Annotated in this window: 89 protein-coding genes and 11 pseudogenes (1 of these 100 running past the window's edge); 43 read left to right on the top strand and 57 right to left on the bottom strand. The window is 59.9% G+C overall.

Annotated features, from left to right (window positions below):
• On the bottom strand, positions 1-268 hold the 5' end (the start) of the coding sequence (locus HCN58_RS27985) for a bifunctional transcriptional activator/DNA repair enzyme AdaA (protein WP_171582761.1). 323 nt of this gene lie to the left of the window's left edge; the window shows 268 of its 591 coding nt (coding positions 1-268); the start codon lies at positions 266-268; the stop codon falls past the left edge of the window.
• A 93-nt stretch (positions 269-361) separates the two neighbouring features.
• Here HCN58_RS27985 and HCN58_RS27980 point away from each other — a divergent pair, with 93 nt between their 5' ends.
• Together HCN58_RS27980 and HCN58_RS27975 are read left to right on the top strand one after the other, a co-directional pair.
• The gene (locus tag HCN58_RS27980) at positions 362-754 is read left to right on the top strand and encodes a transposase (protein ID WP_171582578.1); all 393 of its coding nucleotides are present in this window, start codon (positions 362-364) and stop codon (positions 752-754) included.
• Positions 755-1,325: 571 nt separating this feature from the next.
• Positions 1,326-3,083 carry an adenylate/guanylate cyclase domain-containing protein gene (locus tag HCN58_RS27975; RefSeq protein WP_311966885.1) on the top strand — a complete coding sequence of 586 codons (1,758 nt, stop codon included), beginning with the start codon at positions 1,326-1,328 and terminating at the stop codon, positions 3,081-3,083.
• Positions 3,084-3,331: 248 nt separating this feature from the next.
• Here the strand turns inward: HCN58_RS27975 and HCN58_RS27970 are convergent, their stop codons facing one another.
• A complete protein-coding gene (locus HCN58_RS27970) occupies positions 3,332-5,098 on the bottom strand; it encodes an adenylate/guanylate cyclase domain-containing protein (RefSeq protein WP_171582577.1) in 1,767 nt (588 codons plus the stop codon).
• A gap of 516 nt (positions 5,099-5,614) precedes the next feature.
• Between HCN58_RS27970 and HCN58_RS27965 the strand changes: the two genes are divergently transcribed.
• Together HCN58_RS27965 and sodC are read left to right on the top strand one after the other, a co-directional pair.
• Positions 5,615-7,327: an adenylate/guanylate cyclase domain-containing protein gene (locus HCN58_RS27965; protein ID WP_235983943.1), complete on the top strand. Its 1,713-nt coding sequence runs from the start codon at positions 5,615-5,617 to the stop codon at positions 7,325-7,327.
• 292 nt (positions 7,328-7,619) lie between these two features.
• Entirely contained in the window at positions 7,620-8,150 is a 531-nt protein-coding gene (gene sodC, locus HCN58_RS27960; protein ID WP_171582575.1) for a superoxide dismutase family protein, read from the top strand.
• Between the two features lie 114 nt (positions 8,151-8,264).
• Here sodC and HCN58_RS27955 read toward each other — a convergent pair whose 3' ends face one another.
• The gene (locus tag HCN58_RS27955; protein WP_171582574.1) at positions 8,265-8,432 is read right to left on the bottom strand and encodes a hypothetical protein; all 168 of its coding nucleotides are present in this window, start codon (positions 8,430-8,432) and stop codon (positions 8,265-8,267) included.
• Between the two features lie 23 nt (positions 8,433-8,455).
• Here HCN58_RS27955 and HCN58_RS27950 point away from each other — a divergent pair, with 23 nt between their 5' ends.
• A complete protein-coding gene (locus HCN58_RS27950; protein WP_171582573.1) occupies positions 8,456-9,397 on the top strand; it encodes an MBL fold metallo-hydrolase in 942 nt (313 codons plus the stop codon).
• Between the two features lie 323 nt (positions 9,398-9,720).
• On the opposite strand, the gene HCN58_RS27945 is transcribed toward HCN58_RS27950, so the two are convergent.
• A complete protein-coding gene (locus tag HCN58_RS27945; protein WP_171582572.1) occupies positions 9,721-10,068 on the bottom strand; it encodes a hypothetical protein in 348 nt (115 codons plus the stop codon).
• 829 nt (positions 10,069-10,897) lie between these two features.
• On the opposite strand from HCN58_RS27945, the gene HCN58_RS27940 reads away from it, so the two are divergent.
• Positions 10,898-11,584, top strand: coding sequence for a hypothetical protein (locus HCN58_RS27940; protein WP_235983941.1), 687 nt, complete (start codon positions 10,898-10,900; stop codon positions 11,582-11,584).
• Here HCN58_RS27940 and HCN58_RS27935 read toward each other — a convergent pair.
• Complete coding sequence (locus HCN58_RS27935; RefSeq protein ID WP_171582505.1) at positions 11,559-11,918, bottom strand: hypothetical protein; 360 nt, start codon at positions 11,916-11,918, stop codon at positions 11,559-11,561. The genes HCN58_RS27940 and HCN58_RS27935 overlap by 26 nt on opposite strands.
• Complete coding sequence (locus HCN58_RS37210; protein WP_311966884.1) at positions 11,887-12,069, bottom strand: hypothetical protein; 183 nt, start codon at positions 12,067-12,069, stop codon at positions 11,887-11,889. The genes HCN58_RS27935 and HCN58_RS37210 overlap by 32 nt, the downstream gene beginning before the upstream one ends.
• 1,471 nt (positions 12,070-13,540) lie before the next feature.
• On the opposite strand from HCN58_RS37210, the gene HCN58_RS27925 reads away from it, so the two are divergent.
• Positions 13,541-13,777, top strand: coding sequence for a hypothetical protein (locus HCN58_RS27925; RefSeq protein ID WP_161853801.1), 237 nt, complete (start codon positions 13,541-13,543; stop codon positions 13,775-13,777).
• A 915-nt stretch (positions 13,778-14,692) separates the two neighbouring features.
• Here the strand turns inward: HCN58_RS27925 and HCN58_RS27920 are convergent.
• Both HCN58_RS27920 and HCN58_RS27915 read right to left on the bottom strand, forming a co-directional pair.
• The gene (locus tag HCN58_RS27920; protein ID WP_311966883.1) at positions 14,693-15,148 is read right to left on the bottom strand and encodes an ATP-dependent DNA ligase; all 456 of its coding nucleotides are present in this window, start codon (positions 15,146-15,148) and stop codon (positions 14,693-14,695) included.
• A gap of 414 nt (positions 15,149-15,562) precedes the next feature.
• Positions 15,563-15,919, bottom strand: a complete 357-nt coding sequence (locus HCN58_RS27915; RefSeq protein ID WP_171582571.1) for a hypothetical protein — start codon at positions 15,917-15,919, stop codon at positions 15,563-15,565.
• 1,166 nt (positions 15,920-17,085) lie between these two features.
• On the opposite strand from HCN58_RS27915, the gene HCN58_RS27910 reads away from it, so the two are divergent.
• Complete coding sequence (locus tag HCN58_RS27910; RefSeq protein WP_171582570.1) at positions 17,086-17,526, top strand: YybH family protein; 441 nt, start codon at positions 17,086-17,088, stop codon at positions 17,524-17,526.
• 1,314 nt (positions 17,527-18,840) lie between these two features.
• On the opposite strand, the gene HCN58_RS27905 is transcribed toward HCN58_RS27910, so the two are convergent.
• Together HCN58_RS27905 and HCN58_RS27900 are read right to left on the bottom strand one after the other, a co-directional pair.
• Positions 18,841-19,227: a response regulator gene (locus tag HCN58_RS27905; RefSeq protein ID WP_171582569.1), complete on the bottom strand. Its 387-nt coding sequence runs from the start codon at positions 19,225-19,227 to the stop codon at positions 18,841-18,843.
• A 66-nt stretch (positions 19,228-19,293) separates the two neighbouring features.
• Entirely contained in the window at positions 19,294-19,656 is a 363-nt protein-coding gene (locus HCN58_RS27900; RefSeq protein ID WP_171582568.1) for a PRC-barrel domain-containing protein, read from the bottom strand.
• A gap of 150 nt (positions 19,657-19,806) precedes the next feature.
• Here HCN58_RS27900 and HCN58_RS27895 point away from each other — a divergent pair, with 150 nt between their 5' ends.
• On the top strand, positions 19,807-19,998 hold the full coding sequence (locus HCN58_RS27895; RefSeq protein WP_171582567.1) for a hypothetical protein: 192 nt from the start codon (positions 19,807-19,809) through the stop codon (positions 19,996-19,998).
• A 349-nt stretch (positions 19,999-20,347) separates the two neighbouring features.
• Here HCN58_RS27895 and HCN58_RS27890 read toward each other — a convergent pair whose 3' ends face one another.
• Both HCN58_RS27890 and HCN58_RS27885 read right to left on the bottom strand, forming a co-directional pair.
• The gene (locus HCN58_RS27890) at positions 20,348-21,313 is read right to left on the bottom strand and encodes a sensor histidine kinase (protein WP_235983939.1); all 966 of its coding nucleotides are present in this window, start codon (positions 21,311-21,313) and stop codon (positions 20,348-20,350) included.
• 234 nt (positions 21,314-21,547) lie between these two features.
• Complete coding sequence (locus tag HCN58_RS27885) at positions 21,548-21,796, bottom strand: hypothetical protein (protein WP_171582566.1); 249 nt, start codon at positions 21,794-21,796, stop codon at positions 21,548-21,550.
• A gap of 625 nt (positions 21,797-22,421) precedes the next feature.
• Here HCN58_RS27885 and HCN58_RS37530 point away from each other — a divergent pair.
• A complete protein-coding gene (locus HCN58_RS37530) occupies positions 22,422-22,670 on the top strand; it encodes a tyrosine-type recombinase/integrase (protein ID WP_376701226.1) in 249 nt (82 codons plus the stop codon).
• 1,473 nt (positions 22,671-24,143) lie between these two features.
• Here the strand turns inward: HCN58_RS37530 and HCN58_RS27875 are convergent.
• Complete coding sequence (locus HCN58_RS27875; protein WP_171582564.1) at positions 24,144-24,422, bottom strand: hypothetical protein; 279 nt, start codon at positions 24,420-24,422, stop codon at positions 24,144-24,146.
• Positions 24,423-24,842: 420 nt separating this feature from the next.
• On the opposite strand from HCN58_RS27875, the gene ku reads away from it, so the two are divergent.
• The gene (ku, locus tag HCN58_RS27870) at positions 24,843-25,853 is read left to right on the top strand and encodes a non-homologous end joining protein Ku (protein WP_171582563.1); all 1,011 of its coding nucleotides are present in this window, start codon (positions 24,843-24,845) and stop codon (positions 25,851-25,853) included.
• Positions 25,854-25,993: 140 nt separating this feature from the next.
• Positions 25,994-27,168: pseudogene (locus tag HCN58_RS27865) on the top strand (DNA topoisomerase IB).
• Between the two features lie 8 nt (positions 27,169-27,176).
• Here the strand turns inward: HCN58_RS27865 and HCN58_RS37525 are convergent.
• Positions 27,177-28,575, bottom strand: a pseudogene (locus HCN58_RS37525) (DNA polymerase/3'-5' exonuclease PolX).
• A gap of 413 nt (positions 28,576-28,988) precedes the next feature.
• Between HCN58_RS37525 and HCN58_RS27855 the strand changes: the two are divergent.
• Positions 28,989-29,201: a hypothetical protein gene (locus HCN58_RS27855; RefSeq protein ID WP_057853333.1), complete on the top strand. Its 213-nt coding sequence runs from the start codon at positions 28,989-28,991 to the stop codon at positions 29,199-29,201.
• 474 nt (positions 29,202-29,675) lie between these two features.
• On the opposite strand, the gene HCN58_RS37520 is transcribed toward HCN58_RS27855, so the two are convergent.
• Positions 29,676-29,894 (bottom strand): DUF6894 family protein, encoded by a 219-nt coding sequence (locus tag HCN58_RS37520; protein WP_376701225.1) that lies wholly within the window; start codon positions 29,892-29,894, stop codon positions 29,676-29,678.
• Positions 29,895-30,125: 231 nt separating this feature from the next.
• Here HCN58_RS37520 and HCN58_RS27850 point away from each other — a divergent pair, with 231 nt between their 5' ends.
• From HCN58_RS27850 to glgX, 3 genes and pseudogenes are all read left to right on the top strand, one after another.
• Positions 30,126-30,551 (top strand): putative zinc-binding metallopeptidase, encoded by a 426-nt coding sequence (locus HCN58_RS27850; RefSeq protein ID WP_171582562.1) that lies wholly within the window; start codon positions 30,126-30,128, stop codon positions 30,549-30,551.
• Positions 30,552-30,661: 110 nt separating this feature from the next.
• Entirely contained in the window at positions 30,662-30,850 is a 189-nt protein-coding gene (locus tag HCN58_RS27845) for a hypothetical protein (protein WP_171582561.1), read from the top strand.
• 338 nt (positions 30,851-31,188) lie between these two features.
• Positions 31,189-33,407 (top strand): annotated as a pseudogene (gene glgX, locus HCN58_RS27840) (glycogen debranching protein GlgX).
• Here glgX and HCN58_RS27835 read toward each other — a convergent pair.
• From HCN58_RS27835 to HCN58_RS27825, 3 genes are all read right to left on the bottom strand, one after another.
• Complete coding sequence (locus tag HCN58_RS27835) at positions 33,404-34,969, bottom strand: putative maltokinase (protein ID WP_171582560.1); 1,566 nt, start codon at positions 34,967-34,969, stop codon at positions 33,404-33,406. The pseudogene glgX and the gene HCN58_RS27835 sit on opposite strands and share 4 nt — an antisense overlap.
• A 5-nt stretch (positions 34,970-34,974) precedes the next feature.
• Positions 34,975-36,909, bottom strand: a complete 1,935-nt coding sequence (locus tag HCN58_RS27830; protein WP_235983937.1) for an alpha-1,4-glucan--maltose-1-phosphate maltosyltransferase — start codon at positions 36,907-36,909, stop codon at positions 34,975-34,977.
• A gap of 1,029 nt (positions 36,910-37,938) precedes the next feature.
• The gene (locus tag HCN58_RS27825; RefSeq protein WP_171582558.1) at positions 37,939-38,124 is read right to left on the bottom strand and encodes a hypothetical protein; all 186 of its coding nucleotides are present in this window, start codon (positions 38,122-38,124) and stop codon (positions 37,939-37,941) included.
• Between the two features lie 198 nt (positions 38,125-38,322).
• Here HCN58_RS27825 and HCN58_RS27820 point away from each other — a divergent pair, with 198 nt between their 5' ends.
• Together HCN58_RS27820 and HCN58_RS37515 are read left to right on the top strand one after the other, a co-directional pair.
• Positions 38,323-38,547 carry a hypothetical protein gene (locus tag HCN58_RS27820; protein WP_171582557.1) on the top strand — a complete coding sequence of 75 codons (225 nt, stop codon included), beginning with the start codon at positions 38,323-38,325 and terminating at the stop codon, positions 38,545-38,547.
• Between the two features lie 812 nt (positions 38,548-39,359).
• Positions 39,360-39,560 (top strand): DUF6894 family protein, encoded by a 201-nt coding sequence (locus HCN58_RS37515; protein ID WP_376701224.1) that lies wholly within the window; start codon positions 39,360-39,362, stop codon positions 39,558-39,560.
• Between the two features lie 358 nt (positions 39,561-39,918).
• On the opposite strand, the gene HCN58_RS27815 is transcribed toward HCN58_RS37515, so the two are convergent.
• Positions 39,919-40,065 carry a hypothetical protein gene (locus HCN58_RS27815; protein WP_171582556.1) on the bottom strand — a complete coding sequence of 49 codons (147 nt, stop codon included), beginning with the start codon at positions 40,063-40,065 and terminating at the stop codon, positions 39,919-39,921.
• A gap of 445 nt (positions 40,066-40,510) precedes the next feature.
• A pseudogene (locus HCN58_RS36160) lies at positions 40,511-41,145 on the bottom strand (IS3 family transposase); the annotation flags it as partial.
• Between the two features lie 29 nt (positions 41,146-41,174).
• Between HCN58_RS36160 and HCN58_RS27800 the strand changes: the two are divergent.
• Positions 41,175-41,357 (top strand): hypothetical protein, encoded by a 183-nt coding sequence (locus tag HCN58_RS27800; protein ID WP_171582553.1) that lies wholly within the window; start codon positions 41,175-41,177, stop codon positions 41,355-41,357.
• Positions 41,358-41,518: 161 nt separating this feature from the next.
• On the opposite strand, the gene HCN58_RS27795 is transcribed toward HCN58_RS27800, so the two are convergent.
• Together HCN58_RS27795 and HCN58_RS27790 are read right to left on the bottom strand one after the other, a co-directional pair.
• Complete coding sequence (locus HCN58_RS27795) at positions 41,519-43,219, bottom strand: alpha-amylase family protein (RefSeq protein WP_171582552.1); 1,701 nt, start codon at positions 43,217-43,219, stop codon at positions 41,519-41,521.
• Positions 43,220-43,419: 200 nt separating this feature from the next.
• On the bottom strand, positions 43,420-44,553 hold the full coding sequence (locus HCN58_RS27790; RefSeq protein ID WP_171582551.1) for a M20 family metallopeptidase: 1,134 nt from the start codon (positions 44,551-44,553) through the stop codon (positions 43,420-43,422).
• 321 nt (positions 44,554-44,874) lie between these two features.
• On the opposite strand from HCN58_RS27790, the gene HCN58_RS27785 reads away from it, so the two are divergent.
• Both HCN58_RS27785 and HCN58_RS27780 read left to right on the top strand, forming a co-directional pair.
• Positions 44,875-45,066 carry a CsbD family protein gene (locus HCN58_RS27785; protein ID WP_171582550.1) on the top strand — a complete coding sequence of 64 codons (192 nt, stop codon included), beginning with the start codon at positions 44,875-44,877 and terminating at the stop codon, positions 45,064-45,066.
• A 385-nt stretch (positions 45,067-45,451) separates the two neighbouring features.
• Positions 45,452-45,973, top strand: coding sequence for a hypothetical protein (locus tag HCN58_RS27780; protein ID WP_171582549.1), 522 nt, complete (start codon positions 45,452-45,454; stop codon positions 45,971-45,973).
• A 1,207-nt stretch (positions 45,974-47,180) separates the two neighbouring features.
• On the opposite strand, the gene HCN58_RS36155 is transcribed toward HCN58_RS27780, so the two are convergent.
• On the bottom strand, positions 47,181-47,837 hold the full coding sequence (locus HCN58_RS36155; protein ID WP_235983936.1) for an IS110 family RNA-guided transposase: 657 nt from the start codon (positions 47,835-47,837) through the stop codon (positions 47,181-47,183).
• 290 nt (positions 47,838-48,127) lie between these two features.
• Here HCN58_RS36155 and HCN58_RS27770 point away from each other — a divergent pair.
• Positions 48,128-48,865: pseudogene (locus HCN58_RS27770) on the top strand (transposase); the annotation flags it as partial.
• A 609-nt stretch (positions 48,866-49,474) separates the two neighbouring features.
• Here the strand turns inward: HCN58_RS27770 and HCN58_RS36150 are convergent.
• A pseudogene (locus tag HCN58_RS36150) lies at positions 49,475-49,655 on the bottom strand (adenylate/guanylate cyclase domain-containing protein); the annotation flags it as partial.
• A 435-nt stretch (positions 49,656-50,090) separates the two neighbouring features.
• On the opposite strand from HCN58_RS36150, the gene HCN58_RS27765 reads away from it, so the two are divergent.
• The 4 genes and pseudogenes from HCN58_RS27765 to HCN58_RS27750 all read left to right on the top strand — a co-directional run bounded on the left by HCN58_RS27765 (position 50,091) and on the right by HCN58_RS27750 (position 55,161).
• A complete protein-coding gene (locus tag HCN58_RS27765) occupies positions 50,091-51,350 on the top strand; it encodes a TAXI family TRAP transporter solute-binding subunit (RefSeq protein WP_311966880.1) in 1,260 nt (419 codons plus the stop codon).
• A gap of 49 nt (positions 51,351-51,399) precedes the next feature.
• The gene (locus HCN58_RS27760) at positions 51,400-52,014 is read left to right on the top strand and encodes a hypothetical protein (protein ID WP_171582547.1); all 615 of its coding nucleotides are present in this window, start codon (positions 51,400-51,402) and stop codon (positions 52,012-52,014) included.
• A gap of 226 nt (positions 52,015-52,240) precedes the next feature.
• Positions 52,241-52,397, top strand: a pseudogene (locus HCN58_RS27755) (beta-ketoacyl-ACP reductase); the annotation flags it as partial.
• 682 nt (positions 52,398-53,079) lie between these two features.
• Positions 53,080-55,161, top strand: coding sequence for a coiled-coil domain-containing protein (locus HCN58_RS27750; RefSeq protein ID WP_171582546.1), 2,082 nt, complete (start codon positions 53,080-53,082; stop codon positions 55,159-55,161).
• Between the two features lie 297 nt (positions 55,162-55,458).
• Here the strand turns inward: HCN58_RS27750 and HCN58_RS27745 are convergent, their stop codons facing one another.
• The 9 genes from HCN58_RS27745 to HCN58_RS27705 all read right to left on the bottom strand — a co-directional run bounded on the left by HCN58_RS27745 (position 55,459) and on the right by HCN58_RS27705 (position 67,211).
• Entirely contained in the window at positions 55,459-56,370 is a 912-nt protein-coding gene (locus HCN58_RS27745) for a Wzz/FepE/Etk N-terminal domain-containing protein (RefSeq protein ID WP_171582545.1), read from the bottom strand.
• A gap of 1,968 nt (positions 56,371-58,338) precedes the next feature.
• Positions 58,339-59,580: a glycosyltransferase family 4 protein gene (locus HCN58_RS27740; protein WP_210266176.1), complete on the bottom strand. Its 1,242-nt coding sequence runs from the start codon at positions 59,578-59,580 to the stop codon at positions 58,339-58,341.
• Positions 59,552-60,367 carry a polysaccharide deacetylase family protein gene (locus HCN58_RS27735; RefSeq protein ID WP_171582544.1) on the bottom strand — a complete coding sequence of 272 codons (816 nt, stop codon included), beginning with the start codon at positions 60,365-60,367 and terminating at the stop codon, positions 59,552-59,554. Before HCN58_RS27735 ends, HCN58_RS27740 begins: the two co-directional genes overlap by 29 nt.
• A 2-nt stretch (positions 60,368-60,369) precedes the next feature.
• Positions 60,370-61,005, bottom strand: a complete 636-nt coding sequence (locus HCN58_RS27730; protein WP_210266175.1) for a class I SAM-dependent methyltransferase — start codon at positions 61,003-61,005, stop codon at positions 60,370-60,372.
• A gap of 19 nt (positions 61,006-61,024) precedes the next feature.
• Positions 61,025-61,546 carry a polysaccharide deacetylase family protein gene (locus HCN58_RS27725; RefSeq protein ID WP_171582543.1) on the bottom strand — a complete coding sequence of 174 codons (522 nt, stop codon included), beginning with the start codon at positions 61,544-61,546 and terminating at the stop codon, positions 61,025-61,027.
• Between the two features lie 19 nt (positions 61,547-61,565).
• The gene (locus tag HCN58_RS27720) at positions 61,566-63,005 is read right to left on the bottom strand and encodes a nucleoside/nucleotide kinase family protein (protein WP_171582542.1); all 1,440 of its coding nucleotides are present in this window, start codon (positions 63,003-63,005) and stop codon (positions 61,566-61,568) included.
• Between the two features lie 23 nt (positions 63,006-63,028).
• On the bottom strand, positions 63,029-65,377 hold the full coding sequence (locus HCN58_RS27715) for a hypothetical protein (protein ID WP_171582541.1): 2,349 nt from the start codon (positions 65,375-65,377) through the stop codon (positions 63,029-63,031).
• Positions 65,377-66,249, bottom strand: coding sequence for a WecB/TagA/CpsF family glycosyltransferase (locus HCN58_RS27710; RefSeq protein ID WP_171582540.1), 873 nt, complete (start codon positions 66,247-66,249; stop codon positions 65,377-65,379). Before HCN58_RS27710 ends, HCN58_RS27715 begins: the two co-directional genes overlap by 1 nt.
• Complete coding sequence (locus HCN58_RS27705) at positions 66,231-67,211, bottom strand: UDP-glucuronic acid decarboxylase family protein (RefSeq protein ID WP_171582539.1); 981 nt, start codon at positions 67,209-67,211, stop codon at positions 66,231-66,233. Before HCN58_RS27705 ends, HCN58_RS27710 begins: the two co-directional genes overlap by 19 nt.
• Before the next feature lie 327 nt (positions 67,212-67,538).
• Between HCN58_RS27705 and HCN58_RS27700 the strand changes: the two genes are divergently transcribed.
• From HCN58_RS27700 to HCN58_RS27675, 6 genes are all read left to right on the top strand, one after another.
• Positions 67,539-68,897, top strand: a complete 1,359-nt coding sequence (locus HCN58_RS27700) for a polysaccharide biosynthesis/export family protein (RefSeq protein ID WP_171582538.1) — start codon at positions 67,539-67,541, stop codon at positions 68,895-68,897.
• A 70-nt stretch (positions 68,898-68,967) separates the two neighbouring features.
• A complete protein-coding gene (locus tag HCN58_RS27695; RefSeq protein WP_171582537.1) occupies positions 68,968-70,356 on the top strand; it encodes an O-antigen ligase family protein in 1,389 nt (462 codons plus the stop codon).
• A gap of 296 nt (positions 70,357-70,652) precedes the next feature.
• Positions 70,653-71,696 carry a glycosyltransferase family protein gene (locus HCN58_RS27690; RefSeq protein ID WP_171582536.1) on the top strand — a complete coding sequence of 348 codons (1,044 nt, stop codon included), beginning with the start codon at positions 70,653-70,655 and terminating at the stop codon, positions 71,694-71,696.
• Positions 71,697-71,768: 72 nt separating this feature from the next.
• The gene (locus HCN58_RS27685) at positions 71,769-73,325 is read left to right on the top strand and encodes a right-handed parallel beta-helix repeat-containing protein (protein WP_235983934.1); all 1,557 of its coding nucleotides are present in this window, start codon (positions 71,769-71,771) and stop codon (positions 73,323-73,325) included.
• Positions 73,326-73,616: 291 nt separating this feature from the next.
• The gene (locus HCN58_RS27680; protein ID WP_171582535.1) at positions 73,617-74,612 is read left to right on the top strand and encodes an NAD-dependent epimerase/dehydratase family protein; all 996 of its coding nucleotides are present in this window, start codon (positions 73,617-73,619) and stop codon (positions 74,610-74,612) included.
• Positions 74,613-74,698: 86 nt separating this feature from the next.
• Positions 74,699-76,168, top strand: a complete 1,470-nt coding sequence (locus HCN58_RS27675) for an exopolysaccharide biosynthesis polyprenyl glycosylphosphotransferase (protein WP_171582534.1) — start codon at positions 74,699-74,701, stop codon at positions 76,166-76,168.
• 291 nt (positions 76,169-76,459) lie between these two features.
• Here the strand turns inward: HCN58_RS27675 and HCN58_RS27670 are convergent, their stop codons facing one another.
• Positions 76,460-77,368, bottom strand: a complete 909-nt coding sequence (locus HCN58_RS27670; protein WP_171582533.1) for a LuxR C-terminal-related transcriptional regulator — start codon at positions 77,366-77,368, stop codon at positions 76,460-76,462.
• Positions 77,369-78,001: 633 nt separating this feature from the next.
• Here HCN58_RS27670 and HCN58_RS27665 point away from each other — a divergent pair.
• On the top strand, positions 78,002-78,646 hold the full coding sequence (locus tag HCN58_RS27665; RefSeq protein ID WP_171582532.1) for a LuxR C-terminal-related transcriptional regulator: 645 nt from the start codon (positions 78,002-78,004) through the stop codon (positions 78,644-78,646).
• Between the two features lie 1,069 nt (positions 78,647-79,715).
• Here HCN58_RS27665 and HCN58_RS27660 read toward each other — a convergent pair.
• Together HCN58_RS27660 and HCN58_RS27655 are read right to left on the bottom strand one after the other, a co-directional pair.
• Entirely contained in the window at positions 79,716-80,825 is a 1,110-nt protein-coding gene (locus HCN58_RS27660) for a lysozyme family protein (RefSeq protein ID WP_235983932.1), read from the bottom strand.
• 59 nt (positions 80,826-80,884) lie between these two features.
• Positions 80,885-81,205: pseudogene (locus HCN58_RS27655) on the bottom strand (3'-5' exonuclease); the annotation flags it as partial.
• A gap of 162 nt (positions 81,206-81,367) precedes the next feature.
• Here HCN58_RS27655 and HCN58_RS27650 point away from each other — a divergent pair.
• The 3 genes and pseudogenes from HCN58_RS27650 to HCN58_RS27640 form a co-directional block, all read left to right on the top strand.
• Positions 81,368-81,628 carry a hypothetical protein gene (locus tag HCN58_RS27650; RefSeq protein WP_171582504.1) on the top strand — a complete coding sequence of 87 codons (261 nt, stop codon included), beginning with the start codon at positions 81,368-81,370 and terminating at the stop codon, positions 81,626-81,628.
• 242 nt (positions 81,629-81,870) lie between these two features.
• Positions 81,871-83,283 carry a carbohydrate porin gene (locus tag HCN58_RS27645; protein ID WP_171582531.1) on the top strand — a complete coding sequence of 471 codons (1,413 nt, stop codon included), beginning with the start codon at positions 81,871-81,873 and terminating at the stop codon, positions 83,281-83,283.
• A gap of 14 nt (positions 83,284-83,297) precedes the next feature.
• Positions 83,298-83,543, top strand: a pseudogene (locus HCN58_RS27640) (cell envelope biogenesis protein TolA); the annotation flags it as partial.
• On the opposite strand, the gene HCN58_RS27635 reads toward HCN58_RS27640, so the two are convergent.
• Positions 83,543-83,923, bottom strand: coding sequence for a hypothetical protein (locus tag HCN58_RS27635; protein WP_171582530.1), 381 nt, complete (start codon positions 83,921-83,923; stop codon positions 83,543-83,545). The pseudogene HCN58_RS27640 and the gene HCN58_RS27635 sit on opposite strands and share 1 nt — an antisense overlap.
• A gap of 60 nt (positions 83,924-83,983) precedes the next feature.
• Complete coding sequence (locus HCN58_RS27630) at positions 83,984-84,676, bottom strand: hypothetical protein (protein ID WP_171582529.1); 693 nt, start codon at positions 84,674-84,676, stop codon at positions 83,984-83,986.
• A 735-nt stretch (positions 84,677-85,411) separates the two neighbouring features.
• On the opposite strand from HCN58_RS27630, the gene HCN58_RS27625 reads away from it, so the two are divergent.
• Positions 85,412-85,609: a hypothetical protein gene (locus HCN58_RS27625; protein ID WP_171582528.1), complete on the top strand. Its 198-nt coding sequence runs from the start codon at positions 85,412-85,414 to the stop codon at positions 85,607-85,609.
• A gap of 152 nt (positions 85,610-85,761) precedes the next feature.
• Here HCN58_RS27625 and HCN58_RS27620 read toward each other — a convergent pair whose 3' ends face one another.
• Both HCN58_RS27620 and HCN58_RS27615 read right to left on the bottom strand, forming a co-directional pair.
• Entirely contained in the window at positions 85,762-86,931 is a 1,170-nt protein-coding gene (locus HCN58_RS27620) for an extracellular catalytic domain type 1 short-chain-length polyhydroxyalkanoate depolymerase (protein ID WP_171582527.1), read from the bottom strand.
• Positions 86,932-86,935: 4 nt separating this feature from the next.
• A pseudogene (locus HCN58_RS27615) lies at positions 86,936-87,355 on the bottom strand (ribbon-helix-helix domain-containing protein).
• Between the two features lie 265 nt (positions 87,356-87,620).
• Between HCN58_RS27615 and HCN58_RS27610 the strand changes: the two are divergent.
• Positions 87,621-87,764 (top strand): annotated as a pseudogene (locus HCN58_RS27610) (SDR family NAD(P)-dependent oxidoreductase); the annotation flags it as partial.
• A 372-nt stretch (positions 87,765-88,136) separates the two neighbouring features.
• Here the strand turns inward: HCN58_RS27610 and HCN58_RS27605 are convergent.
• The 5 genes from HCN58_RS27605 to HCN58_RS27585 form a co-directional block, all read right to left on the bottom strand.
• Positions 88,137-88,658, bottom strand: a complete 522-nt coding sequence (locus tag HCN58_RS27605; RefSeq protein ID WP_171582526.1) for a PIN domain-containing protein — start codon at positions 88,656-88,658, stop codon at positions 88,137-88,139.
• Entirely contained in the window at positions 88,659-89,348 is a 690-nt protein-coding gene (locus HCN58_RS27600) for a hypothetical protein (RefSeq protein ID WP_171582525.1), read from the bottom strand.
• 152 nt (positions 89,349-89,500) lie between these two features.
• On the bottom strand, positions 89,501-90,250 hold the full coding sequence (locus tag HCN58_RS27595; RefSeq protein ID WP_171582524.1) for a hypothetical protein: 750 nt from the start codon (positions 90,248-90,250) through the stop codon (positions 89,501-89,503).
• On the bottom strand, positions 90,247-91,119 hold the full coding sequence (locus HCN58_RS27590) for a hypothetical protein (protein ID WP_171582523.1): 873 nt from the start codon (positions 91,117-91,119) through the stop codon (positions 90,247-90,249). The genes HCN58_RS27595 and HCN58_RS27590 overlap by 4 nt, the downstream gene beginning before the upstream one ends.
• A 115-nt stretch (positions 91,120-91,234) precedes the next feature.
• A complete protein-coding gene (locus HCN58_RS27585) occupies positions 91,235-92,422 on the bottom strand; it encodes a tyrosine-type recombinase/integrase (protein ID WP_235983960.1) in 1,188 nt (395 codons plus the stop codon).
• Positions 92,423-92,677: 255 nt separating this feature from the next.
• Between HCN58_RS27585 and HCN58_RS27580 the strand changes: the two genes are divergently transcribed.
• Both HCN58_RS27580 and HCN58_RS27575 read left to right on the top strand, forming a co-directional pair.
• Complete coding sequence (locus HCN58_RS27580; RefSeq protein ID WP_171582521.1) at positions 92,678-94,144, top strand: sensor histidine kinase; 1,467 nt, start codon at positions 92,678-92,680, stop codon at positions 94,142-94,144.
• A complete protein-coding gene (locus HCN58_RS27575) occupies positions 94,141-97,077 on the top strand; it encodes a bifunctional [glutamine synthetase] adenylyltransferase/[glutamine synthetase]-adenylyl-L-tyrosine phosphorylase (RefSeq protein WP_171582520.1) in 2,937 nt (978 codons plus the stop codon). The genes HCN58_RS27580 and HCN58_RS27575 overlap by 4 nt, the downstream gene beginning before the upstream one ends.
• Positions 97,078-97,242: 165 nt before the next feature.
• On the opposite strand, the gene HCN58_RS27570 is transcribed toward HCN58_RS27575, so the two are convergent.
• Complete coding sequence (locus HCN58_RS27570) at positions 97,243-99,018, bottom strand: thiamine pyrophosphate-requiring protein (RefSeq protein ID WP_171582519.1); 1,776 nt, start codon at positions 99,016-99,018, stop codon at positions 97,243-97,245.
• 236 nt (positions 99,019-99,254) lie between these two features.
• Between HCN58_RS27570 and HCN58_RS27565 the strand changes: the two genes are divergently transcribed.
• The gene (locus tag HCN58_RS27565) at positions 99,255-99,449 is read left to right on the top strand and encodes a hypothetical protein (protein WP_171582518.1); all 195 of its coding nucleotides are present in this window, start codon (positions 99,255-99,257) and stop codon (positions 99,447-99,449) included.
• A gap of 48 nt (positions 99,450-99,497) precedes the next feature.
• Here HCN58_RS27565 and HCN58_RS27560 read toward each other — a convergent pair whose 3' ends face one another.
• The 6 genes from HCN58_RS27560 to HCN58_RS27535 all read right to left on the bottom strand — a co-directional run bounded on the left by HCN58_RS27560 (position 99,498) and on the right by HCN58_RS27535 (position 105,868).
• Positions 99,498-99,719 (bottom strand): hypothetical protein, encoded by a 222-nt coding sequence (locus tag HCN58_RS27560; protein WP_171582517.1) that lies wholly within the window; start codon positions 99,717-99,719, stop codon positions 99,498-99,500.
• 192 nt (positions 99,720-99,911) lie between these two features.
• Complete coding sequence (locus HCN58_RS27555; protein ID WP_171582516.1) at positions 99,912-100,124, bottom strand: formate dehydrogenase subunit delta; 213 nt, start codon at positions 100,122-100,124, stop codon at positions 99,912-99,914.
• A complete protein-coding gene (gene fdhD / locus HCN58_RS27550; RefSeq protein WP_171582515.1) occupies positions 100,114-100,950 on the bottom strand; it encodes a formate dehydrogenase accessory sulfurtransferase FdhD in 837 nt (278 codons plus the stop codon). Before fdhD ends, HCN58_RS27555 begins: the two co-directional genes overlap by 11 nt.
• 3 nt (positions 100,951-100,953) lie before the next feature.
• Positions 100,954-103,827, bottom strand: coding sequence for a formate dehydrogenase subunit alpha (gene fdhF, locus HCN58_RS27545; protein WP_171582514.1), 2,874 nt, complete (start codon positions 103,825-103,827; stop codon positions 100,954-100,956).
• Between the two features lie 11 nt (positions 103,828-103,838).
• Positions 103,839-105,395, bottom strand: a complete 1,557-nt coding sequence (locus HCN58_RS27540) for a formate dehydrogenase beta subunit (RefSeq protein WP_171582513.1) — start codon at positions 105,393-105,395, stop codon at positions 103,839-103,841.
• On the bottom strand, positions 105,392-105,868 hold the full coding sequence (locus tag HCN58_RS27535; RefSeq protein ID WP_171582512.1) for a formate dehydrogenase subunit gamma: 477 nt from the start codon (positions 105,866-105,868) through the stop codon (positions 105,392-105,394). Before HCN58_RS27535 ends, HCN58_RS27540 begins: the two co-directional genes overlap by 4 nt.
• A gap of 362 nt (positions 105,869-106,230) precedes the next feature.
• Between HCN58_RS27535 and HCN58_RS27530 the strand changes: the two genes are divergently transcribed.
• Complete coding sequence (locus tag HCN58_RS27530) at positions 106,231-107,121, top strand: LysR family transcriptional regulator (protein WP_057847652.1); 891 nt, start codon at positions 106,231-106,233, stop codon at positions 107,119-107,121.
• Positions 107,122-107,123: 2 nt separating this feature from the next.
• Here the strand turns inward: HCN58_RS27530 and HCN58_RS27525 are convergent, their stop codons facing one another.
• From HCN58_RS27525 to HCN58_RS27505, 5 genes are all read right to left on the bottom strand, one after another.
• Positions 107,124-109,436 (bottom strand): sensor histidine kinase, encoded by a 2,313-nt coding sequence (locus HCN58_RS27525; protein WP_171582511.1) that lies wholly within the window; start codon positions 109,434-109,436, stop codon positions 107,124-107,126.
• 192 nt (positions 109,437-109,628) lie between these two features.
• Positions 109,629-111,008 carry a cation-efflux pump gene (locus HCN58_RS27520; protein WP_171582510.1) on the bottom strand — a complete coding sequence of 460 codons (1,380 nt, stop codon included), beginning with the start codon at positions 111,006-111,008 and terminating at the stop codon, positions 109,629-109,631.
• A 1,137-nt stretch (positions 111,009-112,145) separates the two neighbouring features.
• A complete protein-coding gene (locus HCN58_RS27515; protein WP_171582509.1) occupies positions 112,146-112,427 on the bottom strand; it encodes a hypothetical protein in 282 nt (93 codons plus the stop codon).
• A gap of 14 nt (positions 112,428-112,441) precedes the next feature.
• Positions 112,442-113,038, bottom strand: coding sequence for an MBL fold metallo-hydrolase (locus tag HCN58_RS27510; RefSeq protein WP_171582508.1), 597 nt, complete (start codon positions 113,036-113,038; stop codon positions 112,442-112,444).
• The gene (locus HCN58_RS27505) at positions 113,038-114,024 is read right to left on the bottom strand and encodes a Bug family tripartite tricarboxylate transporter substrate binding protein (protein ID WP_171582507.1); all 987 of its coding nucleotides are present in this window, start codon (positions 114,022-114,024) and stop codon (positions 113,038-113,040) included. The genes HCN58_RS27510 and HCN58_RS27505 overlap by 1 nt, the downstream gene beginning before the upstream one ends.
• Before the next feature lie 172 nt (positions 114,025-114,196).
• Between HCN58_RS27505 and HCN58_RS27500 the strand changes: the two genes are divergently transcribed.
• The gene (locus HCN58_RS27500) at positions 114,197-114,985 is read left to right on the top strand and encodes an IclR family transcriptional regulator domain-containing protein (RefSeq protein WP_171582506.1); all 789 of its coding nucleotides are present in this window, start codon (positions 114,197-114,199) and stop codon (positions 114,983-114,985) included.
• The last annotated feature ends 358 nt before the right edge of the window (positions 114,986-115,343 follow it).

Raw genomic sequence — 115,343 nt, 5'->3', positions numbered from 1 at the left:
CCAGGGCCCGGGCGACAGTCGTCTTTGTGCCCATCCAGGCGGGACAGAACGGAGCTGTTTCGGGACGGCATCTCAGACACGGTCTAAAGCCAGCTTGCTCTGCGGCAGCCGCGCTGCGGTAGAAATTCACATTGCGCGCCAGCGGCGTTCGCACAGGGCAGACTGGGCGGCAGTAAATGCCCGTAGTCCTAACCGCTACGAACACGACGCCGTCCCACGCGGGATCACGACGTCTAAAGGCCTCATACTGGTCAGCAAAAGTTAGCATAAGGCTGCTATACCGGCCTTTATCATCCAGGGCGAGCGGGGGCTCGGCGATCACGTCCGAAAACGACGCTCAGCGCGCTTTGGCGGGCAGCGCTTGTCCGCTTATGATGCTGTGGACGGCTCCTCCACCGACACGAGCAAGCGGCTTGACGCGATCCCCGGCGTCGGGCCGGCCCTGGCAACAGCTCTGGTCGCCAGCATTGCCGATCCCAAGACTTTCCGATCGGGACGAGACTTCTCGGCCTGGGTGGGGCTCGTGCCGAAGCAGAACTCGAGCGGAGGCAAGGACAAGCTTGGCAGTATTAGCAAGCACGGCGATCGCTATTTGCGCAGCCTATTCACGGCAGGCGCGCTCGCCGTGATCCGCTATGCCAAGATCCATGGCACCGGGCATCGGCCCTGGCTGACGGGACTGCTGGCGCGGCGACCCACCAAGGTCGCCGCATCGCGCTCGCCAACAAGATTGCTCGGATGGCGTGGGCTATGATGTCCAGGGGTGAGCGCTACAGGGAGCCCGTCGCGCTCGCGGCATAACCTATCGCGCCGGACATCCGGTGTGACGTAACGGTTGGGAGGGCGAACAGCACGTAATGCAGCGCCGGTCGATCTGGCGATCAGGACAACCCACTTGGACCATAGCATCCTCGAATGCGTGCTTTTGACCGGGACCTGATCCGCGGAGGGCATTTATGGCCAGCGGTCACGTGAACCGCGCTAACAGGCCGAACACATGGCTGCTCCGACTACCGCCGCATGCGTAAAAGAAAACCCTTGCCAACCCGGAGCCGTCCACACATGGCCCATCGCGACGGATTTGGCAGGTCTCGCTCAGGTCGCCTTTCGCAGGCAGAGCTGACGTGATTTGCTCGCCGGGAGCATTACGGCTTGTGACCCAACTCGGACCTCCCGAGTTAACGCTTATTTCCGCCATGTCACGGGCTTGGCATATGCCGCTTGCGACAAATAGGCGTTCCAGCGATTACGCTCACAGGTCAGCAGCAAAAGTGCTAGACTTCTCGTCCGACCGGCGTGGTTAGTCTGGTCGTTCGGAGGGCGCCGTGACGGAGCAGCGGGTTCAAAGGCGACTCGCGGCAATCTTGGCTGCCGACGTTGTCGGCTATTCCGCGCTCATGGAGCGGGCGGAAGAAGCCACCTACGCCGAATTCGAGCGACTCAAGCGAGAATTGATCGAGCCTAGTCTCTTCCGACACGAAGGCCGACTTATCAAGACAACGGGTGATGGTGCGCTCGCCGAGTTTGCGAGCCCCTTAGCCGCCATGAGATGCGCGGTTGAGATACAGGATCATGTCGCCTCGGGCAGCAGTCCCCTCAGGTTACGCGTCGGGCTCAACCTTGGTGATGTTATCGTCGGGCAGGACGGTGACCTCTACGGTGACGGGATCAACATTGCTGTCCGGCTGGAGGGGATCGCCGATCAGGACGGCATCCTGATTTCCGAGAAGGTGTACAGTGAAGTCGAAGGCAAGCTGGACGTTGGCTTCGAGGATCGCGGCGAGCAGCAACTCAAGAACATCTCCAAGCCGGTCCGCACTTATGCTGTATGCGCGGGAGCGCATAGCGCGCTGGCCGAGAAGATAAGTGCCGCCCCTCCGCTTCCCGACAAGCCATCCATCTCCGTTTTGCCGTTCCAGAACATGTCCGGCGATCCCGAGCAAGAGTATTTTGCCGATGGGATGGTTGAGGAAATTATCACGGCGCTCTCGCGGTTCAAATCGTTGTTCGTCATCGCTCGCAATTCGAGCTTTACCTTCAAGGGCCGAGCCGTCGACATCAAGGAAGTGGGGCGTCGGCTTGGCGTGCGCTACGTACTTGAAGGGTCGGTGCGCAAGGCATCGGGAAAAGTCCGCATCACCGGCCAGTTGATAGATGCGGTTACAGGCGCGCACATTTGGGCGGACAGGTTCGAGCGCGACCTAACAGACGTTTTCGCTCTGCAGGACGAAGTGGCGGTTGCCGTCGTCTCAGCTATTCGACCAAAGTTGCTTAAAGCAGAAATGGAATTGGCGACGCGGCGGCGGCCAGAGAACCTCACTGCGTATGATTATTATCTCCGAGCTTTGCCGCAGTATTACCTAGCGACCCGCGAAGGGTTAGCCGAGGCGATCAGGCTCGCTCATCGGGCTCTGGAACTGGACCCTCGGTTCGGCCTTGTCGCTGCTCTGGCGGGTCAATGTCACACGACGAACGTCCTGTTGGGCTATGCTTCCGATCCTCAATTCGACCGGAAGGCAGCAGTTCGACTTTGTCGCTTGGCATTGAGTATCGACGATAGTGATCCAGAAACGTTGGCATGGGCTTGCCTAATCTCGGCGTTCATGGTCGGCGATAGTGAAAGTGCCGTCGAGATGGCTGACCTTGCGGTCGCGCTCAACCAAAATTCATTTAGTGCTTGGAACTGCAGAGGCTTGGTATGCAAAATTGTTGGGCTGCAGGAGGAAGCGATCCGGAGCTACGAACGTGCTATTCGCTTGAGCCCGGTAGATCCGCTGCTGTATCGGTCGTTTGCTGGGATCGGATTGGCCTTTATCGAGCTTCGTCGGTTTGACGAGGCAATCGTCATGGGGACGAGAGCCCGACGTCTGAACCCCTCGTATTCGGCAACCTACCGCTGTCTCGCGTCCGCTTTCGCCCATCTCGGTCGTGAAGCCGAGGCGCGTGAGGCGGCCGCGGGTATGCTTAAGGTCGATCCCGCCTTTACAACAATATCGGCGTGGGTCGCTCGGGCGCCCGGGCTCGGGCAATCGGGCTCGAAGCTGCTGATTGAGGGCCTTCGGAAAGCGGGGTTGCCCGAATGAGTTGTGCTCGCGGGTATCGATGAGGTGATCAAATGAAGCCCCTTTTTGCTGCGGTGCATGAGTCAGCTGCTGGCCCTTCGCGTCATTTCGCGTTCGCGCAACAATCAGGTCGCTTTCAGGTCAAGGCGGACATCAGATGGCAGGCAGGACCGGTTGGCTCAGTCGAGAATGACCCATTTCGGACATCGATGCGGTATGCAGGCTCCCCGCTTCCTTGGGCACGCGTGAGGGCAGGGAGCCTCATGTGATCACTCCGGAAGGCCCGCTTGACGGAGCCCCTTGGCGAACGTGGCCAGGTCCTCTGGCCGGCGAAATGGTGCCAAGTCGTTGAGATTAGAGGCGCGCAATTTGGGACTGCATTCGAGCGCTTGTGCCAAGCCGCTCTGTGCTTGCCCAGGCCGTCCGGCGAGCGCGTTGCTAGCTGCAAAACTGCAAATCGATAACAGGAAAGTCGGATTGTCCCGCATTGACTTCTCGGCATATGACGATGCCACGTCATAGCGGCCCGCGAGGAAATGAGCATACGCCGCGGCTCCTAGCATGCCGTACTGCGATGGATCGACCGGGCTCAGTCGCATGGCTTGCGCGACGTGATCAAGTGCGAGATCTGGCTCACCTCTCCAAATTCTCAACCAGCTGCTGAGCATCCAAGCTTGCGCCAAGTTGGGATTAACTGCCAATCCGCGATCCATAAATGCAGCAGCATCGTCGAAATCGTGGGCGACAAATGCGAGTGCGTATCCACCCATGCATAGCGCCACTGGGTCATCTCCGCCCAAATGCACAGCCTTCCGGGCCAGACGCGTAGCTTCGGCACTCTCCTGAACATGCTCGATCATCCACCCACGTGCCTTCCGCTGCGTGTAGCACCATGCGGCCATGCCGTAGGCGCAGGCTAGCCCTGGGTCCAGCGCAATGGCCTTGCTAAAGAGCTGGAGCGCCTTGTCATTCGCCTCCACGGTATGTCGACGAGCCTTCGCTAGACCGCGCAGATAATAGTCGTATGCATCGAGATTTTCAGTTGGTTTGTGCTTGGCTCGCTTGATCTCCGCATCTTGCAGCTTCGGAGCGATTGCACCCACAACTCTGGAAGTCACATGGTCCTGTAGTTCGAATATGTCTTCGAGCGCTCCCTCAAAGCGATCCACCCACAGGTGTGCTCCCGTTTCAGCATCGATTAGCTGCCCCGCGATACGAATGCGATTCCCAGCCTTGCGTACGCTACCTTCAAGGAGGTACCGAATCCCCAGTTCGCGGCCGACCTGCTTCACGTCCACCACTCGGCCCTTGTAAGTGAAGCTCGAGTTGCGGGCGATCACAAACAGCCAAGGAAAGCGCGACAGCGCCATCGTGATGTCCTCCACCACGCCATCTGCGAAATACTCCTGCTCCGGATCTGCACTGAGGTTCTGAAAGGGAAGCACGGCAATTGATGGCTTATCCGGCAGAGCCAACACAGGTCTTTGTTTTGCTGTAACGCGATCCATGACTTTGAAAATGCGGATCGGCCGTGCAATATTCTTAAGGCGCTGTTCGCCAAGGTCGACGAATTCGGCCGCGATCTTTCCCACAACCTGATCGTAGGCTGATGACGAGATGCAGATACCGCCCGGTTCTGCGATGCCTTCAAGCCGCGCCGCAATGTTTACGCCATCGCCAAAGACGTCATGCGGCTCGACGATGACGTCGCCGATATTGACTCCCACACGAAGCGCAATATGCCTATCTTCCGCATCAGCGGTTGTCAGTTCTTTGATGCGGGTCTGGAATTCCATCGCAGCCCGAACCGCTCGCACCGCACTCGGAAACTCCGCTAAGAACCCATCCCCGGTGTTCTTGACAATGCGGCCGCTGTGTTCGGCGATTGTCGGGTTGACGACCTCCACTAAGAGCGCGGCCAGGTTGGCGTGAGTAGCTTCTTCGTCATGGTGCATGAGCCGCGAATAGCCAGCCACGTCGGCAGCCAATATCGCCGATAACCTGCGCTCGATCCGGACTGGCCGCTCTTGCACCATGGCTTGCAATCCTCCCCATCACATTTGTACGACGGATCAAGGGGCAGGGCCAAACGCGCGATGCCCTGCACGTCAGTCATTGCAAAAAGACTTCTGAAATGTCAGTCGCGTTGACCGATATTCCTTCTGCACCATGCCACTGTTCTGAAACGAGCCGCGATGTCGGTTCATGGCCCAAACGGGCCTGCCGGGCCGATCCGACGATGTCCGTTGATGGGAGGTAATCCGGACATCGGCTATGCGCCGTCCGACCGACGGGATTGACCCCACTCAGACCTCCTGAGTTGACGCATTTTGTCACCCCGTGCGCGGGCCCGGCGATTTTGGTTTGAGACAAAGGCTCCCGCAATTTCCCGCCCACAAGCCCGCAGCAAGGTGCTAGGCTGAGCATGCCCACGGAGCTTGCCTAAATGTAGTGGTAGTAGTTCATCCATGCTGCGTGGCAGGCGCCTGCGGTCGGCTCCTTTAGAGGGTGTTGTGACCGAGCAGCGGATTCAGAGGCGACTAGCGGCAATCTTGGCCGCCGACGTAGTCGGTTATTCCGCGCTAATGCAACGCGCCGAGGAAGCCACGTACGCTGAGTTCGAGAGGCTCAGGCGAGAATTGATCGAGCCCAGCCTCCGCAGCCACGAAGGACGACTTATCAAGACAACGGGTGATGGCGCGCTCGCCGAGTTCGCAAGTCCTTTGGCCGCCATGAGATGCGCGGTCGAGATACAGGATCGTCTTGCCCCGGGCAGCAGTCCCCTAAGGTTACGTGTCGGGATCAACCTTGGCGACGTTATCGTTGGGCAGGACGGTGAACTCTACGGCGACGGGATCAACATTGCTGTCCGGCTGGAGGGGATCGCCGATCCGGGTGGCATCCTGATATCCGAGAAGGTGTTCAGCGAAGTCGAAGGCAAGCTGGACGTTGGCTTCGAGGATCGCGGTGGCCAGCAGCTCAAGAACATCTCCAGGCCGGTCCGCGCTTACGCTGTATGCGCGGGAACGCATAGCGTGCCGACCGAGGGGCCAGGTACGGCCCCTCCACTCCCGGACAAGCCGTCTATCGCGGTACTGCCTTTCCAAAACATGTCAGGCGATCCCGAGCAGGATTATTTCGCCGACGGTGTCGTGGAAGACATCATCACAGCGCTATCCCGCTTCAAGTCGCTCTTCGTTATCGCCCGTAACTCGTCGTTCACCTACAAAGGCAAGGCTGTCGACATCAAACAGATTGGGCGGGAGCTTGGTGTTCGGTACGTGCTCGAAGGCAGCGTACGCAAAGCGGCAAACAGAGTTCGCATTGCCGCCCAGTTGATTAACGCTTCAACAGGAGCGCATCTCTGGGCGGACCGGTTCGACGGTGTAATTGAAGACATCTTCGAGCTGCAGGACCAAGTGACCACAAGCGTTGTAGGCGCAATTACCCCGACTCTAGAGCGAGCTGAAATTGGGCGCGCCGTACTCAAACCGACCAACAGCCTCGACGCGTACGATCATTACATGCGAGGAATTTCCAGCGCATACCAGTGGACGAATGAAGCCAATAACGAGGCCCTGCGGCACTACTACAAAGCCATCGAGCTTGATCCTAATTTTGCATTGGCCCATGCGCTTGCGACGTGTTGCTATGGCTGGCGCAAAATCAACCGGCGGGTGACGGATACTGCGCGCGAGATTGCCGAAACCAAGCGGTTAGCCGAGCGTGCGACCCAATTGGGTCAGGATGATGCGCAGGTATTGTGCTGGAGCGGTGCAGCGCTGGCCTTTGTCGTCGGCGAGGTTGATGCAGGAGTGGCCCTTGTCGATCGCGCACTTCGGCTTAATCCGAACCTGATGGATGCGTGGCTCTCGAGCGGGTTGGTGAGGCTCGTGCTGGGCGAATGGAATTTGGCCGTAGAACATTTCGCCCATGCGATACGCCTTAGCCCGTTTGATCCGCTGTTGTTTTTGATGCAGGGTGGGACGGCAAGCGGACATTTCTACGCCGGTCGCTATGATGAGGCAGCGGTGTGGTCAGCAAAGTCCATTGGTGAAAATCCGAACTTTTCGTCAGCGTGGCGGATTGCAGCGGGGAGCAATGCCTTTCTAGGTCGACAGGAGCAAGCGCAGAAGGCGGTGGCGCATCTCCAACAGCTCGAACCCGCGCTCCGAATTGCAACCATCACCTATGCAGTTCCCCTCCACCCGTCAGCCCTTGCCAGAATAAAAGAGGGTCTGCGAAAAGCTGGCCTGCCGGAGTGAGGCTTCAGTCCTCCAGCCATTGCCTAGCCGGTCAGCGAACCGCAACGGACGACAATGGAGATCGTACGCAGTGGCGATGTCGCATGTTGGCCCTAATGCGAAGTCCGGGCGGGCTCTGAGATAGTCCGCTTATCCGGGGAGACCGGAAGTGACTGACCGGCTCAAACGGCGCTTTTGACCCCTATGCGACATCAGCGGTGCCGTGGAGCTATCTCCGCTCGAACTACACTCGGCCACTTTCAGTGTGCTATTTAACTCGCTACGATACTCGATCCCGAAAAGGGAGGCTCAGATGAGATTCAACGTTGTGACGCTGGCTGCCGCGACCATAGTAACTGGTGCGAGCGCTGCTTATGCCGCTACCGAGACGATTACCATGAACGCAATCGATGCCAACGGCATCGGCAAGGAGATTGGCACGCTTGTTTTGTCCGACACCCAAACAGGCTTACAGATCACGCCACGGCTGGTCGGTCTACCGCCGGGCGACCATGGATTCCATGCCCACGTTAATCCGAATTGTGGCCCGGGCCCTGGACCGAATGGCCAGCCAGCGGCCGGCATGGCGGCGGGTGACCATTATGACCCAGCCAACACTGGTAAACACCTCGGACCGTATGGCGAGGGCCACAAGGGCGACATGCCCGTGCTGATCGTCGATGCTCGCGGCAAGGCCAGGGAGACCGTGGCAGTGCCGCACCTCACTGTGGCCGACGTTAAAGGGCGCGCGATTATGATCCACGCGGGCGGCGATAATTACTCCGACCAGCCAACTCCCGTGGGTGGTGGCGGCGCGCGCATCGCTTGCGGCGTTTCCAAGTAGAGCTGCTAATGCAGCTCGCGCTGGCCAACGAGATTATCAAATAATCCCTTGCTGCGGTGCATGAGTCCGGAAATGGCCCGAATGCGAAGTCCTGACCGGCTCTGAATCGTCCGCTTATCGGCGTAGACCGGAAGCGACCAACTGGCGTTCAGAATGGCGCTGTTGACCCAGAGCGGTCATGTTGCGCTCGGGCCGCCACTGTGAAAAGGTCTCAGGATTGGAGAACGAAATAAGACTTCGATACGCCGCGCGATGTACCAGCGGCAGCAGATAGACCATCATTCTGATTTCGACTGGGAGGGCGTATGGCCTCGAAGTGTCTTCAGAGAATGCTAGGTATCGCGCTATTTGCCCTCGTCGTTGTCCCAGCGGCGACGGCCGAGGGACAAGAAATTAAGGTAACACTCTTAGGCACAGGATGCCCTCCGGCCGTTATGAACCGGTTCGGACCGAGCATCCTCGTCGAAGCGGGTGGACAGAAGTTCGTTTTCGATGCAGGCCGCGGTGCCCTTCGGCTCAACCAGATCAAGATGCCGTGGCAGGATGTAAACGGTGTCTTTCTCACCCACCTGCATTCAGACCACGTCGTCGGCTTCCCGGATCTGTGGCTAACCGGTTGGCTTACACCGGGCCGGGATCGGCCACTGCAGGTCTGGGGACCGAGAGGGACAAAGCGCATGATGTCGCTCCTCGAGCAGGCATTTGAGTATGACATCAGGATTCGCCTTTACGATGACCGAGCGGCACCAGACGGCGTGGTCGTCCTCGCCGAGGACATCACCGAGGGGTTCGTATATGAGAACAGCGGCGTGAAGATCACCGCGTTCGAGGTGGACCACACGCCGGTGAAGCCCGCGTTTGGCTATCGCATCGACTATTCCGGTCGCTCTGTCGTGCTCTCCGGAGATACCCGCACCTCTGAAAATCTTGTCCGACACGTCCAGAACGTTGATCTCTTGATTCACGAGGTCGCCTCGCCTGAGACCTTCCAGCGGCTTGGAGTCCCGCCGGCGCGGACGACAAGTGTTGTCGCCCACCATGTCACGCCAGAGCAGGCTGGAGATGTGTTTACGCGGACCAAGCCGAAGCTGGCGGTGTGTTCACACATCGTGTTGCCAAACGCGACCGAGCAGGATCTGATTCTACCAACGCGGAAGACTTATTCCGGTCCCTTGGAGCTCGGTGAAGATCTGATGGTCATCGACGTCGGCGAGAAGGTTGAAATCCGAAGACCCGCCACACCTTGATCCCGGCGTGAAATCCAGCAACGACATGATCGAATAAGTTCGGGCCAATTTGCCCCGCCGCTGAGTCCGGATTGGCCGATCGCGCCATTTCATTTGTGCGCAATAATCAGGTCGGTCTCAGGTCAAAGCAGATATCAACTGGCAGGCCGGACCGGCTGGCTCAGTCGAGAATGACCCAAACAGACATTTGGTCGGCGGCTAGTTTGTTGGTCAAGCGAGAGCCGAAACGCGAAATGTCGCGGCGGCCACTTTGAGCGCCGCGCGGTAAGGCTGACCTTGATGCAGCTCTCCGCCGACGTCAGCGATCTCTAGCGGCTCTTGTCCTAATCTTTCGCGGCGCCGCTCTTGTCGAGAGCTTTCGGCGCGCCAGTCTGGCTACCCGAACCCGTGGTCTGCTCACCCGGTCGGCCCGGAGGATTGGCGGACGCGCCCGGCTTTTCCTCCATGCCGACATAACCTGACTCACCGGACTGGCGGGTCTTGATCCCTTTGTCTGCATCACGCTGCATCTGCTCGTTGGGCTCGCTAGTCTTGAGCCCTTTTTCTTCATCACGCTGCTGTATCTGCTCCTTGGTTAGCTGACTAGGTGCGGCCTGTTGCGGTTGCGCCGTTGCTGGGAAGGCAATCGCGCTTCCGGCAACAACAATCATCGCGAGAGTTGCGGTTCGCATACGTCTCCTCCATGGCGTTGATCCGGTCCGGTAACGCGCGAACTTCCGCCAACGTTTCCTCGTTCCGATTGCTATCTTCAAATCTTCAAAAGGTCCTGCCTTGCGTTCAGATAGGATGGGGGTGGCTTAATGCACGCTCGATTGCTTAAGCTGCGGGTTCTGCGTGAACTAGTAACTAGGCGGCTCCGGTAAATTGAGGCGGAGCTGGACATGTGGGACCAGACCACCGGGCGTTGAGATCGAGGGCCTCTCCAAGCCAAGCCTTCAATGTCGCCTATTTGCCCATCGCGTCATTTCGCTGCTGCGCAGCAGCCGCGTCGCTTTAGGAGCAAAGCGGACATCAGCTTCGGTGCGTCACGCCACGAAAACGCGTCAACCCAAATGTCACGGAGTGACCTGCCACTATTTCCAGTGGGCTTTATCGCCGAGCGCATGGCGCCTGTGCTGTCTCGGGTTTTCCACCAAGGCCTGCTGCGACTGCACCGCGGTTGGACCCAGCAAGTTGACATAGGCCTGCCTGACCTCCTGCACAGCCGCGATGCTGGCGGTAGGGAGTATCCCAGGGGGTTATTTCCGGATTTGACCCGCGACCATATCGCGCCAGCAAAATCTCGTCGCCCGCATCTTTCCTTCCGAGAGTTGTTTGGTCATGAGAGATCGCGCGCGTGCGCAGGCGGCTTGCGGCTCATGCCAGACGACTGAGGCGCTAACGCGGAATTAATCTCATCAGCCTAGAATCTCAGGCAGTTCTAGTTGGGTGTCGCGTAAAGGAGCCGTCGCGAGGGACGATCCAGCGACGGCTCTTTTTTGTTCACTCATTTTGAGGTTAATGCACGTGACCGAGACATCGGAAAAGCAGAGCCAAACCGCACAACCCGAATGCACGGCACCGAGCAGGAAATCGAGCCGGAAATCGATCTTGGCCCTGTCGGTGATCGCTCTTGGAATAAACTCTACTGCGGCCGTCTATACACTGTCGCCTTCCGATTTTGCTCTACCGAATATCAGCGATGTTGCTCTGCCGAATATCAGCAGTTTGGCCGAACTGATTCCGCGCCAGAAAGTTTCCGATCCAATACCGGATGCGGTTGTCGCCGCATTGAAGGATGTTCAGTCGGCCCAGCAGCAACACGCTGCCTCACTGCAAGAGAATACCTTCTTATTGCAGCAAAACACAGCTCTTCTTCGGCAGGATTCAATTGCGCTTGCTTCTCTAAGACAGAGCGTCGTGGATGAGCAAGTCGATATGAAGAAAATATCTGCTCAGATGACGGATGAACGTCAAGACATGAAGAAAATGTCTGCTCAGGTTTCCACGCTCATAGCGAAGGTAGACTCGCTGCAAAATGCAATTGCCCCGGAAGTAACTTCCTCCATTCCAACAGGGCGCACTCATAACCGGCTATCCCGAGTAGTGCGCAAAAAGATGGCTCGGCAGCCTAAACCTGTAGGGCCTGTTTCGGTTGGAGGAGCCCCCCCTGGTTTCCCGGCTACCACGCCAACCCCACAAGGCTGAAGAACAAGAGAAATCGAGCCAGAGGGTGAATGCGGCGCAGAAAGAGATGCGCAACTTCGAGCGAAAGGAGCGAGAGTTTCGATCGCTCGCCGGCGCTACGCTTTGGGGCAAGCGAGCGACGGCGGCTCCGAGTAGGCGGGGCCTGGATCACAAGCAGTCCAGGCCGCCCCAGTTGGCGGCCTCTTTCATATTCGAGCACTTCGTACTCGAACGCCACACCTTCCGGATCGTTCTCCGCGAACCAGGTTTCCGCGGCGTCCTGATTGGCAAATACCTTGATGTGCTCGGCATCGCCGACCTGCTTACCTGTGTTGACGTAGACAAGGACGGTCATTGTCTCTCTTCAGCTTGCGCTTGCCCCAATGCTGACTTTTGCGATCGGGATTGAAGACCCGTTCGATGTGACGGTTCAACGCCCGCATAACGCCGATCCGGGCCAACATCGTCGGGCCGCCGTGCTCTGCAACGAGGATCAGCGCTTCCATCGCGGCCTGCCATTCCGGCGCGGAATTCGGCTTCCGGCAGCTTCGTGATGTAGCTGGCGGCATCCCTCAAGGTGAGGAGCCGGCGGCCATTCGGAAGCGAAATTGGATCCTCAAACGAGGTGGACCAGGGCAAGGAAAAGACTTTTTCAAAATGGGGGCGGGGCCGCCTCGAGGGCGAAGCGGCCCCTAATCGCGCAGTACGCAGGCCGAACTTTGGGACTTGCCAATCTGCGCGACCTGCAGCCACGCTAGATCTGTTTAGACGGGCCGCAACAAAACTCGCGCGTTAAGCTTGATGTTCGCCGCCGAGGTTAATTCTGGAACTGGCGCAGAGCAAAACCGCCTACATCGCGAACAGTAGGATGCAGAGCGCGCCAGCCGTTATGGCGAGCGTGGCAGCAATGGACAAGACGTGTGTCCAGTCGATCCGCGCCATAGGCTAGGTGAGGCCTCATGCGGGCCCCCACGTTTGGATTAACTACTCCGGCGCTCTTAATCCCGACGATTCAAGCCACTCGCTTATGTGCGAGCCGGTTCTGGAACCAGCTCCGCTGCGTGCTGTTGACTCGTCAAGCCACGAAGCTGGAGCGAATCCATGCGATACGTTTTAATCGCGCTCCTGGCGGTAAGCGCGCTAGCAGTTCTCCCGGTTAGGTCGGAAGAAACGGAGCCCGCAACCAGTCTCGCCTCACTGGAACGAAACATCACGACGAGTTCAAGCCGGGCCGCTGTTCATCCCGACTGCGAACGGAATACGGCGTTGATCAAGGAGGATGAATTCGAGACGCCTGAGACGATTGCGACCATCGAAAAAAATCGCGAAGACCGCGAACGGACCGTTGTAATGGACCGGTAGAGTTGAAAAGGAACGGCCCCTGGGAGCGCCAGGGGCCGTCAATTACGAGAGATCGAGCATTTGGCAATGCCGCAACGTACCAGCGGCACGGACGCGCAACCCGGTCGGGAAAGTCGTTCCTAATTAAAGGGCTCTCCTCGAACAACACGGCCGCCGGGGGACGCGGGGGCCGTGAATTAAAGTTCAATTGGAGAAGTCGAACAATGAGCTTTTGTGCCGGTCTGCCGTCGGCACGGACGCCAAACACATTCAAGGCGGATCGTTCCTGAGAAAAAGTCAGCGACTGAAAAGGACACAGACATCGCGACCAAGACAGCAGGACATGGAAGCAGCTAAATGGCGAAGGCACCTGCAGATTTGAAATCATTGGCGCATGCTCACACGGCGATGGAAGTGAACGTGCTGTATGGGGTGGCGAGGAGCGCCAAGGCTCCGCTGATCGGTAAGAAGGTAGGGGTCTCGACCCACCCCGTTTTCCCGGGATCAAAATCGAGCAGGTACCGGTACCGGTTACTGCCCCCATTTTCGCGCCGCTAGCCAGAGCGTGTACTCATCCTGCGAAAGAACAAATCTGTTCTGAGGTCGTTGCTCCTGGAACCTGCAAGGAGGTGACAAATGAAACGGGCTTTGGTGATGGTCGGCGTGATGGTCTTTTCCAGCCCGGCTTTGGCTGATCCCAACCCGACTTTGGGGGGCCGCTGGGGTTACGATCGCGGTGATTACTACGGCCGCAGCTACAACGAAGCACGCGAGTACAAGCAGGAATTTTACAGAGGGCCGTGCAAGATCGAGCGCAAACGGGAGCGCAATGGCGAGTACAAAGAAGAGACGAAGTGCAAAGGCTATCGCTAATGCAGTATAGGCCGCCTCAGTTCGGCGGCCTCATTTATTTCGAATCTCACGCATTGTGCCGAAACGTGCTGTCGCGCCGCGGAAGTCTATCTTCCACTTTATTCGTCGTCATAATCGTAAGGCCTTGGACCGTAGTTAGGCCTCGGCCCGTAGTCCCTGTCATAAGGCCTTGGTCCATAATCTCGATCGTGGCGCCGCGGTCCATAATCTCGATCTCGATTGTAACGTCTTTGCCCGTAGTCGCGATCCTCGCCACGTGAGGGCGCATCGTTTTGTGCAAAAACCGCGCGGCACCGATCGCTGAGGTTCGGAGTGTTTCGCCGTAAGCAAGCCACGATCCTGTTCGCATCGGGGATTTGCGCGCCGCATAGCCGCCAAACGTCGGGCATGCAGGCCTGTTGTTGTTCCCACGTCCCACGATACTCTTGCGAATACGCGGCACTCTGAAGGGTGATTGCGCAACCGATCGCTAATGCAACGCTCAGGAAATTTCGAGACGATCGCATGTCCACCCTTCTTTGATTGAGCGCGGAATATCCGCACCACGTGCTTCGCCCTGCGATTGAAATGAATGCGACTGTGGAAAGTTCTTAATTATCGCACAACAACTTGTGAACGGCGGAAGGGGCGCCGAATGGAGACGGCCCACGGGGTGAGTAGAGCCGTCTCCCGCTCACCGAGGAGGTCGTGATCGTCGGTTCGCGCGCCGCCGCTACCCACCCGGAATGGCGGCGATATCTATTGGTGCTCCCGCCAGCGAGCGACGGCCTCGTTGCCTTGGAGCGATCGCGCCAGTCCTCAGGCGACAGTTGCATGACCCGCTCGTGGATCTCCGCCGGATGGTCGGCGGCGGCTTTTCGGCCCATTGCCACCATCGATCAAAAGCATCCATCAGGAAAACGCCTCCTTCACGCGCTAGATGGAATGATGTTTGCGGTTCTTGACCTTCATCCAGTGCGGCGAACGGCCGCCGCGGTAGGGCCGCTCGCGGTGCTTCGAAACTAAGCCCTCGAATCCCAGCAGGCAGGCGTAACGGAAGAGATCCGGCCCGATCTCGCCCTGTTCGAAGTCGGAAAGGAAAATGCCGTCGAAACGCGGCGCGAGCAGGCGCGCCAGGTTGGCCTTGCGAACATGCAGCGGCAGCGGGCGTAGGTCCTCGCCATCGAGGGCGAGCACGTCCAAGGCATAAAACTGCACCTCATCGTTGTGCTTGCGGCCGTGCAGCCCGTTGAAGTCGGATCGCGCGTCGACACCGAGCAGGACGGCCTCGCCGTCAATGACAAACGAGCTGATGCGGTTGCGCAGCGCGGCCTCTGTGATCAGCGGGAAACGGTCGCTCCAGTCGCTGCCGATACGGGTGAACAGCCGCACGCGCTTGCTTCCCGCTGAACGATCAGCCTGTAGCCGTCATGTTTGATTTCGTGGATACACTCGGTGCCCGCGGGGACCTTGGTTCCGCGGGTTGGGATACAGGGTTCGAACACTTGTACGCATGACAGGGCAAAATGGCAGCAACTGCGAGTCAGGAACCTGCGATGTTTCGGACGGTCTCCGGCAATGTGGAAAAGCCATGACCAAGAATGCTAAGAGCCTTGTGTCTGGCCAATCTCTACGGGCGGCTGATCGAACGCCAGAACAATCTGTACCACCTGGTGGAGGGTCTAAGTCCGCGGTTTGCATCAAGGATCTTGCGATGCGGATGGTGCGTGCCGGCCTGTTGCACTTCGATGGCGATGTCTATCGACTGGCGCCCGGAGCAGAGTGCTTTGCGGCGGCGCCCCTGATTCAAGGAGCTAACCGCAGTGTCAACTGACGTCGATCCTGTCCTTCATGGCGCTCCACAAAATCAGAGAGCGAGGATGGCATCTCGCACAGCTGCAAATCGCACCGCCGGCGCAGCTCGCGCGCCACTTCCTCGGAAACGTCTTCCGACCAGCGTTCTGCGGTGTTGAAGGCGATGACGCGAATAGGGTTGCTATATTGGTCCGCCAGAAGGCCTCGGATCACCGTTTCGAGATCGGTTGCCTCATAATCAGCTTCGCGCCAGGCGCGCCCCAATTTGCCGAAGTCATCAGCCACCAAGTAGACCGTCTGATCGAAGTCGTTCGGCACGATTGACGGCGTCCAATGAGACGTACGCATTATGAACTCCACGCGACAACAATGCTAATTCAAACTGGCATAGCTCGAATCGTTCCTGCACCGCCCTTAGATTAGGAACTCGCCCCAATATGCGTTTGGAATGACGTCATGCACGAACCCCGTGATGCCGAGAGCATGCGGATCATCTGAGGTAGCCCAGAAGAAAACAAAGAGCAGCCTCAAAAAATGCCTCCAGCCCGTGTAAAGAGTTGCCAACCCACCGGGTCATGGAGCCATGAACCGTTACCGTGCCTACCTATTTAACCAGCACAGCCGACTTGTGGGCGCTGTCAGCCTTGACTGCCCCGACGACAAAGCAGCCAAAGAACAGGTCAAAGAGTTGCCGGACGATCAAGCGCGAGACTCCCACAATCGCGAATCCCTCCTGTGATAGGAGCTGGAACCAGAGACGCGCTGAAAGGATTCGTACCAGCGTCGTGAGGAGTGATTTCGATGCTGATGCGGAAGGAACGGCGCCCGGCGATCCGAACGCTCGAGGGTCGTCGACAGCCGGAAGAAGAAACGCAAGGCCGGCGCGAAGGCGGCGGCCGAGGAGTTGAGGGCGTCAGCGCGGAGCGCTCGCCAGTCAAGCTAATCTAGCTGCCACCCAGCAGCCGTTCGCGGTCAAGCGCGTCCTCAACTGGATCTGGCTCATACCAGCGCTGGCCGGTCTGTCTGCAGACCTTCTTCTTACAGTAAAAACAAGCGTGCGGGGAACATCCATACACGCAACTTTTGTCGCTGCAGGTTTCGGTCCAACAGCCAGGCGTTCTCTTGCAGGCCGCTAAGACCTTGCTCTGTTTTGCAGCGTCGGCTGGTACAATCAGAATGGCTGAGAACAAGCAAATGGCTGAAGCCATGTAAGCAGCAGGATGACTCATTTGGCTTTCCTCACCGCGCCCGATTTGATCGTACAGCGCGGAGCGCTCGCCTGCCAAGGCGGCATCGAGGGGTGCGGTCGAAGGACCGGCGGCTGTAATAGCGGGCCGTGACGGGGGCACACGCTTAGGAACCCTGCCTCCTTCCATGCTGCTGCCGCGTTTAAAAGGCAATGAACGACTTCGGGTCGCTGCTGTGGTGAGATGTTATCATAACAGGATTGCAACGCAGCGCCCATCGCGGTGGGCGTCACGGTGCAATTCCGCACCACGAGGGAGGGAATGGAAATGAAACGTTCAGTTTTGTTCTCGCTGTGCATCCCCCTTATGTCTACGGCTCCGGCGTTTGCCCAAGACTTCAAGCAGGAAGCCAACAAGATCGCTTCCGCCTATGAGGGTTGCTACACCAAGCAAGACCCGGCGTGCGTGGCCGCGCTCTACACCAAGGACGGCATTTTCATCAACCCGGCCGGAAAGCATGATGTCGCGACCGCATATGCAAATACTTTCAAGGCAGGCTTCAACAAGCTAGAAGCCACGGTCGATGAGGTCTGGCAGGTTGACAATGATACCCCGGCCGCCATGGGCAAATTCCACATCACCGGCAAGAGCGACAAGGGCGACGCGGTTGATGCATCGGGTACTTGGACCGCCACCTATGTCAAAGTAGACGGCCAATGGAAGATCCGGCACCTGACTGCGGCTCCGGTTCCACCCAAGAAAGACTGATCGTTAAAGCGCAGTGCCCGTCTCGCAGGAGGTGGGCGTTGCGGCAGGACGCAAGGTCGACTCGCTTCAGCGCCTCCGCGCCGCCCATGATTAGGGATAGCGCGGAGCGCTCGCTACCCACGCGATCAACTCTAGGAACGATGCCCACCTCGGGTCATTGCTTCCCGAGGCAGCTTCGGCCTCCAAGAGCTGCCCTTCCGCTGCCGGCCGCGTTTCGACTCCTTGCCGCGTGGCCGGCGCGGAGTGCCGCTACAGCCGCGTGTGAGTGATTTTAACCCTGAGCCGGCCAAGCCAGCTATTCCAGCGAATCAGAATTTCAGTCATGAAGCTATGATGCTCCGCCGGTTCTGGCCTAGACCTTGCAGGCTCCAAGACCGACGTTGACTGTGGGGGTTTAGCAGCGCATCTTTTCATTGAGAATGTTCCTTTTGCCAGGGGCGTTTTCGATTAGGTCGGCCCTGCCGGTGCAACGGTGGGGTCGACCACTAGTGCTTTTACGAATCACCATCAGCACATGCCACTGATTGGACACGCGGGCGACTGGACAATGCAATGCAATAGTCGTGCTACGCGGCTCAGCCTCGTGATCATACGGTGCCCAATCGCTCCCGTTGTAGCCGTGGTGCAACATTCAGCACCGTGTCGGGTGACCGGCTAGATCAGCGCGGAGCGCTCGCTACCCACGCTCGCCGTGGACGCAGCTGCTCGGTCAGTGTCCGTTCATTGGCAGATCGCGTAGGCCTCAACCCATCTGACCTTGGCGGCGGGCCTGCAGGCCCATTGATTAGTGCCGGAAGGAAAGTTTGCCGAGAAGCCAACCTTCTCTGAGTTGGTAAAGCATCCGCCGCCAGTGACCACCATTCCAGAATCGCAGGTTACGGCGCAAAACCCGCTGACCTGGTAGCAACTGTTCTGTTTGATTGTGAACGCCTCAGCGTCCACCGGGTGCGAGCAGATTGCCAAGATCAGCATAGCCAGAGTTTTATTTCTCATAACCACCCCCCTCTGCTCGGACGTTCCGCATCGTAGCACATCAAGCCGGACCGCCGGGCCGCCTGCACCGCCGCCGCCGCCTTGGTTAATCCAGGGCGAAGCCCTCGCCGCCCTCGGTCGTAAATGGTCTTCTAGGGCGCGCCGCGCCGACATGGGGCCCCAAAACGGAGTGGGGTCTTTTTCGAGGGCGGCACCCCTTCGCATGAAGCCCAGAGAAGGCCGTGGAGAGGCCTCACCGCCAGCCGGTGTCTTTCCCCGTCGGGGTGCGATTGGCGGGCCGCCAGGGCTGTGCCTACCCTGTGAGGTCACCCCGATCCCGGTTCAGCCCGGCGAGGCCCCGGTATCGAGTAGCTGCGACACGGCAGTCGCCAATTGCGCCGGCGCAAAAGGCTTCTCGATCAGGATGCTGTCAACGACGCCCTGCGATTTCCAGTCCCCCGCGCTGGCGCCCGTCATGTAGACCACCGGAAACCCGGGCGTAATTTCCCTGATCTGGCGCGCCAGCTCCCATCCGCTGATGCCGTCACCGAGATTGACGTCCGTCAACAGCGCGCGACACCGCTCGCGGCCATCGCGAAAAGTGGACAGGGCCGCTTCCCCCGAGCTCACCGAACAGGCCTCGAAACCGCCGGCCGACAAGGCGTCCTCGATGAAGCTGCAGATCAGAGCTTCATCTTCCACGACCAGAACACGAACGGCCTTGCTCACTTCCAACTCTCCTTCCCTTCGGCCGTGTGTCGTATTTAGGCCAAGCCTCAGACGGGTCGTGCCGGCTCAAGCCACCGGCAGACCATAGTAGGCGTTCACGGAGCGCGCGGTCGCGGGGTCGCTCCAATTCCAACTGCTCTCGTCGGCGTATTTGGGGGCGCCGCGAAGCTGGTCCTGGGTGATGCCGGTGACGTAGCCGCCGAGGTTGGTGTCGTATTTCAGCGCCTGCCAAGGCAGCGGATAGTGATCGTCGCCGATGCCGAGCAGACCACCGAAGCTGAGCACCGCGTACGACACCTTGCCGCTGATCTTGTCGATCATGACGCGCTCGATGTAGCCGACCTTTTCCCCGTCGGCACCGTACACGTTCGTGCCCTCGACCTTGTCGCTTCCGATCAGGCTGAACGTCTCGCGATCTTCCATGGCCATGTTGACCTCCCGTAGGTTGTCTTCTGGAGTCAACGGGACGACGATGGCTCCGTTCCTGGCAGCGCTGTCTCTCGCCGCCGGCAGCAACCGGTCAGACTGGATGACGCGGCCGCAACGGGTGCCATAAGAAATCGACGAGCGGAGGTCGAGATGGAGCTGACCGATCTGGAACGCGATTTTCTGAGGAGGCTCCTCGGCGAATCCTGGGTCAGCCCACCGCTGTTCGACCACGAGACCGTGGCGCGGCTGGTGGAGCTGGGTCTCGTTGAAACCGAACCGCTTCCATCCGGCGATGTCGAATACCGGATCACTGACGCGGGTCGGGCGGCGGCTACCGCGTAAACGCGGATCGGCCGGTCAGCAGGATCGTGAAGCACGCCAGGCCGGGCATCGCTTTGAACCAGTCATTCTGACCCGGCGGGCTTCGGAACCGGGGCCGAGCCACCACGTTGCCTTTCATGGATCCGCGGATGCGCCGGCGAATAATCAGTAGGCCTTGGACTGAAGAGGAAGTGGATTCCTTGAAGGCTCACGCTGGGAATGGGATCGCCTCGCGGATTATCGCGACCAAACTCCGTCGAACATTGGGGGCCATCCAGGCGAGAGCTTCGGCCGAAGGCATCGCCTTGAGCGGCCGTCGTCAGCATATGGCGATACCGGCGTACGAGGGGCGGCGGCAAAGGTCCTTCGATTAGTCGAACAATCCAGGTTTTCGGGGGGCCCGCAGCACAACGCGCACGCCGGGATCGAGCCGCTCGAACAGTAACGTGCCCTCCAGCTGCTGCGCGAGCAGCGAAAGGATGCGGGAGCCGAGACCCTCGGGCTGCCCACTCGCCGTCACGCCAATTCCGTTGTCGCGAACGGACAGCTCGATTAGCTCGCCCGACTTCAATTCGACGACGACTTGACCTGATCTTCCATCGGGAAACGCATATTTGAGTGCGTTCGTGACCAACTCGTTCGTGATGATGCCGATTGCAAGAGGCTCTTGATTTGATAGATAGCAGTCATCGCAAATCACCTGAAACGCGACGGGGCCATCCGCCGAAAGCGACTGAAACACCTTTTCGACGATCTCGGAGAGGAACCGTCGCATGTCGACCAACCGCGAGCCGTCCTTAGGGGACAGGTGGTCGTAGACCTCGGCCATCACCTGGACCCGTCGGGCCGTGCTTTCCATGGCCTCTGCGCAAGCGGGTTCGCCACTTCTCGCCTGTAGGCGAACCATCGCAACCAGGATGGCCAGATTGTTCTTGGTGCGATGCGCCATCTCGTCCAGCAGCAGCGTCTTGGCCTGCTCCGCCTGCAGCACGCGCTTCGTTTCGCCACGCATGATCTCCGCCACCACAGCGACGCCTACTGCCGTGATCGAGAACAGGGCGCACGGCAACAGGAACTCCATTCCATAGCGACCGGCGTAGCTCAGGTAGACCGTGACGCCCACAGCGATGGCGGCAGCCAAAAGACCCGAACCACGATCGAACAAGAGGCCCGACAGGAAGACACCTGGAAGCAGCAGGAAGAAGCCCGTGAAGCCTGCCTGCGCTTGCAGACCGGCCTGCAGCGCCGAGCAGACCAGCATGATGGACGCGGCAATTAGATACCGGATTGGCGTTGGCAGGCGGTGCTCGAACAGCAGCGGGTAGAGCTTCTCCATGGCCTACCAATGGACCGGTTGGGACGGACGTTCCCCGAGGCGCGGAGCGGGACGAAGGCAATCCTCAAATCGGGGAACGATAGTCCGGGTACCCCATTTAACTGGAGAGACCGTCGCCCGCCGTTGAACTACGGCGCCTGTCGCGGATAGTCAAAGGTCACGACCCGCTATTCAGAACTAGCGCTCGCGAGGATAGCCAAAGGCGGCGGCCTCCTCCAGTCCGGGGCGTCTGATCTAACTCTCCTTCCTCAGCGCCGTCCTGACCTCGTCGACCGGCCAGCTTTGGCCCTCCGGAATCACGCGCACCCTGGCGCCACCGTCGACCAGCGCGTGAGAACTGATCTCGTCATCGCTCGCTATTAAATTCAGGTCGGTCTCGGGCCTCCAGTTCAGCGTGAGGTCGACGTCGCCCGGATAGATCTGCCAGCGCGAGCCGTCGTCGAGTTCGACGATGTGGCTTTCGGAATGAGAGCGGATCTTCATCGCACCCCGTGGGCGTCGCGCGGCTGCTCCTGCGGGAGGCGTAGTGCGGACCTCGGGCGATGCAGCCGAGCGCTGTCCTCGTGCCGGCACTTGGGGCACTTTAATCGCGGTTTTTGCTGGACTGAAGCGGGCTTCGGCAGGCTCGCAGCCATCGGCCAGGCGCCGCAATGGGGACACTTCACCAGCAGGGTATCCGCCGACATTTTTTATATGCTGCACGACTCGCTTCCCAACTTGCTGCCTCATTTTCCGGATTTCGGAAACTTTCACGCATTGCCAGAGGGGTGGCCGGTCACGTTTGCGCGAAGGTTATTTGAACAGTCACCCACAGCACGGAGGCGAATTGTCATGGCGAAATCGCGCTTGCGGCTGGTCACGCCGAGCACTGTAAATCGAACAGTCACACCGCGACGGCGGGCGAATGCCGAGCTACGGACGCGGGAGTATCTGATGCTGAGGTTGCCCGGCTCACTGCCACGGCGAAGGCAAACCGCGGGGCACCGAGACGCCACTATGATCCTGATCGCTTATCGGCACGGACTGCGCGCCGCCGAGCTAACCGATGTCCGGTGGGATCAGGTCGATTTCAGCGCCGCCACTCTGGCGGGGCGCAGGGTGAAAAGGGATCACCGAGCAGGCACCCGATACGGGCGAAGAACTGCATGCGCTCCGCAAGCTGGCGCGGGAGCAAGAGCCGAAGTCGCTCTTCGTGTTAAGAGGTGAGCGCGGTGCCCCGTTCAGCACGGGGGGATTTGCTCGGATAGTGGAGCGCGCGGGCGAGGCGGCGGATCTGGGGTTTAAAGCGCACCCGCATATGCTGCGGCATGCCTGCGGGTTTGCCCTTGCCAACAAGGCCACGATACACGCGCGCTGAAGCGTAGCTGGGCCATCGGATATTCAGCACACGGTGCGCTATACCGAGCTATCGCCAGATCGGTTCAAGGATTTCTGGCGCTGACCGGCCGAGAGGCTAAATCAACGCCGTTTCGTGATCTGATCGTGAAACAGAAAGCCCGTTAGGCCGTACAGCGATGCGCACGCCAAGACGTAAAGCACTACATCAATCATGCTGAGATCCCCATGCCTGACCGGAGCTTATCAGCATGTTGATGGCACGTACGTTAATGGAGCGTTAATCCACAGGTAAGGACGTGAGCGCGCCCATTAGACAACATTGGGAACAGCGCTCGCAGTAACCCCCTAGGCTTTTGCTAGTCCGCACTCTCGATGACTTTTTCGGCACGGGCGAGCATGGGCTCGGCGCGGAACGTCACGACTTAGCGTAGCGCTCGCGAGCCGCTTAAATCAGGCCACAAAGCCTTCGGCATTGATCTAGCAGTGACGGCAAACTTCGGGTGCTCGAAGGGCAGGACGGCGATCGCGGCCCGCATCCGGCGATGCATTAGGCGTAACGGGTCAGCATAGCCGCGCCGAAAAGTCGAGTGATGACGCGTCGGGCGCTGCGGCGAACTCTGGCTCCGGTGCTCCTTAGAAGAGCTGACTCGCTCCGCGAGCATTCCTGCGGGTATGAAAAGCAAGCGGGTCACTTCGTTTAGCGTGAAGAGAGGCCTGTCGCGAAGAGCCATGGTCAGCTCCAAGCTCCGGGACGGGCAGCAGTTCGTAACAGTGGGACTTCGATAACATTGGGAGTTGTGCGCAGTTGGGTAGACTGCATTTCTTAGAGTTGCACACTGGACCTGCAGCTGGCTTACAAGCTGAAGATCTCGGTGCCGTTGGCGGAAACGCGATCAATATCGCTTCGAATTTGGCATCGCTCCGTGAGTCCGCAAAGCTGAGGTTGGATTGACCACCAACGAGGTGGCCGCACACCGATCCAGCTACCCGGACAATGCTTTGATTGTGGTTCAAGCGAGTCAGAGACTCGCAGGCTAGACGATAATGATGAACTCCAGCCAGCCGCCATGCGCCAACTGAATAGCCTGACCGGCATCACTCATTAGCCAGTGCAGCAACATCAACGCGGTGTCAAACGGCCGACCCAGAGCCGCATCTTGTATCTCGCACTTGAGGATAGCCAGCGGCGGCTACAACGGCGCGTTGATCGCATCTTGTCACCTTTCAGCGATGATTGGCCGGCGCGATTGACGTTCGCAACGGAATGGCGCCGATTAGTGGATTGGTACGTAGTGCCGCACTATGACGTTCAGACGAAGCGGCTCAAATGGGGAATCAAGCTTTCGAGAAGCTGATGGCGGCGTGGCAGTAAATTACATTATTCGATTGCTGGGACGGGCGGACGTAGTGAGCCCTTTACTTGTTTCGGCCCTGCTTCTCTGGACAAAGATAATGCGCTCGCAGGATCGACTTCAATTCGGGTCAGAAATATTCAGAATTTAGAACCGGCGATAAAGTTGCGGAGTTGGTGGTGCGGCAGCGGTAGCCGTGAAATCGGTGCGTTTAACGCTCTGGGTAAGTTTCTCTTATTCGGTGTTTTCGGGGGACTCGCAGCAGCGTGGGCGGCATTTCGCAGCTTCTTTTCAAGAAAACGGAATGCTTGAGGATATAGCATCTTCTCGGGTGCGGCTTTTGGATCGTTGCGGCGATTACAGTCGTTTTCGATTCGTGCTTTCTTTTGAAACCTGGGCACTTCGCGTTTTCGTTTCATCGCGGGAAAAGCCCGGTGCTTGATCAGTGTCGTACTCACGCAGCTAAGGTGGTGTGCAGACTTGGCTTTGGGCCAAAAGAAGGCGTTGGGCTTCCACTAACGCCCTTAGCTGACACAAGATCGGCTATGCCGAACTCGGCTTTTTGACCTGAGCGGCCTTCGGCGGCCCTGATCTGCTTCAATTTGTCTATCGCAGGCCGACGATCCGGACCGCCCTCGATCGGCACCCCTGCCATATTGCGACTCGAACCGCGAATTTGGGAGGCCGGGAAGAAGCTTGGCGGTCGGGCCGTTCGGAACATTCCTGCGAGAAGAAATGTGTAACACAGCCGGTCCCTGAAACTTCCATGCGTTACGTCCGTTGACTCCGCGGCCATAGCTCAAGCTTGGCTCTTGCACCCTGTTGCGTTGGAGTTTCCAGTGCCGGCCTCCCGACCCTACTGGAAGGGCTATTTAAAGTTGTCCTTCGTCTCGTGTCCCATCGCGCTCTATCCCGCAATTTCGGCGGCCGAGCGGATCTCCTTTCGGCAGGTCAACCGGCGAACAGGCCATCGTGTTAAACAGAAACTTTTCGATTCCGTTACAGGCCAAGCCGTAGATGCAGCCGACAAGGCGCGCGGGTATGAGGTCGGCGAGAACGAGTTTTTGCTGATCGAGGATCGAGACCTCGAGGAGGCGCGACGCGAGCGCCGGGCGCCTGGTGAGGTGGAGCTTGCCAAGCCGGCCCGCCGTGAGAGCCCGCCAAACGTCCGCGCCAGCCGTCACGACGAGGCCGCCGACTATGATGAGGAAGATGAGGAGCAGGAGGAAGCCGTCACTTTCCCGCGGCCGCAGAATACGCGCACGATAGAAATCGAGCATTTCCTTCCTGCCAGGCAGATCGATTCGCGATATTTCGAGAAGCCGTACTACATCATGCCGCGAGAGGAGATCAGTCGGGAATCTTTTGCGGTGATCCGAGATGCGATGAGCCGGGAGGCCGTTAGCGGCCTAGCCCGGGTGGTGCTGTCCTCACGCGAGCGGCCATTTCTGCTCGAGCCGATGGGCCGCGGCCTTCGCGGCGTAACGCTTCGCTTCGCACATGAGATCCGCAATGAGGCGGAATATTTCAGCGAAATTCCCGGGATGAAGCTGCCGCTCGAAATGATGAAGCTCGCGCAGCACATCATTCGGACGAAATCAGCCGATTTCGATCCCGCAATGCTGGAGGATCACTACCGCAGCGCTCTCGTGCGCATCCTGCGCAGGAAGCAGGCGAAACGCCCGGCGCAGGCCCCTCCGGTCAAGCCTTCACGCAAGATTGTCGTCAATCTCATGGACGCGCTCCGGCGAAGCGTCGCCGCCGAGCGCTCGACAAAGCCTGCCCGCCGAGCCCGAAGCGGGAAAACGGGCCAAGGAAGGGGAGGCGCGCGGCACCGCAGAGCCGGTTGACCGAATCAGGTCTTAGCTCGAAAGGCGCCCGCTCTTCGAGCTCACCGCAGATTGCGGCGCTAGGCCCTTGTGCTTCATGCAAAACCTGACAGGAACCCTCCTTGGCGTGAAAGGTTCATTGGACAGGAGGCGGTGTGTTGCTGATCGAGCCACCAGATAGCGCGCAGGCGATTGTCGACCCGCGGGATGCCGCCGAATCTGCTGGCCTGAGATACGTGTCGGACGAACGGCCTGGTATTCGGCGCAAGAAGGCAGGAACGGGATTTAGCTACATACGATCCGACGGCTCGAGGCTCAGCGGACCTAACGGGCTGAAGCGGATCAGAACCCTGGCGATCCCGCCAGCATGGACCGACGTGTGGATCTGCCCGTTTCCGGATGGCCATATTCAAGCAACCGGCCGTGACGCAAAGGGGCGCAAGCAATATCGCTACCATGCTCGCTTCCGCGAGTGCGCGAAAGCACGAAGTATGAGCATGTGGTCGCATTTGCAGACGCGCTCCCTTCCATTCGGGAAACAGTGCGGGAGCACATGGCATTGCGCGGCCTGCCGCGCGAAAAAGTTCTGGCAACCGTCGTGCATCTCCTGGAGACCACGTTGATTCGCGTAGGTAATGACGATTACGCCAGGCAAAACAACAGCTTTGGCCTGACCACGTTGAAGAATCGGCACGTGGCGGTTGAGGGAAACGAGGTTCGTTTTCGCTTCGCGGGCAAAGGGGGCAAACAATGGTCGCTCCGTGTACGAGACCGGCGCATCGCCAAGATTATCAGGGCATGTCAGGAGCTCCCCGGACAGGAACTGCTTCAATACATCGATGAACAAGGTAACTGTCAGGACGTCACATCGACAGACGTGAATGAGTACCTCAAGGCAATTACCGGTAAAGACATTACGGCAAAGGATTTCCGGACTTGGGCGGGGACTGTTCTAGCGGCCATGACCCTAAGCGAACTTGAGAGCTTCGACAGCGCCGCGCAGGCCAAGCGCAATCTTCGCAGTGCAATCGAAAAAGTCTCGGCGCGGTTCGGCAACACACCGACGATTTGCAGGAAGTGCTACATCCATCCGGAGGTACTTAACTCTTACATGGATGGAAACCTGGTCCTCGAGATCAAGTCACAAGTCGAGAGCGAGCTTCGGAGCGCCGTCGAAATTATGAAGCCGGAGGAAGCCGCCGTGCTCGCGTTACTGCGCGGCCGGCTTGCTAAACAGGCGGAGCAGCCGGAGCACGCCAATCTCAAAGAGTCGTCTAGAAGCAGCGAGCGCCCGCTGCTTGAGTCGACCATACCAGTTGAACGAACGATGCAATGAGAGATCGCTTACCGCCGGCGCTTAAGATGCCTCATGAGCTGTGGCAGGCTCATTGCATTCAACACCCGTCCGCTGGTGCGCCGCCTTTGCGGGCCATCTCGACGCCCCAGTGCATATGCTCGAGCTCTCCAATCGAGTGGGCATCCGGATTTGTGCTCAACGTGCAACCGAAGTCGAGTGCAGCCTGGTGCCAGCGCCAGTCGAGATAGCCTACAAGGATGGGCGTTGATCTCTACGGCGACGCTGTGTCTTGAGCAGGTGCGCAGTACCTTCTCGATCCGATGTCGCAGCTTGGACGGCGCATTAGCTGTCGTCCGGTCAGATGACCCAGAATCGTGGTGCGTGGATTCGAGATCGCGCGGAGCAGCCGGGCGGCCTGCGCTTTCCGGTCGAGCTTGAAACGGCCATGGATACTCGCGACTATGAAGTCGACCTACTAAGAATGTCGTCCGGGTAGTCCAGGGGAGCCATCGGCATCGGATTCGATGCCTTTGAGGATACGGAATTCCTTACCGAAATTCTTGTTAAGCCGGTCGGCTTCGCGGTGCTGCGCCTCGATCTCCTCGAGCGAGAGCCGCCGGCGTAGTGCGGCGACTGCGAGTGGTCCACACCGAAATACTGGAAGCCGCGCTTGCGCGTTGCCTTCGCCATTGGCGCCCGAAGCTGCTCGAGGTATTCCATTGATCCGGTCGCGTGAAGCAGGGTCGCCGAAGTGCTTCCGGTCGGTGAGGTGGACTGTGAGCCTGCCCGAATCCAGGGCGACCGGTCCGTTCTCAACCTCGGGCGCTTCGGCAACAAGAGGGAGGTCGCCCACCAGTTCGCACCCGCGCCGGGAAGTCGCCAGCGATGGTGACATGCTTCAGACTGGGCCGCGCCTTCTGAAGCGAGGCCTTCGCATGCTCTAAGGAGGGCGGCCGCGCGGTGCAGATGCAGCCCTCCGTTGCCAGTTCGCGATCGCCAGATTCTGCAGAATGTTCGTCTGCAAGGAGGCGCCGAGGCCCTTTGCGTCCTTGATGCGGTCGTCCTTCGCGGCGGCCTCGAGTTCGGCAAGGGAGGTGATGCCGAGATCCTTGTAAAGCCGGAGCACCTTCTCGGGTCGCAAGCCTGGCGCCGTTAACATCTCCAGGACGCCGGCCGGGATCTCCTTCCGCAGCTTCTCCAAGTTCGGATGCGTGCCCGTCCGATGCAGCTTAGTGATGCTGTCGGCGATAAGCTTCCCCCAATCCGGGAATTTCGGTGAGGCGGATCCTCCTCGATCAGCACGTGGAGCGGGACCGTAAGCGCGGAAAGACTATCCGCAGCGCGGGAGTAGGCCTTTGCACGATATGGATTGCCGCCGCGCAAGGCGGTCCGCTGCGCATGTTCCGGTAGTAGCCCTGCGACCGTCCGGGTGTCTGCAACCGCCACTCAACTCGTCTCCTGCGGGCTCACCCACCTTCTTCTCGCGGCGGACGCAATTCTTTGCGGACGGCGTGCTTCGATTGATAAATTTGCCGGTCGCGATGCAGCCGGCTGTCCACGGGCGGAGTGAGCGCAAAACCCATCAGTCGAGCGATTTCTCGAGCTTTTGTGCCGCCCGAAAGTCATCCATGTGATGCAGGTTCGGGCCGTATGCGGCCTCCTTCGTAGATCCTTCCTACCACGATCTGGAGATGCCTGATCCGTCCGAGAGGCATCGCCCGAGCCTTGCACAGGGCTCGAACGGCATGGGCCCGGAAATAATGAAAAGCGTCCGACATGCGGACTCAACGTCCGTCGGGGATTTTGGTTCTTCCGGCCGCCCCTCCAGGAACTCCTCGGAGATCACCTGGTTGAAAGGCATGACAAGAGTTCTCTACGAAAGCGCCAACGGTGATGTTTGGCGCCTTGTCCGCGATCCGCAATCGGGTGTCGCGATGGTAGAGCACAAGCCGAATGCCAGCTCCGGGGGACGCACGTCCCTGATCGAAATCGGAAAATTCCTTCGAGCTGGCGCCAACGGTCCCGAACACCAGGCTCTACTCCAGTTGATCGGCACCCTGGTCAACGACTGACGAGCGTCAGGAAGGCTCGACTGGCGTCGCTCTGGAACAGTTTCGGAATCGGCCGGTTTGAATAGCGGGTTTAAATTGGATTTAAAGCAGCCGCACCGCAAACATGTTCCTCTTTGTTCTCGAACCGCCTGGGCTGTTTAGGTTCGCCGCTGATCTCGGCTCTCGTCACAGTCGCGCTGCTTTTCGTGTTCGGACTGCTCCGTTTCTGAACGGGCATTTGCAATGCACTTCGTGGAAATACCGCTTCCCCAAACCGATAACGACGACAGCCTTTCGGTCCCGAAAATATTCCGAGTGGAGGCAGCACGGCGGCCTCACATCTTCATCAGGACATCGCGAAGAGATCAAGACCTTCCGCGGAGAAGATGCCCCTTTACGACAACGCAAGCCAGCGCGGCGAAGCTAGAAACCAACACCACGGCGCTTGCGATCAAAAGAAAATAGTCCACCTGGTCCGGTAACAAGTTGCGTCTTCTAGTGCGTGGGATCGATGGGGACCCGACAAACCCGCTCGCCGTCCTCGTCCGTAACCAAGATCGCGAAGCTGCGATTTCTAAGTTGCGGACGATCGATCCATAGCCGTTCGGCGATCTGTTTCGCCACTCTTTCTGCAGTATCGTTATCTGGCAGCCACTGACCACCTTCGTCAGCGACAGTCTGCGAGTCTACCAAGCCAAAGTGGTAACGTGGCAAGATTGTTCTTACTCGGAGAGTGACACGGCGGCCGATTCTGTGAGGGTAGAGTTGCTGCTAAGTCCACATCGGTTGCGAGGTGTGGGGCTGAAGCTGTTTCGAATCCATAACAAATGTTGGCCCTGACGTGCACAGCGACAATGTTTCCAAGTTGGTGAATTCCGCATCACGTGGTGGCACGGAACTTGCGACCTTGGACCGCTGTCGCGCATTGTCAGATTAGCCGTCTGTATGCATCTGGCTCTGAAACGAGGTACGCCGCCACTACAAGAAAGGGCCGCCAGCGAACTGGCAGGAGAGCAACGTCTCCGCCTATACGGCTCAGCCCTGGGAGGATTTTGCCGAACCTGGGCGCACTATCTCCACATCGTCGACAAGCTGGAGATGGCAGGCAATTTCGGCGTGCAGATCGCCCCAGCCGCCGACCGCATTGGCGGCCTACGCGCGAGGGTCGAGTTTGCCCTCTTTATGATCGAGGATTTTGATGCCATGACGCGGTCTGGGTATCCATTCGTACTCGCGATGAACAGCCTGAATCGCACCAAGACACCCGGGACATGGATCATTCGTTTCGACTGGCCCGGTCATCGGCAAGCTGGCGCTTATTCATGCGCTGGTTCAACGCGAGCGGTCGGCGTTACCGCCGGCTCCGGCTAGGAAGGGGGGACAGTTGCCCAGGTGACGTTCCTTTGAAACAAAGCCGGTTCTGATAGCATTGTAGCACATCACCGGCAGTGGTCAGCCAAAAGTCCGGCTGGAGACACCGTGTGCCCGCCGTGACACAGGAGGTGCGCATGTGCGATTTGTGCCGCGAACTGGACTACAAGATCGAAGCGTGTCGGAGATTAGAAAATTCAACCAGTGACGAGCTGATGCTCGAAGCTGTCGCTGACCTCATCAGGGCATACGAGGAAGAAAAAGCCAAGCTCCACCCAAATCAGTCGGGCGAAGCATAGCGAAGTTAAATTGCTTCGCAGTGTCCAATCCTGCGCAAGCCTTATGCTCGGGCGATAAAGCAGCGAGTTGCAAAAGCTCACTCTGCGCTAACTCATCGGTATGCCGTCCGTAACGTCAGCTGTTGAACGTAGCGGACCGGCGGTAGAGTCCCTTCACTTCAGATACGCATCGAGCGGCATACAAAGACCTTGGATCGCTAAAGCTGCGGAAGTCCAGGAGCCGCTCCGAACATGGGCGGCTGCTTTTTACGCCTGGCGGGTGGCAGGAACCAAAGATGGGTAAGGCCTTTTACTCATAGCCGCCCTCGCGCGTTGCAGGGATGCATCCGGGATTGTTCATGAACAAGATCAAGGATAAGAGACGGGCCCTGACGGCGGCAGGCCTTCGGCATGCACCGGTGCTGGAAGGCAAAACCTTTCCCCTTGGGGCCACTTGGGATGGCCTTGGCGTCAATTTCGCGCTGTTTTCGGCTCATGCCACCAAGGTCGAGCTCTGCCTGTTCGATGACAGCGGAAAGAAAGAGATCGAACGCATCGAGCTGCCCGAATACATCGATGAAGTCTGGCACGGTTATATACCGACCGCGCGTCCGGGCACAGGCTACGCCTACCGGGTCCACGGCCCTTACGAGCCAGATGCGGGACACCGTTTCAATCCCAACAAGCTGGTGATTGATCTTTATGCTAAGCAGCTTGTCGGCGCGCTGCGTTGGGGACCGGAATTATTCGGCTATGAGCTCGGTCACTCGGACAACGACAAGTCCTTCGATTCACGCGACAGCGCGCATCTTATGCAAAAATGCCGAATGATAGATCCCGCCTTCACCTGGGGCCGTGCGGCAAAGCCCGAGGTGTCGTGGGACCGCACCATCTTCTACGAGATGCACGTCAAAGGTTTTACCCGGAGCCATCCGCTTGTACCGGAAAGCGTCGGCGGTACCTTCGCCGGACTTTGCTATCCGCATATCCCTGCTTATCTTCGCGCGCTTGGGATCACGAGCGCTGAATTTCTACTGATCCACGCATTTGTGGACGATAGTTACCTTGTGGAGAACGGCCTGCGTAATTATTGGGGCTATAACTCGCTTGCGTTTTTCGCGCCCGAGCCGCGCTATCTCAAGACGCCTTTTGCGAATGAGTTCAAGGAAGCTGTCAATCAGTTCCATGCCCATGGTATCGAGGTGATTCTCGACGTCGTCTATAATCACACTGCTGAAGGGAACGAACTCGGGCCAACGCTTTCCTTCAACGGCATCGATAATGCGAGCTACCTGCTTCCGAACCAGAAGCGCTACTATATCAATGATACCGGTACCGGCAATACGGTAAATTTGTCGCATTGCTCCAGATGGTGGCGGACAGCCTGCGCTAATGGGCGACCGACATGCGCGTGGATGGTTTCCGCTTCGACCTTGCGACCATTCTTGCGAGGGAGCCCTACGGCTTCGATGAAGGCGGCGGTTTTCTGGATGCCTGCCGGCAGGATCCGATCCTTTCGTCAGTCAAGCTGATCGCCGAGCCTTGGGATGTAGGCCCGGGCGGCTATCAGGTTGGCCAATTCCCACCTGGATGGACGGAATGGAATGATAAATTCAGGGATGCGGTGCGGCGCTTTTGGAAGGGGGATGAAGGCATGACGCCCGAATTTGCGCGGCGCATCACCGCATTCGGCGACCTCTTCAACAAGCGTGGCCGCAGGCCATGGTCGTCCGTCAATTTCGTTACGGCGCATGACGGATTCACACTGAACGACGTCGTTTCCTATAATGATAAACACAACGAGGCCAATGGCGAAGACAACCGCGGCGGACACTCGGACAATCATTCGTGGGGTCACGGCGCTGAAGGACCGACTGATGATCGAGAGATCATCAAGCTTCGTGAGCAGCAAAAGCGCAATCTCCTGGCGACGACGCTGCTGTCGCACGGGACGCCTATGATCCTCGCGGGTGACGAGTTTGGCCATACTCAGCGTGGCAACAACAACGCCTATGCTCAGGACAATGACGCGGCATGGCTCAACTGGCTCGGTATCTCGGCCGAAGGCCGCGCCTTGCGGGAATTCGTCCGCAAGTTAATCGCGACACGGCAGGCCTTTCCCATCCTGCATCGCTCAAGGTTTGTCATCGGCAACGTCAATGAAGAACTAGACGTGAAGGACGTAAGCTGGCTCGCTCCGAATGGTCGGGAGATGAGAACGGCGGATTGGGACAATCCGGCCACGCGATGTTTCGGTATGCTGCTTGACGGAAGGGCCCAGGAAACTGGCGTCAAACGGCAAGGCTCCGATGCGACGCTGCTGCTTATTTATAACGCGCATCATGATTTGGTCGAATTCGTCTTGCCCGAAGTGCCGCAGGGCCGCGCCTGGGCCGGGCTCATTGATACGCACGTACCGGATGTGACGGTGACGGTTTATCCTTTTGGCCACCGCATAAGGGCCGCTGGTCGATCAATGCTGGCGCTCGGCCTCGCGACGGAAGAGACCATGACGCGACGGCTCCGCCAGGCGCTTGGTGCCATCATGGATATCGCTGAATTCCCACTCTCGGTCTAGGCCACGCCTCCTTCTTCGAGAACCCGCAGGACGCCTTGCAATGGCACGGAAATCCAAGCCGGCCGGTAGGAAAGCTCATATTCGACCTCATAGAGCGCCTTTTCGAGCAGAAAGAAATTCAACATCAATTTTGTATCTTCGGCGCGCTCGGGCCACAGAACCGAGGCGCCAATCGCCTCCTGATAAGCGCTCAGAAAGCCATCTGTGGACTGTTGGCGCCATGCCAATAAGGCTCGCGACGTCGGGGCGTTGAGCGTTTCTGACTTCTGCCTGTGCTGTCTTGAGGCCATGGCAGCGTAGTCCAGTGAGCGTAACACACCTGCGACATCGCGCGCAGCAGGAGCCTTGCGCCTCCGGTCTGCCAAGGGTCGGCTGGGCTCGCCCTCGAAGTCAATAATGACGGCGTCCTCATTGGCTACAAGCACCTGGCCCAAATGCAAATCGCCGTGATGGCGTATCTTGCAGCGGCCAAGCGAAGGACGGATGAGGTTAGCTGCGTAGTCACACATTCGAGGTTTGACCCAAAGCAGGCGCTCCATGAGGGGGCGGTCGTTCACATCCAGCGACGATTCCTCCCACCTATTGAAGATCCGAGCCGCGCGCTCCATAACATCGCCGATCCAGAAATCGAGATCGCCTTCGTCGATCGGCTCAGGCTTGAAGGCCGCTACGTCGTCGCGGCTCGCCAAAGAGCGATGCATCTCCGCCACACGGCGTCCCAGACGCCGCACCCACTGGAGATAATCCCGCCTTGCGGTGATCGCCTTGTCGCGTTCTTCAGAGCCTTTCACGATTGAATCGAGGTAAATGCTGAGGCGGTCGGCCGACCAAGTCCAGGCATCACCGCGGTTCGGCACAAATGCGTGGACGATACCAAGGGCATACCTCGCCGAACCATGAGCAGCCTCGAGGTGGCCAAGCAGCGCGGGCGTATGCGCAAAATTCGCGGCCTCGGTCAGAAAGTATCCCATCTCGACTTCGGGGTTTTGGCCGGGCTCGATTTGGCGGTACAGCTTGACGACATAGTCCTGGTCAACCACCGCCGTACTGTTGGATTGCTCGCCTTGAATTGCGCGGATCCGGGATGGAGTATTCGGTGGTTGGCTCCCGAGTTTGCTCGTGGGCTTGAAGTCTAGCCGCCACCCCGAGCCGGCAATGGAAGCCTCCCGTCGAAGGTGCTCAAGGATTAGCCGGATGAAAGCCGGATCAGCAGCGACGTCGCACAGCAATCCTTCACGCTCTCCCTGGTGCAAACGGGCCACGATGGATCTATCCAGTTCGGGACCGGCATCAACGGACCAGTCGACCCGTAAGGGCAGGAGATAGCGCGCGTGATGGTTGGTCTGGATAACGACGAAAGTGGTTGAGTCCGCGGTGAAAGGAAGGCGTGCAATGATCTTTGGTTTAATTCGCGTTTCAGAGTTACCAGGGAACCACCTGGCTTTGGCGAGATAAGCCGGAAGAAAATGTCTTTCGAGAGCTGCGGTTACCTCGCTGTTCGCAACCCATAAAGAACCTTCCGGTATGTCCAAGAATGCAAGGCTTTCACCGGCGGTGCCCATGGTCGTTAACCCAAGCACCGGAAAATAAGCACTGGATCGTGTATGGGATCGATCCAAAGTCGCATACCGCCATAGGCGACTGGCGAGGTCGGACCGGATTTGAGGTTTTCGAGCGCGGTCACGGGCTTCAAGTCGCCATGGCCTAGCCGCACCTGCACATCCCCGAGCGGGAGCCAGAATTCCCGGAAACCACCCGTTAATGCGATGACAGTCACAACTACGTTTGTCTGATCGGCGGAATGTTTGACGTAAGCTATGACCGAGCTGTCCTCAACGGGCAGAAACCGAATCGCGGAGGTCTGTTGCAGTGCCGGGTTTTCGCGCCGGATACGATTGATCTGGGTGACATAAGGCTTGATGTTTCCGGGCTTGTCCCAATCGCGGGATTTCAATTCGTATTTTTCGGAATTAAAATACTCCTCGCGGCCCGGTATCGGCTCATGCTCGAGAAGTTCGAAACCGTTATAGATGCCGTAGTTGCTTGACAACGTCGCAGCCAACGCAAGCCGTGTCTTGAACATCCATGGCTCGCCGCTCTGAAGGTGGAACGGAAGGATGTCGGGCGTGCTAACAAAGAAATTTGGACGAAAAAATTCGCGCTCGGGGTAGCCCGCGAGCTCGTTCACATATTGCTCGATCTCCCATCTTTCCGTTCGCCACGTAAAATAGGTATAGGATTGTGTGAAGCCAAGCTTGGCAAGGCCCTTCATCACTTTGGGCCTGGTGAATGCCTCCGAGAGGAAAAGCACGTCAGGATCGCGCGCTTGTACCTCCTTGATCAGCCATTCCCAAAAGCGAAACGGCTTGGTGTGTGGGTTGTCGACACGAAAGATTTTGACGCCCTGCGAGACCCAGAACAGAACGACATCGCGCAACGCCCGGCATAACCCTTCAGCATCGTCCGACTCGAAATCAACATTCACGATGTCTTCGTATTTCTTTGGGGGGTTCTCCGCGTATTTCATCGAGCCGTCTGGTCGGCGTTTGAACCATTTTGGATGCTGCTTGAGCCAAGGGTGATCCGGTGAACATTGAATTGCGAAGTCGAGCGCGACCTCCATGCCGGCGGCGGCGCATGCTGCAACAAACCGCCGAAATTCATTCAGGCTTCCGAGCTGCGGATGGATGGCATCGTGTCCCCCCTCGTGTGAGCCAATCGCGTAAAAGCTGCCCGGGTCACCATCGCCGGCCTTGAGAGAATTGTTGCGTCCCTTGCGATTCGTGCGTCCAATCGGGTGGATGGGCGTCAAATAGATGACATCGAAGCCCATGGCCTGGATGTCGGGAAGACGATTGATGCAATCGTTCCACGTGCCATGTTGTCCTGGCTGAGGACTTTGGCTGCGAGGCACCACTTCGTACCAGGAGCTGCAGCGGGCTTTGGGCCTGTCCACGACGAGTGTCAGTGGCTTCGATCGCGTGAGATCCGTCCGCTCTTGCCCTTCGGCCATCGCCTTTTTAAGGTCATCGGCGAGCAGGATCTCGCACTTGCCCGACTGTAAGAAGGTTTCGCATGCACGCGCGATCTTTGCTGTGGCTTCCTGACCGCCGCTAAGGGCGCGGGTAAGCAGGGAAGCTCCCTCCATAGCGTCAAGCTCGGTCGCCACATTGGCTTTGCGTTTCTGCTCAAAGCCATGTCGCCACGTCGCGAACTCGTCTGTCCACGCCTCAATCGCGTAGCTGTAGCGCCCGGTCTTCTCAGGCACGAAGGATCCCACCCAGCGGTCATTGCCATGGTAAATCATGGCGGTCCGCTGCCAATCGGATTCGGGCTCGCGGCGCCAGATCAAGTCGGCGGCAACGACATCGTGGCCGTCGCGATAGATATCTGCCCAGACCTCGACGGTCTCGCCCACGATCCGTTTGACCGCAAAGCGGCCACAGTCAATTGAGGGGAAGATCTCCTCTATATGAAAAGCCTGCTTTACAGGTGCGCTCATGGCATGATGGGGACGCGACATCACAGACACTTACGTACGAATGCTGGATGCGCCGGATTGGTTCCTGAGTGCTGGCCGGTGCCTCAGAAAGGAACTATTTGGGGATCACGCGGTTAGACTTTCCGGACCATTTATCTTGGTCTTCGGCGACCCATGAGCGACCAAGAGGCAATCGAATATTTCGAGTTGCCGATACAAGTAAGTCCTTATCCTCATGCCACCACTAGTTCGAACGGACTGGTTGCTAACCATGCCGCGGCCACAAGTGCGCGGCTGCGCGCATTAGCGAGGAATGTCGTCATAAGTAGTTCGAAAAACGCGGCCAATGGCGACATGAAACAGGACCCGGATCACTGGGTGTCTAGGGATGGTCAAGACATTATGTGAGGAAGCCGGCACACCGGACTTTCGCTGAAAACCGAGCGAAAGCCGAAGCTTCAAACCCATCGGTGAAATGCGCAAGAAGGCCCGCACAGGTGAGCCAAAAGCACCGCCTGAGACTTCCAAAGGATCAAAGCCCGCAGACCTCGGGTAATACAACCGCCAGCGGCAGGACCGAGTGCCGACAGCCTGGATTAAACTTATAAGTGTGGATGTCGTCTGATCTGCAAAACGCCGCACCATCGAGACACCTACTGAGGAGCGGGAAGGCCGGACCGGGCCAGCGCCAGGATATTAAGCAATCCAGATCATCAGCCTCGCGTTGGCGGCCGCTTCTGCTTTATCTGGATCAATTTTCCGAACGTAGCGACGGCTTTGAGGAGCCTGACATCAGCCAAGTCCTGGCAGCCCCGTCAAGGCGGCACTAGCGCCGTTGCATCTCGCGAACGGAGGTATTGCCGGATGGCAAAGGCGAAGAGGCTCGAGCCGCGGTTCAGCAGCCGCCAAATAGCTATGCACCCTTGCGGTCAGAGATGATCAATTGTGCCGGAGCGCAATCGGTGACTGCTCCAATGCCGCTCCTGGCTCAACTGCTTAGCAACGAGACACGCAATGCCCGCTAAACTCGATGCTGCCCGCCTTCATACGTCAGGCTGACCACCTGTCTTCCTCGCGCCTGGCCTCGTCTTCATTAAGGCGGTCTGCGATGTCGGCAGCGACGGCGGGACACTCCGCATCTGCGATCGGAGTGCCGTCCTGCTTCTTTATCTTGTGACCTTCAACATCCACAGGAAAGTCTTCGGGCCCCAGAGGCTTCTTTGCATTCGATGTCATGTCTTCCTCCCCGCGTTGCGCCGCGCGATTGCTGCTCTGGCTTAGGCTCCACGCGGGGAATTGTTCCTATGGCGCGATAGAGCCGTCGACACAGGCCGCAGCAAAAATAGGAACGGAGCAGCGCCTTAAAAATTGCCGTGCTTCCACGGGTATAGGAGATGACCATGAAAGTATCAGCGATCGCGTTAGCATTGTTCTTTGCGCTCGGCTCAACACTGGCTGTCGCCCAAGGTGCCGGAGGAGCTGGCGGAGCCGGTGGCGCGGGCGGCGCAGGCGCGGGCGCCGGCGCAGGTGCCGGAGGCGCAGCAGGTAGCGGCGGTACCGGTGACGGAAGTGCCGGAGGTACAGGCGCAGGTGCCGGTGGAGGAGGCCCCCCGGCTCCAACAACTGGAAGAGCTGGCACAACAAGCCCTGCCGACGTAAGCACGCCAGACCAAGAAATGAAAAGGCCGAAAAAGTAAAGTAATGTCGAGCGTCGGCCCGGCCGTTAGGAACGCGACTTAAAGTGATGGGTTTAAGCGATGTCGCATCCGGGGCCTGCGACCTCCTCACCCTAAGAAGGGTCTCAGCGCCGCCGCCTGAGGCCCTTCGCTTACCGCGAATAGCTCGGAGCGCCTTGGCGCGATGAACTCTACGAGACGCTGGACGGCTTCTCCGTGATTGGCGGCTCGCCTTTGATCGCGCCCGTACCGATCAGCCATTCGCGCTGATAGCGAGTAGCCGATAGCAGGCCGCGATATCGCCATATCGTTTTTTCAGCGCGTCAACGCTCATCGTTGCTGCCAGCGCTTCGAATTCGCCTGCGCTTTTCAAATGTTCCGCTACGCTGCGCACCTCGCCTAGTCATTTAGGGGGCCGCAAGCCGGGTGAATTCAACAATTCGTCGATGTGCGCTGCGGTCTTGGCCTGGCGCACTTTTCGTTCGAGGTTATGGGTTTTGGGCCGGTAGGTAGCCTCTCCGCTTCCAGGCGTAAGCGTTCGGCCTCTTCTATAAAGCCGGCCGGGAGGGAAAGTACATTTTCGGACCGGCGCCGCTGCATTTGGCGCTGCTCCATTCGATTGGGGAGACTGGCCGGGAGCGCAACCGGCGTTCTCGTCTCTGACGGAAAAATGTTGCATCTACGTCCGTCCCCGGCGCCACCTGTTTATTTTGCTCCTCGGGGAACTTTTTTGGCTTTTGCTCGGGTGGAGGCAATTGAGAAAAACCCCACGAAGTTCCGCTTTTCCCGGCAGCAATGCCCCGCTACTACTTCGATATCCGCGAGGGGGACGAACTCGCCCTTGATGAAGAAGGTCTGGAGCTTTCCACCATTGAGACCGCGTGGGTGAGACCGCCCACTCACTGGCTGACCTCTTGCGCGACGCGGTCCGAGCGCGCCGTTAGAGCGCGGATCACCGCATGGCAATCGAGCGGGACGACAACGGGCCCGTGCTAGTGTTGAAGGTCATCTTCGAGTCTGAGTGGCACGGGCAATAAAGCTGCCTCAGTTGGTGACCTCTTCTCGTGAGCCGGCCTACCTACGCGTGCGAAGATAATCGGCCCCAATCTAGGAGAGCTAGCTAACATTTGTTAATGTGGTGCGCCGAATCGGGGTCTCGCGCGCAATGAGGACGCATAAACCCAAAGAGTGGACCGGCTCGGAGATGCAGCAGCTAGCCAGATTGGCTAGACGAGGAACGCGCGCATCAAAATTTGCAGCCGAATTTGGAAGGCATGCCGGATCGGTAAAGCGAATGGCTCGCTCGATGGTTCTGCTGCTGGAGAAATAGGGGCGCACGAGGCGCCGGCCTTTTTCATTCGAGCACTTCATATTCAAAGGCGATGCCCTCAGGGGCGTTTTCTTCGAAGCATTTTTCCGCGGCATCCACACTGGCGAACACCTTGATGTGCTCGGCATCGCCGACCTGCTTGCTTGTGTGGACGTAGACAAAAACGGGCATTGGTCTCTCTTCAGCTTGCGCTTGCCCCAATGATGACTTTTGCGCTCAGGATTAAAGGCCCCGTTCGACGTGACGGTTCAACGCCCGCATGATGCCGATCCGGGCCAACATCGTCGGGCCGCCGTTATCTGCAACCTAGTTTGGCGGCGCTCCGATAAGGCAAACTAGGACACCCGAGTTGGGGTCTGGTCATGAAGCTCGGCCTAACCATCCTCTTTTTTGCTTCAGGCTCGCTTGCAGGCTGCGCGAGCACTGGCAGCAACCCTGTTGCGGACATGCCAACATGGATGGGTGGCCTGCCAGCCGACGCGCCCCCGAGACCCGGAACAGCGGCCTACGAAGCATGGCAAGCTGAGCGAGCGAAGGAAGCCGCCCGCCCGAAGGGAAAGGATGCCGCTCGTTGACACTCGGGCCGGTTGATCTTCCCCCGAAAAAATGGACAGGGTTAAGCTGCTTTTATCTCCATCTCGATCGGACTGCTATAACCGATGGCGGAGTGGCGCCGCTTTCGATTGTAGAAGCCTTCGATGTAAGCAAAGATATCACGTCTGGCTTCCTCACGGGTTGCATATTGCTGGTGATGGACGAGTTCGGTCTTGAGGGTATGGAAGAAACTCTCCATCGGGGCGTTGTCATAGCAATCGGCCTTGCGGCTCATCGAAGCCCGGAAACCGGCGGACTGTATCATCTTGCGATACTCCGCCGAAGCATATTGAACGCCCCGATCTGAATGGTGGATCAGGCCGGCGCCAGGCCGCTGTGTTGCAATGGCCATGGCAAGGCCGCCAATGGAAGTTCGGCGCGCAAATGATCGGCCATCGCCCAGCCGACGATTTTGCGGCTGTAGAGATCCATGACCGTGGCCAGATAAAGCCAGTCCTGATCGGTCTCGACGTAGGTGATGTCGGCGAGCCAGATCTGGTTGGGCGCGGTGGCGATGAAGTTGCGCTCGAGCAGGTTCGGGGCGATCGGGAAGTCGTGACGGCTGTCGGTGGTGCGCACCCGTCGTGGCCTCGCCATGATGGCCCTGATACCGTGGCGGCGCATCAATCGCTCGATGCGACCGCGGCTCGCCCCGCGTGTGCGTAGAATCCACCGTCCGCGATGCCATGTTTCGCGACTATCGTTGCCTCGTCCTCGAGGATTGCACCGCCGAACCGATTGGAGAGGGCCTGCCTCGCAGCAATCACGAGACTTCACTCCTGGCCATCCAAATTCTATTCGGCTGGATATCAGAATCGGCGAAGTTAGTAGCGGCGCTTGTAACGAACCTTGCGGCCGTCCGCATCTGAAGATTCGTTATTTTTGCGAGCGTTGGCTTCGTCTGCATTTGGACCCAAAGCAGACTTTCGCGTGCGTCGGGGTTTGGGGTAACGATTGGATTGCTTGTCAGAACTGGAGCAGTTTCTGTCTAGATAAACAGCTGCAAGCGCTGGGAGAGCATTCACCGATCTCAGGCCCGACGACTTGCGCACCTCGGCGCATCGGCATCGATGTCGCTCCGCTTCAAAAGATAATCGAGACCGCCGCAGCGGTACCAACGGTAACCATAGGCTTCAAGCAGTAGCGTGTGCTTGCCCCGTCCGCTAGCGCGGCTGTGATCCTCGGTCAATAAATTGACCAGAAGCTCGCCAGCGGTGTCGTGAAGGCCAACCTCGAAAGTGACCTCGCGCGGTGCGTCGTCGAGGTTGTGCACGAACAGAACCGAATTGTTGCGCCAATCGTAGCGGATCGCGAATACGCATGGATCGCGCGTCACGATTACCTTGAAATCGCCCCAGCCGACTTCCGGTACCTCCTTGCGCATGCGGATTATGCGCTCTGTCCAGTTCAGCATCGAATTTGGGTCACGCCGCTGCTTTGCTACGTTGACATGCTCATAGCCATAGGGACCTTTATCGATGACAGGCAAACACGGCCCTTCGCCTTCCGTAAACCCGGCATGCGGCTCGGTCGACCATTGCATCGGCGTTCGCGCGCAATTGCGCTCGGGTAGGTCGAGATTATCTCCCATCGCGATCTCGTCGCCGTACCGGATCACGGGTGTCCCGGGGAGCGTGCACATCAGACTGTAGGCGAGCTCAAGCCGCCTGCGGTCGCCACCAAGCATCGGCGCGAGACGCCGGCGGATGCCACGGTCGTAAAGCTGCATGTCCTTGTCGGGGCCGAACGCCTTGAAGACGAGATCACGCTGCTGTTTGGCTAGGCGGCCGAGGTCGAGCTCATCGTGATTGCGCAGAAACAGGCCCCATTGCGCAGTCGCCGGCCGCGGCTTTGTGGCAGCCAGCGATTTCGCCAGCGGACGGGAGTCGGCCGAAGCCAGCGCATAGAACAGATGCTGGTTGACTTGAAAATTGAACATCATGTGCATGCGGTCTCCATCACGGCCGAAATATTCCATATCGGTTTCCGGCAGCACATTGGCTTCAGCCAGGATGATGGCGTTACCCTGCCGCCATTGCAGGAATTCCCGTAGCGAGCGCAGCATATCGTATTGCTCGACCGGCTTTTTGACCTTGGGTCCCTTAGTTGCGATCACGAACGGAACTGCATCCATGCGGAAGCCCGAAACACCAAGCTGGATCCAGAACCCCATGATCTTGAGGATCTCCGCTTGCACATGCGGATTCGAAGTATTGAGATCGGGCTGGAAATCGTAGAAGCGATGGAAATACCAACCGCCCGATGCCTTGTCCCGCGTCCAGGTTGACTTCTGCACACCGGGAAAAACCATGCCGGTATTGGGATGGGCCGGTTTCTTGTCGGACCAGACATACCAGTCGCGATAAGGCGAACCTTTCGAGCTACGTGCCTGCTTGAACCAGGGATGCTGATCGGAGGTGTGATTTACGACGAGGTCGATGATCACTCGGATGCCGCGCTGCTGACAGCCATGCGTGAATTCCACGAAATCGCCCAGCGTGCCATATCGTGGATCGACGCCGTAATAGTCGGAAATGTCGTAGCCGTCATCGCGCATTGGCGAGGGCTGGAACGGCATCAACCAGATCGCAGTGACACCAAGTCCATGCAGATAGTCCAGCCGCCGCAGCAAGCCCTTGAAATCACCAACGCCGTCGCCATTCGAGTCCATGTAGGTGGCGACCGAGAGGCAGTAGAAAACGCCGTTCTTGTACCAGAGGTCGTCGATCACGGAGCAATCCTCACCCACACGCGATTGGCGGCCGATAAATAAGCGGCGAGGTGGGGACAAGTTCCACCGAAAACCTAATCGTGCTCCCGGCAAGCGACGCGCGAACAGTGCCGCCCCAGTTTAACAGGGGCTACTGGTCGGCACCACCTTCCGCTCCTGGTCTTAGCTGACGCTTCTCTGGTTCGGCTGGTAAAATCACGCTATTCGGACGTTCCGGACCATGTTGCAGCAACCCTTGAGTAGATATCTGTCGCTTCGCGGATGCGTTGAACAGAACAATACTCATCTGTCTGATGAGCCTTCGCGGCTTCGCCTGGGCCCAGGATGATGGTCGGAGGGTTGCCGAAGGCAGGCGTTAAGGCGGACGCGTCCGTGAAGTAGGGAGCCGTTCGGGGTTCGGAGCCGGCGTCTTCCCCAGTGACGTCGCGTACGATTCCATACACGTCTTTGATCCACGAGGAAGAGGGATCGGTCCAAACAGCACCGACATCGACAATCGGCTCCAGCGAAATGTCATCCCCCAACTCCGCTTTCAGATGCTCCTGAATGCGCGAATGATCCAGCCCTGGAATGCTCCGGATGTCGACGCCGATTTCCGCAAGATCGGGCACAGAATTTACGTTAAGGCCGGCGCGAACTGTACCGACGTTGAGGGTCGGAGATCCCAGATAGGGATGCGGTGCTATGTTGAACTGGAAATTTTCCAAAGCCATGAGGACGCGCGCGGCTTTGAAGGCGGCATTGATGCCGAGATGAGGCATCGATCCATGAGCAGTAACGCCCTTAAGCGTCAAGCGCAGCCAGAGAGCGCCCTTGTGTCCGACCAGCGCTGCATTTGAGGTGGGCTCCGCCACGACGATCGCGCCTGCACGTCCTAGAATGTCGGCGCGCGCGAGATGAAATGCGCCCTCGCAGCCAATTTCCTCCCCTGCAGTAATGACGAGAACCACGCCACTGATGCCTTTCAGCTGCGCCGTCATGTTGCCGATAGCCGCGACGAAAGCTGCTACTCCGCATTTCATGTCCGTCGAGCCGCGGCCGTACATCTTGCCATCGATGATGTCGCCCGCAAAGGCATCGACACTCCAGGGCGCGTTTCCAAGTGGAACCGTATCGACATGGCCGGTGAAGCACAGAGGAGGCTTGCTGCCGATACCTTCTATCCTTGCGATTAAATTGGCCCGATCCGAAGCGAATCGTTGCAGCGACGTCTCCAGTCCTGCGCCGGCGAGAATGTTTTCCAAGTGTCGAACGCAACTCAGCTCGTTGCCGGGCGGGTTGATAGTATTGAAGGCAATCAGTTCGCGCGAGAGTTCGATAGGATCAATCGGCATGACGTTCCTCGCTCCACTTCCTGCTCGATTGTATCACTAGCGCATCTGCACACCACTAATTCCGTCGCTTCCCTCAATTGAGGAACCGCATCGTAGACGTAGCCGCATCAAACCATGCCAGTCATCCTATTATGGGCAGTCCCCGCTGCGATCGTTGTGGCTGGTGCCGGCTACTGGTGGATGCATTTGCACTAACCTCCGCGCATTGGACCACTCCTCCTAAGCGCAAAGGCCTCGCTCACGCGGGGGCTTCTTCTAAGTGCGGAACGATCGGAGAGATTAGCTGTTAATTACTATCCCCCTACATCAAAGGAGAGAGCAATGGATCGGGAGCACGTGAAGGGCGCCGCCGATAAGGCGAAGGGCGCTATCAAGCAAGGTGCCGGTAAGCTCACTGGCGACAAGGAAATGGAAACCGGAGGCAAGGTTGACAAGGCCAAGGGTTCCGCTCACAACGCCGCTGGCGACGTGAAGGATTTGGCCCGCGACGCTGCAGACGCAGTGACGAAATAAGCAAGAGGGATGACCAAGAACTAGCCGCCTCCGGGCGGCTTTTTCTTTTGTTTAAGCCGACCTGCTAAGGACGACCGATGCACTGCCATACATTGACCAAGCATGTAAGGGCGATGCTAATGCTTGCTGAAGGTGCGAGCAGCGATGAGGAGAAGACGCGGTATCTTCGCATGGCGCTTGAATGCGCTCAGGAAACGCAAGACGCACGGACCATCACTCATAGACAGATAGCGTCTGTGCAGGAGCAGTTGGCCAACTCTAGTACAACGAAGCATTAGCGGGATAAACTGCGAGCGGTTGTGCGAGTCAGCCGCTTGGCTATTCTTCCCGAGCCGCAACTAAACACATCGTCAGGCGTTCGTGACTTAGTCTTTGGAGACTTGCCATGCAGCACGTCCGTATATTCTTTGCCGGGGTGGGAACAACAATCCTGCTTATCGGAGCGGGCTTAGCCGGCGGTCTGATGCTCGCCAAAACTGCTATGGAACCCACGGCGCCGACATCCAATCGCTTCATAGCTAGCCCGTCGCCGCCAGCGCGCGTCATTCTTCCGGCATCAGCCGAGGCAGCAACGCCGCCCGAGCCGTCCGTTGCGAGCGCACCGCACCAGCCAGGCGCGATTGCACCAGTGCCGGCAGCCGCACCTCAGGTCATTCAGGCTAAAGAGGTACAGCAGGCGCCGGAGAGGGATAAGCAAGCGGAGCGCGCGGAACGCCGCAAGGCGGAAGCGGAAGAACGCGAGCGTCGGGAAAGAATGGCAGACCGTAAGGCGAGGAGGGAAGCTGCGCGGATTGCAAAGCAGCAGCACCAGCAAGAACAGCAACAGCCACGGCCGCAACCGGGCATTGTGGCCTTTGGTGGCGATTATGAGCAGCCTCGTCTTGGCGGCGGCTTCTTCGGCAACTGAGGCGAGCCTGTGGTTCGGTACTTCAATCAGGTCAAAGAACATCCGCGTGACTAACTCGCTTGCTTCGAGCGCCCTAACCACTACGGTACCTCGTCCTTCGACTATGATTATCTTCTTGCGGTCTTTCCCGAAGTCGTTCTGCTCTATTTGGGCACTCCATGATTTCGTCCGGTTATATTCGACGCGACGCCGCTCGCCCCGAAAGCGCCAGCATTGCGGCAATGGCGACCAAATAGGCGAATTCTCGAAGACGCGGCTTCTGATCGCGCATCGAATTTGCGCAGCGCGGCACAAGGTTGCACTGCCATCAGGTCGACGGTTGTGCTCTCTTTGGCTGCGCGACCTCTGCTGATCATTTCGTTCCAGCCCAATGACCGGCCCGAGAGGGAGCGCTGCCCTGGCGTTGATCCCCCCGATTCGCGCCGGTCGCCTCGTTCATGAGTTCATATGGAGTGGCAGCCATGGTGCAGAACCTGGTAGCCGGATTGGTCCTGGTGGCTTTGATTATCATGGGCGTGCTTGCCCACGCCCAGAAACATGAGGGGTGCGTGCACGGGCGCTCACTCCAAACCTTGAAGCCCTGCGGATCAGTTAGCGTTGACATGTAGCGCGGCCGCGACGCTGCGGCCAACCACGCGCGATTTGGTGCCCATGATCCCGGGCACATCCTGGTTCGCCTATTTCCGTCTGTACGGGCCGAGCCGAGCCGTTCTTCAGCCGAACGTGGGTTCTTGACAAACTGAGCAACTGATCAGGCGACGGATTGAGCTCGCTTCCGTTGGTGGTTTGTCGAAGTCTGCTCCTGGGCCCGCTAGTCGATCTACGATATCTGCGCATGACCCCAGGCTGTTCTCTAATTCCGGGCCTGCGGTCAAGACTCTCCAAACGCATCCTTGCCGAGTTCATGGTTCTCTCCTCGGTAGGGGCATGCCCTCCGCATGATGGAGTAGCATGACGCTGGCGGATCAATGTGTGAAGCGCGCTTGCTTTTTGAGCATCGCAAAGCCAGGGGCGATCGCACCAACGCCAGCGTCCGGGCAGGACCTTGGATCCCGCCGATGGTCCGCGGGAATGCGATAGTTTGCTATGCTGTTTGCATGGCGGTCTCCTTTGATGACCATCTAAATTCGGCACCTTCGATCCACATCCGATGCAGAATGACAGCAAGCTTTCGCGCAACCGCAACCCTGGCTTTGCGTAGCCCGCTTCATTTTGCAAGCCGAATGCCCCAGGCTTTGAGCGCTGACCATTTTGCTACGCGAGTGAGCAGCACATTGGCTGCGTCATAGAGATAGCCGCGCAACATTTTGTCGCCGCACTTCGAGATTCGACCCGTCCAGTCGATCTCGCCGGATGCGTAGCGTCGGCTCGTTAGTCCGACATAGGCTCCGACGCTCCTTGACCTTTTGAAGCGCGTAGGGTCGCCGATCGCTGCAAGAAAGCAAAGAGCCGTGACAGGGCCGATCCCAGGTGCCGTCATGAACTGTCGCACTTGAGCATTGCTGCGTGCGAGCTTCATGACCTTATGGTCGAGATCAGCAATCTGCTGCTCGATGGCTACTCGGGCGGTGAGTAGCGGCGTTACCGCAGCGCCGAGTTCCGGTCGATTTTCGATCAGCTCCGCAGCACGCGATGCGAATACGTTCATCTTTGCTGGGCCAATAACCAGCCCAAGGTTCTTTAGGAGCCCGCGGATTTGGTTTTCGAGATCCCGCTTGATTTTGACGAGTAGAGCTCGGCTGACCAGCAGAGCCTTCACCGCGTGACAGTCGAGATCTTTGACGCGCACCTCCTTATACCATCCGCATTGCATGATGCGGGCTTTGCCTACGGCATCGTTGCGGTCGCTCTTGTTGATTTGCATTTTTCAAAGCAGCCTTAGCGTGCCTGGCGTCGATACAGATCACTGGCAGCCCGAGCTTATTCAACTCAGTCCACAGCCATGTCGACGTTGCTCCTGTTTCGAGTCCGATCCGCACGACATACGGCGCATTTGACGTGATGAATGCTGCGATCGCTTCGGGGTCGGAACGAACCACGCCTTCACGCTCGATCTTTCCCGTCCGATCAACAATGCAGATCGCTGTTAGCTTCAGAGAAACGTCCAGTCCGACATAATGCTCCACTGCGGCGGATCGTCGGCAGTCGGCGTTATTGCCCGAATGACTCGACGATTTCATTGACGGGAGCAATCCTGTTCGCGTGATCGACATGTTCGTCGACACGCTCGATTTGGCCGAGATGAGCTTCGAAGGAGTGGAGCCGGCGGCGACGGGTCGGCCATCATACCATCCCTCGGTTCTGCTGAAGCAGTACATCTACGGCTATCTGAACCGAGTGCAGTCGAGCCGGCGGCTGGAACGAGAGGCCGGACGCAATGTCGAGGTCATGTGGCTGCTGGGTCGGCTCGCTCCTGATCACAAGACGATCGCCGACTTCCGTAAGGACGATGGCCTGGCGTTACGCAAGGTATGCGCGCGCTTCGTCGAACTCTGCCGTGAGATGGGTCTCCTCACGACGGCGAGCGTCGCCATCGATGGCAGCAAGTTCAAAGCCGTGCACAACCGGGACAGGAACTTCACACGGGCGAAGGTGGAGCGGCGACGGGCTCAGCTGGAGGAGAGCGTCGCGCGCTATCTGAGCCAACTTGACACGGCCGACCGACAGGAGCCGACCGAGGCGCTGGCCGCGAAGGTGACGAGGCTCACTGAGAAGCTGACAAAGCTGAAGGAGGAACTGGGCAAGCTTACTGTCTACGAGAAGCAGATGCTTGCTTCGCCCGATCAGCAAATCTCTCTGACTGATCCCGACAGTCGTTCGATGGCAACGAGCGGCCGCGGCTCCGGCGTCGTCGGCTACAACGTGCAGGTCGCCGTCGATACCGAGCATCATCCCTCCTCAAGCCCCCCGGCCGGGGTAAGCTCCAGTGCCTGGCCCCGGTGTGTTGCGTATTGCCGGGGCCGTTTGCCCGGCTCAAATCGCTCGCCAGCGCGATGCGATTTGTCGCAGAGGACCGTCTTCTCGATGAGCTAATATGAAGGAGGCGGCTGCCTGATGGAGACTCAACCCATGTTAGAGGTTTTGAGCACATGGTCGCTTGAAGCGTTCGCCATTGTCGTTGCTTTTGCTCTCGTGGTGTCGGGCGTGATCGGGCTCATGCAAGGTCGAAAACGATAGCGAGCGTTCATCAGACGCTGGGCCGCTCTACGAAGAATTGGTGACCGGAATAGCCTGCGGCGCCTCTCGGTTGCGGATTGCACGGCGCATGCAAAGGTCGACATGAGCACGAGGAGCCGCCAGGTCATCTGGGGCGATTCGCATCCTGGGTGCCTAGAAAAGTGCGGCGCGATAGGAAATGTCACAGCGAAACTTGAACATTGCAGCCATCGCGGCAGTCGTTGGCTGGGTTGGATTCTGCCTGTATAAGGGTTGGATCTAAGTCATGTTCGGATGGGAAGGCTATAGCGCCGCATGCTCCGGACTATCGGACCACTTAGACCTGTTGAACCAAACGCTGCCCTGGAAATACAGGTCTATCGAATTGGGATGCAGCAACGCTCCGCCCGCCGCGCCTCAGCTTCAATGAGTCGGGTATTCAGCATGTTAGCGAGCCGCGAGACGATTCGTCCTGCATATCGAATAGATCGGTGACGGGTTTGTCGAAACGCTCGGCCCACAAGTGATATGTGCATCCATTATGGACAGCCCGACGGGACTCTGCCGCAGCGGGAAACGATATCGAGACCGGCGCAGCTCGATCAGCGGAGCTCCTGGCAAAGTGCTTGAAAATAGTGACTTGAGCGGGCTGAAGGAAAAACCTCGCGGACAAAGCCCGCCCTGCACGTCACCGATCATACCACGAAAGAGTGGGTCAATACCTCGAAAGAGTGGGCAAATACCTCGAAAGAGGTAGTACTCGATAGGCTGAGCCGAGTTAGAGTCAACCGGCGTTCAGGGCGGAATCACGCAGGCGCCGAGCGCGGATCGCTGCGTCGAAATAGGCGCCACGAACATCGGCGAGATGCGACCTGTGGGCCGGATTAATCGAGGGCAGTAGCTGGGCCAGCCTACAGAAGATTGCCACATGCGGCGCGACTTGGGCTAGGCGGAGCCGATCATGAATATAGGATTGAGGGGCACCTTCATTGCCATCGTCCAGGATCGGAGGATAGCTTTTAGACCGCATGGCGAGCTTGTGCCCATGCGATTGGCGACAGTAGTTTTCTTGCTATTGGCCTGCATGTTTCATCAGGCTGTACCATCGTTCGCGCGAACCAATGCGCCTGAAGCTGCACCACGGACACAGCCCTATCCAATGCAGACCATGCCTCGACTGGCCCAAGTCGAGCGCTCCCCTAACACAAATACGGTTGGGATCGTGACGGGCCGCCCAAACGGGACTGATTTCGCAATCGCTCATGAGATCTCGACGGTTCTCGCGACCGGACAGGAGACTGGTCCGAGAGGTGAGGTGGGATTGCGGATTCTGCCGATGGTCGGCAAGGGCGGCATTCAGAATGTTCGTGACGTGCTAACACTACCGGGCGCTGACATGGGCATTACGCCCAAAATTTTGCTCGATCACCTGCGCGCCAGCAAGGAGTTGGGCGATATCTCGAAGAGCTTGGTCTACATCGCCCCGCTCTTCCACGAAGAACTCCACATTCTTGCTCGCCCAGAGATCCGCAACCTTGCCGACCTCGCTGGAAAGCATGTGAACTTTGGTGAGGAGGATAGCGGTACCCAAATCCTGGCGCGGGACATCCTCGGTCGACTGGGCCTGAAAGCGACAGAAATTAATGTTGATCAGAATGCAGCGGCGGAAGGCATGCGAAAAGGCGACATCGCGGCCACCGTGTTCATCACAGGCAAACCCGCCCGTTGGCTCGAACGATACGCGCGCGAGGACGGCTTCCATCTCGTTCCGGTGCCGTACACATCATCCTTGGAAGAGGACTATCTGCCGACGACGTTCACCCACCAAGATTACCCGAGTCTGATCGCTACTGATGAGCGCATCGCCACCCTTGCGGTCGGTTCGGTCCTCATTGCTTCCAACTCGCCTCGGACGAGCGAGCGCTACCGACGCCTGGAGACGTTCGTTAACGCGTTCTTTTCGCGTATTTCGGAGTTCGAGAGTCCAACGCGGCACCCGAAATGGAAAGAGGTCAATGTTGCGGCGGTGTGGCCTGGGTGGCGCCGCTTCGCTCCCGCGGAACGCTGGCTGAAGCAGCGCCGATTAGCGGCACCCGATACCGACGCGCGGGCGGAGTTTGAGCGGTACCTGGATCAGTCGGGCAACGTTCCTTCCGCTACCGAGCGCGAACGCTTGTTTCAGGGTTTCTTGCGCTGGTGGCGGGAGAGGAAAGGCCGCTGATCTATCTCACATCCGTTACAGGGCGGCCCTCGAGCAGCAATGGAAGGTCATGACAATGATGATGCGTGCATGTGCCATCGGCTTTCTGGCCATCCTCGCCATGCCTCTTGGGGCGAGCGCGCAGAGCGAGCGCACAGGTTATAAGAAGGTGAGCCCGCTCGGGGGCTGTTCGCGCTTCTGCCCTGGTACCGTTCAGCCCAAAGAAATCCCGGACGGACCGTTCCGTGGGTTCGACGTTAGGGGCAGGCTGAGCAGCACGATCTACATGCACACCCGTTACACGCACTCGCGCAGGCCGAAACGAGTGGCGGTGCACATAAGCGACAGAAGGAAGAGCGAACGCACAGGATATAAGAAGGTGAGCTCGCTCGTGGATTTTCCGTCCTTCTTCCCCGGTATTGGCGAGCTTTACGTTCAGCCCGAAAAACTCCCGAACGGACCATACCGTGCTTTCGACCGCCGGGGCAGACTGAGCAGCACGATCTACATGCTCCCCATCGAGGACCTTCAGAACCGGAAACAGTTCGATCTTGAAGGCCTCGCCGGAACCGGCGACCACGTAACCGTCTACTTCAATTCCGGTCATCCTGGACTCGATAAGCCCCATTATCACATTCACATTTGGCACGTGAGCAAGAAGGGGGAAGAGCGGGTCGCGAAATAGCGAGTAGTGGAATCTTAGGTATTGCCAGGATCGTGTTGCCCCTCAGAACATTTTGGTGAAGCGGCTTCGGACTCCATCAGAAAATGCCAGTTTGAGTAATTACACCGATCTCATTCCCGGACGTACGCGCGATTTGCGCTCATTGAGCAGCTTCATCAAAGATCATTCAGCGACATGCGGGATCAACACGAATGCTCGCTGTCAACCATGACGTGCTGTGTGATCAGGCGTGCGCGCCCGCAAGTGCGGCCGTGTCATTAGCATCTTCTCAACGGCGGAAGGGCCTGTTCGGCCAAGTGAATTATTCGCCGCCCAAGGCCGGCGACATCGGCTTCACCAAGGCGCTCGCGCTGGAGAATGCTAAGGGCGGAATCACGTTGAATCTGATGGCGAGATTTGCGTTAGAGTTTGGGACGAGCCGCACCTCGTAAAAACCAACAAAAAATCCAAAGACGGTATGGGTGGCTTCCCTAGTTGAGAGCAAGCGGAGTGGTAGAGTTACCCAGTGGGCGCGGAGACTCGATGAAACCTTGACTTGGAGAAACCATGAGGCGCGGCTTTCGCCCAGACGCACAGTGGGTTCGCGCCATCCCGCGGAAGCTTCAGGGAAGGAAGAGGTGCAGCCCGGAGACTGGACGCCGATCGGGATCGGCTTCTGGCGAGATCGTGTTCCCGATCCAGTGCACGGAAATTAGGAGCGAATTATCGAGCGGTGACTGCAACAGGGCGTGGGCCTTTTCGGGTGGTCTTTGAGGATTTAGATCAGCTTCGATGCCCTTGTCAGCTTAGTTGTCAGTGCAGGTGACGGCGGGCGACTGGTCCAGCTACTCCCTTTTGACTACCTCAAGTGCGAGATCGACAAATGACTGGCGAAGGCGGTGTCATGAGAATAATCACGCCCTGACCACTAGAGTTATCACGATGGGCTTGCAGGCAATAGAGGTGGCACGCAAGAGTGTTACTGCAGTAGTGTGTGTTCTGTGGCTTTTCATTGCCGCTGCGGGGGACAGCGGATTATGTAAGGAAAGCAATACGCGTGCCCAGTCGTTCGCTGCATCAAACGAAATGGAACGCAAAATCGCAGAGCCCACCGTCCCGCGGGACAAATCATTGCGGGTCGTTGAGACGACGTTCGTCCAACGGAAGCAGATTCTCGACTGGGGCAGTGCGAAAAACGAACTTCTCGCAGATCGGCTGAAACCCAATCAACCACTAAGTCCGGCGAATAGCAAAGTCGCGCGACAATCCACTCCGGCTTTGGAGCGAAAGCAGGCGATTGAACACCAACAGGGGTGCGACAGCGCTGAAGTTCTTGCACGTGCGCTTACCTCGTCGCTCCGAGAAGAACTCGATACGCTGCGGTCAGCGACTGAAGCGGCGAGGATTAAGCAAAAGCAGGCGCTTGATCAAGAGCGAGATAGGGCAGGTGCGCTTGCGCGTGAAGTTTCCTCCCTCTGGGTGGAGCTCGATCGGGCGCGGATCGCAGGTTCGGAAGGCGCGCAAGCCGTCGAGGCGGAGACAATGCAAAGGCAGGCGCTCGAACAGGAGCGGGGCAAGGCAGACGCGCTTGCGCGTGAACTTACCTCCCTCCGGGCAGAACTTGATGCCGCGCGGATCGCAGGTTCGGAAGCCGCGCAAGCCGTCGAGGCGGAGAAAATGCAAAGGCAGGCGCTCGAACAGGAGCGCGGCAAGGCAGACGCGCTTGCGCGTGAACTTACCTCCCTCCGGGCAGAACTTGATGCCGCGCGGATCGCAGGTTCGGAAGCCGCGCAAGCCGTCGAGGCGGAGACAATGCAAAGGCAGGCGCTCGAACAGGAGCGGGGCAAGGCAGACGCGTTTGCGCGTGAACTTACCTCCCTCCGGGCAGAACTTGACGCCGCGCGGATCGCAGGTTCGGAAGCCGCGCAAGCCGTCGAGGCGGAGAGAAAGCAAAAGCAGGCGCTCGAACAGGAGCGGGGCAAGGCAGACGCGTTTGCGCGTGAACTTACCTCCCTCCGGGCAGAACTTGACGCCGCGCGGATCGCAGGTTCGGAAGCCGCGCAAGCCGTCGAGGCGGAGACAATGCAAAGGCAGGCGCTCGAACAGGAGCGGGGCAAGGCAGACGCGCTTGCGCGTGAACTTACCTCTCTCCGGGCAGAACTTGACGCCGCGCGGGTCGCAGGTCCGGAAGCCGCGCAAGCCGCCGAGGCGAAGGTCGAGCAAAAAGAAGCGCTCAATCAGGAACGAGACAGGGCAGAGGCCCTTGCGCGCGAATTAACCACCCTCCGGGGGGAGCTCGATGCGGCGCGTGCCGCGGGTCTGGAGGCCGTGCGAAGCGCTGAGGCGGCGAAAATCGAACGAAAGCTTGCATTTGGGAAGGAACGCGACAAGAGCGAGACGCTCGCCCGCGAGCTTGCTTTAGCGCAGAAGGAGGTCGAGGAGCATTCCGCACGTCTCGCTGCGGCGCACGCTGAGGTGCTGCAAGTGACGGAGACGAATAGGGCCATAGTAGCCGAGCAGAAACTGGTTCTCGGCAGCGAGCGCGATCGTGCTGACACCCTCGCGCGCGAAGTTATTTCGCTCAGGAAGGAACTCGAAGCCGGCGGCCGGCAGATCGTTGCCTTGAACGCTCTGCGTGCACTGCCATCACGCGAGTCGGGCATTGATGGCTCGCAGGAGCGGATGGCTGGGTCCTCTTCGAGCACAACCGAGCGAAATGGGCGCTCACCGGAGATTTCTGCCGAAGCCGCCGCTTCGACCTCGGGACGGTCGTCCGCTTCGGAATTGCCGCGTCCCGAGGCGCAGTCGACCGCTCGCGACGCGGCGTCGAATATGGGTCCGAAAGTCGCCATGGAAATAGAGCGATCTACGTCGGTGAGCGGCGCTTCGTCCCGCTCCCTCGTGGACGAATACAGGCTACTTGCTCGGGCAACCGCACTGCTCCGGCAAGCTGATATTAACGGCGCTCGCCTGTTGCTTGAACACGCTCTTGAGCGCGGCAGCGCTCGAGCTGCCTTTATGCTGGCTGAGACTTACGATGCGCGCCTACTGCAATTGTGGCACGCACGCGGAACCTCCGGTGATCTTACGAAGGCGCGCGAACTATATGAACGAGCGCGGGAAGGCGGCATTGAGGATGCGAAGGATCGGATCGAAAGCTTGAAATAGTGATGAATAGAGACGCTCATTTCGCTTAATGTTTTCTACGTTGCCGCTTGCCGTGGCTCATCAGGAGTTACCGAATGATTGCACTTATTACAGGGCGCTGGTTTCATTGGCGACCTCGCATTTATCGATCGGGACGAAATTCCGATTGGTTTTGGATGATCTTCGGTCTGGTCGGTAAAGGTCAGCTTACTCGGGTTGCGTCCGCAGGATCGCATCTCTCTTGCGAAATTGCGATGGTTACGCGCGGAGAGGCTATCCAGCGCGGTCCTCCACGATGGCGAGTTTGTCCAGCCGGGGCTACCTGCGCGGCATGAGCCATAGAGCCAGACACATCCCGAGACAGAGGGCCGCGCCCGCCGTAAGCACAAGGATCGAAATGATAGGGGGCCCGGAAGGCAGCAAAGTCTTTTTGGCCGCCACGAATGACTGCCCTATGACGAGTCTGACGGTATCGTCGTCAGGTGCCGCGTCACGCAAGGCGATGAGGCGATTTTCCAGCGCGTCGAGCCTCGTGCGCGCGAGAGCGTAGCTGGGGTGACGTACACCGTATATCGAGGAAAGCTGAAACAGTTCACGCTCAGCGGCCGCCTGGCTATCAGAAAATTGTTGCAGCATCTGGCCGCGGAGGTATTCCAACGCAACCGCATTCGCGAGGGTAACAGCCTGCCCCGGATCTCCTGTGGTAGCCGTGATAGATATCAAATAGGACCGTGGGTCGTTGGCCACGGTGACCTTGCGCATCAGCTGGTTCGCTGCAAGATCGCGGGGCGTCAGCGTCACCCCCGCCAGGCCGAGCGTTCTTCGCACGCCTGAGAGTACGCGCCACAAGGTAGACTCGCGTGCAAAATCTGGATCCTTGTCAAGGCCAAGCCGAGCCACGACGGCGTTGGCCGTTGCCCGCGAACGGATGGCGTGTGCTGCGCTGCCTACGAGTGCGACAGCCTCCACCGTCGCGATCGACTGAGTTTTCGGGCCGGTGGTTGGCTCCTCACGGTTGAAATTGAGCTGGATCATGGCTTCGGCCGAATAGCGAGGGCCAATTAGCACAAGCGCAATTAATGCGACCGAAAGAGCCACGAGAAGGATTCCCACGATCAGTCGCTTTTCATACCAGAGAATACCTAGCGTGTCGCGCGCGACCTCCTCGTAATAAGCCCGCGGAAGGGTAACCATCTCCGTTACATTTAGCCGCGCTGTCATTCTCGGCATTCCCGGCTCCAAGGTTATGAACCATGCGGCTGGTTTGGGGCAGATCCTGACAGCGCTGATCGCAGGCCTCATAACGGCAATTGCAGAGTGAACGCCGGATCAATCACGATGAAAAGGCTTGCAGTCGGGGTAATCCTTAAGGGCTACTCGGCTGGCCCTCGCACCGTTTTGCCCGATGCGCCTGGGGGCCATGCGCGTCGATTTACATGCAGCCGACAGGCCGCTAACGCACGAGAATCTTGAAGACAGCGGAGTCGAACAGGCCGCGCAACAGATTTTTGGCCCGGCTCTCGGCCGCGGCTTGCAGCAGCTCCGCAGTACTCTGATCTCAGGCGCCGAGCGGGCCGTGTTCAGCGCCACGGACAAGCCGAGCGCTTTGAGCCGCGAAAGCGCCGTGCCAAGATGGTGGCGTCGCGCAGCGCATCGACTCCGTAGGGGAGCGATGCAGGAACAAGTCCGGAGGACATCCCACAGCGCAAGCACCCATTGAGCCAAACGCAGGGGTCGCGCGCAGCACCCTGAGCCACTGGCCTTCCCATCAAGCCCAAAGGCAGGACCGCTTCGCCAATGAAGAGCGGCGGGACCCCGAGGTGCGCGAAATCCCTTATCGGCCAAGGCATGGCCTAAAAGCGTCACGCACAACAGCGTGAGCCATAAGGCAAGGCGCGGCGTTGCCGGCGCTGGTTTGCAGGGGCAAGCCGTGCATCGCCGCTCATCCTCCTCGGAATCGAAGCGGCGGCTCAAGGTGCCGAGGATCACGTCGTTAACGGCGGTCACTACGTCTCGCAGCGGTGCGGATGCATCCACGACATTACCATTGGGCAGCGTGCGAATGAGTTTGCATAAGCAATCCACCTGTTTGGCGGTTCGCTCGAACTGCAGTTCTTGTTTCCGCGTTTCAAGCAGGTTGGCCGATGCGTCGAGCAGGATGATCAGATCTGGCTTTGGGATCAAGAGCCAAAATCCACTGCAACAGCCACGCTGGGCCGGTATAGCGGTATTGCTTGGAATCGACCAAGCATCGTCGTGAATGTCCAGAGCGGATCGCGCCAATGCGGCCCGATCGAAACCCGGTAGCCGGCCGTGTAGTAGACCAATCAATAGCCGAGAGCTCGGACGGGCAATGCGAACGGCGGAGGCCCTTCGGCGCGACCGCGCCACCGGCGAAAGAGCGCCAGCGGCAATATCAGGCAATGTGTGTTCGAAAATGCACCGGCCAACTCCTTACGCATCTTGTGCATTACCGACGATTTGCCGGCCCTATCCGGCCCGAGAAATATGACAGCCACGCCGCCTTTCGGTCAGCAAGCGCGGCTCACCTGCCGTGCTATCCCGCCCAACCGATAGCCAACGACCCGCAATGGTTGTCGGAGCATTATTCGTCGCTGGAGCTCGGCACCACCTTTTGCGAGGTCGCGCCGAATTGTCTCCCAATCATCACATTCGATCGCATCTCGTAAGCTCGCGGCCGTAGCCGAAGTCCAGAATCGTGAGATCTCCGCTGCCCATCCGGCGGGATCCTGCCGGTAGAGACCGGTGAGTTTTCGCGCATTCTCGTCTGAGAAAGAACCTTTGATGACGTGGCGAATGCGATAGCAGCCGAACTCGATCGGAACCGCGGGAAGCCAGAGTTGACCGAGTCGTTGGCGGCATGGTGAACTGTTCTGCGTCGTAATATCGACGCCCATTCAGGTTCTAGCCGCCACCGACATCGAGGTCCACAAAGCGTGCAGAACCGCTTTTGCCCGCGACCGGCAGCGCACGACATCCGACCCAATTGCCTTTGCGATGGCGTTTGAACAGTTCCGTGCGCCGTTCGGGACTTATATTGGCTGGTACGCGTGGGGGCAAGACTTCGTAGCCGTGGGTGATGCAATACGCGATGTTCGCGGCATCGAGCGCGTTTCGAAAACGGTCGCAAGTATGCTCCAGGACTTCTTGACGGGTGCTGTCGGAATCGGCGCTGGGCTACTCAGGATGCCGAGTTCTGATGGCGCGCTCGTAGATCGCCATGAGCGCGTCGTGGTTGACGTCAGCGACAAAGCTCCTTGCGAACTTGTCACGGGCGGCCTGTCGCATCTGCGCCAATTCGGACGGTTGCACTAGCAGTCGCAGCACTTTCGCGGCGAGGTCGCCCGCATCTCCCGGTTCGAAGTGCAGGCCAGTGCGGCCGTCTTCGACAATTTCGGCCATAGCGCCTAACCGGGACGCAACAACGGGCGTGCCCTTTGCAAATGCTTCGACGGCGACGCGGGCGAAGGTTTCGTAACAGCGCGACGGTAAGACCAGAACGCTCGCCTCGCCCAACAAGTGGTAGACGGTGTCGAGCGGCCTGTATCCCAGCCACTCGATCCCGCCGTCCATGGCCGCGGCTTCGCGTACATTCGGCGCCATCGGTCCATCTCCAACGATCTTCAGCGGAATGAGGCCGCCGAGGCGCCGCCATGCCGCGAGAAGCGTCTCTACGCCTTTCTCTTGGGACAATCGCCCGACGAATAACGCGAATCCCCCACCGCCTTCGCCGAAGCCAGGATCGGGGTAGACGAAGTTCGGCTTGACGACGATCTTGTCAGCGGGCAGCCCTCCCTGGACCAGCTTGCATCGCGTGAATTCGGACGGGGCAATGTAAACGTCGACGGCTTCGCGCCAGGTGCCCAGCAGTCGATGCGTTGTAAGCATGGCCGCGGTCGCGCCGCTCGCGCCCCGGCTGTCGCGATAGCACTTGTGCAGGACGCCGGGCCATGGAATCGCCTTTCCCAAACAATCTTCGCAAACCCGGCCGTCGCGGAACAGAACCGCGTTGACGCAGCAGAGGCGAAAGTTGTGGAGGGTCTGGACCACTGGCGCGCCCTCGGCTCGGGCGGCCCAGTATGCGGCCGGCGAGATCAGCGGAAACGTGTTGTGGAAATGAACGATCTGCGGCTGATGCATTCGCAGCAACCGCCTCAGTTCGAGGAAGGCCGAGCGGCTCCATACGGTGCGCGACGCAAGCGCAAAACGGTTCATTGAATCGATCGAATGGTTGTGCAGGTTATACTGCGCGACCTCGTGCCCGAAGGAACGGAGCATGGCGACCTCGACCGCGACTTGCTCGTCCTCGCCGCCCGGTTGCTGGTAACAGTTATGCGCTACCAGGATCCTCATCGTGGGCGGCCGCCGACGCCGATCGTGTTGGTCGTTATCAGCCGCGTGCGTCAGAACGGGATCCATCATTCATCCTTCCACTTCGATCTGTCCGCGTCGCGTCGTCATCGTGTCCGGCTGACGTCGACAGCCGAGCGACCTGACCATTTGTGAGAATGAGCGCGTCGCCCGCAACGTCGCGCATAAATTGCAGGACATCGTCGAGTCGCCGCCACTGATCGCCGTCCTGCAACTCCCATGAGTGACCCCAGAGATGGAAAACGCCGCCGCTCTCGAGCGCCTGGCCCAACAGGGATCGCGCCAGCTGAGGCCAATCTCCCGACCGGCCGCGAGCGACAAACCGCCACAAGTTGGCAAAGGCCATCCTCTTGACCGCGTTTCTGGCGAATGCAGCGAGGCCATGGGGGTACGCTTGAACCGTTGTCGGCATCAATGCGAGGCCCGCCCGCCGTCTCGGGAAATCGAGAGACCCCAATTCGACTGTGCGCAGACCGACAAAGCCGGCCCGCCGGATCATCTTCAAGTGCGGGCGCGAATATCGGCCTTTCGGCGGGCAGAACATGCGACACGGTTGACCAGTCATATCTTCAAGCCAGGATTTGCAGCCGGCTACCTCTCGCCACGCCTTCTCGTTTGCCAACTTCGTGAGAACGTCGTGATGGATCGTATGGGCGCCGATCTCGAAGCCTGAGCCGAGCTCGCGAATCTGTGCGGTCGTCATCGTGCTCGTTTCCGCGGTCATCGGCACGTAGAAGGTGCCCTGCAGATTACGCTTCGCAAGCAGCGCGGCGACGTGCAAATCGGACGGATGGCCGTCGTCCCAACTTGTTGTCACAAATGTTGGTAGCACCATCATCACCCTCCGACCGTCGGCGTTCCTCGCTTGACGAAGAAATCATAGGTGTGAGCGTAAGGCGTGTCCGTCACGTATCTCGAACGAGCCAGAGGTGGAAAAACGAAGGGCTGAAACTTTTGCAAACTCCGGCATCGATCGAATGGAAACGGACGACGTTCATCGATGTCATCCCAACCGACCACCAGCACCCCTCCGTCGCGAAGGCAAACGAAGGACTCCCGGAACGCCTGCTCGACGTCCGACCTCGCGTCCAAGCCCCACCCGAAGACGCCGTTGCACATGATTAGATCTAGCGAACTAGGGCTGAAGTGGCAGCAGATATTTTGCATCCCGTCGATTATATGCTGTTTTGCCCCATATCTTTTTCTGGAGGGATGGATCTCAATGGTCCAGTAGTTCTTCTTTTTTTCCTCGAACCATTTATTGTACCCTTTGGTGTACCAATGGCAGCCAACGAACAGGACGTTCTGAAAATCGTTCTCATTCAAGAAGTACGGAAAAATAACTTGTTCCAGTATGCGCCGATCTTCGTTCTTAAGATAGGAGTCGACGCCGAATGTGCTTTTGATGCCGCGGATAACGCGAAAGAAAATCCGAGCCGGCAGAGTAGGTCCGCGCATTACGAGCTGTTTCATGGATATCACTGCGCTATATTCATTCGGTCAATGTCCACGTCTGTGCATCGCAAGGCGATCCTCTCGATTGCGTTTCTGGCGAATGCAGCGAGGCCATGGGGGTACGCTTGAACCGTTGTCGTGCGAGGCCCGCCCGCCGTCTCGGGAAATCAAGAGACCCCAATTCGACTGTGCGCAGACCGACAAAGCCGGCCCGCCGGATCATCGCCAAGTGCGGGCGCGAATATCGGCCTTTCGGCGGGCAGAACATGCGACACGGTTGACCAGTCGTATCTTCAAGCCGGGATTTGGAGCCGGCGACCTCTCGCCACGCCGTCTCGTTTGCCAACTTCGTGAGAACGTCGTGATGGATCGTATGGGCGCCGATCTCGAAGCCTGAGCCGAGCTCGCGAATCTGTGCGGTCGTCATCGTGCTCGTTTCCGCGCTCATCGGCACATAGAAGGTACCCCTCGAAGTGCGCTTGGTCAGGAGCGCAGCGACGCGCAGGTCGGACGAATGGCCATCGTCCCAACTTGTCGTGATGTATGTCGCCGGCTTCATTCTTAATCTGCCTCAAAGGTCAGAGAGACTTCTCAGTTGTGAATGCACCACCGGGTTGTGCCCGGTAGACCATGTTGTGCTCCAGCCCAAGGCGGCGCGCCATGCGCATCGTGAGGTGCCGCAGAATGATATCGTTTACGTCGCTGACGACGTGCTCAAGCGGCTGGGCAGCATCAACGACGTGTGCATCCTTCATTGTATCTATCAGCGACAGGTAAGCCTCGCGCTGCCGCGCTGTCTCTTCAAAGGAGACATCCTGTTTGCGGGCATGGACTACGCCCGGTGGTGCGTCAAGGAGGATGACCAGATCAGGTTTGGGAGTGAAACGCCAAATCAGGCGCAGCAACCAGGCCGGGCCGACATAGCGATACCGTTTGGAATCCACGAGAGCATCGACGAAATGGCGGTCGTGCAACACGAGGGTAGAGCGTGCCAACGCAAAATGAATCATCAGACGGTACCAAAGGAGATAGTACACCAGCCAGTAACACGCGCGTATGACCGATGTCATGCGCGATCGCGGAAGCGCGGCGTGTGGTAGGATTGGGCCCGCGGGGCGGCGGAGCAGACTGAGCAAGCCAGGCGCAAAGTAGCGGCACGTCGTTCGAGCGAAGGCGCCGGCCAAATCTTGACGCACCGACTTTATGACAGACGACTTGCCGGCACCGTCTGTCCCGAGAAAGATGACTGTGAGCCCCCCCTCGGGCCAGAAGCCTGAGCGAATTCGGCGTCCCATGCGGAGCGACCAATTCCCAATCGATCGCCAGGGCTGTCTCAGCATCGCACGCAACCGCATCTCTGCACCAAGCCGACTCAGACAGCGCCTCACCGGGGTCCAGTCGCCGGAACTGGCTGCGGAGACGATCAGCGCCGTGTTCCTAGCGCCCCAGAAACGAGCGGCCTGCCGCTGGCAACCGGCCGGATCTTGCGCGTACAGGGCGCTGAGCCTCCGCCCCTGCGCATCTGTCAGCTGCACCTTCGCAATTTTCCTAGCCAGGTAGCCGCCGAACTCGACAGGCGGTGCCGGAGTCCAGAAACAACTGTGCCTGCGACGGCCCTCTATAACTTCCCTCCCGGTGTAGAATCTGAGCCCGCCAAGCTCATAGTCAATGCTTAAGTCTAGCACGAGATAGCTTGGTGAGCGGTCCGCATTCCTGCCAGCGAACACGAAGTAGTATTCCCTAAAACAAACCAGGTCGGCATCAATGCTGATTCCCCTATTCTCATGAAACAAGGCTGCTAGTTGTTCTGGATGCACGCTCGCGGAGATCATGCAGTCCACATCGGATGTGATCCGCTGGGGATAGCGTTCATACCCGTGCAGAACGCAATACGGTATCTCGGCGCGGTCCAGCGTTTCAAATACACCAAGCAGGATCCGGCCTGGGCCGCCGCTCTGGTCAACGCCGTCGGCTAGCGCCGACGATTTCTCCTGATGTACAATTTTCATGGTTCGCATTGGCGTTGCTACTCATATCCAGTTCACGAATGGGGCGGCCCTGGCGGGCCTGTAAATTCTGACAGCGGAGCGGTGCCCGGCCCTGGATCGGCCTGTACTCTGCCAATGGTTTTTTCCAATCGTAGAAGGCCGATTTGTCTTTGGAGCAGTTGGTACAGCCCGCGCAGTGACCATGACACACTATCGAGGGCCATCAAATGCAACCGTGCGCAGGCCCGGATCTCGTCTAACTGCGACCGTCTTGCTTCTATTGAACCGATCGTCTCGACGAATGCTCGTACGACACCCTCGGCAAACCTTCGTTTACGAAAGCCGGCGGCGGGGCTGACGATCGTGCTCAAGACCGATACTGCTGTGTCATAGAGCATGTGCGCCAGATCGTGCGAGGGCGGCTCCCAACGGCTGCTGAGGTCATCGTCGAAAGAGCAAGTTCTTCGCCTGCCGGCATCTACAAACGAGAGACTCCGTGCTCCGACGTCGCAAAGGATGTTATCGAGGGTCAGGTCTCCGTGGAGTAGCCCGTTCGACCAGAACCTATTCATCGCAGCGATGATCGCGTGCGGAAGCGATTGAAATACTTCAGGGGGCATGTTGCCATGATCCAGCCAAGAGCCAAGCGGCTTACCGGTGACCATGGAGGTGACCAAGGCTAAGGGAGACTCGCAAATATAGAGTGGCGCCGGGATAGAGATCTTCCAGCCATTAATGGTGCTTCCGTCCAACGCGGCATATAGCCGTGACAGTAATTCAAACTGGCAGCGCACCAGTTTGACATCCGGTGATAACCACGGTTTGTACAGCTTGATCGCAACGCTACGGTAGGCTTGCCAGACCGGCAGGTGGTGGTCCGAGCACTGTGCGCGATAAATGTTGGCCTCGACCCCTTTGGCAAGCTGTTCAATTACCCAATCGTTCGTTTTGCAACCCGGGGCTAATTGCTGGAGCACCGAGAGCACTTCCGCGGAGATGGGCGTCGCGCCTATCCTCGCGGCATTTGCCCGCGTGCCGGCCGATGGGACGAGCGACAACAGCGCGATCCAACGTGCGGTCGATCTGACCACGTTTCCTGCGAGGATCCCGTATGCGGCGCCCACCGAACCCCAAGTCGCCACCAGGCACCAGACGAGGCTACCTGTGACAACAGCCGCCCATAGAGCGGTCCAGAAGATCACACGAGTATGCTCCATGCTTGTCAGCGCGTCGTTTGCTGGGATGCCTACGGCCATCACCAGCATCGCTACCATCAGCACTGTGATAGTGTGGCTTTGGCCGGCATAATCGGCGTCCTTGTAGAGGAACTGCATCACGACATCACCAACGAGCAACGCTGCCACGCAGAACAACACCATTGCGGCGCCGAGCCACATTGCGGCCTGGATGCTCTCGCGCCGCAGTCGCTCGCCACTACCCTTCTGCCAGGCCAAGGCAAGTTTCGGAGTGAGGAGATTGCCGGCCCCCAGGATCAAAGGATTTGAGAGCAACGCAATGCTCATGCACGCGGCGAAGATACCCGTCGCCATCGTGCCAGCGAGCCATGCCAGCAACCAATAGACAAGCGAACCTTGCACCGCCGAGGTCAGGTGCGCCGCAAGAAGCCATCTTCCCAGACCCCAACTCTCCTTCGTCGCGGCCCAAATCTGGTCAATGCGGACCGTGAAGTTGGCGTGGACGACGTACAATCCCATGATACCGGCCACGGCGCATGCGCTGCCGAGCGCGGCGTACGCGGAGATACCAGACAGGTGCCCGGTCCATCCCATCCAGCCGAGTGCCGCAAGCTGGACGGCCGCCGCCACTGTATCGAGTATCAGAGCTTGGGCCATAAGAAGATGTGCGAAAGCTAAACGGCGACAGAATTCTCGCAACATCACGAGCGGTGCGACCGCCGCCAGCACCCAGAACAATGTCACCAGCTCAGGCCATGTGCCGCGAGCAGACAGCCCCCACGCGGTGGCGGCCAGTGCGATGGCAACGAGGGCGGAAAGCAGGCCAGTCTGTCCCAGCGAGGCGCCTGCATGTTCGGCTGCCATCCCAAAGGAACGATGCTGGTAGATTGTGTAGGGAGTCGAGATCAGCGATTCTAGGATACAGAGGCATGTCACAAGCAGGGAGAAGCCCATCGAGTAAAGTCCCAGTTCACTCGACTGGGCGAAGCGGCCGATTAAAATCGTGGTCAGAAAACTAGCCGCGCTGACCACCGCCTGGTCTGTCAGCGCTAATGCCTGCCCCCACGACAATGTGCCCAGTACCCTTGCCCATACGCGTTCTTGTTGTCCCCGCGCCTTGCTCGCATCAGCTTCGTAGGCCGCCGGGTCGGCATGAGCTAGCCTTTCACTTACGAGGACACGCAAGCAGGAGAGGGACAAAAGCATCAGGCCACGGGGTCTCTAGGGGGATGTCCGCTGCGGAGCCAGTTAGTCTGAGACCGCAGTCGCGAAGGCGCATTCACGGAATATAGGGTCGCTTGGCGGACGACCGTTCCGGCGGCAAGTAACAGGAAGGCCGGCACTATATAGGCATAGCGGCGCCACAAACGGCGCGGTTCCGAGCACAGCCGAAACAACCACTCAAGCCCGCTTCGCTGCATCCAGAGGGGTGCCTGAAGCTTCGTTCCAGCCAAGAAGTCGAACGCGGCCCCGACTCCGACGATGACCGGGGCCTCAATGCGCCCGAGATGCCTTGCCATCCAGTATTCCTGCCTGGGCGTGCTCAGCCCCACCCATACGATGTCGGGGCGCGCCGCGTTGATCTCTGCAACTACGGCCCGATCCTCCTCGGGCGTCAGTTCGCGAAAGGGGGGACAAAGCGTGCCCGCAACGGCGAGCTTTGGATGCGCGGCGATCAGCGCCTGCTTGAGCTTGTCGGCCACTCCTTCAGCTCCGCCATAATAGAACTGCCGGTAACCGCGCAGGCTTGAAACGGCCGTCATTTTTCGCATCAGATCCGGACCATAAACTCGGTCCGTGCGGCGCTTGCCACAAAAGCGCGAAAACCACACCAGTGGCATGCCGTCGGGCGTCACCATGCCGGCCTCGTTGTGAATCAGGCGCAGGCGCTGGTCGCGCCGGCTTTCCATCACACCGTGGACGCCGGTGATGCAGACGTAGTTGCGGCTGCGCTCACTGATCCAGCGCTCAATCGTTGCGATAGCGTCGTCCAGGTTGATGGAGCTGACGCCGACACCAAGGATATCGACCCTGTCGTCGTGGCGATCGCCAGGGGAACTCAGACCGCGACCTTCCATATGAGCTTCTTTGCTTCGTTAGGGCTAGAGAGCAGGCGGTCGAAATAGCGGATGGTCCGGCTGAGACCCTCCTCGAGTGGCACCTTGGCGGACCAGTGCAGGAGTTGCTCCGCGCGAGTGATGTCAGGGCAGCGCTGTCGGGGGTCGTCCTGTGGCAGCGCCCGGAACTCGAGCCTCGAGCGCGAGCCAACGAGCGAGATGACAAGTTCGGCCAGCTCCTTAATGGTGGTTTCGCAAGGATTGCCGAGATTGATGGGCCCGTCGAGCTCGCCCTCGACATTCATCAGACGCATCAGGCCGTCGACGAGATCGTCGACATAGCAGAACGATCTCGTCTGCGAACCCGAGCCATAGATGGTGATTGGCTCGTTTTTCAGTGCCTGAGTGATGAAACTGGAAACGACGCGTCCGTCCTGCGGGTGCATGTTTGGGCCGTATGTATTGAAGATGCGCGCGACCCTTATGGAGAGCCGGTGCTGACGCTTGTAATCGTAGAACAGCGTCTCGGCACACCGTTTGCCTTCATCGTAACAGCCGCGCGGGCCCGCCAAATTAACGTGACCGCGGTACTCCTCAGTCTGCGGATGGACGTCGGGATCGCCATACACCTCGCTGGTGGACGCCTGCAAAATGCGCGCGTGCAAGCGCTTGGCGAGACCCAGCATGTTGATCGCTCCAATGACGCTCGTCTTCGTCGTTTGAACTGGATCATGCTGATAGTGGATCGGCGAGGCCGGGCAGGCGAGATTGTAGATCTCGTCGACCTCGACATAGAGAGGAAAGGTCACGTCGTGGCGCATGACCTCGAAGGCCGGCTCGCCGAGCAAGGGTTCGATATTGTGGCGCGTACCTGTGAAATAGTTGTCGACGCAGAGAACCTGGCACTCCTGCTCGAGCAGCCGCGCACATAGATGCGACCCCAGAAAGCCCGCACCACCCGTCACAACGGTCCGTTTTTTCACTGCACATCCCTCGCCTAGTACAACGGACAAGATTTCCTTGTCAGAGGCTGACTGCTTACGCGTGCCTGAGGATTGTGACCGGCAGGGCAAAAATGAGAATTGCTCATTGGGGGCAGCACAGAAAGAAAGAGTGTCATCTAGAGAGGGGTACCACGGGGTACTCACGGGGTACTCACGAAGAGCCTATTCCATAGCCACTGTTCGTCCCTGACGGCGCGTGGGCGGCCGCTAACCTATGTCAGGAACGCTGCAGCTGGTCGTGGGCGAGCAGGTGGCGGGCAATTGCGAGAAGAAGAAGTGCAAAATCGCGAGGTGGAGTAGAACGCCATGACACCTGGCCGGACGGCATTGGCCGGCGCGCTCGGGCGCTGCTGTGCGAGTATTAATATAAGAGCGGCGGCTCTGCTCGGCGCACTTGTATTCTCCTTCCCCCTCCTTGCCGATTCTCCCGAAGACAGTCGCGCCTATAAGCTTGAGCCAGGCGACCGGATCACTGTGACTGTTTTCGGGCAGGCGGAGTTATCGGGTGACATGCTCGTCGACGGGGCCGGCAACATTCTCCTGCCGCTCGTCGGTCCAATCGAAGTCAAGGATCTGACGACTATGGAGTGCCAGAACCTTGTTCGAGACCGGCTTGCCGATGGAATTCTCCGGCGACCTTCGGTCAGCGTCCGGATCAGCGAATTTCGGCCCCTATATATTTTAGGTGATGTACGCGCGCCAGGTGCCTATCCCTTCCGTTACGGCAGCACCGTGCAGAGCGCCGTAGCTGTCGCCGGCGGCTTCGGGCTCGCTCAATTGGTTGAGGCAACGGCCGTTTCCGAGTTCCTTCTGGCTGACGAGCGTGTGCGCCAGCTGAGCTTCCAAAGGCAGGCTTTGCTCGTCCGCCGAGCGCGTCTCGAAGCGCAACGCGACGGCGCGAAGAGCTTCTCTCCGCCTGCTCCGCAGGACTTGGCGGAAGGAGCGTCTATGTTCGGTGAACGCGGCACGCAGCAGCGGGTGTCGAGCATAGTCGCCGACGAGACGGACACCTTCCAAATGCAGAAGGCCATCCTGGAACACCAGCTGGACTTGCTGAGTTCGCAAAAGCCGCGTTTGGAAAAGGAGATCGAGTCCTTCAGCGGGCAGATTACGGCGGCGAAGAAACAACTTGAGGTCGTCAAGCAGCATGCCGATCAATATAGCCGGCTGGTCAAGCAGGGCCTGGGAGTCGCCAATTCAGAACTGCAGTTAAGACTCATGGAGGCGAACCAGGAGAGCGAGCTTTGGAGGCTAACAACCCAGGTCTTGCGCCTGCAGATGGAGGCCGGTGAGCTCGACGTTAAGATTTATGAGGCCGAGGCTTCCTTCAAGAGACAGCTCATTGCCGAGTTGCGGGAGGTGCGCGAGCGCGTAAGAGACCTGGATATCACGCTGCCGTCGGCGCGCGAGATCCGCGAGGTAAAGCTGCGGCAGGCTGGCAGTATGGTCGGAGCTGAGGCCGCTCGCTCCGTCAGCGTCACGCGCAATCGAAACGGTCAAGCCACCGTCTTGCAGGCAACCGAGACTACAACTCTGGAGCCCGGCGACATCATCGATGTCAGGAAGATGCTTCCCCGTGAACTGGCGTACCAGCGGCTGCCAGCCTCGGAGCCCGGTCTGGAAGCCGCGAGGCGTGGGAGGCCGGAGGCGTCGGCTTCGCGGTAGCTGCCGGCGCGGGACAGCCCCAACGGCAAAGGCAGCGGCGACGCCCGCCCCGGCAATTCGGATGACCTCCATGACTGATTTTTCGGATCGTTCAAAGCCAGCCGACTTGAGCGACTATTATCTCCTGCTACTTTTAGGAGTCCTCCTCGGCTATGCGTTCCTTGGAAAAGGTTTCGCCTATCTCGGTCTTCCTCCCATCTTCATCGGTGAGATTGCCTTCTTCACGGGTGTTGTCATCCTGTTGCGGACCGGCTGTCTCATCGCTGCACTGACGACGCTGCCGAGTCTTGTTCTTGTCGCGGCGATGGCGTGGGTGGTTCTGCGCACGCTACCTTTCGTTGGTGTGTATGGCTTCGATGCCCTGCGCGACAGCGTAGTGATCATGTATGGGGGCTTCGCCTTTATCGTGATTGCACTGCTGCTGGAGGACGCTCGCCGCATCAATACGATAGTTCGCTACTATGGTGCTTTCGTGAATATTTATATTCCGGTAATCCCCTTCCTTTTTGGGTTCAATCATCATTTGGCGGATTCCATTCCCCATATGCCCGGAACAACTGTCCCGCTGATTTGGATTGGGTCCGGCGAGGTCGCGGTGCATTTGGCCGGAGCTGCCGTGTTCGTCCTTGTGGGATTTCGCAAGGCGACGCTGCTCTGGATCGTCTTTCTCGCCGCTGCGCTGGCAATGGTTAGCGCCTTGACCCGCGGCGGCATGCTTGCTTTTGTCGTTCCCGTCACGTTTGCGGTGCTCACGCTCGGGAAGATTCGCGAATTGGCAGCTATTCTCCTGACCGGGCTGGTGATCCTTGCCGCAGCCTACAGCCTAGAGTCGATTTTCACTGAACATACCGAGGCGCGCTCCAGCGAGGAGCGCTCCATCAGTGCACGTCAGCTCGTCGAAAATGTTGCGAGCATCGGCGGCCGGGCCGGAGAGCAGACCGAAGGCACGAAGGAATGGCGCGTGGCTTGGTGGGGTATTATTGTCAACGATACGCTCTATGGGCCGAATTTCTGGACCGGACGAGGGTTCGGATTGAACCTGGCCGACGCGGATGGCTTCCGAGCGGAACATGACTTGCCGGCGCTGCGAAGTCCCCACAATGTACACATGACACTGCTGGCACGCGCTGGGGTTCCGGGCGTGGTGCTGTGGCTGCTCCTTCTCGCCTCCTGGTTTGGGATGCTGGTGAACGCCGTCCTGACCGCTCGCCGCCGCGGGCAGACTGGGTGGGCCGGCCTGTTCCTGTTCATCGGCTGTTACGTGATGTCCATCATCATCAATGCCACGTTCGACGTCGCGCTCGAGGGACCTATGCAGGGCGTATGGTTTTGGTGCCTGATCGGCTTCGGTATCGCGTCGGTGATGGTCTATCGTGTGCAGGCGCTCAGCGTCTTGCCGAACCGCGCAGTCTTGTTTGGCTCCAAGAGAGTGACCGCTCCAGCTCAGGAGGCGCCATGAGCGCGCCCGGCGCAGTGCGGCCGTTACAGCTGACTGCGCTCGCCGCGGCGTTTCTCGGTCCTGGCATTCCCGATGCTGGCGTTTCCGCGTGAGAGGCCAGGAACAGAACGGTCGGCGCACATGGCACATACAATGATCGACAGAAACGAAGGTCGTTCCGCCCCAATCGCCCGAGGGTTCGCGAGGGGCGCCAATATAGCGACAGCGGAGCTTTCCTCGCTTTTGCGCAGAGATCGGAGCCGTCCCCGCAATCAAACTGGATGCGGGAGTGCAATCGTGTGCAGGAAGCGCCACCGATGAGGATACTCGAGATCTCTCGCTCCGGATTTTTCAAGGCGCTGCAACCCGACAGCACGCTCTGGATCCGGTGGGGCTCACCTTTGACCGCCGACGAACCTCATCGGCCTGAAGCATTCGGATCATCGACCACTGCGAGCGCCCTTTTGCATATTTGCAACAAGACCTACGATCTCATCGTGCTTCCGGCAATCCACCCCGACCATAGGTTCGATCAACCTCTGCACAAATTGATCGCTAAAAGCATGCTGCGTGCATTTGGACGTTCGCCAGCCTTTTCAAGGCTGCTCAATCGTCTTCTCATCGGGACCAATCGTCATGCTATCATCGACGTCAGGGATGAACGCAATCTCTGCGAGACGACCATCCGGTTGTTTCCGCGAAACACACTCTATTTCAAGAGAGAACTGGACCTCGATCGGACCACAGATCCGCAAGCGCTTGACAGAGTTCGCCCCCTGTCGCTGTTCGTTCCGGACGAACGCTGCCTCCTTCCCCCGCGCGGAAAGGATATCGACATTTTTTTCGCCGGTGCTCTCTGCAACAGCATAAGAACGGACGCCCTCGATGCGGCTCACAGCTTGGCTGCTCGCGGTCTTCGTGTCGTCACGCCGTGCACGCCTTTGCCTTATCCTGAATTCATGGCGGCGCTTGCTCGGTCCTGGCTGGTGCTCTCACCGGAGGGCTACGGGTGGGATTGCTATCGTCACTATGAGGCCTGCCTCGCCGGCTCAGTTCCGGTGATCAACAGCCCGAGTTACCGTCGCCGCCTTTATCTCGAGGACGGCGTGCATTGCTTCTACTACGACGCCGACCAGGGTTCGCTCGTCGATCAGTTGCCGGCACTTCTCGTGGACAAGGACCGGCTCTTGCGTATGGCCGAGGCCGGCCGGCGACATATACTCGCGAACCACACGCGATCGGCGGTGGCCAACTACATGTTGAAAGAGATCTTTGGAGGAGGTCCGGCGATGGCTGACCTGCTCCCGAGAATTCCTCCAGCTGATACCTCGGGTCGAATGAAGGTCCCTTTGAACCGCTAAATCGAACGTCGCACTTACCCCATGTCGAACTCGTGGTGCAGGTGCTTGGTCGGCTTCAGCACGGAGTTAATGATGATCTGCCGCGATCGGCCGAACGATGCTTTTTGGCGATGGGTGGATGATGGCCAACACCCTGGTCGACCCCTGTGCCGGGCACTGATGCAGGCCGCAATCTGCCTGGTGATGGTCTGGATCCTGCTCGCTGTGGCTCTACAGGTGGTCGCGACAGCTGCCGCACAGGGCGTCACCAAAGCGCCGTGCCCTCGAGACGCGATCGCAGTGGAGCCCGGTGCCTCGATCCAGGCCGCGGTCGACCGCGCCGACCCTGGCGCAACACTCTGCGTCAAGAACGGGATGCATCGGATGCAAGCTATTCGCCCCAAGCCAGGGCAGAGCTTCCACGGCGAGGGCCAAACGGTTCTCAACGGCAGCCGCTTGCTCACGAACTTCAGCCGCGAGGAAGGGTACTGGGTGGCGAGTGGGCAAGCACAGCTCGGACAAAAGCATGGGGAGTGCGCGAATGCGGTTCCGGCATGTAGCCTGCCGGAAGGCCTGTTCATCGATGATCAGCCTCTCGTCCAGGTACTGACTAAGGAGAGCGTCGAGCCAGGCCGATTCTACTTCGATCACGCCGGGTCCCGCATCTATTTCGCCGATGACCCGACCGGTCGCAAGGTGGAGGCCACGGTGGCCGCGTTCGCGTTCGAGAGCAGGGTGTCCAACGTGGTGATCAGGAACGTCACCATCGAGAAATACGCGAGCGTCGCTCAGAAGGGCGCGATCCAAGCCCAAGAAGCCGTGGAATGGATCGTCGAGAATTGCGAAGTGAGGTTGAACAGCGGAGCTGGAATCGCGGTCGGTACCAGCAGTCGGGTACGCGACTCCAACGTTCATCACAATGGCCAGATCGGTATTACCGGCGCAGGCCGAGATGTCCTGATCGAGGGCAATCAGGTTTGGGCAAACAATATCCGCGGATTTTCGTCTGGGTGGGAAGCCGGTGGCGTGAAGATCGCCTTGGGTGATGGCGTTGTCTTTCGTGGCAATCACATCCATGGCAACTTCGGTCCCGGGCTGTGGTGTGACATCAACTGCCGCAACGTGCTTTACGAGAACAACGTCGTTGAGCGCAACCACGGCGCCGGTATCTTTCACGAGATCTCGTTCAGCGCAGTCATTCGCAATAACATCGTTCGCCATAACGGCATCGCTGACAAGGGCTGGTTCTGGGGCAACGACATTCTCATTGCAGCATCGCAGGACGTGGAGGTGGATGGCAACACACTGACCGTCAGCCCAGGAAAATGCGGGATCATGCTGATAGATCAGGGCCGCGATGACCAGGCTCGGACTAACAGCGGCCCGATATACAAGACGCGCAACAATGCAGTCCACGACAATGAGATAACTTTCGAGGGGGCTGCCTGCGCGGGAGGCGCGTCCGATGTCAAGCCGGGCCACGAAAACTTCTCCATAATTACGGACGGCCACAACCTCTTTGACAGCAATGTCTATCATGTTCCGCGAGCGAGCGGGCCCGCGCGCTTCGTGTGGGGGCATGCGACCTTCGACTGGGACGGACTGCGCGGACAGGGCGTGGAGCCGAACGGCCATCTGGTGATCTACTGACCGCCTGCCCACCCGAGCTTCTCATCCCATAACCGCGGCGATCAAACGACGTCGGCACGCTGGGTTCCATGGTCGAGATTGGAGATCGGTATCGCCGCACCGAGATTCCCCGGATTGTCTCGGCAATGCGCGGAAGAGGCATGCTGGCGTCGAGAGCCGAACGGATTACCCCATCGTTGCATTAATCAATTGGCGTCGATCCCCCGTATCATGACGTTTATCAAGCGCTGAGAAGCGCTGAAGTGAGCTGAAGCGAGATGTATTGGACCGAGATGTTTAGGAGCGATTGTCATGAGAAATGGGCGGGCGGTCCTGGTTACGGGTGCGGGTGGCTTTATCGGCCACCACCTCGTCAAGTATCTCGTCAAACGCGGATACATCGTGCGCGGTGTCGACATCAAAGCTCCGGAATACGAAACCACGGACGCCGACGAATTCGTAATCGCGGATCTTCGGAACTATGCTGAATGCATAAGGGCGACCAAAAACATCGATGAGGTCTATCAGCTTGCGGCGGACATGGGTGGTATCGGTTACATCAGCTCGTCTCATGCGGACATCACTATCAACAATACGCTCATTAATGCTCATACTCTCCACGCAGCTCGCGAGAACGGGGTAAAAAGATTCCTCTTCTCTTCTTCTGCGTGCATTTATCCTCAATATCTTCAGAAAAAGCCTGATGTCGTGCCCTTGCGGGAGGAAGACGCGTTCCCGGCGGAGCCCGAGGAGGGCTATGGGCTCGAGAAGCTCTACATGGAGAAGCTCTGTCAGTACTTCACCGAGGACTGGGGCTTCGCGACACGAGTCGTGCGTTTCCATAATGTCTATGGGCCGCTCGGAACCTATGACGGGGGCCGCGAGAAAGCCCCGGCCGCAATTTGCCGGAAAGTCTCACTACTCGCGAATCACAGCGAAATCGAGGTCTGGGGTGACGGGAAGCAGACGCGATCGTTCATGTACATCGACGACTGTCTCGAAGGCATTTATCGCATCATGCAGTCCGACTATAGCGCGCCACTCAATCTCGGAACCGATGAGTTGGTGACCGTCGACGATCTCGTCGATATTGTCTGCGACATTGCGGGCAAGACGCTGGTCAAGCGGCACGACACGTCGCGTCCGCAGGGCGTGCGCGGTCGCAACAGTGACAATTCGCGGCTGAGAAGCGTTCTCGGCTGGGAGCCCAAGACGCCGCTGCGAGTGGGGCTCGTCCCGACATACCAATGGATCGACGCGTGCATAGTAGGTCAACTGCATCAGCCTGTGGAGACAGCGGCCGAGTAGGCCCGAAATCGCGCTGGCCAATCAAACGGCATGCGGTCACGCGAACACGTGTCGCAAGGATACTGAGAATCGGGAAGAGGGCGAGAATGGCGGAAGTTGGCGCGATTCTTCCGCGAAGCGATGCGCCGAAGAGCTGGCATCGTGGCTGGCATAGGGGTGAAGCGGGATTCGCCGATCGATTTCGGAAGCCCCTTGTCGCCGCGACATTGGCGTCCGGTGATGTAGTTGCCGCCATTGCCGCCACTTCCCTCAGTCGTGCGTTGATCGGGATGACCGGAATGCAACCGGCCGGCCCCAAACACCTCCTGATAGCCCTCCTCATTTTGATGTTTTTCTGCGTTCGCCTATACACCGGATGCGGGCCCAGCCCGTATGAGCGTTTCCGGTTGCGCGCCATCGGTATCATGGGCTTCGTGGCGATCGAGTTTCTGGTCGGATTCCCGAATAGGCAGTCGGGCCTCGTTCTTGTGACCGGACTTAGCGATGCGCTTTTTCTGCTGATGTTTGGTCACTATTTTGAGGCGATGATACGGACTTTATTGATCCATCTCGACCTGTGGGGCGCATCGGTTGCGCTGGTCGGCTGTGGTGATAAAAGTCGAGAATTGGCGCAGTTGCTCGTGCATCAGCCCACCCTCGGCTTAAGGCCGATTGGATTCGTAGAGACGCCTCGTGACCGAGATTTGCGTAACACGGCGTTCCCGTTGCCGCTGATCGGAGCGATAACGGATCTGGGCCGAATGAGTCCTCATGTCGAATTCGCGATTTTCAGTTCCGCGGAAGAACTCTCCGCGCTCACATCCCCCTCGCAGGCACGGATCTCGTCTTGTCGCTTCCTGCTGGTCGAGGATTTACAAGATCTACAGAGCTTATGGTTGCGTACGCGGATGCTCGGCGGGGCAATCGGAATTGAGATCAGACGCGACCTCTGTTTGCGACACAATCAGGTGCTTAAGCGAGCCATCGATATTCTTTTCGCGATCCCTATTGCGCTGCTAGTATTGCCGATCATCCTCGTTCTTGTGTTCGCCATTAAGCTCGTCGATCCGGGCTCCGCGATTTACGTGCAGGAGCGCGTCGGGCGAAACTCGAAGGCATTGCGGATTTTGAAGCTTCGCACGATGTATAATGACGCTGAGCAACGCTTGGAGGAGCATCTGTGCCGTGATCCGCAGGCGAGCGCGGAATGGCAGCGCTTTTTCAAGCTCTCGCACGACCCTCGGGTGCTGCCGATCATCGGGAGCTTCATGCGGCGCACTAGCCTTGACGAGCTGCCGCAGCTCTGGAACGTAATCCGTGGCGATATGAGTCTCGTCGGCCCGCGGCCCTTTCCCGCGTATCATATGAATAGTTTTGACTACGAGTTTCGCATCATTCGCGTCAGCGTTCCGCCGGGCATCACGGGGATGTGGCAGGTCTCATCGCGGAGCAACGGCGATTTGCAGGTTCAGAAGGCGCAAGATCTCTTCTATATTCGAAACTGGTCCATCTGGCTCGACATTTACATCCTCCTGCAGACAATGATTGTTGTTCTGAACGGCAGAGGCGCCAAGTGAATTCGTTTCCCGGACCTCGATCGCGTGAACGTCACTACCATGCGTACTCCGCGTCACGTCATCAACGCAGAGATTTTGCCGAACCGCCGCAAGCCAAACGAGGGTCTCCCGTCCTGCGTGCGCATTCCCGCGGTGTTGTGTCCGGCACGAAGCCATTCGTTGCGGCGGCTTTCCATCACGTCCGCTGAGACGGGGAGAAGTCCGCAGCAAGCCGGTAGTCATCAATCGAATGACCTACCTTCAAGACTTGTTATCGCTGGCGAACAAGGTCCCCGGAACGCAGCGACTCGACTAATTGCCAAACCGTCCTGAGTCCGAAAATCTTCCGTTGATACCCTTGTGGATCGGGTGGTCGTCGATGGGAGTTATCTCGACCTCATTTGCTTTGTGGGTGAACACGCATAGTTGTGCCGATGCCTCGACGACCACCCCGCCCGGATTCGGCAGTTGCTTGCCCACCTCGGAGTTTGCGGGCGGGGAGCACCTGTCCGTCGATCGTGTCAGCCAACCGTTATTTATCGCCCAAATCGCCGCCTGGGTTCGGTTCTGAACCCGGATCTTGCGAAGAATGGCCTTGACGTGGACCTTCACGGTCGCTTCGGCGATATCGACCTTGCGCGCTATGCACTTATTGCTGTCGCCCTCTACCAGCCGGCATAAGATTGAGCTTTCCCGTGTGGATAGCCGCGGCGCAGTCGCATGCTCTGCAGCTGTGTCCTCTGTTTTTGAGAGGGTTCGGTCGTTTTCACCGCGCGGCTCGGCCTCGGTGGCGGATTCGGTGCCCCGAACGAGGGAGAGCAAGGCTGGTGGGAAAATTGTTTGGCCCATCATCACAAGTTCGATGGATTTGATAAATGCATCGCATGACGTGATGTCGACGAAATAGCCGCTCGCGCCGGCCCGGAATACTGAAACGATCTCGCTCAGCCCATAGTGATCAGCCACGATCGCGATGCGCCCGTTCGGGTATTGGTCCCGGAGAAGTTCGACCTGTTTGATGATCGAATCAACATCCTGGCCGGTGTCGATCATAAGAAACAGCAGCTGGCCCTCTTGTAGCGTGCGCGGGATCAGATCATCGGCGCGCGCTATCGAGCCTTGTATGCGGAAATGTGCTGTGCGTAAAATTCTGTGAAGTCCTGCTCTGAGCACAACACTTGTTCCAATGAGTATGATTGCAAAAGACTGCCGTCTCCGCATGACGATTCTCCCAACTGCACGCAATTTACACTGGACGAGAATTGAACTGGGGGCTCTCCGATTTTGGTGATGCCCGGCGCTATCAATTCTTTGGTGAAATCTCGATGTCGAGATTTCAGTGGCCTCGCGTTTGTCGTTGCGAGCCCTTATATAATTTTAGAACCAAATCGCTGTTCTACCTATATACCTTGAGTTATATTCGGAGCCCGGTGCGTTTTGATGGATGTCGTCCGCCACTGGCAGGGCATGCGGTACTGGCAAATGCGCAAGGTGCTATGCTCACTAGGCTGATCGACATATGTCTAAGGAGCTACCGAGAGTTGTGGCTGCTCCAGGGAGCCTGCGGCACAATTTGCGATGGGCGACAGGGGGCATTCATCGCTCGTCCGCGCGGACGATTCGTAACGGCAATCCGGATTCCATTTCAACTGTACGAAGTTAGTTGCTTCAAGGCATCGGCGAACGGGCAGGGCAATTGCAGCTACTATCCTACCTCAAGCTTTGATTCGCTTGTGCTGCGACGCACTCCGCAATGCCGAAATAGCGACTTGAGCGGGCAAGGAAACATGCCTGAACGCCGGGGTTAATTAAAATTGAGTGGTTTGATTAATGGGGGTAAGTTGAGGACCTCCTATGCGCTCTATTAAAATAGTGATTGCGGATCGGCATCCAGTGGTTCTGCAGGGCTTGAAAAACGTACTCAGCGCAGGGCGTGGCTTCAAGGTTGTTGCGTCCTGCACTGATGGGACGAGCTGCATCGAAGCTATTCGGCGCTTGGTCCCCGACATCGCCATGTTCGACATCTCGATGCCTGGTCTGACCGGGCTTGAAATCCTTGCCATCGCCAACTCAGAAAATCTTTCTACCCGGCTGATTCTTTTCACCACCTCTGTCGACGACCGCCAACTTGTCATCTCGGCCGCCGCAGGCGCCTATGGTTTCATTCCGAAGGATGTGACGCCCAAAATTCTCGTGCAGTCCTTACGCCAGGTCGCAGATGGCCACAAGCTATTGCCGCTACCTTCGTACTATCGGGTTGTGCCGCGAAGGCAAGGAAACATGACGATTGCGGAGAAGGTGCTGACAGACCGGGAGCGCCAGATCATGCGTCTGGTAGCCGAAGGATTATCGAACAAAGAAATCGGTCGCAGGTTGAACATTGCTAACGGCACTATCAAAGTTCATCTTCATCACATCTTTCAGAAGCTTGATGTCAGCAACCGGACAGTACTCGCGGGGCTCGCCTTCTCGCAAAATGACAAGGCGGATGATGAATAGATTGCGGCCTCTCTCATTTAACTATTTCGGCGCGCTACTTTATCCAGAAGGATCGAACCTGCACCTGGCGAACTGGCTCTCAGTTTGATTTGCAGTCCGGCAGTTCAGGGAACTGAATGCTTGCGACCGCTGAACCGGGATAGGCGCATAACACGATAGCGACTGGGCGGCGCGTGTCTGCTTCCGACTGAGTGGTTGCCTTGCTATCCTAGGAAAGCAGCTTGCCGAACCAGTGGGCGAGACCCCAACCGTAAGGTTTTCTTCCGGTTTGGGTTTGGGCTAGCCCGGAAGCTAAGAATCGACTCTTGTCGGTAGGGCCGGATCCTCCAAATCATGCCAGTTTTTCCCGACCCGGATCCAGAAAGGGACGTGGCCGGGATCGAAATACATTGCCGGGCGGCGCTTTACGTTCAACTGGGCCAGTAAAATCCCAGTCACCTGATCCGGAGCAATGTCTGTGCCACATCGGCTCGCAGGTCTGAACGAGAAACAGCCCCCTGGGCGCTGGAGCCCTTCATCGCCGTGAAGAAGCCGGCGACGAAGACCAGGGCCGCGAAAAGTTCAAGGGCGTGCCGTCGAGAACAAGGCCGGGAAAAAGACGAAGGCCCGCGCGGGAGGGCGCAAAACCCAAGATTGTTTAGCGCCGGCCTCCCAAACGAGGTGCAGCATCAAACGACGGGTCCAGCTCAACCACTCGCCAAGGCCTTCGCCCTCGCTTCTCGCGATAAGGCGATCGACCGCAGCATGATGACGGTCGACGCAAGTTCGACCAGATGAGGATGACGAAGAGCCAGGGAATGTCGTGCCGTCTGAGCGGCGCCTCAGGCGCCGCGAGCCCAAGCAAGGAGCGGGTGGCGTGCACGCCCGCAAGGCCAAGACCCGCGCCGAGGTAAAGAAGCCCGGCCAGCATCTGCGGGCCAATGCTGGCGAGGAGCAATTTGGAAAGCGGCGCTGCAGCGCCAAACAGGACCGCTGAGCCGAGCGCGAGCGGAACGCCCGGCCATTGGATCGCAGATCGATCGAACATAGGCTGCCTCTAGTCGCGTCTCCTACTGCCACTCAAAGCAAATTACTGCTTCGCCTCTCCGGCGGCGGCGGTGGCCATGTATTTCGAATAGAACTCAGCAACCCGCGCTTGCCACATTCCGACGAATGCACCCGAGGTCAGCTTGTCGACCGTTTTCCACGTCTGTTTGACGGCAGGAAGGGTATTGGCCCAGATCGCGCGCCTGCACCACTTTTCGCCTTTCTCCCTGCCTTCGCTGGTGGCGCACATGGATTTCCAGGCGATGCGATCAGGTTGGCTGATGTGCTCGGCGGCGCCTTCCCAGCCTTGTTGATGGATCAAGTAAAGATCGCTCAAGGTCGGCTTCCTGTGCGTCACCCACTCGAACAGAATGCCTTCGGTGATGACCTTGTAGGCGGCCGCAACGGCATTGTCGCGGGGACTGCGAATCTGCCCGGCACCGAATTTTCTGAACTCATATTCGCTCAGCTGGAACAGGCCGATATACGACCCGGTGCGTTGGTTAGGGTCGAAACCGGACTCGATCTTGGCAACCGCTTTCATGAAATTGAAGTCCAGACCGAACGCGTCGGAAGCGCGTTTGATCTCTTCGACCGGCGTTCCGACCGGAATGTCCTTGAGCGAACGCAAGACGATTTCCGCAGGCTTCTCGGCAGGCGGTAGTTCGGACCAGACGTTATAAATGAGATACCGGAAATCCTGCGCCGCTGGCGCCGGGTTGGAGGCATCGCCGAACGCATCGCGCGTTGTCGGCACCGGTTGGGCGGCATCGGGGTGGTCGAGGGCCACCAACTTTGTCTCGACAGAATCGTCGCCAACTTTGGGGGCGGAAATTAACGACGGATCGGAAGCCGCCCCAGACATCGAGCCAAGCGTGACTTGCTGCAATGGCGGCTCGGGGGCCTCGGGTCGTGGCCGCGATGCGGCCCGCATCATTGCCTCGCGCAGTTTGACCAGACCGTCAAGGCGGTCGGACTTCGGCGCAGGCGCTTCGTACGGTTGCTTCAGTGCAGCGACCTCGAGCGGCCACAGGGCGCGCTGGTTGACCGCAACCAGGACTAGCGTTGCTATTGCCGCTCCGGTGAAGGTGGCTTTGAAGGCAGGCATGGCAATGAGCTTGCCCCGCGCAACGAGGCGGCATGGCGAAATCAAGTCCGAGCACTCCCAGAAGATCGCCGCGTAGCGGACATTGCGGTTCTGACTAGGCGGTCTTATGCACGGACCGAAAACCGATCAAACGCCGTTAAGGTCTGCAAGCGCGGCTCCGCGTCCTGGAGAAAAATCTCGGTCTTGAGAAACGCGATTTCGTCGTCCAGCTTGTGTTCGTCAACGTCAACGTACCATGACCGCGGCCTGCCGTCGTTTCCAGCGCTCCAGCGATAGCCGCGCCGCTTGAGAGCGTCTTTGAGGTCGAAAGGCGAATGCTCTGCCCAAACCCGCATTGTCTTTTCGTAGGCCAGGATCTCAAGCAGCGCATGGCAATCGTCGACCGCTCTGTGGGTCTGATGGAAGAAGCCGGCGCCGTTCAAGAGGCAGATCGTGGGCACTCGGATGCAGCACAACGGCAGGAGCGATCGTTAGTTTACGGACAGATCCGCCGGCCTGAAATGTCGCCGCAAACGAAAGCCTAGTTTCGGGACGACGGCTTTGCCGGCGCCGCGAGCGCATCTCGCTCGCGGCAGAGGTCATCGAGCTTGGCCGGCATTCGCCTCAGCAGAAGCTCCGCGGAATCCGTCGAGACAGTCGATGGCTGGCATTCAGTGCTTCCGGGTGAGGTTGCCGTCAAGGCGCAGGCGGCGCTGGACAAGGCTCGGCGGGAGCATGACGAGACGGCCACGATAGAAGCCGAGCGCGCTGCGATCGACGAAAGGGCGCAGGCCGAGGAAGCTCTCTGGGAGAAGCAGCGACCCGCGATACCTCAACGGTGCGGCGCCGGCAAACACCACGAATCGTAACGCAAGCGATTGGACTCCGGATCATGCCGCGGCGGCCCCGGACCATCGCGGCCCGAAGGCAGACCAAGACGCACCCGATCCAGCTCTGACCGCGTCGTAGGCCCGGCACTTGGGTGCGCCGGACTCCCGAAGTCGATAGAGTACGGCAACATGGGCTGGGATATCCAAAGATCGGCGGGCGGGGTTGACCTTGAAATCGGCCGCTGAAGATGTCCCACTGGCCAAATTGGCTGGGCCAACAAATGGTTCGCGGATCAAAGCGTGCGACATCGGTAGTCCTGCTTCTGGGCGTCGCCTCGCTCTTGGTGTCGGCGGCGCTTGCGCATGCCCAGGAGGACAAGAAGACGGATAACGACAAGCCCGCCGATCCAGACACCGGCGAAAGCACGGTCGAAGAGAAGACGCTCGGTCTCTTGCCAAATCCGCTCCAGAAGTACGGGGTCAAGTTCGCGGCGACCTATATCGGAGAGGTGCTCGGGAACGGGTCCGGGGGACTGAAGCGGGGCGCGATCTACGAGGGCCGGCTGAACCTAGCGGTCGATGCCGACCTGCGGAAGCTCATCGGGATCGACGGGCTAACCTTCCATGCCAACGTCTTCCAGATCCACGGCGACGGACTGTCCCGCAGTAACCTGCAGAACTTCTTCGTGGTGAGCGGCATAGAGGCGCTGCCTTCCACGCGCCTTTACGAGGCGTATTTCGAAAAACAGTGGGGGGCGAAGAAGGTTTCCCTCAAATTCGGACAACTCGCGGCCGACAGCGAGTTCTTCAACACCAAGTACACCGACGTGTTCACCAACGCCTCGATGGGTTGGCCCGCGATCACGTCGGTTGACCTGCTGAGCGGCGGGCCGTCGCCACCGCTCGCGGCCATGGGGACGCGCTTGCTCGTCAATTTCTCCGAGCAACTCTCCGGCTTGGTCGGAATCTTCGATGGGAACCAGGCGGGACCGGGACCCGGCGATCCGCAGGAGCGCAATCGCTACGGACTCAATTTCCGGATCAACGATCCGCCGCTGGTGCTCGGCCAAATCCAGTACGCCTGGAACAACAAGAAGGGCGATCCGAATCTTGCAGGCCAGGTAAAGTTCGGCGGTTGGCGGCACTTCGGTGCCTTTCCCGATCAGCAGCTGGCATCGAATGGCGTTTCGCTCGCGGCTCCCGCCAGCAGCGGAGATCCGCTTCTCCTGGCTGGCGACGTCGGTGCCTGGGGCGTGTTCGAACAACAGATCTACCGGGTGCCCCACAGCGACGACCGGGGGATCGGGGTGTTCGTGCGCGCGGCCGGCGCACCCGCCGACCGCAATCTGATCGACCTGTATGCCGACGCCGGCATTGAGTTCATCGGCCTGTACGACAGCAGGCCCGACGACAAGTTCGGTATAGGCATCGGGTATGCACATGTCTCCAAGCGCGCCCAGCAGCTCGATGCCGATTATCGGGCGCTCGTTGCTCCTGGTTGGCCGGTCCGCAGCTTCGAGGGGCTCTTCACGGCCGTCTACCAGTACCAGATCCGCGATGGATGGACCGTGCAGCCGAACTTCCAGTACATCGTCCATCCAGGCGGAGGCGCAGCGAATCCTTCCGGTCCGCTCGCGGGGCGGGCGCTGAAGGACGCGGCGGTGTTCGGGATGCGTACCACAGTCAAATTCTAGGGCCGGAAGCTCGAATGCCGCGGAAGCTGAAAACCTTCGTCACGTCGCTCGGCTTCTACGACCAGGCGGTCGCGGCGCCGTCGATGAAGGCTGCGCTGGTGGCTTGGGGCGCGAGCAGCAATCTCTTTAATCAGGGTGCCGCGCAGGAGACGGATGATCCGGACATCGTCGCCGTCACCATGGCGAAGCCGGGCGTCGTGCTACGGCGTCCCGTCGGCTCGAATGGTCGCTTCGTCGAGCACGCCGCTCTGCCGACGGACTACTGACCAAGCTCGTTTGAACCGCCCCTGTGTTCACGCAGTGTTGCAGCGAGTTCGGCTAATATGCGATCCGCGTCCGGAAAACGTGATGCCAGCATGCCTCTCAAAATTTCCACACCAGCGACGGCCTGAGCTATCCCAGCGATCTCTGCTCCGCGGCGCAATTGATCCATTTCTGCGGCCTCAATCCTCCTTGCCTCGCCATACCAGATGTTTCTCGCGCGCGAATATGGCATTCCTATATGCTTGGATGCCTTCCGGATAGCACCCTTGATATTGGTCCCAGCGGGACACGGTTCTGCACATTGCCGTACAAGCGCCTGGGCTTCAGCGATAGCGGAGGCGCGTGACATTTCTGGCACCGGGTTTGCTGTAATCATACGCACTCCGCAATCGTTAACTATTTGATATGTGGCCTCGTCGGGGTACCATTTCAGCAATCAGTCATAGTAGCAGTGGTCCTTGAACACGACCGTTTGAAAGAAAATGTCTGCAAGAACTACATCCGCACAATCGTTCATGATCTCGACAATGCGGCGCGGTCGATTTGCGGCGAGGTTGGCCAACGCCGCGATAATGTCGGCACGACCAATCTTGTAGATCACATCCTTGAACAGCTGTTCCTTGTTGGCAGAGTCATAATCAGCATATTCACGATTTGTAATTTGGAAGTACCAAGGCTCTCTCGTTTCGTAGAGAGCAGGGTCGGCATACCAGACCGGGTTTGTCACAAGTGACCTGAAGCGCTTGGGAAGCACTGGTTTCAAGTCATTCCAACGGTCGCTCTCGAGCGCGACTCTCATGAGCTCGGCGATTTGGGATCCGCTGACAGAGGTCGCCGGATCAAATCCATCCGGCAATGGTGGAGGCTGGTAGAATGCGCCGCTGTCGACCCGGTGCGAAAATTCGTCAAACCCTGGCCCATACTCGCGGGGATGATCGAGCAGCGCCAGAACCCAAGCGCCGATCGGTGTGTCCGCAATCTTGTCCTCGCTCCGCTCGTTTTCGACGAACTGCTCCTCGCTGCCACCAGCCGCCAAATAGCAACGCAGCGCTGCTGCTCGCATTGCTTCAGGGTCGGTAACATTGAAGGTGATCTCGAACGTTACTTTCCTGCCAGCCAGCTTAATCATTAAGAGATTTCCTTACGGCTAATGAGTTCGGATGCGATGTCGGGCCGGCGAACGTGGCTGCCGCTGGACGGCCGGCGCGTTGTTCGGTTGGGCGCGACAGAGCCGTTCATGAGCAACCTTGGTTCATTTGGTCGAAGATCCCCCTCTCGTTTGCGTGCACCCGTTGGTGACGGGACGCCGGAATCATTAGCGTAAGCTGCAGCGTTGAGCGGGCGTAGTCCTTAGCTAAGCGGCCTTAACGGTCGTGTGAACTGGAAGCTTGGGCGAGCGCTTCAAAGCGGTGATGCGGCTTTGACTCGTCGGGGCCGTGGGAGACGGGTGATACAAACAATTCCGGCGGTCATGCGCACTGCCGTCCCACATGCCAACGGTGATGCCCGGCTCTCCGCGGCTGCTGCGCTCATTGTCTCGGTGCCAAAAGGCCAACGAACACAATTTCTGCAATCTCCGGCCGTTTCACGTTCCTTGGTGTTGCATTGCGTCCCGCCACGGCCCTCGCGGTTGTGGCTCGACTCCATCCAATTGTTTCGCGGAACAACAATCCCGGGGAATTACCGTCAGTGACGTTGACGAACCGGACGGTGCCTGGAACCAACGGCTTCGTCAGGCGTCGAATCCCTGCCTCCGGCACCATGCCCCCAAAGCCCAAGCCGGAGGAAAACCTACCACCTAGGTTGGCGGTCCTGATGTGCGCACCACTTGCGCCAGGACCGTGTGCGACCCGAGGAGGGAGCAATGAACAATCGCATGTCCGAGCGGAGGACGCCCAGCACGGCCGAACGGGAAGCTCGAAAGGTCTTTAGAGACGCGGACGCCAAGGTAGCACTGTCGGAGCATGAACGCGCCCAACAGGCGTTCCATGCTAATCGGGAGCGGTTAAAGGCGGAGCGGCTGGCTCGCGAGGCGGCGGCCAAACAGAAGCACAAGACCTGATCGGAGTAGACGTCGTATCCGCAGCGGTTAGCCCAGCCGGGCTCACTGGTCGAGGCTCAGACCGGATTGAGATCTCTCCTCTTCCGCTTCGTACGATGGAGAACGACTACGAGTCCGCTTCCCACGATCGGGATGAAAAGCCGACGCCACCTCTAATTCCGTCCCTGTGGGAGCGAATGCTCAAGGAAGAAACGAAGCATTTCCCTCGTTGCATCTGGTCCGTCCGGATCGGTGTACGAGCCGGCGGGGTTGCCCCCCGACCATGCGTGTCCGGCTCCGTGGATTTCCCAGTGCTCGAGGATTCCGCGTCCGCCGGCGTCGATGTGGACCGTGCGGGTGTAGGCATGCCCTCCCGGTACCCGTCCGCGGTGCACCTTCACCGTCGTGCTCGTCGCTGCGATGGACTGCCGGACAATTCGACCGCCGTTTTTCGAATGCACCGTGGTGTCGCGATCGCCATGGAAGACGATCGTCGGAATGGGCAGTCCGTCGCCCGGCATTGCCTCGGACCCGCCTCCTTGCTTCATCGCGATCAGCGCAGAGGGCAGGTCGGTGGCGGCCCCGCAGGCCAGTCCGGAGTGTATGCCGATCGCTGCGTACAGATCGCCGTACCTCGATCCCATCACGGCGGCGGCCGCGGCCCCGGCCGACAGTCCGGCGACATAGACGCGTTGTGGGTCGATCGCATGGTCGCGCATGATCTGGCGGGTGATGCCCGCGATGAGCGAGGGGTCGCCGCCGCCGCGTTGCTGGTCGCCCGGACGAAACCAGTTCCAGCATTTCGCCTGGTTGGCTTCGGCCCGCTGCGCGGGATAGGCCACGAAGCAGGTGTGCTCTTCGGCGATGAAGTTCATCCGCGTGCCGGCGGCGAAATCCTCCGGCGACTGCGTGCAGCCGTGGAGCATGATCACCAGCGGAATGGCCTGTCCATGATAGCCGCTGGGGATGAAGAGGCGGTAGGCGCGGCTTCCCGCGGCATTCCCGTAGCTGCCTTCGACGAACCTGGCGCCGTCCGGCACGATGTCTCCCATGGATGGCGGGGCGCGCTTCAGCGATCCTCCGAGGCCGAGCCCTGGGATGTTCTTGGCGAAATCCACCGGCGGACGGACCGCGCGACGCGGACTCCTCGTCTCCGTGGCATGTGCCTTGGCGTCGATGGTCGGCGGCTCTCGTTCTGTCGCGGGGGAGCGGTGTGGGGTGGGGGCGGTGGCGTCCGGTGCGTTCTCACCCCGAAGCATGCGTTGGAGCAGCGCGGTGGCCTCAACGAGTTGGCCCGAGTGCGTGAGGCGTGTGGCTTCGCGAACGATGTCCAGTTTCAGCATGGCCTTACCTCATTCTGTCGGCGAGAGCGGATTTGACGGCGGGACTGGCGTGCAGAGCTCCCAGCACGGAGACCGAAGCAATCGTGGCCCGAGCGAGTTCGGGCGTGACGTCTTGGGCGATGGTGGCGAGGCCCAGAACATTGATGTGCAGCATCTCGCCCGCCCGCTGCGCCGCCGCAAGATCCTCGCGGGCTGTAGTTCCGCAAGCCGAGGTCCAGGTTGTTTCGGGCCGCGGACTGCTTGACGACATCGGCGTGACGTTCGAGCTGGTTGCGGATTGCGGTCCGGATGAAATCGGTCCGGTTCGAGTAGAATCCCTCCTGGACCATCAAGTCGACCTGACCGAGATCGACAAACCAAGATTGATCGTGATTTTTTCGGTGTCAGAGGGCTTTGGTCGGATTTCGTGAACGTTGCTGGCCATCGCTTTCCCACCTATATCAGCTGTATGGATGGTATATGGATGGAATTTGGCGTGCTTCAAGGCGTGCCTTGCGCGTCCAAGGTACGAAAGCGCATGCGTCGGCATGGGTCTGGTGCTGGTCACCGCGTTCCGCCCAGCATGCCCGCGAACGAGTTCCGGGCCGACCTCGGCTGGCGGAGCACGCAACCGGTTGAATCGGCCGCCCCAATCCTGTTGCTTCCTTCCCCTGGACAAGTTGTGACTTAGGGGCGGGGAGGAGGATCAAATGGCGTTCGTCTTCATCACCGGCAGCACCGACGGGCTCGGTCGCGCGGCGGCCCAGTCGCTTCTTGACGATGGTCATCAAGTGGTGCTGCACGCTCGATCGGCAGATCGCGCGGCGATCGTCGGCGATCTCGCGTCGCGGGCATGTTCTGCCTGATTACCCCCACGAAGAGCGATGTTGCGTTCGATGCCATGCCCAGATCCCATTGGGCATTGACCCCAGTGATGGCCGTCAGCTCGCCGACGGACCGAATCAACACCACTTGGTGCGGTTGAGGATTGCCACCGACGGCAGCCGTGAACTGTCGGATTACCTCTTTCACGCGTCGAGCGGCACGTCGCCGACCATCGAGGTCGGATCGCCGAGTATCGGCGGTGTACCAGGCCCGGATCGCCTACCTTTCGAGGTCGTATGCTGACGCCGGGCGGCCTGAGGGCCGCCGTCGGTGACGGGTGATCACGGAGAAAAAATCTGCAGGGGCGTGGGCGTGAATCTAAGCGGCACGCTCCTCAATTATCAGGAGGCGTCGGTCTGATCTGTGGGACTCAAGCGGTCGAACAAGTCCGGCGTCTTTGGCGGAGGCGATTCAAGATCGGCAAGCCGGAATACCGACATGCCGGATGCTTTGCCAAACCGCGCCACGTCGGCATCTTCGGAATAGATACGCTCTGCGCCCTCGACTTTGGCGATGGCAACGATCTGGCGATCGTATTTCACCTTGTCCCAATTCGGCGCGCCTTCCTTCTTGTCGCCTGCATCGATCGCCTCGCGGTGACGGGCTGCCGCTTCCACAGCTGCGCGCGTGCCAAACGGCGCGATCCGGATTCGCGCGGTCTTGTTGAGGATGTCGAGATAGGCCGGCGCGGCGTCGCCGGCGCCGATCAGCACTTCGCTCAATGCTGGTGTGGGGATGATGATGTCGTCCTTGTTTTTGTCCAGCGTCGCGATCAGGTAGGCGAGCCGCGAATCGACGCTGCCTTTGCCTGTCACCTTCGGCAGCTTAATGAGAAAGCTCGTGTCGAAGGCCACAATCGCCATTCAGTGGCGATCCTGTTCATCGCGGCGCAAGCCGAGAATGTCGCTCAAGGCATCCTCACTCTCTTGCCAGCGCGCGCCTTCTACAGCGCGCAAGCGACCGATGACGTCCACGATCGAGGTATCGTCCAACACTTCGAAACCAGTGATGTCGAATTGCTGCAACGTCCAGCTTCCGCTTTCTTCGCGTAGCCATTTGCCGCTGCCGAACACACGCACCACGCCGCGCAGGTAATAGGTGGCTAGGCGTCGCGCGACTTCTTCATCGCGCACGCTGCAATGATATTCCGCGTCGCCGTGCTTGAGCCACACGGGGATGGTCTCGTCACGACCGCCGATGCGGATAATGCGCCCGTCGAGGGTGCCTGGTTCGCGGAAGGGGCCGTACTTTACCGGCTTGGGCCGGTTGCGCCCGGGAAATTCGATGACGTTGCCCTCTGTGGGCGTCATCAGAACGCCAACCGCGCCGTCCTTGGCCAGCATGGTGTCGATGGTCTTGAATGCCTCCATGGCATCCTTGGGACCATCGCCGCGCCTGACGAGGGCAATACGCGCCTCGACCGTGGGGAAAGCCTGCGGCTCGACACGCGAGACCAGAACCGCGCTGCCGTGCTCAAGATGTGAGAAGTGCACGCGCTCGCGGTTGCCGAGCATCACCGCCAACTGCGACATGTAATCGGCAAGGCGAGCCATGGGCAGGTTGTCGACGGTGAAGACGTCGATCCTGAATCGGTAAGCCTGAACACCTGTCGGGGGATAATTGTGCCCTGCCGGCAACTTTTTCGTTAACGCCTGCCTCCGTACCGCGGCCCAGGATAATGCCGCGGAAGCCTCCCCGGCGCAGGTCAGAACGGCGGTGGCTCTTCATCAGGACCCATCGGTGGCGGCTGCCACCCCCGCGGCCTAAGGGTCGCCGGTCGCGGAACGTCCGTCACCGCGTCGACAATTTGACTGAGCACCGGGATTGCCTTGCCAATCGTCTCCAATGCCGTGTCGAGGCGGATCAGCTCGCTTGCGTGCCTGCCCGCGATGTCGAGGATGTCGGCGATGTCGATCGGCCGGCCGTGCTTCGGCGTCATGGTCTCGACTACCTCGTCGATTGTGGCGGCTATCGCCGCCGTCGAGAACCACGGGCGAGTGCGCTCATACTTCTCGGTTTGACGCCGTGGAGAGTTGCCGAGCTTGGACGCGAGCAGCTGCAGGTAGGTCTGGGTCGCTGTGGTGTTCTGGGCATCGAGCATGGTGAAGATCAGCTCGGCCCGGACCTCGATCGGGGGCTCGGCATCGAGGTCGGCGCGCACAACTCGATGCGCGGCTTCCACGTCAGGCAATGCGGGTAGTCGCTCCAGATATGACGCCGCTCGATCGGCGTATCGCCAGAGGTCCCGTGGATCCCCGTCGGCGTCCCACAGAACCCAGAGGTCGCCGGCACCGTTGACGCGAACGAGGTCGCGGAACTCTTCACCGTCGACCTGGTCGAGGGCGGCGGCGAGAGGGGTGGCGATATGAAAGGGCGCCGTTGCAGCCTGCAGGCCTTGAGGGACGGCCAGATCGAGCCTCGATGAAGGACGGATCATGGGCAAATTGCTGCTCATTGCTGCCCCCCGAATGTGGCGCGGCGCTCCCGCCACTTTTCCAACATGCCGGCGTGGATTGGCCGGCGCGCCTGAGCGCGACCGGCCTTGGGGAGCTGGACCAGCACGATCACGTCGGGCTTCCTGGGAATGGCTATCTTGATTTCTGACAGTAGTTCGGCGTCGGCAACCTCGATCACGTCGTCCGGGGTCATGCGCGCCGTCGCGCTTGGGCGCTCGGCGCTGACCTTGGCGGTTGGTGTCACGCTTAAATTCGTCACGCTCCCTATATCTATTATGTCGCGTGACTTATTTTTGCGTGACGCGCGGCGACGTCTCTGGCGTTCGGCGGCTTGTTCCCGTTTGCGCGCTGCCAACTCTTCCGGCGACAGGTCAAGCGGAGGGCGACCGCGCGGCCGTCCGGTGTTATGAGCAACCCGGGACTTGCGTTTTCGCGCGGCGTCTTTCGCACGCTTCAGCTCCTGACGGCGCTGATAGTTCGGATCGTCATCGGCGCCGAAGAACCAGAGTCTAAGAGCCTCGCGGTCGCGGACGCCAATCTCGAGCACGGTGGCGGACTGGTCGTTGGTCCAGCGCTTGTCGCGGGCCTCTGTCTCGCGGACTAGCTGGTTGAGTTCCGCATCCGTTAGCCACGGAGCCCATCTCAGGCACCAGCTGCGAACCGATCGCTTCGGATTGGCTGGCCCCGCCAGCCAGGCGTGGTCGGCACCCCACTGAAGGATCCGCCGACCTCTTTCGTTGTCGGGGAGAACATCCCATCCGCGATGGGCGAACCACGTTTTGGCGTTGGCGAGTCGGCCGCGAGCGCGGATGACGTCTGTCTTGGTGCAACCGCGCCTCATGAGTGCACCTTCGAAATCGAAGTGCACCAAAACGGTTGCGCGCCCGACTCCGAGCGGGTATCTATGTCGTTCATCGAGGTCCCCTAATGACCTTGGTTTCTAGAGCCCGGCTTGCGGTGGTGCGCGGCCGGGCTTTCTCTTGCTAGTCTGGTGGTTTCACGAAGTTCGCCCACGCCTCCATCGCGATGCGTCGACGCTTGATCATGTCTGAGGTCCAATAGGACCGCTCCGCCTCATCGCCGACGCGATGAGCGAGACAGAACTCCAACACCTCGCGCCGGAAGTTGTGCTTCTCGTTGTCCGCGCCCCAGTTCCTGAAGCTGGTCCGTATGCCGTGCATTGTTGCATCGAAACCGGCGCGCTTGATGCAGTTCGTCAGCGCATTCGGGAAGAACGGCTGATGCTCGACCGTGTGGTCTGAGGGGAACACGTACCTGCCGAGTCGCGGCATCGTTTTGATGATCGCGATCGCCTGATCGGTCAGCGGCACGAGGTGGTCGCGTGGCTTCTGTTCGGCGTCCTCCTTGATCTTCATCTTCTCGCCCGGGATCAGCCAGGTACGCTTTTTGAAATCGATCTCGGTCCATTCCATCAGCCGGATCTCTTGGCTCCGGGCCACCGTCAGGATGCCAACTTCCACGCACCGGGCGACGCGGGTGGGGTCGTCGTTAAGCTCAGCCATCAAGGACGGCGCTTTCGCGTAGGGTACCGATGCGTGACCCTTCTTCTTGTTGAGCTTGCGGGCGGAGGTGAACACGAATTTGAGATTGCCCCGCCACGAAGCCGGATTGTCGCCGGTGCGGAGCCTTTCGACCTTCGCTGCATCGAGGACCTTCTCGATACGCCCGCGCGTGCGGTTCGCTGTAATCGGCTTCTCGTGCCAGATCTTCTCGAGCGCCTTCTTAACGTGCGTCGTGTCGATCTCTTGAAGAGTCAGCTTGTGCAGGCTGGGGACGTCGCGCAGCGAACGCTGCCATGCCTTCTCTTCGTCCGGATGCTTTCCAACGCACCAAGCCTTATAGTTCGCGTTCCAGTGTTCGGCGAAGGTCGTGCTGGCGTTGTCCTCGATCCTTTTTTTGTGGCGGGGATCGATGCCATCCTTCTTGAGCGCGAGGCGGTACGCGCGCGCCTGATCGCGCGCTTCGCTCAGCGAGAGCTGCCCCTCCTTGTCGCCGGCCGTCGCGAACTCCATCTGGGCGCGCTTGCCGTCCGTCCCTGTAAAGCGGAAGGCCCAGCGCCGGGCACCGTTGTCGCGAACGATCAGGTACAGCCCGCCGGCATCAGCATGGGCTCCAGGTTGCAAACTCTTAATTTGGGAAGCATTGAGCATCACGGTACCATCCCCATATGCGGGCCGGGCTGGTTCCCGGCCTGGTCTGTGAGGTGTACCGGCGTCACGGATCATTTCCAACGCCGTAAACCGAACGTTTACCAGTTTTTTACCGCTGCAAGGCCGCGGACTGACGATAGCAGGTGACAGCTGACGACAGCTCATGCGGCTAATGCACTGAAAAGTAACGAGCTTTGTGATAGCAGACGATGTCGGACGAAAACGGGCAATGCGCCCAGATTGGATACATGATCCGTGACGGCCTTCGGTAAACTGGTCCGCACCACGGCGTTTCGGCTGACGCTGGTCTATCTGTTCCTGTTTGCGCTGTTTGCGGCGTCGCTGCTCGGCTATTTCGCCTGGAATACGCGGCGGCTGATCAACGAGCAGATCACCGCCACGGTGAACGTCGAAACCGCGGAGATTACTGACATCTACACGCGCCGCGGCCTGCGCGGTCTTGTCTACACGCTCGGCAATCGGGCGCTTCGGCCAGGCGCCAACCTTTATCTCGTCACCACGCCGGAGGGGAAGGCGATCGGCGGCAATGTCGGCGCGCTGGCGCCGGGCGTAATGGCCTCAACCGGCTGGTCGGAGACCGGCTATCGCCGGCTCGACGAGCAGGACACCGCGGATCATCGCGCGCTGGTGCGCGTAACTGAACTCACCAATGGTTTCCGCCTGCTGGTCGGCCGCGACCTGGAGGAGCGACGCCGGCTGTTCGGTATCGTCGCTAACGCCGCGCAATGGTCGCTGCTCGTCGTCATCGTGCTCGGTATCGGCGGCGGCATCTTCGTGGCGCGGCGGGTGCTGCAGCGGATCGACGCCATGACCGGCACCACAAGGCGCATCATGGCGGGCGACCTTTCCGGGCGTCTGCCGGTCGGACGCTCCGGCGACGAACTCGACCGTCTCGCGGAAAATCTCAACGCCATGCTGGAGCGCATCGAGGCGCTGATGATGGGGTTGAAGGAAGTCTCCGACAACATCGCCCATGACCTCAAGACGCCGCTGACGCGCTTGCGCAACCGCGCCGAGGAAGCGCTGGCGAGTTCGGGCAGCGAGGCCGAATACCGCGCGGCGCTGGAGCGGACCATCGACGAATCCGACGGTCTGATCCGCACCTTCAACGCGCTGTTGATGATCGCGCGCGCCGAGTCCGGGCAGGCGCGCGGCAACATGGATGATTTCGACGCTGCCGACGTCGCCAAGGGCATTCATGAATTGTATGAGCCGCTGGCCGAAGACGACGGCATGACGCTCCGCGTCAAGGCCGCGACCGCGCGGCTGCATGGCAACCGCGAGCTGATCAGCCAGGCACTCGCCAATCTGGTCGAGAACGCCATCAAGTACGGCAAGCCCTCGCCGGTGGTGCAGCCGCTCGATCCTGCCGCCGCCGCGCGCACCCGGGAGATCGTGATCGAGGCGCGGCGCGAGGGCGACCACGTGCTGCTCAGCGTCACCGATCATGGACCCGGCATTCCCGAAGGCGATCGCAAACACGCGGTCGAGCGGTTCGTGCGGCTGGAGGCGAGCCGGACGCTGCCGGGTTCCGGGCTTGGCTTGAGTTTGGCGTCCGCCGTGGCGACCTTGCACGGCGGTGAACTCAGGTTAGGGGATTCGCATCCCGGCCTGACCGCGACGCTGGTCGTCCCGGCGCTATCTGCCGCGGGGGACAGGCTTGCGGCTCAAACACAGGATGTGCCACAGAAGGTGGCATGAATTCCTCCGCCTTGGCCACGCGGTTCGTCAGCGGGCCGCATGCCGCAGCCAGCAGTAACGCCGAACAACGCCTGGGAGACTGGCTCGCCGAACTGGAGCCGGAGCAATCGGCTGGGATTAAGGCGTGGCTGGATCGCCCCCTCGCCAGGACCATCCTGCTCGGCATCGTCGAGTTCTCGCCATACCTGTTCGACCTGATCCGGGCTGACGCCGGTCGGTTGCTGCGCTTGCTGGCATGCGACCCGGAGCCGTATCTTGCTTCGCTGATGGAGAAAACCTCGCGCGAGGTGCTTGCCGCCACGGGCGAGGCCGAGGTGATGCATCTGCTTCGCCGGATGAAGTCGGAGGCGGCGTTGTTGATCGCGCTGTGCGATATCGGCGGGGTCTGGCCGGTGATGCGGGTGACGGCGGCGCTGACCGATCTTGCAACCGTATCCGTGCAGGCGGCGCTGCGCTTCCTGCTGCGCCAGGAGGTTGCGCGCGGCCGCATGATGGCACTCAATCATGACCGGCCGGAGGAGGGCTCTGGCCTGATCGTGCTCGCCATGGGCAAGATGGGCGCGGGTGAATTGAATTACTCGAGCGACATCGACCTGATCGTGTTTTTCGATCCCGCCGCCACCTCGCTGGTTGCAGACATCGAGCCGGCGCCGTTCTTCGTGCGCGTGACGCAGGCGCTGGCCCGCCTGCTGCAGCAACGCTCCGGCGAGGGCTACGTGTTCCGCGTCGATTTGCGGCTGCGGCCTGATCCGGCCTCGACGCAGGTGGCGATTTCGACCGAGGCGGCGCTGCATTACTACGAGCGGGAAGGGCGCACCTGGGAACGCGCCGCGATGATCAAGGCGCGCGCGTGCGCCGGCGACGCCAAAGCGGGCGAGGCGCTAATCGCCGAACTCGCCCCGTTTGTCTGGCGCAAGCACCTGGATTTTGCCGCGCTCGCCGATGTCCATGACATGAAGCGGCAGATGCAGACCTATCGCGGCCAGAGCGAGATCTCGGTCGAAGGCCATAACGTTAAAGTCGGCCGCGGCGGCATCCGCGAGATCGAGTTTTTCGCGCAGACGCAACAGCTCATTGCGGGCGGCCGCCACCCGGAACTGCGGGTGCGGCCGACGCTGCATGCGTTGCAGGTGCTGGCGACCAGCAACTGGATCAGCTTTCAGGCCTGTGACGAACTGACGTCGGCTTATGAATTCCTGCGCTGCGTCGAGCACCGGCTGCAGATGATCTCGGACGAGCAGACCCATGCACTGCCCGACGATGCCGGGGCGGTGGCGCGCTTTGCAAACTTCTTCGGCTACGAGAGCCGGGCGGCCTTTGCGAAGGACTTGCTCGGCCATCTCAACGTCGTGCAGGCACATTACGGCAAGCTGTTCGAGGGCGATCCGACCGGCACGGTGAAGCTGCCGCAGCTCAACTATGCCGGCGGGCCCGAGGATGCGCGTCTGCTCGATCATCTGACGACGCTCGGCTTCAAGAAGCCGGTCGCGGTGGCCGGCACCCTGCAGCTCTGGATGCAGGGCAACTATCGCGCGCTCCGCAACGAGGCGACCAAGGCAGCCTTCATCGAATTCGTGCCCGGCCTCATCCACGGTCTCGCGCATGCCGAAGACCCCGACGACGCCGTGACCACGTTCGATCGTTTTCTCGGCGCATTGCAGCGCGGCGGCCGGTTGATTTCACTGTTGAGCCAGAATCGCGATCTGGTCGCGTTGGTGGCGTTGATCCTCGGCGCGGCGCCGCGGCTCGGCGACATGCTCGCGCGCCAGCCGCAGATCATGGACGGCTTGATCGATCCCCGTTTCTTCGGCGCGATGCCGGACCAAAAGGAATTGTCGGCGCGGCTGGCGGTGACGCTGCAAGACGCGGACTCTTACGAAGACTTCCTGGATCGCCTGCGGCTGTTCGGGCAGGAGAGCCTGTTTTTGATCGGCACGCGGATCCTGTCTGGCACGGTTTCTGCGCAGCACGCTGGGGTCGCCTTTGCCGACGTCGCAGAGGGCATCGTGCACACCGTGCACGGCCTGGTCATGGAGCAATTCGCGACCCAGTACGGCCGCATCACGGGCCAGGAGACCGCGATCCTCGCGATGGGCCGGCTCGGCAGCCGCGAGATGACGGCATCTTCCGATCTCGACCTGATCCTGCTGTATGATTTCGACGCTGATAATCCCGATTCCGACGGCGAACGATCGCTGCACGGCGCGCAATATTTTACGCGGCTGACCCAGCGGCTGATCTCGGCGTTTACGACGCGGACCAATTACGGCGTACTCTACGAAGTCGACATGCGGCTGCGGCCGTCGGGCCGCGCCGGTCCGCTGGCGTCGCGGATCGATTCCTTTTCCGATTATCAGGAACGCGAAGCCTGGACCTGGGAGCACATGGCGCTGACGCGGGCGCGGGTGATCTCGGCTTCACCGGCGTTTCGCCAAAAGATCGAGGACACCATCCGCAGTGTGCTGATGCGGCCGCGCGACGCGGCCTCTACCGCCGGCGACGTTGCCGACATGCGCCGGGCGATTGCGCTGGAAAAGGGCGAGGACGACATCTGGGACCTTAAGCTCGCTGCCGGCGGCCTGGTCGACATCGATTTCATCGCGCAATATTTGCAGCTCGTTCATGCAACGGAAAAACCCGAAATCCTTAGCGTCTCCACGCTGCAGGTGCTCGACAACGCCGCACGCCTCGGCGTGCTGCCGCCATCCGACGCCGAGATTTTGCGCTCCGCGGCGCGGCTCTATCACGACCTCACGCAGATCCTCAGGCTCTGCGTCACCGGCAAATTCAAACCGGAGGCATCGGGCGAGAACCTGCTGCGCGTGATGGCGCGCGCCGGCGATACGCCGGATTTCTCGACGCTGGAAGCGCGCCTGCGCGAGACGCAGGGCGAGGTGAGGCGGGTGTTTCAGGCGCTGGTGGGCGGTGGTTGACGCTTGGGTTGGTAGGATGGTGGTGCGATTTGTCCGCCGTAGCTCGCAAGAGCGAAGGCGAAAGCTATACCCATCAATCGCGTCCTGTGAAACGCGTCCTGTGAAAAATGATGGGTTTCGCTTCCGCTCTACCCATCCTACGGGACGGATGCCTTCCGCCGCGGCTCATTCCTTCTTGCCGAACAGACCGTTGAAGACCTGCTTCGCCGTTTCGCCGATGACGTGCCCGGTAGCTTCGTCTCCCTTGATCATTGACGACATGAAGCCGCGGGCCTGCTGCAGCGTTACGTGAGGCGGAAGCGGCACGACTTCCGGGTCGGTCTTGATTTCGAGCACCACCGGCCGATCGCTCGTGAGAGCCTCCTGCCAGGCTGATGTCAGCCGATCCGGGGAATCGACGAAGATGCCTTTGAAGCCGAGCATCTCTCCGAACCTCGAATATGGAAAATCGGGAATGCCTTGGGAGGCTTCGAATTTGGGGTTGCCTTCCATCACCCGCTGCTCCCAGGTCACTTCATTGAGGTCCTGGTTGTTGAAGACGCAGACGATCCAGCGGGGATCCGTCCATCGCTTCCAGTATTTCTGAACGGTGATCAATTCCGCCATGTTGTTCATCTGCATGGCGCCGTCACCCACGAGCGCAATCACCGGGCGGTCGGGATGCGCGAACTTGGCGCCGATGGCGTAGGGCACCGCCGCGCCCATCGACGCAAGCCCGCCGGAGAGCGAGGCCAGTTGGCCGTTCTGCACGCGGTAGTCGCGAGCAAACCAGTTGGCGCACGACCCGCTGTCGCTGGTGACGATGGAGTTCGCCGGCAACAACGGTGACATCTCCCAGACCACGCGCTGCGGATTTACCGGCGTCGCATCCGCCATGGCGCGCCCTTCGAGTTTCTTCCACCACGAGGCGATGTTGGTTTCGATGGTCCTCGACCAGTCCCGATCCTCCTTGTGTTTGAGCCGGGGCAGCAGCGCGTTCAAGGTGGTTGCGGCGTCGCCGTGAAGGTTGACCTCGGCGGGATAGCGCAAGGAAAGCATCGAGGGTTCGATGTCGATCTGGACGGCGCGGGCGCTGCCGTCCTTGGGCAGGAATTCCGACCAGGGAAAACCGGTCCCAATCATCAGTAGCGTATCGCAGCCTTGCATGAGGTCCCAACTCGGTTCGGTGCCGAGCAAGCCGATCGCACCGGTGACGAACGGCAAATCGTCGGACAGAACATCCTTGCCGAGCAGTGCCTTGGCAACGCCTGCGCCGAGACGGTCCGCCAGCTCGATCAATTGAGGGGCCGTGCCACGCGCGCCTGCGCCGATCAGTATCGCAACTTTGTTCCCGGCATTGAGAATTTCTGCGGCCCGCGCGAGTTCAGTATCGTCGGGCACAATCTTCGGCCGGCGGTATCCGACGCCCGAGCGTGTGAATCCATGTGCAACCGCAGGCTCTTCATAGTCCTGATCCTGAATGTCTTTCGGAAAGATCAGCACCGACGGACAATTTCCGGCCTTCGCCACGCGGATGCCGCGGTCGATCAGGTGCCGCACTTGAGCAGGCGACGAGGCTTCTTGCGCGAAGCCGGCGACGTCGGCGAACATGCGATCGAGATTAAGTTCCTGCTGGTAATTGGCGCCGCGCACGGTCGCCTCGGCCTGGCCGCAGATCGCGAGCACGGGCACGTGGTCGAGCTTGGCATCATACAGACCGGTGATCATGTGGGTGGCGCCGGGGCCGCCGGTCGAAAAGCAGACGCCGAGTTCGCCGGTGAACTTGGCGTGCGCCACCGCCATGAAGGCCGCCATTTCCTCGTGCCGGGCTTGAATAAATTCGATATTCCCTGCGCGCTGCAAAGCGCCAGTCACGCCGTTGATGCCGTCGCCAGGATATCCATAGATTCGGCGGACGCCCCAGGCGTGGAGCCGTTCCACAACAAAATCGCCGACTTTCATGCGGACGCTCCGGATCGAAACAAAAGGCGGGCAGTGAGAGCCCTCTCGTTTCAACGGTCGGTTGGCGGCGGCGTTCCTGTTGGCCTTCCATCGGACAAATTCACGATTCCGTTCGATTTGCGTTGCGGTGACATTTCTGTCCAAGGCTTGAAGCCGTCCCCGGTCGCTCCCAAGTGAAAAGGAACGATCATCGCCGCTGGTGAGATCGCTCGGAACCACCGTCATTCGGAGGCTGGATGCATACCGAGATCAATATTTTCGACAAACCAATCGAGCGCATCAGAAAAACCTGCGAGCTGATGGGCCTTGGCGCCGATTTCGACCGCAAGCTGCCGGAACTCGAAACCCACCTTGAAAGGCTGGTGGCCGAAGGTGAAATCAGCGAGGAACGGCTGACCGTGAGCGGCCTGACCTTCGTCAAGCAGGCGTAACAGGGATCTGTGTGAGGCGCAGGCAAGTGGCAGGCGCAGCAAGTGGCGTCAGGAGATTTCGTCCGGAAGCCTCCAGGCCGGATCCGGCGCGCAAAATTCTTCCCTGATTTCCTTCACGTGATAACGGGCCGGCAGCACCGCCCCGCCTGCTTCATTGGCAACGGGAAGATCGGAAATCAGGGAAGCGTCGAGGGCTTGCTTCCAGACCGCTGCCTCGGTCGGCAGGCCGGGGCCGATCTGCCTTTCGTCGACGAACAGCGCGTAGGGCACGAGCCTCTCCCCAAATCAAAACCCCGCCAGCTATCTAAAATAGCTGACGAGGCTTTTGAGCCGATATTTCCGGTGGATTTCTCCTTCCTGAACTACCTGCTCACTCCTGTAACGCCGGAATGATGGATGTCGTTCCAGGGTTTTTGGCTCCCGTGAGCGAAAATTCGCTCCATTGACGCTCGAGGCGGGACGTTACGCCTTCTTCAGCGTCTCGAGCGCATTGCGGACATGCGGATCCAGCCCCGTGCCGCCATTGTCCAGGTGCGCAAAGATCGCTTTGCGCATCCGCGGGTCCCAGTATTTCCTGATATGCTCGGCAATCCCCGGCACGGCCCTGTCATGGCCCTGGCTCTCGAAGAATTTGCCGATCTGGTTGGCCATGTAGATCAATCGATCAGGCGACATGGGTAGCCTCCGCAACGCCAGTGGCTTGTGCAACGGCAATCCGCTCCGGATGCGTGAAAATTTCAAAACCGTCCGATCGGGCGATTGCGGCGAGTGTAATGCCGGCGGCCTCCGCCGTCCGCACCGCCAGCGCGGTCGGTGCCGAGACTGCGACCATCAGCGGCGCGCCGATTGCGGCGGTCTTCTGCACCATCTCGACCGAGATGCGGCTCGTCAGCAGCACCATGCCGTCAGCGGCGGGAATCGCAGCCTGCGCCAGCGCGCCGGCGAGTTTGTCGAGCGCATTGTGGCGGCCGACATCCTCGCGCAGCGCCACGATCCCGTGTGCCGGGGTCCAGAATGCCGCGGCATGCGTCGCGCGGGTCTGGATGTTGATCTGTTGCAGCACGGCGATGCTCACCATCGCAGCGATGATCTCGGAGGGCGTAAAGATGCGGCCCTTCGGCACGACCGCAGCGGGACGGACGGCTTCCGCAATCGACTCGACGCCGCAAATACCGCAACCGGTCGGGCCCGCGATATACCGCCGCCGCTCATTGACGAGCTCGGCGCTGGAAGATTTCAGCCACATCCTGAGCTCGATGCCATCATCGAGTTCCACGATTTCGAGCGTCTCGATCTCCTCGGACGACTGCACGATGCCTTCGCTGAGGCTGAAGCCGATCGCAAAATCCGGCAAATCCTGCGGCGTGCCCATCATGACGGCATAGGTGCCGCCATTGTAGGTGAGGGCGATGGCCGTCTCCTCCGGGATCAGGCGCGCGCCTTCGCCAAGTTGACCGTTGCGCCAGATCTGCCGATCGGCGGTGTAGATCGGAACGTGCATGCCTTACTCCGCAGCTTCCGCCGATACGATGCGGCGGGAGTGGCGGGCCTGCTCGTCATAGGCCTTCTGCCAGTCGGACGGTCCGTTCGACGGTGAAATCTGCACCGCCGTGACCTTGTATTCCGGACAATTGGTGGCCCAGTCCGAAAAGTCCGTCGTGATGACGTTAGCCTGCGTGTCCGGATGGTGGAAGGTGGTGTAGACCACGCCCGGCGCCACGCGATCGGTGATCTCCGCGCGCAGCGTGGTTTCGCCGGCGCGGCTCGCCAGCCGCACCCAATCGCCATCGCGCACGCCGCGCTGCTCGGCGTCGTGCGGATGGATTTCCAGCCGGTCCTGCGCATGCCAGACCACGTTGTCGGTGCGGCGGGTCTGCGCGCCGACATTGTACTGGCTGAGGATGCGGCCCGTGGTCAGTAGCAGCGGATAGCGCGGCCCGGTGCGCTCATCAGTCGGGACATATTCGGTGACCACGAATTTGCCCTTGCCGCGAACGAAGCCGTCGATATGCATCACCGGCGTGCCTTCCGGCGCCTTCTGGTTGCAGGGCCACTGCACCGAGCCGAGCTCTTCGAGCTTTGCATAGGAGACGCCGGCAAAGGTCGGCGTCAGCGCCGCGATCTCGTCCATGATCTGCGACGGGTGATCGTAGTGCATGTCGTAGCCCATCGCTTTTGCAAGCCCGATGGTGACTTCCCAATCGGCGAGGCCGTTGCGCGGCGTCATCACCTTGCGGACGCGCTGGATACGCCGTTCGGCATTGGTGAAGGTGCCGTCCTTCTCGAGGAAGGTCGATCCCGGCAGAAACACGTGGGCGTAATTCGCGGTCTCGTTGAGGAAGAGGTCGTGCACGATGACGCATTCCATCGACGATAGCGCCGCCACCACATGCTTGGTGTTCGGGTCGGACTGCAGGATGTCCTCGCCCTGCACATAGAGGCCCATGAAGGTGCCTTCGATCGCGGCGTCGAACATGTTGGGAATGCGCAGGCCCGGCTCGGGATTGAGCTTGACGTTCCACATCGCCTCGAACTGGTCGCGCACGGCGTCACCCGAGATATGGCGGTAGCCGGGCAGCTCGTGCGGGAACGACCCCATGTCGCAGGAGCCCTGGACGTTGTTCTGGCCGCGCAGCGGGTTCACGCCGACGCCGGGACGGCCAATATTGCCGGTCGCCATCGCGAGGTTGGCGATCGAAATCACGGTGGTCGAGCCCTGGCTGTGCTCGGTAACCCCCAGGCCATAGTAGATCGCGCCATTGCCGCCGGTGGCGAACAGCCGCGCGGCTTCGCGCAACGCATTCGGATCGATGCCGGTCATGATGGCGGTTGATTCCGGGCTGTTCTTCGGCAGCGCGACGAATGCGGCCCATTCCTCGAACTCGCTCCAGTCGCAGCGCTCGCGCACGAAAGCTTCATCGACGAGGGCTTCAGTGACGATGACATGCGCCAGCGCCGTGAGCACGGCGACGTTGGTGCCGGGCATCAGCGGCAGATGCAGTGCCTTGAGATGAGGGGCCTCCACCATCTCGGTGCGCCGGGGGTCGAGCACGATCAGCTTGGCGCCCTGGCGCAGCCGCTTCTTCAGCCTCGAGGCGAACACGGGATGGGCGGACGCCGGATTGGCGCCGATCACCATCACGACATCGGTCTGTTCGACCGAGTCGAAATCCTGCGTGCCGGCCGAAGTGCCGAACGTCGTCGACAGGCCATAGCCGGTCGGCGAATGGCAGACGCGGGCACAGGTGTCGACGTTGTTGTTGCCTAAACCGCCGCGGATCAGCTTCTGCACCAGATAGGTTTCTTCATTGGTGCAGCGGGAGGAGGTGATACCGCCGACAGCGTCGCGGCCATATTTTTGCTGAATACTCTTGAACTTGGCGGCGGCAAATTTGAACGCTTCATCCCATGACACCTCGCGCCAGGGATCGGCGATGCCTTCGCGGATCATCGGCTTGAGAATGCGCTCCTTGTGGGTGGTGTAGCCCCAGGCAAAGCGCCCCTTGACGCAGGAATGGCCGCGATTGGCCTTGCCGTCCTTCCACGGCACCATGCGCACGACTTCCTCGCCGCGCATCTCCGCCTTGAATGCGCAGCCAACGCCGCAATAAGCGCACGTGGTCACCACGGAATGCTCGGGCTGGCCTATCTCGATTACCGACCTTTCGGTGAGCGTGGCGGTCGGGCAGGCCTGCACGCAGGCACCGCAGGACACGCATTCCGAGCCAAGAAAGCTTTCGCTCATGCCGGGCGACACGCGGCTATCAAATCCGCGGCCAGAAATCGTCAGCGCAAAGGTGCCTTGCACTTCCTCGCAGGCGCGAACGCAGCGCGAGCAGACGATGCATTTCGAAGGGTCGTATGTGAAGTAGGGGTTAGATTCGTCCTTCGGTATCCAGTTATCGTTCGGGCAGCCATCAGAGTTGGCGAACACGTGGTTTTCGCCCTCATAGCCGAAGCGCACGTCGCGCAGGCCGACCGCGCCGGCCATATCCTGCAATTCGCAATCGCTGTTAGCGGCGCAGGTCAGGCAGTCCAGCGGATGGTCGGAAATGTACAACTCCATCACGCCCTTGCGCAGCTTCTTCAGCCGCTCGGTTTGGGTGTGCACGACTAGGCCGTTCATCACCGGCGTGGTGCAGGACGCCGGCGTGCCCGCGCGACCCTCGATTTCGATCAGGCAGAGACGGCAGGAGCCGAAGGCGTCCACCATATCGGTCGCGCAGAGCTTTGGAATTTGCGTGCCGGCTTCCATTGCCGCGCGCATGATGGAGGTGTCCTCGGGCACCGTGACGCTTTGCCCGTCGATGGTGAGCGTCACCATCACCTCGGATTTCGAGCGCGGCGTTCCGAAATCGGTTTCGTGAATGAGCGACATGGCGTGGTCCTTTATTCCGCGGCCTGCAGGGTGACCGGTGCCGGGCCAAAATCTTCCCGGAAGTGTTTGAGCGCGCTCAGCACAGGGTAAGGCGTGAAGCCGCCGAGGGCGCAGAGCGAGCCGAATTTCATGGTGTTGCAGAGGTCTTCGACCACGGCGAGGTTTTCAGCGATGCGTTCGCCATTGATGATCTTGTCGATGGTCTCGACGCCGCGCGTCGAGCCGATCCGGCACGGCGTGCACTTGCCGCAGGATTCCACCGCACAGAATTCCATCGCAAAGCGCGCCTGCTTCGCCATGTCGACGCCGTCGTCGAACACCACGATGCCACCATGGCCGATCAGCCCGTCGCGCACCGCGAAGGCTTCGTAGTCAAACGGCGTATCGAACAGTGTGCGGGGGAAATAGGCCCCGAGCGGTCCGCCGACCTGGGCGGCCCGAACCGGTCGGCCCGTCAATGTGCCGCCGCCGATGTCATCGACCAGTTCGCCGAGCGTGACGCCGAAGGCGGTTTCGAACAGGCCGCCATATCTGATGTTGCCAGCGAGCTGGATCGGCATCGTACCGCGCGAGCGGCCCATGCCGAAATCGGCGTAGGCTTTTGCGCCGCCGGCCAGGATGAAGGGGATCGCCGCAAACGACAGCACGTTGTTAATGACGGTGGGACGGCCGAACAGGCCCTTATGCGCCGGCAGCGGCGGCTTGGCGCGAACGATGCCGCGGCGGCCCTCGAGGCTCTCCAGGAGCGAGGTCTCCTCGCCGCACACATAGGCGCCAGCACCGACCCGCACCTCCAGATCGAAATTGTGGCTGGAGCCGAGGATGCGCTCACCGAGATAGCCGGTGCGACGGGCGGCCGCTATCGCTGCGTTCATCGCCGCAACGGCATGCGGATATTCCGAGCGGATGTAGATGTAGCCCTTGGTCGCGCCGACGGCCACGCCTGCGATCGTCATCCCTTCGATCACCACAAGGGGGTCGCCTTCCATGATCATTCGGTCGGCAAACGTGCCGCTGTCGCCTTCGTCGGCATTGCAGACGATGTATTTGCGGTCGGCGCTGGCTTGCGCCACTGTCGTCCACTTGATGCCGGTCGGGAAGCCCGCGCCGCCACGCCCGCGCAATCCCGAAGTGGTCACCTCAGTAAGGATCTCGTCCGACGTCAGCGTCAGCGCGCGCTCCAGCCCCCTATAGCCGTCGTGGTCGCAATAATCCTTGGCCGAGCGCGGATCGATCACGCCGCAACGTGCGAACGTCAGGCGAGTCTGTCGCTTCAGCCACGGGATTTCGTCGGTGACGCCGAGCCGCAGCGGGTGAGGGGAGCCGGCGGTCATGGCCTCGAACACCGAGGGTGCATCCGCCGCAGCCACCGGGCCGAACGCGACACGGCCTTGCGATGTCGCGACCTCAACCATCGGTTCGAGCCAATAAAGCCCGCGCGATCCCGTTCTGATGACCTCGACGGCGACGCCAGATTTGATCGCGGCATGTTCCAGCGCAGTTGCCACCTCGTCGGCGCCGACAGCGACTGCGCCGGCATCGCGGGATACGAAAATTCGCATCGTCATCGCTGCGCCTCCGCGACCAGCGCGTCGAGACGCGATTCATCCAGCCGTCCGACGACGCGGCCATCCAGCATGGCCGATGGCGCGGTGGCGCAGAGGCCCAGGCAATAGATCGGCTCCAGCGTGACGCGCGCGTCGGCCGTGGTGTTTCCAAGCGAGACGCCGAGCTTGGCTTCCGCGCGCGCGGCGAGCGCATCGCCGCCGGCAGCCTGACACGCCTCGGCGCGGCACAATTTCAGCACATGGCGGCCCGCGGGTTCGCTGCGGAAATCATGATAGAACGTGAACACGCCATGCACTTCGGCGCGCGAAAGGCGAAGCGCGGATGCGATCATCGGAATAGCGGGCTCCGGCACGTAGCCGAACGCCTCCTGCATCGCGTGCAGGATCACCAGCGTGGCACCTTCGAGTTTGTCGTGTTCGGCGATGATCGCGGCGCCGCGCGCTTCATTCCATGGTTCGTATGCCGATGTCATTCGCGTTCTCATCAGAGGTTGTGCGCTCCGATCAGTAGGGCAATCACGTCGAATATCAATAAAGCTGTCCCATGTTGCGATTTCAAAACGCGATGAAGCAGCGCATAGGCAAAGCCTATGACCGATACGGCATGCGGATGGCGGTTGGTTAACAAGCGATGGATCGCTTCGTTGCGCACGCGGGATGAACACGTATGCAACGCTTACGATTCTGCCCGCTCGATAGGGTGGAAAAATTGGACGATATGAATATCGAATTATCCTCCACCGAACCCGTTTTTGAAGTATTGGCTGTCTGGCGGCCGTGCTAATTGTGGCAATCGGGCGACCGCCAATACGGCAAAATTTGTGGGATTTTCTCGGTGATCGACAAGCTTGAACTTCTGCTGGCGCTCGCAAAGGAGCGGCATTTTGGGCGGGCGGCGGAAGCCTGCGGCGTCACTCAGCCGACCATGTCGACCAGCCTCAAGCAGCTCGAGGAGATTCTCGGCGTCATGCTGGTGCAGCGCGGCTCCCGCTTCCAGGGCTTTACACCGGAGGGCGAGCGCACGCTCGATTGGGCGCGGCGCATCGTGGGCGATGCCCGCGCCATGCGGCAGGAGATCAACAGCCTCAAGGACAAGCTGTCCGGCGAGATCCGGATCGCCGCGATCCCGACCGTGCTCGGCATGGTGGCGCAGCTCACGACGCCTTACCGCGCGCGATACCCGGACGTGCGCTTTCGTATCCAGTCCTGCACCTCGGCCGACGTGCTGGGTCTTCTCGAAAATCTCGAGGTCGATGCCGGGCTGACCTATATCGAGAACGAGCCGATCGGCAAGGTTCGCACCATTCCGCTCTACAATGAGAGCTATCGCCTGCTGACGGCGCCGGACGCCATGTTCGGCGATCGCAAGCAGGTCACCTGGAAGGAGGTCGGGCAGGTGCCGTTGTGCCTGTTGACGCCGGACATGCAGAACCGCCGCATCATCGATCGCGCGCTGGCTTCCGTCGGGGCCGAGGCCACGCCGACGCTGACCTCGAATTCGCTGCTCGTGCTCTACACGCATGTGAAGACCGGGCGCTGGGCGAGCGTGATGCCGGCAAAGCTTGCGGAGACGCTGGGTTTGGCCGACTCCGTCCGCAGCATTCCGATCGTCGATCCCGTCGTCGACTACAGCATCGGCATGGTGATCCCGCAGCGCGATCCGATGACGCCGCTGATCGCGGCGCTGGTGCAGGTCGCCCGCGAAGTGGCGCCGACGCTGGCGTAAGATCAGGCCGCCTCGGCCTCAGTCCTTGTTTTCGGCTTCGGCTGCTGCGGTTCGCGCGGCAGCACGATGCGGACGACGGTGCCGGTGCCGAGCTTGGAGCGTAGCCGCATCGTGCCGCCATGCAGGCTGGTCAGCGACCGCGCGATGGCAAGCCCGAGGCCCGAGCCCTGGTAGGTCTTGGTGAGCTGGCTCTCGACCTGCTCGAACGGCTTGCCCAGCCGCCGCAGCGAAGCGGGCGCGATGCCGATGCCGGTATCGGCGATCACGAGCACGATCGAGTTCGGCAGCACGTGACTGCGCACGGTGACCTTGCCGTCGTCGGGGGTGAACTTCACTGCATTGGACAGCAGGTTGACGAAGACCTGCTTGACCGCGCGGCGGTCGGCCACGACGGAGATGGTGCTTTCGATGTCGGCGTCCAGCGTCAGGTTCTTGTCCTCGGCGCGCCCGGACACCACGCGCAGCGACTCCGCCAGTATCTTCGACAGGTCGAGCTGCTCCATGTCGAGCTTCATGCGCCCGGCCTCGATCTTCGACATGTCGAGGATGTCGTTGATGACTTCGAGCAGGTATTTGCCGCTGGTCAGGATGTCGTGGCAGTACTCCTGATATTTGTCGGAGCCGAGCACGCCGAACATGCCGCTGCCCATAATCTCGGAGAAGCCGATGATGGCGTTCAGCGGGGTGCGCAGTTCGTGGCTCATATTGGCGAGGAATTTCGATTTCGCCTGGTTGGCTTCCTCGGCGCGGTTCTTCTCCTGCGAATATTTTTCCGCGAGATCGGCGAGCTCCGCCTGCGAGCGCTTCAGGTCGAGCACGTTGGCGCGCAGGCGGGCGTCGTTTTCGATCAGCTTCTGCTCGTGCTCCTTGATGCGGGTGATGTCGGTGCCGACCGAGACGTAGCCGCCGTCCTTGGTGCGGCGCTCGCTGATATGCAGCCAGCTGCCGTCGTCGAGCTGCGCCTCGAAGGTGCGGGCTCCCGGCGCTTGCGCGCCGGTCTCCTGCAGGCGGGTGCGGACCTCCGGCATGCTGCCGACCTCGATCACGGTCTCGTACGACGTGCCGGGGGTCACCGCCGTATCGGGCAATTTGTGCAGGCGCTGGAAATGCGAGTTGCAGAGCACCAGGCGGTCTTCGGCGTCCCACAGCACGAAAGCTTCCGGAATGGTCTCGATCGCGTCGCGCAGCCGCAGGTCGGCTTCCACGGTCTTCTCGGCGAGGCTCTTCTGCTCGGTGATGTCGACCGCGATCCCGATCAGGTGCAGCCCGCCGTCCGCTGCGGCCTGGCTCAGCTCGCAGCGCACCCGCAGCCAGATCCAGTGGCCGCCGGTGTGCTGCATGCGGAAGCTCTGGTCGATGTGGGCGATCTTGCCGGCGATCATCTGGTCGGCGATCGCAAACAGGTCGATGTCGTCGGATTTCACCAGCGCGTTGACTTCGCCGAAGGTGAGGAGGTCGTTGCGGGAGTCGAGCCCGAGCATCGTGAACATCGATGCCGACCAGAAGATCCGGCCGCGTGAGAGGTCCCAGTCCCACAATCCGCAGCGGCCGCGGTTGAGCGCGGTGTCGATCCGGCCGCGCACCGCGTCGTTGATCAGGTCGCCCTCGCGAGCGCGGGTCGATTGCCAGTGGAAGGCGAAGCCGAGGATCAGCACGACGAAGCCCGTGGTGGCCGACAGCGTCACCGACAGAGCGGCATCCGAACCCCACAGCGGCTCGTTCTTTTCCTGGATGACGATGACCATGCCCGGCAGCGATTTGACCAGCCGCGAGATCGCCATGGCGCCGTTGCCGTTCGGCAGCGTCATATCGCTGACGGCGCCCTGCTGGCCGGGCGTGGCGAGCAGTTGCGCCGTGCTGATGACGTCGAGGATGCCGTCGCTGCCGCCAAGGCTGCCTTCGACGGGAACGCGGGCCAGAATCCGGTGATCGGCGCCGGTGATGATGACGTGGCGGCCGCTCGCAGCGCCCCAGGCCGGGATCAGATCGGGCAGCAGGCTCTGCAGCCGCTCCATGTTGGCGATGCGGTCCTGCCGCACCGATGCGATGCGGTCGAGGCGTTCGGCCAAGAGGTCGGTGAGCGCGGAGATATCGCGCTTCATGGCGGCGCGCTTCTGCCGGCTTTGATCGATCACCTGCACGAAGGCGCCGAGGCAGATGGTAATGAGGAAGGCAATTATGAGCGTCGGCACTGCGCGGCGAAGCGCCGGCTCCGCGGTGAGCAGCCGATGGTAAGCAGGTTTCGCGATCGACTGCGCCAATCCCTTGATCGAATCGGATTGGACACACGCGTTCGCCGCGTGGGCACGCACCATGCTCTAGACCCCCGCCGAAGGCTCTTTGCACATTTTCCGGAAGAACCCCACGTCGCTTCCGAATCACAGCGATTTGAATCCAGTTTTCCGGGGCTGTCGAGAGTCAACGATTCGTTAATTCGAAATAAATCTTGTCCAACGCGAAATAAGGCACGCTTGTTGCGAGTCCGAAACGGGAACGGGCCCGCAATACTACGCGCGCGGCGGTTCGGCATGGCTGATGACACGCTTGATCGAAGGGAACGCGCGGCGCAGCGCGCGCTCGATCTCGTCGACGTTCTCGTGCACCTTGAGGACGCTCATCGATGGCGCCGCGCGGCAATGGAAGTTGACGATTTCGCCCGCATCGGTGTCGCGGACCCGCACATTGTGAATGTCATGGATCGCGCCGTTGCCGCCGGCAAAGCGCGACAGCGCGGCCTTGACGGCTTCGACGCGCTCGGGCGCAGCGTCGATGCCGTGCGGCAGTTCCGGTTCGAGCGGTTCGATGTGGGTGTCGACCTCGACGTCCTCGCCAAATTCTTCGCGGATGCTGCGCTCCAGGTCGTGGGCGATGTCGTGCGCGGCCGCGAGTTCCATGTCGCCGTCGACTTCGAGGTCGATGCCGACAATCAGCCGATCGCCGAGATCGTGCACAGTGACGTGGTGGACCGCGAGGCCGGAATTGCGGGCGATCACCATGATGCGCTCGCGTACGCTCTCATTGTCGCGCGCGACCGGCACCGCCGTGAAGGTGAGGTCGGCGTCGCCGAGCGCTTGCGTGACCGCGACTTGTGCGGTCTTCTTGATCGCTTCGACCCGATCGATCGGGTAGGTGCGCGGCACTTTTGCGATGGCGTCGATGAAATGCGTCGGCCCGACCATGCGCACGCGCACGCGTTCGACGCCGACCACGCCGGGCACTGCACGGATGGCGGCGGTCGCCTTTTCGAAAGCGCCCTCCGGCGCGCGGTCGAGCAGGGTTTCGACGGTGGAGCGCCCGAGCCGCAGCCCGAGGATCGATATCATGACGGCAACGGCGATGGCGGCAACCGAGTCGCCCCACGCAAAGCCGAGCCCGGTCAGCACGAGGCCGCCGATGACGGCGAGGGAGCCCAGCACGTCGGAGGCGAAATGCAACGCGTCCGCCGCCAGCGCCTGGCTGCGCGTCTGCCGTGCCGTGCGATGCAGCGCCCGCGCGCGCCAGAAATTGACCGCGATATCGATCACCAGCACGACGAAGGGGACAGCCGATATCGTCGGCGGAGCGGTGCCCTCGCGCAGCCGGCTCCAGGACTCGACCAGGATGCCGCCGGCCAGCACGTAGAGCAGCGCGATGACGAACAGCGCCGAGAGGCTCTCGAACTTGCCGTGGCCGTAGTGATGTTCCTCGTCGGCGGGCTGGTCGGACACCCGTACCACCAGCCAGGTGATGACGGTCGCGATCACGTCGACGGAGGAGTGCAGCGCCTCCGAGATCAGCGCCAGAGAGCCGATCGCAATGCCGACCGCGAATTTCGCCGCAGCCATGCCGGCGCTGGCGAAGATCGAGATCGCGGCGACGTTGGTTTTGAGAGTAGGGATGCTGGTCATGGCCGGCGGTTTAGCAGGGCGTAAGTTAACAGGAAAGGTGAGCGTTGCTATCGCAACTTATTTGCAGGAGCGAATTGTTGTTCCGATCTGCGCTCGCAATGACGCGGAAATAGCGACGCAACCCGCGATGGTCGTCCCCCCGCGAAGTCGGGGGATCCAGTACGCCGCGGCTTATCGATTCGATCACTGCTGCCTCTGGGATACTGGGTCACCCGCCGGAGCCTGTCATCGGGCGCGCATTCGCGCGACCCGTTGGCGGGTGACGACAACCGAATGTGTGTCCGCGTTCTCGCGGCGCGATCCGCCCGAGCTTTGCAAATTCATCCGCCCGGAAGAAGAGGGCGCAGGGAATGCCGGGTGCTTGCTGCACCCGCGGTCTCGTGTGCAATAGTGCGCGAAAAAACGCACACGAGCATACAGGTACAGCCGAGGCACTCCGGCATTCCCTGCGCAGTGGTTTTACGGCTTATGCCGAGCTCTCCCCGGAGACGAATTCCTCTTGCCTCCGTCACTGCCGGCTTGATGGCCAATTCGATCCGGTTGGATCAAGTTCGCCACCGGCAGCTTGGCACCAGCCACGGGTGTCAGGATCATACGGTTTTGCCGTACGCTTCAGCGTCGTACGTCCTGCGCGCTATTGTTCGCTCACGGCGACACGCCGCCCTGCGAACAACCTCTCGCGCCTGACGCTGCCGCGTCCACCGCATCCCGCCCCACGTTCGTGACGATGGCCAACGCCCCTCTTCTCGGGACGGGACGGCGGAAGTTGTAGGGGTGATTTGGGTTGGCGGCGAAGAGGAATATTTTTGATGCGACGACTGGACGGGCAAATCACGTTGAAGTTGTTATGGAAAATTGATTTTTGAAAAAATCGATTTCGCGCACTGCCACGTCGCCAAAAGCCGATGGCGCGGCGACTTTGCCCTCGTTTGCTGCGGATTAAAGAGACCCCTAAGTGGGGATCTTGGCTGCATGCGTCGGTAATTGGCCCAACGCGAAGTCCAGCAGGATTCTGAAATTGTCTGCTTATCGGGGTAGACCGGAAGTGACTGGCCGCGCTTCTAAATGGGGCTTTTGACCCGAAGTGGACTCGGAATGGATGATTTAGCGCGCTTCGTTTGAGCGCGCATCGGCCTGCTAAGCTCCAAGCAACCGCTTCACAAATATTTCGTCGCCAATTTCGAGAGTCATCAGGTCTTCCCCAACCTCCAATGGCCCAGCATAGGTCTCTCTGGTCGCCGCGACCAATTCTTCGACGGATGGCGGGCTGACGGTCTCGCTCGCCAACATAACCAGGTGAGTGAATACGGCCAGCTTCGGTAGTGTGCGGGCGAATACCCGTCCGGCTTCTTGCGGCGACGTATGATGGTCCACGATGCGCCGGATGTGGGGCTCCTTGAGCAGTTCCAGTCGTGCCATCGCCACTTCATGAATCAGCAGATCGGCTCCCTCGCCGTAGCGAACCACGTTCTCGTTAATCGGGTGTCGCCGGACACGACCGCGAGGCGGTCTTGATATTCGATCCGGTAGCCGTAGGCGGGCTTGATAGCGTCGCCGTGATCTACCGTGAACGCAATGATGCGGAGGTCGCCGCTTTCATAAACGGGGCCATCAGCAGCGAATTCCTTGACGGTGATTGCGGCGTGTTCTCTGGCGAGCTTCTCATCCGCGATGCGAATTTCGATGTCACGCGCGTAAGCGGCTTCGAGATGCCGCATCAGGGTTTGGGCGCCAATCGGACCAATGACGTGGAAGGGCCGTTTGCGAGCTGCAAAATACGAGCTTAGCCAACCGGTCAACCAGAGGTCAGGAATTCCAACCGTATGGTCGGAATGGAAGTGGGTCAGCAGCAGGGCATCTATTCGACCCATGGGAACGCCGAGCTGGAATAATCGAATTGTCGCGCCACGGCCCGCATCGATGAGGACGGTTTGGTCGCCCGCTTCGATCAGCGTACTGGGCCCGAAGCGCTCGGGTCGGGGGATCGGAACCCCGGTCCCGAGCAATGTGACGCGGAAAAGCGAGGTCATCACTGCACTTTGATCCCGGCGTCGGCGACCACCTTCTTCCAATGCTGAACCTGTGATTTGACCAATTCGCCAAACGCCTCGGGCGGGCCGCCGACCGGCTCCGCACCAAGCTTGGCGAATGCCTCGCGCACGGACGGTTTTTGTAGCGCTCTGTTGATGGCCTCATTGAGTCGCGCGATGGTGTCCTTCGATACGCCGCGCCGGGCCTCGAATCCCACCCAGTCCTCCACCACAAGCGACGGGAAGCCGGCTTCGACGATCGTTGGAACATCTGGAAGCGCCGCCACACGCTTTGGACCTGTGACAGCAAGCGCACGCAGCTTGCCCGTCTTGATTAGATCGACGACCGGCAACATCGTCACAAACATGAATGCGTTCGTGCCATTGAGGAGGTCGCCGATGGCCTGCGGAAATTGCGCGTAAGGAACGTGTTGGGCCCGCGTGCCCGTCTGCAATTTGAATTGTTCACCAATCAGGTGGGCCGGCGTGCCAAATCCGCCGGATGAAAAGGTTAGTTTGTCCGGCTGGCTTTTGAGAAGCGCGACAAGTTCAGAAACCGAGGCGGCGGGCACCGATGGATTGACCACCAGCACATTATAAGAGACCGACGCCTTGATGACCGGTTCGAAATCGCTTTCGAAGCCGTAGGAAATACCTGGCACCAGTGCGGGCGCGGCAACGGACGGGACCGACATGCTGAACAAGCTGTGCCCGTCGGCTGGATGCGTGAGCACGTCGTTGGCGGCAATCGTGGTGATTCCGCCGGGCCGGTTCTCCACGATCACGCGCCATTGCTCGCTTTCGGATAGCTCCTTCGCAATGATCCGGCTGATGATGTCGGGTGGCGTACCGCCGGTGTTGGGGGCTACGAAGCGGATGGTACTCGTCGGGAAGATGGCCTGGGCGTGGGCAGACAATCCAGGGGTCGTTATCGCGATCATCAAGCCAACGTGGCGGCTTATCTGGCCAATATTCTGCCTATACATGAAAGCTCTCCATGAAATCTGAAATCCCTCAGCTTCAAAAGCGCGGCTGATGTGTCGCCATCTTCTGAGAAGATCGTTGTAACGGCCAGAATAATCGACGTGCATTCCGCATTGGGGAATGCTACGTTCCGGAGTGCGGAAGGCTGGAGCGGACCAATTGCCGCGTGCGCAGGTGATCAAGGGGCTGGAGCGAGGGCTGAGGGTGCTTCAAGCCCTGCAGATGCAGCCGGACTCTTCGCTGCACGAACTGCATATGCTGACGGCTATTTCGAAGCCTAGCTTGCTGCGAATTCTTCATACGCTTGCGCGCGCGGGGCTCGTGACAAGGCGGCTTGGGGATGGATGCTACAGGATCGGTGCTACACTTTCGCACGCGCCTTCCCGCCGGGAGCACGGTGATCGCATCGCCGAGGCCGCCGCGCCGGTCCTGGAGCGGCTATGTGCGCGGGTATCCTGGCCATCCGATCTGATGGTACCGGCTGGCGATCACATGGAAATCAGGGAAACCAACCGGACACGGAGTCCGATTCTCCTGCAGCAGGAACGGATAGGTTTGCCGATCAATTGGCTGCGGTCCGCGGTGGGAAGAGCTTATCTGGCTTACTGTCCCGCCAGCGAGCGTCAGCGCATCATTGGGCTGTTGGTTCATTCGACCAAGCCGGAGGATAGACTGGCACGCGAACCAGAGCGTCTGAACGCGATCCTGGCCGAGGTGCGAGCACTGGGCTATGCGACGCGAGACGCCGCGCATGTGGGCGGTTATTATGGTGGCCCTCCGCATGCGGATGGCCTGCTCTCAATTGCGGTTCCGCTGCGCGATGGCCGGCGGGTGATCGGGGCCATCAACATGCTCTGGCTTCGCACGGCGTCTACGGTTGAGGCATTCGCCGCGCGCTACTTGTCGGAGCTTCAAGCCGCAGCCGCGGAAATCGTCACTGCTTTGCGCAAAAGGCGACATTGACCGAGGGATACTCTTGTTTGCACAAGTTCCTGAGGCGCAGACCCTCGGCTGTTCCGGTCATGTGAAGGGTTTGGGATGCCGGCCGCTTGAGGGAGCGCGCCGCGTGTTCGGCGGCCGGCGTCCGAAAGCCTCCAAGGGAGGAAACCGCGCTTAAGGAACGTAGAGCGGTGCCGCAGGCGCTATGGGGATTTGAGCGCCGGGGGTGATCTCGTGATTGGGATCGAGCCGGTCCAACGAGTTGCGGGACGGTGAAGCCGCTGACGAATGCGCGGCGGGCGGCGTCGAGCTCGGTAAATTGTCGAGCGATTTGCGGCGACAGGCGGCTATCTGGCCGCGCTGTACCGTGGCCGGTCGAGAG

The sequence above is a fragment of the Bradyrhizobium australiense genome, from assembly GCF_013114825.1.
In the GTDB taxonomy this organism is placed as follows: domain Bacteria; phylum Pseudomonadota; class Alphaproteobacteria; order Rhizobiales; family Xanthobacteraceae; genus Bradyrhizobium; species Bradyrhizobium australiense.
Note: the sequence above shows the minus strand (reverse complement) of the source record. Positions and strands in the feature narration are given on the sequence as shown.

Bases quoted from the DNA above. Each gene is read 5' to 3' on its own strand.
- HCN58_RS27970 (WP_171582577.1), bottom strand. From the start codon at position 5,098: ATGGTGCAAGAGCGGCCAGTCCGGATCGAGCGCAGGTTATCGGCGATA.
- sodC (WP_171582575.1), top strand. From the start codon at position 7,620: ATGAGATTCAACGTTGTGACGCTGGCTGCCGCGACCATAGTAACTGGT.
- HCN58_RS27955 (WP_171582574.1), bottom strand. From the start codon at position 8,432: ATGATGGTCTATCTGCTGCCGCTGGTACATCGCGCGGCGTATCGAAGT.
- HCN58_RS27950 (WP_171582573.1), top strand. From the start codon at position 8,456: ATGGCCTCGAAGTGTCTTCAGAGAATGCTAGGTATCGCGCTATTTGCC.
- HCN58_RS27945 (WP_171582572.1), bottom strand. From the start codon at position 10,068: ATGCGAACCGCAACTCTCGCGATGATTGTTGTTGCCGGAAGCGCGATT.
- HCN58_RS27940 (WP_235983941.1), top strand. From the start codon at position 10,898: ATGCACGTGACCGAGACATCGGAAAAGCAGAGCCAAACCGCACAACCC.
- HCN58_RS27935 (WP_171582505.1), bottom strand. From the start codon at position 11,918: ATGACCGTCCTTGTCTACGTCAACACAGGTAAGCAGGTCGGCGATGCC.
- HCN58_RS37210 (WP_311966884.1), bottom strand. From the start codon at position 12,069: ATGGAAGCGCTGATCCTCGTTGCAGAGCACGGCGGCCCGACGATGTTG.
- HCN58_RS27925 (WP_161853801.1), top strand. From the start codon at position 13,541: ATGAAACGGGCTTTGGTGATGGTCGGCGTGATGGTCTTTTCCAGCCCG.
- HCN58_RS27915 (WP_171582571.1), bottom strand. From the start codon at position 15,919: ATGCGTACGTCTCATTGGACGCCGTCAATCGTGCCGAACGACTTCGAT.
- HCN58_RS27910 (WP_171582570.1), top strand. From the start codon at position 17,086: ATGAAACGTTCAGTTTTGTTCTCGCTGTGCATCCCCCTTATGTCTACG.
- HCN58_RS27900 (WP_171582568.1), bottom strand. From the start codon at position 19,656: ATGGCCATGGAAGATCGCGAGACGTTCAGCCTGATCGGAAGCGACAAG.
- HCN58_RS27895 (WP_171582567.1), top strand. From the start codon at position 19,807: ATGGAGCTGACCGATCTGGAACGCGATTTTCTGAGGAGGCTCCTCGGC.
- HCN58_RS27890 (WP_235983939.1), bottom strand. From the start codon at position 21,313: ATGGAGAAGCTCTACCCGCTGCTGTTCGAGCACCGCCTGCCAACGCCA.
- HCN58_RS27885 (WP_171582566.1), bottom strand. From the start codon at position 21,796: ATGAAGATCCGCTCTCATTCCGAAAGCCACATCGTCGAACTCGACGAC.
- HCN58_RS27875 (WP_171582564.1), bottom strand. From the start codon at position 24,422: ATGAAACGAAAACGCGAAGTGCCCAGGTTTCAAAAGAAAGCACGAATC.
- HCN58_RS27855 (WP_057853333.1), top strand. From the start codon at position 28,989: ATGACAAGAGTTCTCTACGAAAGCGCCAACGGTGATGTTTGGCGCCTT.
- HCN58_RS27850 (WP_171582562.1), top strand. From the start codon at position 30,126: ATGCATCTGGCTCTGAAACGAGGTACGCCGCCACTACAAGAAAGGGCC.
- HCN58_RS27835 (WP_171582560.1), bottom strand. From the start codon at position 34,969: ATGGGCACCGCCGGTGAAAGCCTTGCATTCTTGGACATACCGGAAGGT.
- HCN58_RS27830 (WP_235983937.1), bottom strand. From the start codon at position 36,909: ATGAGCGCACCTGTAAAGCAGGCTTTTCATATAGAGGAGATCTTCCCC.
- HCN58_RS27825 (WP_171582558.1), bottom strand. From the start codon at position 38,124: ATGACATCGAATGCAAAGAAGCCTCTGGGGCCCGAAGACTTTCCTGTG.
- HCN58_RS37515 (WP_376701224.1), top strand. From the start codon at position 39,360: ATGCCCCGCTACTACTTCGATATCCGCGAGGGGGACGAACTCGCCCTT.
- HCN58_RS27815 (WP_171582556.1), bottom strand. From the start codon at position 40,065: ATGCCCGTTTTTGTCTACGTCCACACAAGCAAGCAGGTCGGCGATGCC.
- HCN58_RS27800 (WP_171582553.1), top strand. From the start codon at position 41,175: ATGTTTCGCGACTATCGTTGCCTCGTCCTCGAGGATTGCACCGCCGAA.
- HCN58_RS27790 (WP_171582551.1), bottom strand. From the start codon at position 44,553: ATGCCGATTGATCCTATCGAACTCTCGCGCGAACTGATTGCCTTCAAT.
- HCN58_RS27785 (WP_171582550.1), top strand. From the start codon at position 44,875: ATGGATCGGGAGCACGTGAAGGGCGCCGCCGATAAGGCGAAGGGCGCT.
- HCN58_RS27780 (WP_171582549.1), top strand. From the start codon at position 45,452: ATGCAGCACGTCCGTATATTCTTTGCCGGGGTGGGAACAACAATCCTG.
- HCN58_RS36155 (WP_235983936.1), bottom strand. From the start codon at position 47,837: ATGCAAATCAACAAGAGCGACCGCAACGATGCCGTAGGCAAAGCCCGC.
- HCN58_RS27765 (WP_311966880.1), top strand. From the start codon at position 50,091: ATGAATATAGGATTGAGGGGCACCTTCATTGCCATCGTCCAGGATCGG.
- HCN58_RS27760 (WP_171582547.1), top strand. From the start codon at position 51,400: ATGACAATGATGATGCGTGCATGTGCCATCGGCTTTCTGGCCATCCTC.
- HCN58_RS27750 (WP_171582546.1), top strand. From the start codon at position 53,080: ATGGAACGCAAAATCGCAGAGCCCACCGTCCCGCGGGACAAATCATTG.
- HCN58_RS27745 (WP_171582545.1), bottom strand. From the start codon at position 56,370: ATGCCGAGAATGACAGCGCGGCTAAATGTAACGGAGATGGTTACCCTT.
- HCN58_RS27740 (WP_210266176.1), bottom strand. From the start codon at position 59,580: ATGGATCCCGTTCTGACGCACGCGGCTGATAACGACCAACACGATCGG.
- HCN58_RS27735 (WP_171582544.1), bottom strand. From the start codon at position 60,367: ATGGTGCTACCAACATTTGTGACAACAAGTTGGGACGACGGCCATCCG.
- HCN58_RS27730 (WP_210266175.1), bottom strand. From the start codon at position 61,005: ATGAAACAGCTCGTAATGCGCGGACCTACTCTGCCGGCTCGGATTTTC.
- HCN58_RS27725 (WP_171582543.1), bottom strand. From the start codon at position 61,546: ATGAAGCCGGCGACATACATCACGACAAGTTGGGACGATGGCCATTCG.
- HCN58_RS27720 (WP_171582542.1), bottom strand. From the start codon at position 63,005: ATGCGAACCATGAAAATTGTACATCAGGAGAAATCGTCGGCGCTAGCC.
- HCN58_RS27715 (WP_171582541.1), bottom strand. From the start codon at position 65,377: ATGCTTTTGTCCCTCTCCTGCTTGCGTGTCCTCGTAAGTGAAAGGCTA.
- HCN58_RS27710 (WP_171582540.1), bottom strand. From the start codon at position 66,249: ATGGAAGGTCGCGGTCTGAGTTCCCCTGGCGATCGCCACGACGACAGG.
- HCN58_RS27700 (WP_171582538.1), top strand. From the start codon at position 67,539: ATGACACCTGGCCGGACGGCATTGGCCGGCGCGCTCGGGCGCTGCTGT.
- HCN58_RS27695 (WP_171582537.1), top strand. From the start codon at position 68,968: ATGACTGATTTTTCGGATCGTTCAAAGCCAGCCGACTTGAGCGACTAT.
- HCN58_RS27690 (WP_171582536.1), top strand. From the start codon at position 70,653: ATGAGGATACTCGAGATCTCTCGCTCCGGATTTTTCAAGGCGCTGCAA.
- HCN58_RS27685 (WP_235983934.1), top strand. From the start codon at position 71,769: ATGATCTGCCGCGATCGGCCGAACGATGCTTTTTGGCGATGGGTGGAT.
- HCN58_RS27680 (WP_171582535.1), top strand. From the start codon at position 73,617: ATGAGAAATGGGCGGGCGGTCCTGGTTACGGGTGCGGGTGGCTTTATC.
- HCN58_RS27675 (WP_171582534.1), top strand. From the start codon at position 74,699: ATGGCGGAAGTTGGCGCGATTCTTCCGCGAAGCGATGCGCCGAAGAGC.
- HCN58_RS27670 (WP_171582533.1), bottom strand. From the start codon at position 77,368: ATGCGGAGACGGCAGTCTTTTGCAATCATACTCATTGGAACAAGTGTT.
- HCN58_RS27665 (WP_171582532.1), top strand. From the start codon at position 78,002: ATGCGCTCTATTAAAATAGTGATTGCGGATCGGCATCCAGTGGTTCTG.
- HCN58_RS27645 (WP_171582531.1), top strand. From the start codon at position 81,871: ATGGTTCGCGGATCAAAGCGTGCGACATCGGTAGTCCTGCTTCTGGGC.
- HCN58_RS27635 (WP_171582530.1), bottom strand. From the start codon at position 83,923: ATGATTACAGCAAACCCGGTGCCAGAAATGTCACGCGCCTCCGCTATC.
- HCN58_RS27630 (WP_171582529.1), bottom strand. From the start codon at position 84,676: ATGATTAAGCTGGCTGGCAGGAAAGTAACGTTCGAGATCACCTTCAAT.
- HCN58_RS27625 (WP_171582528.1), top strand. From the start codon at position 85,412: ATGAACAATCGCATGTCCGAGCGGAGGACGCCCAGCACGGCCGAACGG.
- HCN58_RS27620 (WP_171582527.1), bottom strand. From the start codon at position 86,931: ATGCTGAAACTGGACATCGTTCGCGAAGCCACACGCCTCACGCACTCG.
- HCN58_RS27605 (WP_171582526.1), bottom strand. From the start codon at position 88,658: ATGGCGATTGTGGCCTTCGACACGAGCTTTCTCATTAAGCTGCCGAAG.
- HCN58_RS27600 (WP_171582525.1), bottom strand. From the start codon at position 89,348: ATGGCTCGCCTTGCCGATTACATGTCGCAGTTGGCGGTGATGCTCGGC.
- HCN58_RS27595 (WP_171582524.1), bottom strand. From the start codon at position 90,250: ATGAGCAGCAATTTGCCCATGATCCGTCCTTCATCGAGGCTCGATCTG.
- HCN58_RS27585 (WP_235983960.1), bottom strand. From the start codon at position 92,422: ATGCTCAATGCTTCCCAAATTAAGAGTTTGCAACCTGGAGCCCATGCT.
- HCN58_RS27575 (WP_171582520.1), top strand. From the start codon at position 94,141: ATGAATTCCTCCGCCTTGGCCACGCGGTTCGTCAGCGGGCCGCATGCC.
- HCN58_RS27570 (WP_171582519.1), bottom strand. From the start codon at position 99,018: ATGAAAGTCGGCGATTTTGTTGTGGAACGGCTCCACGCCTGGGGCGTC.
- HCN58_RS27565 (WP_171582518.1), top strand. From the start codon at position 99,255: ATGCATACCGAGATCAATATTTTCGACAAACCAATCGAGCGCATCAGA.
- HCN58_RS27555 (WP_171582516.1), bottom strand. From the start codon at position 100,124: ATGTCGCCTGATCGATTGATCTACATGGCCAACCAGATCGGCAAATTC.
- fdhD (WP_171582515.1), bottom strand. From the start codon at position 100,950: ATGCACGTTCCGATCTACACCGCCGATCGGCAGATCTGGCGCAACGGT.
- fdhF (WP_171582514.1), bottom strand. From the start codon at position 103,827: ATGTCGCTCATTCACGAAACCGATTTCGGAACGCCGCGCTCGAAATCC.
- HCN58_RS27540 (WP_171582513.1), bottom strand. From the start codon at position 105,395: ATGACGATGCGAATTTTCGTATCCCGCGATGCCGGCGCAGTCGCTGTC.
- HCN58_RS27535 (WP_171582512.1), bottom strand. From the start codon at position 105,868: ATGACATCGGCATACGAACCATGGAATGAAGCGCGCGGCGCCGCGATC.
- HCN58_RS27525 (WP_171582511.1), bottom strand. From the start codon at position 109,436: ATGGTGCGTGCCCACGCGGCGAACGCGTGTGTCCAATCCGATTCGATC.
- HCN58_RS27520 (WP_171582510.1), bottom strand. From the start codon at position 111,008: ATGACCAGCATCCCTACTCTCAAAACCAACGTCGCCGCGATCTCGATC.
- HCN58_RS27515 (WP_171582509.1), bottom strand. From the start codon at position 112,427: ATGGCACGACTGGAACTGCTCAAGGAGCCCCACATCCGGCGCATCGTG.
- HCN58_RS27510 (WP_171582508.1), bottom strand. From the start codon at position 113,038: ATGACCTCGCTTTTCCGCGTCACATTGCTCGGGACCGGGGTTCCGATC.
- HCN58_RS27505 (WP_171582507.1), bottom strand. From the start codon at position 114,024: ATGTATAGGCAGAATATTGGCCAGATAAGCCGCCACGTTGGCTTGATG.